General features: G+C 32.1%; 88 protein-coding genes, 3 tRNA genes, 3 rRNA genes and 1 riboswitch (2 of these 95 only partly in view). Of the genes, 39 read left to right on the top strand and 55 right to left on the bottom strand.

What is annotated here, in order from left to right; translation table 11 throughout:
- The 3 genes in view from glmS to GYM73_RS02630 are tightly spaced (at most 39 nt apart) and all read right to left on the bottom strand, a layout consistent with a single transcriptional unit that may run on beyond the window.
- On the bottom strand, positions 1-1587 hold the 5' portion of the coding sequence (glmS, locus tag GYM73_RS02640; RefSeq protein WP_220234065.1) for a glutamine--fructose-6-phosphate transaminase (isomerizing). It extends 258 nt beyond the left edge of the window; the window shows 1587 of its 1845 coding nt (coding positions 1-1587); its start codon is at positions 1585-1587; its stop codon lies off the left edge, out of view.
- A 39-nt stretch (positions 1588-1626) separates the two neighbouring features.
- A complete protein-coding gene (locus tag GYM73_RS02635) occupies positions 1627-3141 on the bottom strand; it encodes a DUF4270 family protein (RefSeq protein WP_220234064.1) in 1515 nt (504 codons plus the stop codon).
- 7 nt (positions 3142-3148) lie between these two features.
- The gene (locus tag GYM73_RS02630) at positions 3149-3958 is read right to left on the bottom strand and encodes a glycogen/starch synthase (RefSeq protein ID WP_160543046.1); all 810 of its coding nucleotides are present in this window, start codon (positions 3956-3958) and stop codon (positions 3149-3151) included.
- Positions 3959-4062: 104 nt separating this feature from the next.
- On the opposite strand from GYM73_RS02630, the gene panC reads away from it, so the two are divergent.
- Entirely contained in the window at positions 4063-4905 is an 843-nt protein-coding gene (gene panC / locus GYM73_RS02625) for a pantoate--beta-alanine ligase (RefSeq protein WP_220234063.1), read from the top strand.
- Positions 4906-5176: 271 nt separating this feature from the next.
- On the top strand, positions 5177-6205 hold the full coding sequence (locus GYM73_RS02620; protein WP_220234062.1) for a lysylphosphatidylglycerol synthase transmembrane domain-containing protein: 1029 nt from the start codon (positions 5177-5179) through the stop codon (positions 6203-6205).
- Positions 6206-6350: 145 nt separating this feature from the next.
- On the opposite strand, the gene GYM73_RS02615 is transcribed toward GYM73_RS02620, so the two are convergent.
- The 4 genes from GYM73_RS02615 to GYM73_RS02600 all read right to left on the bottom strand — a co-directional run bounded on the left by GYM73_RS02615 (position 6351) and on the right by GYM73_RS02600 (position 10627).
- Positions 6351-6932 (bottom strand): 50S ribosomal protein L25/general stress protein Ctc, encoded by a 582-nt coding sequence (locus GYM73_RS02615; RefSeq protein ID WP_220234061.1) that lies wholly within the window; start codon positions 6930-6932, stop codon positions 6351-6353.
- A gap of 7 nt (positions 6933-6939) precedes the next feature.
- Positions 6940-7875, bottom strand: coding sequence for a ribose-phosphate pyrophosphokinase (locus tag GYM73_RS02610; protein WP_105296944.1), 936 nt, complete (start codon positions 7873-7875; stop codon positions 6940-6942).
- A 117-nt stretch (positions 7876-7992) separates the two neighbouring features.
- Positions 7993-9408 (bottom strand): SGNH/GDSL hydrolase family protein, encoded by a 1416-nt coding sequence (locus GYM73_RS02605; RefSeq protein WP_220234060.1) that lies wholly within the window; start codon positions 9406-9408, stop codon positions 7993-7995.
- 10 nt (positions 9409-9418) lie between these two features.
- Entirely contained in the window at positions 9419-10627 is a 1209-nt protein-coding gene (locus GYM73_RS02600; protein WP_255571006.1) for an OmpP1/FadL family transporter, read from the bottom strand.
- Between the two features lie 259 nt (positions 10628-10886).
- On the opposite strand from GYM73_RS02600, the gene GYM73_RS02595 reads away from it, so the two are divergent.
- Together GYM73_RS02595 and feoB are read left to right on the top strand one after the other, a co-directional pair.
- Positions 10887-11126 (top strand): FeoA family protein, encoded by a 240-nt coding sequence (locus GYM73_RS02595; protein WP_105296941.1) that lies wholly within the window; start codon positions 10887-10889, stop codon positions 11124-11126.
- Between the two features lie 7 nt (positions 11127-11133).
- Positions 11134-13164, top strand: a complete 2031-nt coding sequence (gene feoB, locus GYM73_RS02590; RefSeq protein WP_220234058.1) for a ferrous iron transport protein B — start codon at positions 11134-11136, stop codon at positions 13162-13164.
- Positions 13165-13216: 52 nt separating this feature from the next.
- Here the strand turns inward: feoB and GYM73_RS02585 are convergent, their stop codons facing one another.
- Together GYM73_RS02585 and GYM73_RS02580 are read right to left on the bottom strand one after the other, a co-directional pair.
- Positions 13217-13732 (bottom strand): HPP family protein, encoded by a 516-nt coding sequence (locus GYM73_RS02585; RefSeq protein WP_166005643.1) that lies wholly within the window; start codon positions 13730-13732, stop codon positions 13217-13219.
- Positions 13729-14268 carry a TetR/AcrR family transcriptional regulator gene (locus tag GYM73_RS02580; protein WP_220234057.1) on the bottom strand — a complete coding sequence of 180 codons (540 nt, stop codon included), beginning with the start codon at positions 14266-14268 and terminating at the stop codon, positions 13729-13731. Before GYM73_RS02580 ends, GYM73_RS02585 begins: the two co-directional genes overlap by 4 nt.
- A 353-nt stretch (positions 14269-14621) precedes the next feature.
- On the opposite strand from GYM73_RS02580, the gene GYM73_RS02575 reads away from it, so the two are divergent.
- The 8 genes from GYM73_RS02575 to GYM73_RS02540 all read left to right on the top strand — a co-directional run bounded on the left by GYM73_RS02575 (position 14622) and on the right by GYM73_RS02540 (position 27068).
- A complete protein-coding gene (locus tag GYM73_RS02575) occupies positions 14622-16277 on the top strand; it encodes a fatty acid--CoA ligase (protein WP_220234056.1) in 1656 nt (551 codons plus the stop codon).
- A 224-nt stretch (positions 16278-16501) separates the two neighbouring features.
- Complete coding sequence (locus GYM73_RS02570; protein ID WP_160543037.1) at positions 16502-17728, top strand: isocitrate dehydrogenase (NADP(+)); 1227 nt, start codon at positions 16502-16504, stop codon at positions 17726-17728.
- A 169-nt stretch (positions 17729-17897) separates the two neighbouring features.
- Positions 17898-18149, top strand: coding sequence for a type B 50S ribosomal protein L31 (locus GYM73_RS02565; protein WP_220234055.1), 252 nt, complete (start codon positions 17898-17900; stop codon positions 18147-18149).
- Positions 18150-18282: 133 nt separating this feature from the next.
- A complete protein-coding gene (locus GYM73_RS02560) occupies positions 18283-18597 on the top strand; it encodes a hypothetical protein (RefSeq protein WP_160566904.1) in 315 nt (104 codons plus the stop codon).
- A 73-nt stretch (positions 18598-18670) separates the two neighbouring features.
- Entirely contained in the window at positions 18671-19387 is a 717-nt protein-coding gene (bshB1, locus tag GYM73_RS02555) for a bacillithiol biosynthesis deacetylase BshB1 (RefSeq protein ID WP_220234054.1), read from the top strand.
- A gap of 39 nt (positions 19388-19426) precedes the next feature.
- Positions 19427-19500 (top strand) — tRNA-His (locus GYM73_RS02550).
- Between the two features lie 1293 nt (positions 19501-20793).
- Positions 20794-24375 (top strand): C10 family peptidase, encoded by a 3582-nt coding sequence (locus GYM73_RS02545; RefSeq protein WP_220234053.1) that lies wholly within the window; start codon positions 20794-20796, stop codon positions 24373-24375.
- A gap of 371 nt (positions 24376-24746) precedes the next feature.
- Entirely contained in the window at positions 24747-27068 is a 2322-nt protein-coding gene (locus GYM73_RS02540; protein ID WP_220234052.1) for a C10 family peptidase, read from the top strand.
- A gap of 71 nt (positions 27069-27139) precedes the next feature.
- Here the strand turns inward: GYM73_RS02540 and GYM73_RS02535 are convergent, their stop codons facing one another.
- The 9 genes from GYM73_RS02535 to GYM73_RS02495 form a co-directional block, all read right to left on the bottom strand.
- Positions 27140-28405, bottom strand: a complete 1266-nt coding sequence (locus tag GYM73_RS02535) for an APC family permease (RefSeq protein WP_166005636.1) — start codon at positions 28403-28405, stop codon at positions 27140-27142.
- Positions 28406-28432: 27 nt separating this feature from the next.
- Positions 28433-30877 carry a TonB-dependent siderophore receptor gene (locus tag GYM73_RS02530; RefSeq protein WP_220234051.1) on the bottom strand — a complete coding sequence of 815 codons (2445 nt, stop codon included), beginning with the start codon at positions 30875-30877 and terminating at the stop codon, positions 28433-28435.
- Between the two features lie 107 nt (positions 30878-30984).
- A riboswitch (SAM riboswitch) is annotated at positions 30985-31083 on the bottom strand.
- A 76-nt stretch (positions 31084-31159) separates the two neighbouring features.
- A complete protein-coding gene (locus GYM73_RS02525) occupies positions 31160-32308 on the bottom strand; it encodes an MFS transporter (protein ID WP_220234050.1) in 1149 nt (382 codons plus the stop codon).
- Between the two features lie 113 nt (positions 32309-32421).
- Positions 32422-34953, bottom strand: coding sequence for an ATP-dependent Clp protease ATP-binding subunit (locus GYM73_RS02520; protein ID WP_220234049.1), 2532 nt, complete (start codon positions 34951-34953; stop codon positions 32422-32424).
- Positions 34954-35113: 160 nt separating this feature from the next.
- A complete protein-coding gene (locus GYM73_RS02515; RefSeq protein WP_105296926.1) occupies positions 35114-35449 on the bottom strand; it encodes a DUF2149 domain-containing protein in 336 nt (111 codons plus the stop codon).
- A gap of 2 nt (positions 35450-35451) precedes the next feature.
- Positions 35452-36048, bottom strand: a complete 597-nt coding sequence (locus GYM73_RS02510) for a MotA/TolQ/ExbB proton channel family protein (RefSeq protein ID WP_166006804.1) — start codon at positions 36046-36048, stop codon at positions 35452-35454.
- A 34-nt stretch (positions 36049-36082) separates the two neighbouring features.
- A complete protein-coding gene (locus GYM73_RS02505) occupies positions 36083-36775 on the bottom strand; it encodes a hypothetical protein (protein WP_220234048.1) in 693 nt (230 codons plus the stop codon).
- Between the two features lie 19 nt (positions 36776-36794).
- Complete coding sequence (locus tag GYM73_RS02500; protein WP_220234047.1) at positions 36795-41009, bottom strand: cobaltochelatase subunit CobN; 4215 nt, start codon at positions 41007-41009, stop codon at positions 36795-36797.
- A 43-nt stretch (positions 41010-41052) separates the two neighbouring features.
- Entirely contained in the window at positions 41053-42288 is a 1236-nt protein-coding gene (locus GYM73_RS02495; RefSeq protein WP_220234046.1) for a T9SS type A sorting domain-containing protein, read from the bottom strand.
- Positions 42289-42408: 120 nt separating this feature from the next.
- On the opposite strand from GYM73_RS02495, the gene GYM73_RS02490 reads away from it, so the two are divergent.
- A complete protein-coding gene (locus GYM73_RS02490) occupies positions 42409-44580 on the top strand; it encodes a TonB-dependent siderophore receptor (protein ID WP_220234045.1) in 2172 nt (723 codons plus the stop codon).
- Positions 44581-44583: 3 nt separating this feature from the next.
- On the top strand, positions 44584-45636 hold the full coding sequence (locus GYM73_RS02485) for an HmuY family protein (RefSeq protein WP_220234044.1): 1053 nt from the start codon (positions 44584-44586) through the stop codon (positions 45634-45636).
- 45 nt (positions 45637-45681) lie between these two features.
- Here the strand turns inward: GYM73_RS02485 and GYM73_RS02480 are convergent, their stop codons facing one another.
- The 6 genes from GYM73_RS02480 to rsfS form a co-directional block, all read right to left on the bottom strand.
- Positions 45682-46575: a bifunctional 5,10-methylenetetrahydrofolate dehydrogenase/5,10-methenyltetrahydrofolate cyclohydrolase gene (locus GYM73_RS02480; RefSeq protein ID WP_220234043.1), complete on the bottom strand. Its 894-nt coding sequence runs from the start codon at positions 46573-46575 to the stop codon at positions 45682-45684.
- Positions 46576-46823: 248 nt separating this feature from the next.
- On the bottom strand, positions 46824-47480 hold the full coding sequence (locus GYM73_RS02475) for a phosphatidylserine decarboxylase family protein (RefSeq protein ID WP_220234042.1): 657 nt from the start codon (positions 47478-47480) through the stop codon (positions 46824-46826).
- Positions 47477-48340, bottom strand: coding sequence for a phosphatidate cytidylyltransferase (locus tag GYM73_RS02470; protein ID WP_220234041.1), 864 nt, complete (start codon positions 48338-48340; stop codon positions 47477-47479). The genes GYM73_RS02475 and GYM73_RS02470 overlap by 4 nt, the downstream gene beginning before the upstream one ends.
- Positions 48341-48352: 12 nt before the next feature.
- Positions 48353-48922, bottom strand: coding sequence for a hypothetical protein (locus tag GYM73_RS02465; protein ID WP_160568292.1), 570 nt, complete (start codon positions 48920-48922; stop codon positions 48353-48355).
- Between the two features lie 99 nt (positions 48923-49021).
- Positions 49022-51019, bottom strand: coding sequence for an ATP-dependent zinc metalloprotease FtsH (gene ftsH, locus GYM73_RS02460; protein ID WP_185149857.1), 1998 nt, complete (start codon positions 51017-51019; stop codon positions 49022-49024).
- Between the two features lie 50 nt (positions 51020-51069).
- Complete coding sequence (rsfS, locus tag GYM73_RS02455; protein ID WP_105296916.1) at positions 51070-51444, bottom strand: ribosome silencing factor; 375 nt, start codon at positions 51442-51444, stop codon at positions 51070-51072.
- 126 nt (positions 51445-51570) lie between these two features.
- Here rsfS and GYM73_RS02450 point away from each other — a divergent pair, with 126 nt between their 5' ends.
- The 4 genes from GYM73_RS02450 (at position 51571) to GYM73_RS02435 (ending at position 54834) form a co-directional block, all read left to right on the top strand.
- On the top strand, positions 51571-52266 hold the full coding sequence (locus GYM73_RS02450; RefSeq protein ID WP_220234040.1) for a biotin--[acetyl-CoA-carboxylase] ligase: 696 nt from the start codon (positions 51571-51573) through the stop codon (positions 52264-52266).
- 108 nt (positions 52267-52374) lie between these two features.
- Positions 52375-53751 carry a tetratricopeptide repeat protein gene (locus GYM73_RS02445; protein ID WP_220234039.1) on the top strand — a complete coding sequence of 459 codons (1377 nt, stop codon included), beginning with the start codon at positions 52375-52377 and terminating at the stop codon, positions 53749-53751.
- A 46-nt stretch (positions 53752-53797) separates the two neighbouring features.
- Complete coding sequence (locus tag GYM73_RS02440) at positions 53798-54439, top strand: ACP phosphodiesterase (RefSeq protein ID WP_220234038.1); 642 nt, start codon at positions 53798-53800, stop codon at positions 54437-54439.
- Complete coding sequence (locus GYM73_RS02435) at positions 54436-54834, top strand: thiol-disulfide oxidoreductase DCC family protein (protein WP_160568295.1); 399 nt, start codon at positions 54436-54438, stop codon at positions 54832-54834. The genes GYM73_RS02440 and GYM73_RS02435 overlap by 4 nt, the downstream gene beginning before the upstream one ends.
- 54 nt (positions 54835-54888) lie before the next feature.
- Here GYM73_RS02435 and GYM73_RS02430 read toward each other — a convergent pair whose 3' ends face one another.
- The 5 genes from GYM73_RS02430 to GYM73_RS02410 form a co-directional block, all read right to left on the bottom strand.
- Positions 54889-57036 (bottom strand): DNA mismatch repair protein MutS, encoded by a 2148-nt coding sequence (locus GYM73_RS02430; RefSeq protein WP_220234037.1) that lies wholly within the window; start codon positions 57034-57036, stop codon positions 54889-54891.
- Between the two features lie 117 nt (positions 57037-57153).
- Positions 57154-58527 (bottom strand): dGTP triphosphohydrolase, encoded by a 1374-nt coding sequence (gene dgt, locus GYM73_RS02425; protein WP_220234345.1) that lies wholly within the window; start codon positions 58525-58527, stop codon positions 57154-57156.
- A gap of 123 nt (positions 58528-58650) precedes the next feature.
- Positions 58651-60318, bottom strand: a complete 1668-nt coding sequence (locus GYM73_RS02420; protein WP_220234344.1) for a formate--tetrahydrofolate ligase — start codon at positions 60316-60318, stop codon at positions 58651-58653.
- 169 nt (positions 60319-60487) lie between these two features.
- The gene (locus GYM73_RS02415) at positions 60488-62914 is read right to left on the bottom strand and encodes a TonB-dependent receptor (RefSeq protein WP_255571004.1); all 2427 of its coding nucleotides are present in this window, start codon (positions 62912-62914) and stop codon (positions 60488-60490) included.
- On the bottom strand, positions 62901-64574 hold the full coding sequence (locus GYM73_RS02410) for a M23 family metallopeptidase (RefSeq protein ID WP_220234036.1): 1674 nt from the start codon (positions 64572-64574) through the stop codon (positions 62901-62903). The genes GYM73_RS02415 and GYM73_RS02410 overlap by 14 nt, the downstream gene beginning before the upstream one ends.
- A 459-nt stretch (positions 64575-65033) precedes the next feature.
- Here GYM73_RS02410 and GYM73_RS02405 point away from each other — a divergent pair, with 459 nt between their 5' ends.
- Both GYM73_RS02405 and GYM73_RS02400 read left to right on the top strand, forming a co-directional pair.
- On the top strand, positions 65034-65495 hold the full coding sequence (locus GYM73_RS02405; RefSeq protein ID WP_220234035.1) for an energy transducer TonB: 462 nt from the start codon (positions 65034-65036) through the stop codon (positions 65493-65495).
- Complete coding sequence (locus GYM73_RS02400) at positions 65482-66801, top strand: M28 family metallopeptidase (protein ID WP_220234034.1); 1320 nt, start codon at positions 65482-65484, stop codon at positions 66799-66801. Before GYM73_RS02405 ends, GYM73_RS02400 begins: the two co-directional genes overlap by 14 nt.
- Before the next feature lie 60 nt (positions 66802-66861).
- Here the strand turns inward: GYM73_RS02400 and deoD are convergent, their stop codons facing one another.
- Both deoD and GYM73_RS02390 read right to left on the bottom strand, forming a co-directional pair.
- Entirely contained in the window at positions 66862-67578 is a 717-nt protein-coding gene (deoD, locus tag GYM73_RS02395; RefSeq protein WP_160543010.1) for a purine-nucleoside phosphorylase, read from the bottom strand.
- A gap of 113 nt (positions 67579-67691) precedes the next feature.
- Positions 67692-68888, bottom strand: a complete 1197-nt coding sequence (locus GYM73_RS02390) for an aspartate aminotransferase family protein (RefSeq protein ID WP_220234033.1) — start codon at positions 68886-68888, stop codon at positions 67692-67694.
- A gap of 373 nt (positions 68889-69261) precedes the next feature.
- Between GYM73_RS02390 and GYM73_RS02385 the strand changes: the two genes are divergently transcribed.
- Positions 69262-70632 (top strand): hydroxymethylglutaryl-CoA synthase family protein, encoded by a 1371-nt coding sequence (locus GYM73_RS02385; protein ID WP_220234032.1) that lies wholly within the window; start codon positions 69262-69264, stop codon positions 70630-70632.
- A 73-nt stretch (positions 70633-70705) separates the two neighbouring features.
- Here GYM73_RS02385 and GYM73_RS02380 read toward each other — a convergent pair whose 3' ends face one another.
- From GYM73_RS02380 to GYM73_RS02305, 16 genes are all read right to left on the bottom strand, one after another.
- A complete protein-coding gene (locus GYM73_RS02380; protein WP_220234031.1) occupies positions 70706-71836 on the bottom strand; it encodes a DegT/DnrJ/EryC1/StrS aminotransferase family protein in 1131 nt (376 codons plus the stop codon).
- Between the two features lie 118 nt (positions 71837-71954).
- Positions 71955-72725 (bottom strand): FKBP-type peptidyl-prolyl cis-trans isomerase, encoded by a 771-nt coding sequence (locus GYM73_RS02375; protein WP_166005614.1) that lies wholly within the window; start codon positions 72723-72725, stop codon positions 71955-71957.
- Positions 72726-72753: 28 nt separating this feature from the next.
- On the bottom strand, positions 72754-73491 hold the full coding sequence (locus GYM73_RS02370) for an FKBP-type peptidyl-prolyl cis-trans isomerase (RefSeq protein ID WP_160543005.1): 738 nt from the start codon (positions 73489-73491) through the stop codon (positions 72754-72756).
- 224 nt (positions 73492-73715) lie between these two features.
- Entirely contained in the window at positions 73716-74234 is a 519-nt protein-coding gene (locus tag GYM73_RS02365; protein ID WP_220234030.1) for a hypothetical protein, read from the bottom strand.
- A 104-nt stretch (positions 74235-74338) separates the two neighbouring features.
- On the bottom strand, positions 74339-75430 hold the full coding sequence (gene dnaX, locus GYM73_RS02360) for a DNA polymerase III subunit gamma/tau (protein WP_105296898.1): 1092 nt from the start codon (positions 75428-75430) through the stop codon (positions 74339-74341).
- Between the two features lie 15 nt (positions 75431-75445).
- A complete protein-coding gene (locus tag GYM73_RS02355; RefSeq protein ID WP_220234029.1) occupies positions 75446-75895 on the bottom strand; it encodes a Fur family transcriptional regulator in 450 nt (149 codons plus the stop codon).
- A 1-nt stretch (position 75896) separates the two neighbouring features.
- A complete protein-coding gene (argS, locus tag GYM73_RS02350) occupies positions 75897-77660 on the bottom strand; it encodes an arginine--tRNA ligase (protein ID WP_220234028.1) in 1764 nt (587 codons plus the stop codon).
- A 315-nt stretch (positions 77661-77975) separates the two neighbouring features.
- Entirely contained in the window at positions 77976-78965 is a 990-nt protein-coding gene (locus GYM73_RS02345; protein WP_220234027.1) for a zinc-binding dehydrogenase, read from the bottom strand.
- Between the two features lie 97 nt (positions 78966-79062).
- Positions 79063-80259, bottom strand: a complete 1197-nt coding sequence (locus tag GYM73_RS02340) for a glycoside hydrolase family 10 protein (RefSeq protein WP_220234026.1) — start codon at positions 80257-80259, stop codon at positions 79063-79065.
- Between the two features lie 72 nt (positions 80260-80331).
- Positions 80332-81663, bottom strand: a complete 1332-nt coding sequence (locus GYM73_RS02335; protein ID WP_220234025.1) for a DNA recombination protein RmuC — start codon at positions 81661-81663, stop codon at positions 80332-80334.
- Between the two features lie 59 nt (positions 81664-81722).
- Positions 81723-83120 (bottom strand): dipeptidase, encoded by a 1398-nt coding sequence (locus GYM73_RS02330; protein WP_220234024.1) that lies wholly within the window; start codon positions 83118-83120, stop codon positions 81723-81725.
- Positions 83121-83298: 178 nt separating this feature from the next.
- Positions 83299-83406 (bottom strand): 5S ribosomal RNA (rrf, locus tag GYM73_RS02325).
- 73 nt (positions 83407-83479) lie between these two features.
- Positions 83480-86302, bottom strand: a 23S ribosomal RNA gene (locus GYM73_RS02320).
- A gap of 121 nt (positions 86303-86423) precedes the next feature.
- Positions 86424-86497 (bottom strand) — tRNA-Ala (locus GYM73_RS02315).
- Between the two features lie 13 nt (positions 86498-86510).
- Positions 86511-86584, bottom strand: a tRNA-Ile gene (locus GYM73_RS02310).
- A gap of 239 nt (positions 86585-86823) precedes the next feature.
- Positions 86824-88344: ribosomal RNA gene (locus tag GYM73_RS02305) — 16S ribosomal RNA — on the bottom strand.
- The 16S, 23S and 5S rRNA genes sit together here with 2 tRNA genes alongside, the layout of an rRNA operon.
- Positions 88345-88775: 431 nt before the next feature.
- Between GYM73_RS02305 and radA the strand changes: the two genes are divergently transcribed.
- From radA to GYM73_RS02290, 3 genes are all read left to right on the top strand, one after another.
- Positions 88776-90131 carry a DNA repair protein RadA gene (radA, locus tag GYM73_RS02300; RefSeq protein WP_220234023.1) on the top strand — a complete coding sequence of 452 codons (1356 nt, stop codon included), beginning with the start codon at positions 88776-88778 and terminating at the stop codon, positions 90129-90131.
- Positions 90132-90396: 265 nt separating this feature from the next.
- A complete protein-coding gene (locus GYM73_RS09990; protein ID WP_160542592.1) occupies positions 90397-91263 on the top strand; it encodes a M23 family metallopeptidase in 867 nt (288 codons plus the stop codon).
- Positions 91264-91303: 40 nt separating this feature from the next.
- On the top strand, positions 91304-91711 hold the full coding sequence (locus GYM73_RS02290) for a polymer-forming cytoskeletal protein (protein WP_160557314.1): 408 nt from the start codon (positions 91304-91306) through the stop codon (positions 91709-91711).
- A gap of 36 nt (positions 91712-91747) precedes the next feature.
- Here the strand turns inward: GYM73_RS02290 and GYM73_RS02285 are convergent, their stop codons facing one another.
- Positions 91748-93016: an NAD(P)/FAD-dependent oxidoreductase gene (locus tag GYM73_RS02285; protein WP_220234022.1), complete on the bottom strand. Its 1269-nt coding sequence runs from the start codon at positions 93014-93016 to the stop codon at positions 91748-91750.
- Between the two features lie 165 nt (positions 93017-93181).
- Between GYM73_RS02285 and GYM73_RS02280 the strand changes: the two genes are divergently transcribed.
- Complete coding sequence (locus GYM73_RS02280) at positions 93182-93757, top strand: DUF3109 family protein (protein ID WP_220234021.1); 576 nt, start codon at positions 93182-93184, stop codon at positions 93755-93757.
- A 7-nt stretch (positions 93758-93764) separates the two neighbouring features.
- Here GYM73_RS02280 and GYM73_RS02275 read toward each other — a convergent pair whose 3' ends face one another.
- The 4 genes from GYM73_RS02275 to GYM73_RS02260 are packed head-to-tail and all read right to left on the bottom strand — an operon-like array spanning position 93765 to position 99139.
- A complete protein-coding gene (locus GYM73_RS02275; protein WP_220234020.1) occupies positions 93765-94286 on the bottom strand; it encodes a thioredoxin family protein in 522 nt (173 codons plus the stop codon).
- Positions 94287-94288: 2 nt separating this feature from the next.
- Positions 94289-95017, bottom strand: coding sequence for an LPS export ABC transporter ATP-binding protein (gene lptB, locus GYM73_RS02270; protein ID WP_105297198.1), 729 nt, complete (start codon positions 95015-95017; stop codon positions 94289-94291).
- Positions 95018-95077: 60 nt separating this feature from the next.
- Positions 95078-96226, bottom strand: a complete 1149-nt coding sequence (locus tag GYM73_RS02265) for a PAS domain-containing sensor histidine kinase (RefSeq protein ID WP_160566436.1) — start codon at positions 96224-96226, stop codon at positions 95078-95080.
- A 57-nt stretch (positions 96227-96283) separates the two neighbouring features.
- Positions 96284-99139, bottom strand: coding sequence for a BamA/TamA family outer membrane protein (locus GYM73_RS02260; protein ID WP_220234019.1), 2856 nt, complete (start codon positions 99137-99139; stop codon positions 96284-96286).
- A 3-nt stretch (positions 99140-99142) separates the two neighbouring features.
- Here GYM73_RS02260 and GYM73_RS02255 point away from each other — a divergent pair, with 3 nt between their 5' ends.
- The 4 genes from GYM73_RS02255 to GYM73_RS02240 all read left to right on the top strand — a co-directional run bounded on the left by GYM73_RS02255 (position 99143) and on the right by GYM73_RS02240 (position 101933).
- A complete protein-coding gene (locus GYM73_RS02255; RefSeq protein ID WP_220234018.1) occupies positions 99143-99892 on the top strand; it encodes an RNA methyltransferase in 750 nt (249 codons plus the stop codon).
- The gene (locus tag GYM73_RS02250; RefSeq protein ID WP_220234017.1) at positions 99889-100659 is read left to right on the top strand and encodes a Kdo domain containing protein; all 771 of its coding nucleotides are present in this window, start codon (positions 99889-99891) and stop codon (positions 100657-100659) included. The genes GYM73_RS02255 and GYM73_RS02250 overlap by 4 nt, the downstream gene beginning before the upstream one ends.
- Before the next feature lie 103 nt (positions 100660-100762).
- On the top strand, positions 100763-101329 hold the full coding sequence (locus tag GYM73_RS02245) for a cob(I)yrinic acid a,c-diamide adenosyltransferase (protein WP_160542601.1): 567 nt from the start codon (positions 100763-100765) through the stop codon (positions 101327-101329).
- Entirely contained in the window at positions 101322-101933 is a 612-nt protein-coding gene (locus GYM73_RS02240) for a thiamine diphosphokinase (protein ID WP_220234016.1), read from the top strand. The genes GYM73_RS02245 and GYM73_RS02240 overlap by 8 nt, the downstream gene beginning before the upstream one ends.
- Before the next feature lie 167 nt (positions 101934-102100).
- Here GYM73_RS02240 and ffh read toward each other — a convergent pair whose 3' ends face one another.
- Entirely contained in the window at positions 102101-103447 is a 1347-nt protein-coding gene (gene ffh, locus GYM73_RS02235; protein ID WP_220234015.1) for a signal recognition particle protein, read from the bottom strand.
- Positions 103448-103646: 199 nt separating this feature from the next.
- Here ffh and GYM73_RS02230 point away from each other — a divergent pair, with 199 nt between their 5' ends.
- Positions 103647-104573: a manganese-dependent inorganic pyrophosphatase gene (locus GYM73_RS02230; protein ID WP_220234014.1), complete on the top strand. Its 927-nt coding sequence runs from the start codon at positions 103647-103649 to the stop codon at positions 104571-104573.
- Between the two features lie 113 nt (positions 104574-104686).
- Here GYM73_RS02230 and GYM73_RS02225 read toward each other — a convergent pair whose 3' ends face one another.
- Together GYM73_RS02225 and GYM73_RS02220 are read right to left on the bottom strand one after the other, a co-directional pair.
- Positions 104687-105142 (bottom strand): DinB family protein, encoded by a 456-nt coding sequence (locus GYM73_RS02225; RefSeq protein ID WP_220234013.1) that lies wholly within the window; start codon positions 105140-105142, stop codon positions 104687-104689.
- A gap of 31 nt (positions 105143-105173) precedes the next feature.
- On the bottom strand, positions 105174-105839 hold the full coding sequence (locus tag GYM73_RS02220; RefSeq protein ID WP_160542606.1) for an HAD family phosphatase: 666 nt from the start codon (positions 105837-105839) through the stop codon (positions 105174-105176).
- Positions 105840-106138: 299 nt separating this feature from the next.
- Between GYM73_RS02220 and GYM73_RS02215 the strand changes: the two genes are divergently transcribed.
- The 9 genes from GYM73_RS02215 to menD form a co-directional block, all read left to right on the top strand.
- The gene (locus GYM73_RS02215) at positions 106139-107389 is read left to right on the top strand and encodes a CinA family nicotinamide mononucleotide deamidase-related protein (RefSeq protein ID WP_220234012.1); all 1251 of its coding nucleotides are present in this window, start codon (positions 106139-106141) and stop codon (positions 107387-107389) included.
- A gap of 62 nt (positions 107390-107451) precedes the next feature.
- Positions 107452-108405, top strand: a complete 954-nt coding sequence (locus tag GYM73_RS02210) for an aldo/keto reductase (protein ID WP_160542608.1) — start codon at positions 107452-107454, stop codon at positions 108403-108405.
- Positions 108406-108606: 201 nt separating this feature from the next.
- Positions 108607-109869, top strand: a complete 1263-nt coding sequence (locus GYM73_RS02205) for a sodium:proton antiporter (RefSeq protein WP_105297211.1) — start codon at positions 108607-108609, stop codon at positions 109867-109869.
- A gap of 329 nt (positions 109870-110198) precedes the next feature.
- Positions 110199-110459 carry a GlsB/YeaQ/YmgE family stress response membrane protein gene (locus GYM73_RS02200; protein ID WP_220234011.1) on the top strand — a complete coding sequence of 87 codons (261 nt, stop codon included), beginning with the start codon at positions 110199-110201 and terminating at the stop codon, positions 110457-110459.
- A gap of 13 nt (positions 110460-110472) precedes the next feature.
- On the top strand, positions 110473-110706 hold the full coding sequence (locus GYM73_RS02195; protein ID WP_105297212.1) for a hypothetical protein: 234 nt from the start codon (positions 110473-110475) through the stop codon (positions 110704-110706).
- Between the two features lie 195 nt (positions 110707-110901).
- Positions 110902-112260, top strand: coding sequence for an MATE family efflux transporter (locus tag GYM73_RS02190; protein WP_160542610.1), 1359 nt, complete (start codon positions 110902-110904; stop codon positions 112258-112260).
- Between the two features lie 12 nt (positions 112261-112272).
- On the top strand, positions 112273-112875 hold the full coding sequence (locus GYM73_RS02185; protein WP_160542611.1) for an AAA family ATPase: 603 nt from the start codon (positions 112273-112275) through the stop codon (positions 112873-112875).
- Between the two features lie 236 nt (positions 112876-113111).
- The gene (gene fabG, locus GYM73_RS02180) at positions 113112-113858 is read left to right on the top strand and encodes a 3-oxoacyl-[acyl-carrier-protein] reductase (protein ID WP_160557330.1); all 747 of its coding nucleotides are present in this window, start codon (positions 113112-113114) and stop codon (positions 113856-113858) included.
- Positions 113859-113931: 73 nt separating this feature from the next.
- On the top strand, positions 113932-115343 hold the 5' portion of the coding sequence (menD, locus tag GYM73_RS02175) for a 2-succinyl-5-enolpyruvyl-6-hydroxy-3-cyclohexene-1-carboxylic-acid synthase (protein ID WP_160557331.1). The gene runs 256 nt beyond the window's last position; only the first 1412 of its 1668 coding nucleotides appear in the window; it begins with the start codon at positions 113932-113934; its stop codon lies beyond the right edge, outside the window.

The following is a 115343-nucleotide window of genomic DNA, read 5'->3' as shown; positions in this document are numbered from 1 at the left end:
TTTTTTAGGTGCAATGACAACAACCGGCATATTTTCATCAATTAAAGCTATAGGCCCGTGTTTCATTTCTGCTGCCGGATATCCTTCTGCATGGATATAGGATATTTCTTTTAATTTTAAAGCACCTTCTAAGGCGATAGGATAATTATAACCTCTACCTAAATATAAGAAGTTTCCTGCTCCAACGTATTGCTCTGCAATCTTTTTAATTTGATTTTCTGTATTTTTGATAACTTCTGCTACCCTTTCCGGTATAGTTTCCAACTCTATGATTAGACTGTTGAATCGCTCTTTACTTATGGTACCTTTGTGTTTAGCTAATTTAAGTGCTATCATTGCCAATAGGGCAAGTTGAGCAGTAAATGCTTTGGTGGAAGCAACACCAATTTCCGGACCTGCATGAGTATAAGAACCGGCATCAGTTAAACGTGCTATTGAAGAGTCGATAACATTACAAATACCGTAGATGAATGCCCCTTTTTCTTTTGCTAATTTTAATGCAGCAATTGAATCTGCTGTTTCTCCTGATTGAGATATTGCAATAACGATATCTTTATCTGTTATTATCGGATTTCTGTATCTAAACTCAGAGGCATATTCTACTTCAACCGGTATTCTGGCTAAATCTTCAATAAGATATTCTCCAACCAAACCGGCATGCCAAGAAGTTCCACATGAAATAATTATTATTCTTTCAGCATTTAAAAATTTTTCTTGATAATCCCATATTCCCGCCATTTGAATTATGTCTTCATCTACTAATAGCCTTCCACGCATGGTATCCATAATAGATCGGGGTTGTTCGTGGATTTCTTTTAGCATGAAATGTTCATAACCTCCTTTTTCAATCTTCTCTAAACTTGTTTTTAGTTCATGAATTTGGGGATTTACTTTAGAATTATCTTTTATTTTATATACATCTACTCCTTTTAGAGTTATGGTCGCCATTTCTCCGTCTTCAAGATAAACAACCTCATTGGTAAACTCAATGAAAGGAGAGGCATCTGAAGCTATGAAATATTCATTTTCACCTATTCCTATTGCTAAAGGACTACTTAATCTTGCTACTACGATTTCTTGTGGTTTATCTACTTCCATAACTGCTATGGAATAAGCACCTACAACTTCATTTAAAGCATATCTGACAGCTGTTGATAAATCTACGTTTTGTGTCTCTTGCATATACTGTATCAAGTTCACTAATACTTCTGTATCGGTTTCACTTTTAAATGTATATCCTTTAGAGGTAAGCATTATTTTTAAAGTTCCATAATTCTCAATAATACCGTTGTGAATAATTGCTAATTTACCGTTATTTGATATATGAGGGTGTGCATTTATATCACTGGGAACTCCATGGGTAGCCCATCTTGTATGGCCTATTCCTACGGTTGCTTCTGAGTTTAAATCTTTACATTTAGCTATTAAATCGGATACTGAACCTTTTGTTTTTCTTAATTCAAAGGCTCCGTTTTCATTTAAAACTATGCCCGCACTATCATAACCTCTATATTCTAACCTTTTTAAACCGTTTAATATGATGGGTAAGGCTTTTTTATTTCCAATATATCCAGTTATTCCACACATAATTTAATGTTTTTATATTTTTCTATATTAAATATATATTTAATTTTTAGTATAAAGTATTTCTAATCTTAACTTTTTATCTTCTGAATTTTTATTACCATAAAAAGTTAATCGGAAAGGTTCATAAGCTCTTGTCGTCTTTGAATATCCTAAATATTCATTACTGTTGGTAGAACGGGTTATAAAATTACCCATTTCTACAAGTATTTCATCATTAGGTTTATTTTTTTCTACAATATCTTTGATTTGTTTGGTAACGTTCAGTGTATAATATTGGGGATTAGTTTCAAAATCGTACTTTGGATTAAAGAAATAACCCGCTAAACCGGAATAAAAAGTTAAATCAGGCAAAAACTTCTTTTGTGTATAATTATATCCGTATATATAATCAGGTTTTGACTGTACGTTTTCTGTAAGATAAAATTTCAATTTTGCTCCCGTAATAGCCCAATTGTGATTTTGTACCGAATCTTTTATTGCTTCTAATTGTGAATCATCTAATTTAAGATGAATGGAAGGCCCTCCCATACCTTGTAAAAATAAAATGGATTCACCTGACAGCTTATCCGGATTCTGCATTTGCTGCTTAAATTGGGAACTGGCAGTATTACGATTATAAAAGTTATATTCTCCTACCATTGAATTATAGGCCGAATTCATGGTAAATGAATAAGTTGCAGGTGTATAATTATCTGATGATTGATCTTTATATCTATAATAAGCAATTAAGGTCATTTTGCTTATCGGGAAATTGAACATGAATTTAGAATTTTCATCGACCGGTTGTATTTTAATTCCTTTAAAATACTGAATAAATCGTGAATTATCACTAATATCTGCGCTTCCTTTTTTACTGAAAAAATATTGGTAGAAATAATCGGGATCTAATTTTATTCTATATCCGGCAGCAGTAGGTTCTGAAATAACTTTTCCATCACTTGTTTTTACCGATATACTGGTCAGTGAATCCCCTAATAGTGCAGTTCCTAATTTATCGCCAACATCAACTGTTTTATTGGAATAAAACTTAGAAGAGGTTGATTCCAAAAATGTATTAATCCTATTTACATTAACTTCCATGGAATTACCTGCTTTACCTAAATAGGAAGCTAATGTATATTTTTTAACGTATTTTATAGTATCGACACCACTGGTACTTCCGGGATTTAAAATGATTTTCTTTTCTTTGTAAGAAGAGGAATTGAACGCCGGATTGAGGCTTAACACAACAGAATCGACTTGCTGGATAGTCCCTTTGATTTCATCGGCTGTACTTAGTCTTACTTGAATATTAAAAGAGGCTTTTGATTTCCCAAAAGTATTATCTTCATAAATACCGATCAATCCACTTCCTAGAGTGTTATAATCTGCTCGAATAGTATCGTTGTTAGAAATATTATACGCAACCAGATCAACAAATGTTTTATTTCCTTCTAATTTATCAGGTATTAGATTAGCTCCAATATCTGTTGTATCGTTTTCACAACTTAATAAAAAAAAGGTTGGAAGTAAAGTTAGAGCTAATAACTTTACTTGAGACTTAAATATTTTCATAGTTGTTTTACTCTTGGATCTTTATTTCGCTGGTGACGTGATAAATTTCTTTGACATCCTCATTTTGAATAAAATCAAATTTAGGATTGCTTGATTGTTTAAACATGTCTTCCAATTCGTCAATTAAAACTTCTTCGCCTTTTACAATAGTGTCGGATCCTTTCATGGCTTCTTTGATAATACTTACGTATTTGTTATCAGTTAAGTAATTTAATTTACTTGTATCTATATTATCAAATTCCAAAATATCTTTAAGATTATTGCTGAAAATCCCGTTACTTCCTTGGTTATAAACCGATGTGATCACTTTTATATCACTGAAGAATGCATCATTAGCATAATTAGTTTTCAAATAAATTGGTAAAAAGCTGGCCATCCATCCATGTAAATGAATGATATCGGGTATCCAATTTAATTTTTTTATTGTTTCTAAAACACCTTTGGTAAAGAAAACAGCCCTTTCATCATTATCTTCAAACCATTCATTTGCTTCATCTTTATAGGGAGATTTTCTTTTGAAATATTCATGATTTTCAATGAAATAAACTTGCATCCTTTCTCCCGGAAGAGAAGCAACTTTAATAACCAATGGCTGATCTAGGTCATTTATAATCAAATTCATACCTGATAGCCTGATTACCTCGTGAAGCTGAAATCTTCTTTCATTTATTTGCCCGAATCTAGGCATAAAGATTCTAACATCATTTCCTTGTGCAAACATTTGTTTGGCTAAATTGTAAACTCCTGATGAAATCGGATTTTCGTCAAAGTATGGTACTAATTCTGAAGTAACGTGAAGTATTCTTTTTGAACTCATTATAAATTGAAGGCTGATTATAATTTAACAAAGTTACAAAAAATTAATCAAACTGTAGTAAGTTTGCATTTTAAACCATGACATTCGTCATTTAAATCTAAAGTATGTTATTATTAAAAACCAGAAATGAATTATTTGATTTCATTCAATATATCCACGCTAAAAAATTGACTTTAGGATTTGTTCCTACTATGGGTGCACTTCACGAAGGCCACCTTTCTCTTTTTAAAAAAGCTATTGAAGATAATCAATATACTATAGGCAGCATTTTTGTAAATCCTACGCAATTTAATAATCAAGCGGACTTGATTAAATACCCTCGCACGGAAGAAGCAGACATTGCAAAATTGGAAAGTGTCGGTTGCGACGCATTATATTTACCAAGCGTTGAAGATTTATACCCAAATGGGTTGGAATGTGAATCAATAGATATGAACGGATTGGATGTTGTTATGGAAGGAGCTTTTCGCCCGGGTCATTTCCAAGGTATGGCAACGGTTGTAAAGCGTTTGTTATTACAAGTTCAGCCTACCAAAGCCTATTTTGGTGAAAAGGATTTTCAACAGTTACAAATTATCCGCCAAATGGTCAAAACTTTACAATTGCCTGTCGAGATTTTAGGAATGCCAATCATTCGTGAATCCAACGGTTTAGCTATGAGTTCGCGTAATATGAGGCTTACTGAGGAATTTAAGAAAAAATCATTATTTATATATCAATCATTACTTAAAGCTAAAGAATTATCATCCCATTATGCTCCTGAAAATGTGATTTGCAAAATTGAAAAATTGTATCTCAATTCAGATTTAAAATTGGAATATTTTACTATAACTGAAGAAGAATCACTACAAACGGCTCAGTCTTTTGACCCCTCTAAACACTATAGGGCTTTTATAGCAGTCCATGCCGGAGACATCCGTTTGATTGATAACATTCAAATAAGATAAAGAGTAAAATAAATTATATCATTACAAACCATTAAAAAACTACTACATTATTTATTTATAAATTATAAATACTTTATCTTTATTTAAATAATATTGTATCTTATAATCTTAACTAATTATTTAAATTATAATATATTAATTATAAATTCATTAAATTTATGTTTAATTATTACAATTTTTTAACTATTTATATTTTATATATTTTTAAATTTTTTGATTTTGGAGATTATACGATTAATTATAATTTTGGTCTGAATAATACATTGAATTCATGAATAAAAAATTAAAAAATACCCTTACGGTTTGTATATCTGTTATAATTGCCGGTGGACTAATGTATTTAGTTTCTAAAAGCTTAGGTGGTGATTTTATAGAAAAAACCATATCAACCGCAAAAAAAGCAAACTATTTTTGGATAAGCATGGCTGCTATCTTCGGTTTAGGGGCTTATTGGATCAGAGCTGTCCGATGGAATTTACTTTTAGAACCCATGGGCTATAAAATTAAAAATTCAAATGCTTTATGGGCTCTTTCATTTGGGTATTTTTTAAACTTAGGAATTCCAAGAATGGGAGAAATAGGAAGAGCAACTGCTTTACAAACCGTAGAAAAAGTACCTTTTACCAATTCATTTGGGACTATCGTTACTGAAAGAATTATCGACTTATTTTTTATGTTATTTTTTATTCTTTTAGCTTTAGTTTTTAATTATTCAACATTACTGTCTTTTTTTGAATTACTAAGTAAGAATAAAACGAATAATCCTGATGAAAAAAATTACACACTTTATATTTCTATACTTGTCGTAATTTTATTATGCTGTATTCTAATGTATTTATTCAGAAAAAAATTGCTTCAATTATCAATTATTAAAAAAATAGTATTTTTCATAAAAGGAATTATTGACGGTTTAGTTTCAGTTTTTAAATTAAAACAAAGAGTGAAGTTTATTTTATTGTCCTTCGGAATATGGATATGTTATTTTTTTGCTTCTTATCTTGTAGTTTTTGCCTTGCCAGAAACTTCTTCTCTTCCTATCCAAACAGGCTTTTATATTTTAGCCGTAGGAACTTTAGGCATGTTAGTACCTGCCTCGGGAGGCATAGGTGCTTTTCACCTTGCAATGATGATCGGGTTTTCAGCTTTATATTTACAATCCGGAAAATCTCTAGATGAAGGTAAAGATATTGGCTATTCTTATGCAATACTTGCTCACAGTTTACAAATGTTGTTAATGATTATAATGGGAATCATTTCAATAATTATGCTCACAAGGAATAAAGAAAAAACAATAATTTAAAATTAAAAAAGTGATAAACTTTTTAATTATAACAAATTAGTTATATTTTATAAAAAATAAAAAAGCTGTTCGTTTTGAACAGCTTTTATTTTGATTTATATAGAATACTATAGATTCTAAATTAATTTCGAAAACTTTATGAGTATTAGTTTTCTGATTCGTCATCTGCAGAAGCAGCCTTAACATTTCTAGATGTTTTCACAGCTGCAATTACAGTATTAGCCGGATGCAATATTTGGTAATCTTTTAAATCAACTTTAGATACTTCAAATTTATTACCAACATCTAGAGAAGTTACATCTATAACAATCTCATCCGGTAAATTTGCTGGAAGGGCTTTAACTCTAAGTTTTCTTAAGTTAACACGTAATACACCTCCTCTAACAACTCCTTTTGCTCTACCGGTTATTACCACAGGTACTTCCATAGTAACATATTTTTCCGGATTTATTTGATAAAAATCAGCATGGATTATCTTATCTGTTACCGGATGAAATTGTAGATCTTGCAAAATAGCATCTATTTTTTCTCCATCTATTTCCAAAGTAACTGTGTGTGCTTCAGGAGTATAAACTAAATCAGTAAAGCTTCTTTCTTTAGTAGAAAAATGGATTACATTTTTTTCTCCATAAACAACACAAGGAACTTTTTCAGCATTACGTAAGGCTTTTGAAGAATTTTTACCTACGCTTTCTCTTTTTTCTCCTTGAATTGTAATTGATTTCATATAATATTTACATTATAAATTTTTTACTTATTGATTCTCTGTTATGTACCAAGTTCATCACTTCTCCAAACAAAGGGGCGCAAGATAACACTTTTATTTTACTTACCAAAGTATTTTTTAAAGGAATTGAATCAGTTACAATCACTTCCTCCAATTTAGAATCGTTGATTCTATCATAAGCAGCACCTGAAAAAATAGCATGTGTTGCCATGGCTCGTACACTGGTTGCTCCTGCATCCATTAATATATCAGCCGCTTTAGTTAAAGTCCCTGCAGTATCAATCATATCATCTACTAAAATCACATTCCTTCCTCTAACATCACCGATTAAAGTCATAAAATCGACATTATTGGCTTTTTTTCTTTCCTTATAACAAATAACCACATCAGCATCTAAATATCCCGCATAGGTTCTTGCTCTTTTTGCTCCTCCCATATCCGGAGATGCAATGGTTAAGTTGTCTAGATTTAGTGATTTTACATAATTAATAAATATTGCAGACGCAAATAGATGATCAACCGGAATTTCGAAAAATCCTTGAATTTGATCAGCATGTAAATCCATAGTCATAACACGCGTTGCACCGGCAGCAGTCAATAAATTGGCTACTAATTTTGCTCCTATCGGAACACGAGGTTTATCTTTTCTATCTTGACGCGCTAAACCAAAATAGGGAATTACAGCTGTTATCTTATCTGCAGATGCTCTTTTGGCTGCATCTATCATTAACAACATTTCCATCAAATTATCTGCCGGTGGAAATGTTGACCCTATAATAAAGACTCTGGAACCTCTTACCGATTCTTCTAAACAGGGTTGGTATTCACCATCACTAAAATCAAAGAAACTCATTTTCCCTAGGGGCATTCCATAACTTTGTGATATTTTTTCTGCTAAAGAAACACTTTCTCTAGTCGAGAAAATATGGACTGGTTGAATCATTTATATGTGTTAAAAATATTTTCTGAAAACGAGTACTGCAAATTTATGATTTTTTTAATCATACCATAATAAAACTGAACAAAATTTGTTCAGTTTTATTAAATATTTACTTTATCTTTAAGGAAACTTAACTGCTTGATATAGATTAGGATTAACGGAAGGAAGATTCGATTTAAATTTAAAGTTTATACTTTTAATAAATTCATTAGCTATAATTGCATACCCTCTTCCGGTTGGATGTATACCATCTAATGAAAAAAATCCTCCTGTTATAAATTCATTGGTATAACTTACTCCGTTGTAAAGAATACCATCTTTTGTTTTTAAATTTTTAATTAGTGAATTTGTATCTGTGATTGCCAGATTATACTGTTTTGCTACAGTTTCAATGCTCTCATTAAATGCTTGAGTTGCATCTTTGATGGTTAGAATCTCCTTATCGGTCAAAACATATTGATCCTCTATAGGTTTTGAAGTTCCTCCTCCCGTTTTTAAAATGGAAGATACCGACAATAGAAATAAATCTTTTGATGTAGACATCCTTATAGAAGGAAGTCCCATCGCATCTAAATTTGTTAAATTCTTATCTATTATTACTCCTCCATTAGCTTTATCTTCAATAAAAACAATTTTTCTATTTGCGGCTTCTTCCTCTGAAATTAAATTTTTTGCTTTTGCTTGATCCAAACCGGAATTATACTTTTGATAGGAAGCATTTAAATTTTTTATTTGCTGCGGTGTAAATTGATTGGCTTTAAAAGGTAAGGACGAAACTTTATTGAAAAAAGGAAAATCGGTAACTTCCGGAATTGTAGCTACCACTCCTTTTACCGAATTTGAGGTAAGTGTTTGTACCAATGTACTATAAGCATTCTGAAAAGTTGAAATATCTGTAATCACAGCCGATCCATCTCCTCCGGAAGTGGCATAGCTTAAAATATCATTAATTCCAATCCATAAAGAAAAAAAGGTAGGATTTTGTTCCATTACATCTTCTACCACCGTTGCATTGGGCTTAGAAGCAAATCGTACAAAATAAGGATTGGATTTTTTGGAAGCTAAATGAGTCGGATTTCCATATCCCGCTGTAAGCAAATCAAATGATTTAGCTCCCGGTATACCCATATTTTGATATCCATCTTTTGAATATATATTTGCCAGTGTAGTTGTTCCTACACCCTTACTGGTAACCGGAGCAAGAGAACCTTCGGCTACAACCAATATTTTTTTATTATCCACTTTCGCACTCGGAATTCCTCCTAATTCATCTGCCATAAAAGGAATATTAAATTTTTGGCAGCCTGAACGCTTCATTTGCTCGGCAATCATTAACGGAAAGGATTCCTTTTGTCCTGATATATACAGTGCATTATCTCTAAAACCTGCAGTAAACGAATCTCCTAAGGCTATATATTTAGAAAAATTTGCATCTCCCGAACTAAATACCGTATGTATATCTTCATTAAAGTCATTATTGCATGAAAGGAAAAAAATAAACATTCCTAACCAAAGCATTAGTATATTCTTACTCATTTCTAATATTTTAAAAAGGATTCCAAGCTAATCCCAGCCCGAACATAAAGCTATGCATCTTGACATCTCCTTTGAAATTATAAAATTTATTTACTACTTTTCTTGAATTACCAACATAATACATCCCTGTCATATCAAGCATTAATTTATCTTTTAAGAATTTATAACCAATACCTCCGGTTATGGCATTATTATCTGTACTTGGCATTTCCGGACTCCAATAGTCTTTACTGATAGGTGAAGGATCGTAGTAGTATCCTAAACGAACATCCAACTTATCAGATACGGAATATTCTGAACCCACTCTAAATGTATGAGTGTTATGTAAATTTTTAGGCGATGTGGATATCGTTGGATCGTTGGGATCATTGCCTACCTTATTTTGATTGAAATCAATTGTCAAAGCTTTATATTTATTCCATCCTGAAATATTCAAATCGGTGGAAATCGTCCATTGAGGCAAAAGCCTATAAGTTAATCCCAGCGTGATTTCAGAGGTAAGGGGTAACTTTGCATTAAATCGGTCATTTTCCGTAGGAAATGATTCACTTCCAACTAATGATTTTGGAAGGTAAAACCGGGCTTTTCCATTGACCGCATGAATATCGATATTAGAACGATAGGCTATACTGAGATCCAAATCTTTAATCGGTCTGATATACATACCTACATTATACCCATTACCGGTTGCATTTTTATCAACAAGTTTCATTCTTCCGTCTATTGATGATATAGCTTTTTGCAGATTAACGCTTCCTAATGCATATATATATCCTGCACCCACGCTAAACCAATCATTTAGACGATAGGCTACAGTTGGTTGAAAGAAATACGACCGAATAGTAATTTTAGTAATTAAATCTTTACCTTCCCAATTTTGTCCCCAATCGACGCTGCTGCCGAAAGGAGTAGTAAAGCTAAATGCAACGGATAGTTTATCAGTGGCTTTATAGGCTATATTAAACAGAGAAGGCGTACTTACCGGATTATCTGTTTTTGTTTTATATAAAGTAGGCTTATTTTGAAAATCAGCATTTCCCATTATTATGAAAGTTCCCGCTGCAATGCTTAATTTTGAGGGTATAAATGATATACCTGCCGGATTGAAGAAAGCAACGCTTGCATCTCTGGCATGAGCACTGGTATGTGCCATAGCTGCTTGTCTAGCTCCTTGAAGTGATACCCTAAACCCTCCTCCTTGCATTATAATAGATGTCATAATAAAGAACATAAATACTGCTTTTCTCATCATTATAAATGTCATAGTGTAGCAAAACTATAGGATTTTTAAGAAATTAATAAATTTCTATTTCTTTAATTTTTAATTTGATAATATACCTTAAGTTTTAGTGGTAGTTTTATATTAAGAATCTTTTGGTATCTAGTCTATTAAATAATTTTTGATTTTATTTAGATTAAATACAAATAATTCATATATTTGCTAGAGAATATTAAAAAAGGTGTTTAGTTATAAAATCATGCTTACCCATAAATCCCTTTCATTTTTAAAACCAGCACAACAAGCAAAAGTTATAGGATTTTCTGAAGAAGATATACCCACTAAGATTTTAGAAATGGGAATAGTTCCCGGTGTTTTTGTTAAATTAAAACGTCAGGCTCCTTGGAACGGTCCTCTTTTTATTGAATACGGTAAGGAGAAAAGCACGGTTATGCTGCGTAAGGAAGAAGCAGATTGTATATTGATAGAAATGCAATAGAAAAACAATGAGTATTAAAACTATTGCTCTCATAGGAAATCCAAATGCCGGAAAAACAACACTTTTTAATCAACTAAGCGGATTACATCAAAAAACCGGAAATTATCCGGGTATTACCGTTGAAAAAAAAGAAGGTAAGCTTACTTATAAAGATACTGACTATAGGCTAATTGACCTTCCCGGGGTATACAGTCTTTGTCCTTCTTCTGCTGATGAAGAGGTGGTATTAACAATTCTTGCCAATCCTGATAATCCTTACTATCCTGATATTATTATAGTAGTGGCCGATGTTCATAATATGAAAAGAAGTTTATTTCTGTATGAACAAATCAAAGATTTAAAAATTCCTACTATTTTAGTTATTAATCAAATTGACAATATTGAAAAAGAAGGAATTCTAATTCGAGACAAAAATTTAGCCGATTATTTCTCTACTCCTGTTGTGCTTGTTAGTTCCAGGAAAGGTAAAGGTATTGATGAATTAAAAGAAATTATATATAATGGTTTTGTCAATGAATCGTTCGAAACTTTTCAATATCCTAAAGAATTTGAAAAACCGGTAAGAGAATTATCCAATAAATTTGAAATTGATGACTACCTCGCTTGGCTTTTCTTGGCTCAAACAAAAACGAACAACATCCCGAGTGCGTATCGTGAAAATGTATCGGAAATTATAAATAAGTATAAGTTGATTCCTAAAAGGCTTCAACTTAAAGAAACTATTTTAAGGCATCGCCAAATTGACGATCTTGTAGAAAAAGTGGTCTATAAAGATCCAAACTATCAGACTTTCACGAACAAATTCGATAAAATTGCAACGCATCATTTTTGGGGATATTTTTTATTTTTTTCAATCTTATTTTTAATTTTTCAAGCCTTATTTTTTTTGTCAGGCTATCCTCAAGATTGGATTGAAACTCTATTTGCTAATACTAGTGAACTTCTCGAAGCCTATTTACCGAACGGACCACTATCGGAGCTCATTACGCAAGGTATAATTCCCGGTATCAGTGGAGTTGCTGTATTTGTCCCTCAAATTGCAATTTTATTTTTCTTTCTGTTGATTATGGAAGAAAGCGGTTATATGGCTAGAGTTGTATTTTTGATGGATCGTTGGTTCCGACCTGTTGGACTGAACGGAAAAAGTGTTGTTCCTTTATTATCCGGTGCCGCTTGTGCTATTCCTGCAATAATGTCGGCACGAAATATTGAAAATACAAAGGAACGATTAATTACAATTTTGGTTACACCATTTATAACCTGCTCGGCTCGCCTACCTGTATACTCAATTATCATCGCTTTAGTTATCCCTAAAGGAAATGGAATCATTAATTTACAGGGTATTGTTATGATGATTATGTACTTATTGGGAGTCATAATGGTTTTTATAAGTGCATCCATTGCCAACAAATTAATAAAATCTAACTATAAAAGCTATCTTATTTTGGATATGCCGAATTATAAAGTTCCTTTTTGGAGAAATGTATTTTACGGTTTATTTGAAAAATCATTGAGCTTTATAGCTAATGCCGGTAAAATCATCGTTGCTGTAAGTGTCATACTTTGGGCATTAGGAAAATTTGGAAAGATAGACGAAAATGGTAAAACAAATTATCTGGCAGATGTTCCTTTAGAAAATTCTTATTTAGGAAATTTCGGAAAAATAATTGAACCGGTTTTTAAACCTTTAGGGTATGACTGGAAAATTGATATTGGTATTCTTTCTTCATTTGCAGCCAGAGAAGTTTTTGTCGGAACGATTGCTTCCATATACAGTTTGGAAGATGATGGCAGTGAAAATCTTAAATTAAAAGAACTAATGAGAAAGGATATTAACCACAATACGATGAAGCCAACATTTAATTTAGCGACAGGCATTTCCATTTTATTGTTCTATGCTTTTGCCATGCAATGCGTCAGTACCTTGGCTGTTGTTAGAAAAGAAACAAATTCGTGGAGATGGCCGACCATTCAATTATTTTTTATGACGGGCATAGCCTATTTAATAGCTTTACTTGCTTATCAGCTCTTAAAATAAATTTTAAATATTTTTTACGAACTTTCTTCAACTTAATCACTACATAAATTAATTAAATCCAAAATTTAGGATATTTTCTTTTTTTGCTCAGATTGTTGAATAGTAATGCAATAATCACCAACACGATTGCTCCTGATAAAACCGGATTAATTAAAAAGTTCCACTTTACTCCTCCGGTAATAATAATAAGCGGATCTGCTCCTGCCGGCGGATGAGTAGTCTTCGTTATTTGCATAACAAATATAGCTAATCCAACTCCCAGTGATAGGGAATACCATTCATTTTTTAATACCATCGATACAATTAAACCCATAATTGAAGATAAAATATGTCCACCAATAATATTTCTAGGTTGAGACAGTGGACTTTCAGGTACACCAAATGCCAATACACAGGTTGCGCCGAAAGGTGCCATAATAAAAGGAATTGAGGTTGATTTTGTTAATAAGGCTATACACATAATTGCTAAACACCCTCCAATTCCCGATAAAATTGAAAAATTAAAATCAACTTTAAGAGGACTTCGTTCTCTACTTATAAATTTTGATAGATATTTTTTACTATTCATTTCATTAAATTTTTGACGTTATTTTTTGTTTTCTCTATAAGTTTCTGTGTTCTATAAACTTGACTATCGATCATACATGCTTCAAAAAACATATAAATAATGAAGGCGTCATTTTCCTCACCTATTATATCAATAAAAAAATTCTGCAGTTCTGTTTTATGTTTTTGTATCACACTTAAAATGCGAACATTATCCGGTTGTATTTCTGATAGCATGTTCAGAAAGCAACAACCACGAAAATTTTCTTTTTCATTCATTTGTTCTAAATAATCAAAAGCTGATAGTACTTTTTCTTTCGGGGTTGTTTTTTCTTCAGTAAAACGTTTTAATCCTTCAAACCAGGTTTTATGACGCACTTCTAAATATTCAAGAGCTAAATTTTCTTTTGATTTAAAATGTTGATAAAAACTGGCTTTTGCAACCTTGGCTTTTTCAATGATTTCATTGATTCCTGTAGCATTGTATCCTTGCTGATGAAATAATTTTGATGCTACGTATACTATTCTTTCTCTGGGGGGCTTATTTTTTAATTCCATTTAACAAAGATAAAATAAATTTTCAGATATAGACATACTTGTCTGTATATTTTTATTAAATACATTAATACCAACAAAGTTTACTCACGTTTATAAAATATATAAACCAGCATAATGATAACGCATGTAGTTACTCCGCTTTATTACTCTTATACAAAACAGATATGTAATTCAATAAATTAATTATAATTATTAATTCATCAAGCAATATCTATATACAAGCTCAAATATTTATATTAATTAGAAATTGTGCTATAATTCTACTATTAAAACAGCATTAATATGATTTATAATAAAAACCATTAGCATAAAATATTATATTTTGTAAATTAGCGCATATTTAATAATTTAAGATGATATTTAAAAAAATTAACTCTGTAAAAAATGCTCACAAGTCTCCTCTGCTCATTAAAGGATTATATGATTATTGTACTACTTTAAATCCTGATAATGAAATTATTTACAAAGATATTTCCAGATATAATTATCGAGAATTCAAAAAACGAGTTCAACGATATGCCAATATGTTAAGAAATCTTGGGATAGACGGAGGCGAAACCATTGCCGTAATGGATTATGACAGTCATCGATATCTCGAATCTTATTTTGCTATTCCTATGACCGGAAATGTTCTTCATATGATTAATTGGAGATTGTCTCCTGAGCAAATTCATTATACTATTAATCATGCTGAAGATTTAGTTATCATTGCTCACGCAGATTTTCTTCCTATTTTGGAAAAATTTGCAGGAGATATGCCCTCTTTAAAATATTTAATCATTTGTAAAGATGATGATACTATAATAACTTCTGAAAATTTAAGTATTACCGGAGAATACGAACAATTGATGGCTGAAGCTTCTGATTCATATGAATTCGAAGAGTTTGATGAAGATGCAGTTGCCACAACATTTTATACTACAGGTACAACGGGCAATCCTAAAGGCGTATATTTTACCCATAGACAATTGGTGCTTCATACCTACAATACGGCAGCCAGTTTTGGATTTTCCGGTTCAATTGCATGTCGTTTAAATTCCAATGATGTGTATTTACCGTTAACACCGATGTTTCATGTTCATGCATGGGGATTTCCTTATCTTGCAACCACCTTTTCATTAAAGCAAATATATCCCGGAAAATTTAATTTAACCGGATTTATTGATATTTTCACAAAAGAAAAACCAACATTCTCTCATTGTGTACCTACTATTTTGCAAATGATTTTAGAGAGCAATGAAACTAAAGATATTGATTTTAACGGATGGAAAGTTATTATTGGTGGAGCTTCTTTAACCAAAAAGTTAGCAAAAAATGCTCTTGAAAAAAATATTGATATTATGTCAGGATACGGGATGTCCGAAACTTGTCCAATTATAACGTTAACTCACATAGATCCTAAATATAAAAATTTAGATATAGATGAACAATCTGAAATGAGAATCAGAACCGGAACTCCTGTTCTTTTTACAACCGTAAAAATTATCAATGAACAAGGAAACCATATCCAAAATAATGATGTAGAACAAGGGGAAATCATTATTCGAGCGCCCTGGCTAACTCAAGGTTATTTTAAAGACGAAGAAAGAGGAAACGAATTATGGAGTGAACAATATTTACATACAGGAGACGTAGCTACCATAAATTCAAATAATTCTATAAATATTACAGATAGAATAAAAGATATTATCAAAAGTGGAGGTGAGTGGATTTCTTCTGTTCAATTAGAAAATATTATTACCGGACATGAATCTGTGGCTGAAACCGCCGTAATTGGAATCCCGGACGAAAAATGGAGTGAAAAGCCTTGTGCATTTATTGTTTTAAAACCGAATATGACGTTAACTCATGATGAATTAAAAGATTATTTAAAACAATATACGGAATCCGGAATATTGAGTAAATGGGCTATACCTCAAAATATAAAATTTGTTTCAGAAATCCCCAAAACCAGTGTGGGAAAATTAAATAAAAAACTAATCAGAAAACAATTTGTAGAAAATTTATAAGAGTTTAAAAATCTATTTTTTTAGTAAAATAAAAAGGTTAATAAATGGTAATTATTAACCTTTTTCATTTTTAGACTTTACTGTTTAAAGATCCTTACCAAACTCTTCGATTAAACATAAGTGTGCCATAAAGATCTTTATTCATTATATTAAACTAAAATTAGGTTAAATATTTGTTTTACTGAGGTAAGTATTGTTATATTTGATACAAATCAATAGTTATCATGCAAAAAATAAAAGTACTTAATCCGGTTGTTGAAATGGACGGAGATGAAATGACAAGAATTATATGGAAGTTCATTAAGGACAAACTCATTCTCCCCTATTTAGATATAGATCTGAAATACTTTGATTTAGGTATTGAAAACAGAGATAAAACTAACGATCAAGTTACTATAGACTCTGCAGAAGCAACTAAAAAATATAATGTTGCCGTAAAATGTGCTACTATTACTCCTGATGAAGCTCGTGTTAAAGAATTTAACTTAAAAAAAATGTGGAAATCGCCTAATGGCACCATTCGTAATATTGTTGGAGGAACAGTTTTTAGAGAACCTATTATTATGAATAACGTTCCGAGATATGTGCAAGGATGGACGCAACCCATTGTAATTGGCCGCCATGCTTTTGGAGACCAATATAAAGCAACGGATGTGGTAACTAAAGGTCCCGGTAAATTAACCATGACCTTCACACCTGAAAACGGTGAACCTCAAACTTGGGAAGTCTTTGATTTTAAAGATGACGGAGTTGCAATGTCCATGTATAACACCGATGAATCTATTGAAGGGTTTGCGCATTCTTCATTTCAAATGGCATTAACTAAAAAATGGCCTTTATATCTGTCCACTAAAAATACCATTTTAAAAGCTTATGACGGAAGATTTAAAGATATCTTTCAGAAAATATATGAAGATCATTATCAATCTAAATTTGAAGAACTGGGAATTACTTATGAACATCGTCTAATTGATGACATGGTAGCTTGTGCCATGAAATGGAACGGAGGCTTTGTATGGGCTTGTAAAAATTATGATGGTGACGTGCAGTCAGACACTGTTGCTCAAGGTTTTGGTTCTTTAGGCTTGATGACTTCTGTTTTGGTTACACCGGATGGCAAAACCGTTGAAGCAGAGGCGGCTCATGGTACTGTTACCCGACATTATAGATTATATCAAGAAGGTAAAGAAACTTCTACCAATCCCATAGCTTCTATCTTTGCATGGACCAGAGGCTTAATGCATCGCGGTAAATTAGATCATACTCCGGATGTTGTCAATTTTGCAGAAACGCTGGAAAAGGTTTGTATTGAAACTGTTGAAGGAGGTAAAATGACCAAAGACCTTGCTTTACTAGTAAAAGGTAAACAAATGACCAGAGAAGATTATCTTAATACTGAAGATTTTCTAGATGCTATTGACAAAGGATTAAAAAATAAATTAGTTAAATAATCAAGTATTTTTAATCTGTCACACAAATATATTTATCTTATTAATCAACTACTTGTGTGACTAAATATTAACACATTTTTCTAATATGAAGAATCTCATATTTTTTTCCTAAGTATTCTTGATTATTTAGAAATAAAATTGTAATTTTGCAACTCAAATTTTTAGAGAAATGAAAAAAGACATTCATCCGGATAACTATAGATTAGTTGTTTTTAAAGATATGAGCAACGACGAGGTATTTTTATGTAAATCTACTGCAGAAACAAAAGATACAATTGAATATGAAGGAGTAGAATATCCTTTAGTTAAGATGGAGATTTCAAGTTCTTCTCACCCTTTTTATACAGGAAAAATTAAATTGGTTGATACTGCAGGTAGAGTTGATAAATTCTTTAACAAATACAAAAATTATAAAAAGTAATATAGTAATACTATTATAAAAATTAAATATACCCATAGTAGTAATACCATGGGTATATTTTTTTATCTTTTTGGCATAAATATTGATGGAAAGAATAGTAATTTAGGTTTCTGCCTTATTAAAACAACATATTATGAATGCTAAAATTTTAATTTTATTAGTAACAATGACCTTTTCTTCTATATTTGGTTATTCTCAAGAAAAATATAAATATAGAGAAGAAATACAATCTACCAATGAAAAAGTACAGAAAGTGGAAGCTTTGATTCAACAAGAATTTGGCTCTGCTTCTTCACCCGGAATTTGGACTTCAAATAATCCTGATTATGGTCTTATGATCAGAACAAAAGGGAATACATTTACCATAAGTGCCTGGCAAATTTCTGATAATACAGATATAAAGGCAAGAATTGAAAAACTTATGTCCAAAGTAAAATCTGAACTGTAAAAAAATTTTATATACCAAACTTTAAAACTTCAGTAATGACTTACTGGAGTTTTTTTAACTTAAAATTTGACCAATGAAATTAGATATATTAGCCATAGGCGCCCATCCTGATGATGTTGAACTAGGGTGTGGAGGAACTCTGGCCAAAATGATTTCTGAAAATAAAAAAGTGGGAATATTAGATCTGTCGGAAGGTGAATTAGGGACAAGGGGAACAGCGATTACCAGAAAAGCCGAAGCCGAAGAAGCCGGTAAAATACTTTCGATTGCTTATCGTGAAAACTTAAAATTCAGAGATGGTTTTTTTAAAAATGATGATACTCATCAAATCGAATTAATTAAAATTATAAGAAAATATAAACCGGATATTGTTTTAGCTAATGCGGTAAATGATAGACATCCAGATCATGGGAAAGCTGCTAAGCTTGTTTATGATGCCTGTTTTCTATCCGGATTATTAAAAATACAAACAAGTTATAATGGGGTTACACAAGATACTTGGAGACCTAAACATATATTCAATTATATTCAATGGAATGAAGAAAAACCGGATTTTATAATTGATATATCTCATTTTTTAGATAAAAAAATAGAAGCTTGTTTGGCCTATAAAACACAGTTTTATGATCCGAATTCATTAGAACCTAATACACCTATTACCTCCATTAATTTTAAAAAAAGTATTATATACAGAGCAGAAAATTTGGGTAGGTTAATAGGCTGTGATGCTGGCGAAGGCTTTACTTCTCAAAAATGGATTGGTCTGAAAGATTTTGAAAATTTTGTTTGATAATATGAAATCTATTCATATATTTGCATTCCCAAAACGGTGGCCATAGCTCAGTTGGTTAGAGCGTCGGATTGTGGTTCCGAAGGTCGTGGGTTCGAGACCCATTGGCCACCCTAAAACCTAAAATTTGCTTATATGAATTTTAGGTTTTTTTTATATTTCTGATTTACATATTATTACAATTTCTATTTTGTTTTTAAATTTAATAAAGAATAAAGTTTTCATAAATTACTTCTTTTTTATTGTTCCAAAAAAATCTGAATTCATAAAATTTCAATATCTAATAAAATTATAAATAAATCAATATTCATAATGTTTATCTATCTTATAAATTCCATTGCCCCCTTTAGTTGAATAATTGTTTCAAAAAATACTTTATTGATTAATAAAAAATATAAATATTATTTTTTATCTTTTATTTTAGTTACTTTTAAATTCTTCTATTAATTTTAATATTTTTATATTATAATTATGAATTAGTTCTGATATAACAGGGCTTTTTTTATTTATTAGAATATTTTTACTCACAAGATCATTTAATAAAAATTTAATTAAATCACAGTGTTCTTTTATTCTCAAAATTTAAACGCCATTTTTTTATCTTTAAAAAATTAAATATTCATATGCTTCAATCTTTTTGGTTTATAATCGAACTTTTTAATTTTAGAAAAACCTTATTAATCAATTGTAAACTAATGTTGTCATAATTATAATTGAATTTAATTTATTTGGTCAATAGGTTTACAATTAAAAATAATCTTACACTATATATATTAAATTTTAATCCTCTTATCTTTCTCAAAAATTAATTATTATATATATTTTTTTTAAACTATAAAGTAATCAATATGATTAAATACTTTTACTATTTATATCATAAAATCAAATTAAACTTTAAATATCAGATTTTTTTACCTAATAATACATAAATTAAATCATAAATTATATTATATCAATAATCACTTTTCTTTAATCTTTTCATTATTCCTTATAAACATAAAATATATTTTTTTGAAATTCATTATATCTAATAGTATGTTAGAAATATTATTAATATATAAAGTAAAAACATTAATTACGTATCAAATCTTAATAATATAATTACTATTGATAAAAAGTTAATTTATTTTTATCAACATAAATATATTATATGTTTATAGTATTTTGTTATAATATAAATAATTTTTATATATTTGAATTATGTTAACCAAAATATATATAAATGAAATGAAATAATTAAGATTTAATAAATTATATTTTAAGCATTTATACCTTTTTATTAAATAATAAGGTATTTTGATCCCTAATATTTTCATTATTTTATCTTGAATAAAATAGTAAGAATACTTGTTATACAATATAAACTCAACATTATTTTATTTACTAATTTAACCTAAACTCTGATTATGATAAATTTTAAACCGTTGCTCTTTATTACAGCTTTCATTATATTTAGTGTTTCTCAAGCACAAGATATTTCAGAAAGAACTGCTCAAAGAGTAGCTAACAATTTTTTAAAATTGAAAGCTAAAGATCCTTTAAAAAGATTATCGAAACAATTCAAATTAACAAACATTACATCAACTTTTGATAAAAAATATGATGGTTTTTATGTATTCAAAGTGGAGAATGGAAACGGATTCTGTATTGTATCCGCTGAAAGCGCAAATCATCCGATTTTAGCTTATTCTTTAAACTCATCCATACCAACAAATAAAAAGACTTCTCCAGAATTCTTAAATATTTTAAATAACTATCAGTATACCAATTCAAATCTTAGAAAAAACTCTTTAAAAAAATCTAATAGTAAAGATCAGGAACAAATAAAAAAAGAATGGGATGCTTTACTTTCCGATAATGAATTTCCAAATTATACACAATTATTAAAAAAGCCATCGGTTAATGCTATAATTCCGGATTCGATTGCTCCATTGATAAAAACCAATTGGGATCAAGCTCCTTTATATAACAAAAAAACTCCGATAACCTATGAAGGGCAACCCACATTTACGGGTTCTGCTGCAACAGCTTTAGGACAAATAATGAAATATTGGGATTATCCTGCTACAGGAAATGATTCTGTAACTTATCGAATTCCTTCCTCTTATTTTTATTATTTCTATAATTGGAAATGGAAAAAGTTAAGTGCTAATTTTCAAAAAACAAACTATCAATGGAGTAAGATGCCTAACTCGCTTTCAGGAAGTTCTACTGAAGAGGAGATCGATGCGGTGGCTACACTCTTGTCTCATACCGGAATTTCCGTTAATATGATGTATGGACCAATTGGATCAGGTGCTCATAGTGAAAAAGTTCCCAATGCTTTAAAAAAATATTTTAAATACAGCTCAAATATTGAATTAAAAAACAGATCCGATTTTAATTCAGATGAGGAATGGTTAAATATTATTAAAGATCAAATTTCACAAGGATTCCCTGTTTATTTTTCATCTATAGGCCCGGGTGCTGAACATGCATATATAGCTGACGGATATGATTCAAATAATTATGTACATCTTAATTTAGGATGGGCAGGAGAGGCTAACGGATATTATTATATTAATGATCTTCACGGTTATTCATCCAGCCAAATGATAGTAATAAATATCTATCCTTCAGATACTTATTGCGTTCCACCTTCAAGTCTTTCAACATCAAACATATCATCCAACAGTGCCACTCTTAATTGGAATAATGATATTAGATTTAAAAGTTATAAGATTGAATATAAATCGAGTGGTGATTCTAATTGGACTGTTGCTAATGATAAAGCTACAGGATCTTCTCTTGAATTAGTAAATTTAAAGGCAAATACAACATATACTGCAAGAGTAGCAGCCAATTGCGCTGCTAATTATTCTAATACAAATAACTTTGCAGAAACAACTTTTCAAACTAGTATCTCTGAACACCCTACTTCATCTGCTTGCGTTAATAATTACGAACCTAATAATTCTTTTGCTGATGCTTATTTAATAAATTCTGATTCTACTTACTATGCAGGTATAGGATATCCTGGTGATGTTGATTACTACAAAATTGTTTTTACTACTAATTCAAATTTAATAGTAATAATGAATAAATTCAATAAGGATTATGATATAACATTATATAATCGTTATTTTAAAGTAATTGGGAAGAGTATTGCTGGTAACGAGTCAAGAGAAAGAATTAAAATTGAAAATCTTTTACCCGGTACCTATTATTTAAAAGTATCTGGTTATAATGATGTATATGATGAGTCAGAATGTTATGAATTAACGTTCAATTCCGGACCTGCTGCTCCTACATGCAGTACTAATTATGAACCCAATGAATCTTTTGAAGAAGCTTATCCAATTGATGTTCTTACCACTTACTATGCGGCTATTGGATCTTCTAGAGACTTGGACTATTATAAATTTACATTAAAAGAAACTTCTAATGTTAATATAAGTCTTCAAAATATTTATTTTGGTTATGAATTCAATTTATATGATTCATCTAAAAAATTTGTAGCTAAAGGAGTATTTGATGAACCCAATAACAAAGTAATTCATATTGAAGATCTTCCTTCAGGTACCTATTACATTGAAATAACAGGTAAATTAAATCCAATAGAATGTTACAGACTTTTAATTGATACTGATACATCCAGACATTCTTGTATTAATAATTATGAACCCAATGATTCATTTGAACATGCCATTCATATTAAAACTGATAATACATATTCAGCAGGAATAAGTATTCCTAATGATCTTGATTATTATAAATTTATTTTAGATAATAAATCTAACATCTCGGTTACTCTTCAAAATATAGCTAATAAATATGAATTGAAAGTTTATGATTCGTCTAAAAGAGAAATAGGAAGAAGTTATAATGAAGATCTAAGCGATGAAACTATTAATCTAGACAATTTAGATCCCGGAACTTATTATATATTGGTTGAAGGAATTGATAACGCATTTAATGCTACTCAATGTTATGACTTATTAGTAGAAACGATCGCAACAGATTCTCCATGTGTTAATAATTTTGAATCTAATGATTCGTTAGAAAAAGCAACTCCAATAAATCTGAATACCGTATACGAAGCCGGTATTGGTTCTCCAACAGATAAAGATTACTATAAATTTACAATCAGTGAAACATCAGACATAACGGTTTTACTTCAAAATTTACCTAAAAACTATGATTTAAAACTTCTTGATGAAGTAGGTGATGAAATTGACAGCAGTTCAAATAAGGGTACAATAAATGAAAAAATTGTAGCTGAAAATTTACCTGCCGGTAATTATTATGTATACGTATATGGATATGAAGGTGCCTATGATACTACTTTTTGTTATAATTTAGAAGTTCAAACAGAAAGCAGTAATTCATTATGTAAGGGTAATTATGAGCCTAATAACACCTTTGATTCTGCTTATACAATAAGAAATATCTTGACCTATTCTTCTGATATAAGTTCTTCAACTGATGATGATTATTATAAAATATATATCGGTGAAAAATCTGATCTTTTGGTTGTTTTAGAAAATTTACCTAATGATTATGACCTTAAACTTTATGATAATTTAAAAAGAGAAATAGGAAGTAGTACTAACAGCGGAACTACCAAAGAAATTATTGATATTAAAAATTTAAATAAAGGCATTTATTATGTATATGTTTATGGTAAAAATGGCGCATATGAGCCGGGCAAATGTTATAATCTAAGTGTTAATTATGTCCCTGCCAAGAATTCAGTTGAATTTGACAATCCTGAGAATTCCGTTATCGTATATCCTAATCCTGTTCATGATGCTATAAATATAAAAGGTTTAAATATACTGGAAAAAGGAAAACTTATTACATTAACAATAGTTGACAGAAATGCGCGTGTTGTGAAAATTTTGCAATCTAAAGTTGACGATAATATACTTGTAAATGTTTCAGACCTCCCTCCGAATATTTATTTCTTACAAATTCAGGGGCAAAATTACAAATTCATTAAAAAATGAGTTTTTAATTTTAATTAAAAAAGAACCGAAAGATCAATCTTTCGGTTTTTTTATGCAAATCATATTCATAAATTAGATATGCAAAAAGAATAATGAATAGTAAACTTTATATTATCATTTTTACACATTATTTATTATAATTTAGTAAATTTGATATATAGTAACCTAAAAAACTTAAAAAGCTTATGTTTTATCTTAATAAATTTATTTTTTCCTAGTATGTAATTATTTTAATTTAAAAAAATTACATCAAAATCTTTTCACTCCATTCAACCATATATTCTATACCAAACAGTATACGGTTATTAGAATAATAAATTTATAGTAATTACAATTTTACTTCATTATTTAAACACTAAAAAACAATTCCGATGAGATTAAAATATTCTATTTTAATTATAGCTATATTTATATCTTACACATTTTATAGTCAAGATATTTCTGAAAAAACTGCCCGTATTGTAGCCAATAATTTTTTAAATCAAAGGATTCAGTTAAAAAATTCAAACCACAATAAATTAATTAATATTACCAATCGTTTTGATAAAAAATACGATGGTTTCTACATTTTTAAAAGCTTAAATGGTTTTATAATAATTTCTTCACAAAGTGAAAACCACCCAATTCTAGCTTATTCATTTGATACAACTCTTAACCCGGAAGGAAATCAATCGCCCGAATTTTTATACTTTCTTAGAGAATACCAATCAGCAAACGAATATTTAAGAAAAAGTAAAATAAAAAAAATCGGCGAGGATAAAGAAAGATCTTTAATAAAAGAAGAATGGGACGCTTTACTTTATAGAAAAGAAATGCCTTTATCTAAAATGAATCATAAATACAATGAAATTCCTTTAACAAAAGATCCTTTGATTACAACAAAGTGGAGTCAAAATACATTTTATAATAAGTTGGTACCCAAAACTTATGAAAACCAATCTTGTCTAACGGGTTGTGTGGCTACCACTATGGCCCAAATTATGAAATATTGGAATTACCCTGTCAAAGGTAAAAGCTCTAATACCTATAAGATTCAAAATACTTATTATGATTGGAAAGGTAAAACATTAACAGCTGATTTTGCTAACACTACCTATTTATGGAATAATATGCCTACTTCCCTTTCCCTTACATCCACCACGCAACAAATCGATGCAGTTGCCACATTAATGCTTCACACCGGTATATCGGTTAATATGATTTACGGACCTAACAGTTCGGGGGCATTTAATAACTCAGTTTTAAAAGCATTGAAAAATTACTTTCAATACAGTTCGGATGTAAAAATGGTTAATAAAGGAAATTATAGTAATTTCGAGTGGATAAAACTAATTAAGGATCAGCTAATAAAAAATTATCCTGTGTTTTATAAAGGAAGCAACAGGCAAGGAGCACATACCTTTATTGCTGATGGAATTGATAGTAACAACCTCATTCATTTTAATTTTGGTTGGGGCGGTTATGCAGATGGATACTTTCAATTATCTGAACCGGCAGGATATAAATCCAATCAAAGTGCAATAATAAATATACACCCTATTAATTATACTTGTTCTATACCTTCGGGTCTCACTACTTCGAATATATCTTCAACTGGTGTCGTATTAAAATGGAATAATATACCGGGAATTCTAAGTTATACTATTGAATATAAAACAAATAAAGAAGAAAATTGGAATACTAAAACCCTTGAATCAAACGACACCTTATACACCCTTACAGGATTAAAACCAAATACCTCATATAGTTGGAGAGTAAAAGCAAATTGCTATACTTCAAACAGTTCCAATTATGCTCAGTCTACATTCAATACCTTAATTTATCCAACTCCTACCCATCTGAGTGCTTACGATATTACTAGCAACAGCGCTATTTTAAAATGGGATGAAATGCCCGGGGTTTCAAATTATACCGTTGAATATAAATCATCTTTAGAGTCAACCTGGACAACAGCTGCCATTGCAACGACAAATACATTTTTTCTTCTCTCAAAATTAAATGCAAATACCACTTATAATTGGAGAGTAAAAGCCAATTATTCTGCCTCTATCAGTTCCAATTTTGAAGAAAACTCATTCCGTACTTCTACTAATTGTGCAGCTAATTACGAACCTAATGATTCGTTTGAAACTGCATATCCTATAAACATCAATACTTTATATTCAGCTGCACTTGGCTCCAGTTATGATTTAGATTATTATAAATTTTCAATTTATAAAAAATCTACTATCGAAATTATTCTTAAAAACTTTTCTGAAAATTATACTTTAGCTTTATATGATTCTTCAAAGAATTATATTACCCGTAGCACGAATACGGAGAATAATAAAGATCAATTTCAAATAAATTTAATTCCCGGAACATATTACATAATGGTTAAAGGATATAAAGATGCTTTTCTTGAAAATAAATGCTATGATTTAATCGTAAATCAAATGTTCAATGATAAAATTACTGATAACAATAACATAATCATATATCCTAATCCCGCTCATGAAACACTTAATATAAAAGGTGTTCCTTCAAATATTCAAAAATTTATAACATTAACTATATTTGATAATAGTGGAAAACTAGTTAAAAATGTACGACTTTTAATTGAAGACAAAATTTCTATAAATGTCTCTGATCTACAGCCCAATCTTTATATTATAAAAATTTTAGGAAAGAATTACAAATTCATAAAAAAATAAACTTAAGAATTACGTTAAAAAACCGAAAGACAAATCTTTCGGTTTTTTATATATTCATTAAATTGATATTTTCAATCAACTCTTTTTTTATCAAAAAAATAAAGGGTCATACCGGCTCCTATGATTCCTAATCCAATAATACTCTCCCGAGGATGGTTGACAAAAGTAAAATACAAAATATAAAAGCTGAAAAGTAAAAAGATAACGGGCATTAGTAAAAAAATATTTCCTTTGAAAAGTACCCGATCTTTTTTCTTAATAAATAAAGAAGTACTCACGGCAGCCGTTGAAAGAAGCTGAAGTACAAATGCTGTATAAATAAAAATTTCTTCAAATTTACCACTCAATATTATTAGTATACTGATAAGAGTATGAGCAACTACAGCCCAAATAGGTATTCGGTTTTTATTTTCTTTACCTAAATAACTCCAAAGATGATTTTCTTTTGCTGTTGCCTGGGTTACTCTCGATCCAACCCACAAATAGCCACTAATTGTTGAAACTAATTGCAATGCAATCAAATAACTTATCCATTTTACTCCCCGAACGCCTAAAATATTGGTAAATGCGATATTGGCAATGTCTTCTTTTCCTTCCATTTGTTCGATTGAAGCATGTTTTAAAAAAACAAAATTTACCAACACATAACTTACTGTTACAAAAACAGTTCCTATTATCAACGCTTTGGGAAGATTAACTTTTGGCTTTTCAATTTCTTCAACAATATATGAGGCAGAATTCCAACCGGTATAGGCGTAGGTTACAAATACCAAAGAACTGGCAAAAGCCGGAACGATGATTTCATGAGTCCAAGAATTATCCCATAATAATGCATTAGTAGGAGACGGACTTATTGAAATTCCAATTAAAATCAGTACTACAATGAATGCTACCTTAAGAACGGCAAATATATTTTGAAAACGACTGCTTACCTTTAAGCTGAAACATTGAAATACAGCAATAATAATGATAATGAGAATAGCTGTACTTCTTTCATTTTCAAAACCCAAATATTTAGCCATAGCCAATGCTGCTAAAGCAATTGGCCCGGAGAAGCCAACTATAAGCGATACCCAACTGGTGATGTAACCCATGATAGGATGATAAGTTCGAGAAAGATAAATATAATCTCCTCCCGATTGCTTAAAATGAGCTCCCAATTCCGCGTAGATAAAAGCACCTATTAAAGCCAGTATTCCTCCGATTGTCCATAAAAGAATAATGGTAAACGTATTGTGTAATTCCGGAACTTGATATCCTAAACTTGTAAACACTCCCGTTCCTACCATATTGGATATGACTATGGCAGTTGCTGTCTTCCAGCCTATTTTTTTCATATTTATATTAAATATATAAGTCTAATTTTAGAAATTCATAGAAAGCTTAGTAAACCAATTAGCTCCGGTTGTACCCATCTGTACCGGTGCATACTTGAAAACATTATAATAAGAATTTTCATAGATTTGCTTATCCGGAAAGACATCAAAAATATTATTTCCGCCCATCGTTAGTATTAAATCTTTTCTTATGGAATAACTGATACTAAAATCGGTTACTAATTTTGGATCGTGATGTTGTACCGAACCGTATGGGTAACCATCTCTCGTAACTTTACCGAAATAGGTATTTCTTACTAATAAATTCCATTTCGAAACTGAATAATTGAAGCCTAAAGTTGCCTTTGCTTTTGGACTTAAAGATTCAATTATATTTGTTTGATCGGGACCGAAATATTCATTTCTGTCTCCTTCAAAAACTTTGGGAAAATGATAATCAACAATTTCTGTTTCTGTATAGTTTCCTGATAAACTTATATCCAGATTTCCCCTTCCTAAACCAACTTTATATGTGGCCACTATATCAATACCTTTCGTTTCCGTATCCACAGCATTAGTAAAAAATCGTGCTCCTTCCACTCCATAAGATTCTACTTTTGCATTAACAAATTCACTCGTGAGTACAATACGATCTTTAACTTTGATATAGTAAGCATCAACCGTTACATATATTTTTTTAGAAGGTTTAAATGTTAAACCGGCACTCGCATTTATAGATTTTTCTTCTTTAAGTTTATCAATACCTAAAGCTTTTGCCAAAGGACTGTCATTTCTAAATATACCTTTAGAAACAACTCCTGATCCCGACGATGAGATACTGGAAAAAGAATTATTAAAATACTGCTGTTGCAGAGAAGGGGCTCTGAATCCATTACTGAAAGCTCCCCTTACAGCAAATCCGTTTACATATTCATAACGCACCGCCAACTTTCCTATCCAAGAATTACCAAAATCGGAATAATGCTCATATCTTCCTGCCAAATCACCGGAAAATTTTCCTTTTTTAAATGCAACATCCGCATAACTGGATGCATTATTTCTGTCCTCTTTTAACGCATTTTCAGGAGAAAATCCTATAAAACCTTGAGCACCCCCCTCTCCCAGTATATCGGTAGGAAGGGTAGATGCTGTTGCCGGATTACCAAATTTATCGTAACGCATCCATGATCCTTCTTCTCCGGCCTTTATTCTATATTGTTCGTATTTAAATTCTCCTCCGAAGGCAATGGAAAGAAGTGTATTTATTTTTTTAGAAATATCCAGATTGATAATATTTTGCATAAACTCATGTCCCCCGGCTTTAAATTCCGTTGGAGAATGTATGCCCAACGAGGCGTTGTTTGTATGCGTAGCCTTATAATTAAAGAGGTTTTCTCCAAAGGTATTACTTATATCTACCATCCAATTATTATGCATATATCTTATTCCCGTAGAGTTAGAAATATCATAAATAGTGGATTTTAATAAAGGTTGAAATCCTATCGGATAAAGCTCTTTAACTACATTAGTTTTTTCACTGGGAAGTCTTCGGAATTCAGCTCCTTCTCCTTGTCTTAAACTTGCTCCGCCGAATGAGTAGAACTCATACTTTTCGGATAATGGATAAATGGAATTTATAAAAAACTGTTGATTTTTAATTTGAGCATCTCCTGCCCTGAAACGGAAATCTTTTTGGGTTAAACCCATTTCTGCCATAATTTTTTCATCGTTTATTCTGGCCTGATCGGGATCCGGTGCAAAATCATATGCAAAGTTATCGCCAAACTTGTCCAGATTATTATCATAAGAACGATTGGTTTTATTTCTTTGGCTGACTACAAAAGAAAGATTGATACTTCCTCCTTTATCTCCTAATTTAGCCCCGTAATTTCCGCTAAAATTGTAAGTTTCCCCGTCATTTCTATTGGTTAATCCATAGGTGATGGATGCCGAGCCGCCCTCATTCTTTTTTAAAATAATATTAATTACACCGGCAATGGCATCCGAACCGTATTGAGCTGCCGCTCCATCTCTCAAAACCTCTATTTTTTCTATTGCTGAAACGGGTATGGCACTTAAATCTGTACCCACAGATCCGTTACCTACTGTATTTTGATAGTTGACTAATGAGGTAGTATGCCGTCTTTTTCCATTCACTAATACCAGAACCTGATCGGGACCCATACCTCTCAAGGTAGCCGGATCAATATGTTCCGTTCCATCGGAAGAAGATTGGCGAACAGAATTGAATGAAGGTACTAAATAATTTAATAAGTCGTTAACGGTTAATTGAGGAGATGCCTTTTCTATTTTCCTGACATCTATTACATCTATGGCAACGGGAGAATTTACTTTGGTTCGTTCTGAACTTCTGCCACCGACTACAACAATCTCTTCAAGATCAAGGGAATCTACGGCTCGTTTTTCTTGAGCATCCACATAATTGGTAAATTCTAAAATTAAACTTACCATTAACAAAGAAACTTTTTTCATTATCTTTCTTACAGTTAGTAAATTATATTTAATTAAAACTGTATCAAGAAAAACCAGAAAGGAAAAAAGAAATTATTCACAACTCAACACACTCACAACTCGCGAATCACTCATCTTTCCCCTCAGGGCTGGAATTAGCACCAAGCCTAAGCAGGCCGGTTGCCAAGGTTTCACAGGGCCAGTCCCTCCACCTTTCTTGATAAGTGATGTAAATATACCATAATTTTCATAATAAAATAATTTTATATTATATTATTTTACCTCTAAGATAAAGAAATATATTTACTTTATCTTAAAAAATCTTACCAAGAAAATTATTCCTATTCCAAACAAGGAAATGAAAGTAAAGGATATTTGTAATGAAAATTTTTCAGCTAAAAAACCAATGCAAGGAGGGCCTAGAAAAAAACCGATAAAACCAATGCTGGTAATAACTGTAAGCGCTTGTTCGGGCGAAGCAGTTTTTGAATTTCCCGCTAAGGTATAGACTAAGGGCACGACTGCAGATATTCCCAGTCCAACAATAACGAACGAAAGAAGTGTAGTTAGTAATGTTGGAAATAGAACAGCACAGACCATACCTATAAAAATTAAAGACCCGCTGATGATCAACGTAATTTTTGAACCGAATTTTCGAACTATAAAATCAGAAATGAATCGTCCGCAAGCCATGGCTGCCATATAGGCAGTCAATCCATATCCGATATATTTTTTATCGGCATTCACTATATTCCTCATATATTCATTGGACCAATCGGTCATCGTTCCTTCAGAAACCATAGCAAAAAAAGCTAGAAATCCTAAGACAATAAGATTTTTATCAACTCTGATAAATTTTGATTTTTTCGGTAATTCCATTGGTTCTTCTTTGGCTTCATCCGGCAACAAGTATCTGAATAACCAAAGGGAAACCAGAATTCCTATGGAAGAATATAAAATAAAATGCTCAGAAGGTGGTATGTTTTTAGCAATCATTACTGCTCCTAACCAAGAAGCAAAAAAACCTCCAATGCTCCAAGTACCGTGCATGGAGCCTATTATTTGGCCTTTATAGGATTTTGACACATTAACAGCTTGTGTATTTATAGCTATATTGGTTAAATTACCTATGGCCCCGTAGGCTATTAAATTGAGTTTCAATTGCCACAATTTTCCACAAAATCCAATTCCGATTAAAAATATAAAGTAAAGAATGATAAATGTAAGGGTTGATTTTTTGCTTCCCAGCTTTTTTATTAAATTACCCGCAAAAGGTAACGTAATAAGTGTTCCGATGGATAAAAATAGTAAAACCAATCCCCAATTGGAATCGGAAACATTCATCGATAATTTAATCGTTGGAATTCGTGAAGCCCAAGTCGCGGAACTGCCTCCAAAGAAAAAAAATAAAAGGGTTACGGCCATTCTGGGCAAATGTTTTTTGTTTATCATTAGTAATTCTCTCGGATTTTTATTGGATTATTCATTTATCATTAACTCCGCGTATTTATAACATAAAAAAGCCTGCTTGATTCAATCAAACAGGCTCTTCATTAATTATCTTTTTAATCTTTTGTCGGAGATTCTTTTTCAACCTCCCGTATTTTAATTTCCGTACTGTCTTTTTCTTTATTTAATCCAATATAGAGATGGTCTCCGTCATGTATCGATGAATTGATAATTTCTTCAGCGATCACATCTTTCACATATTTCTGGATCGCTCGTTTAAGCTGACGTGCACCGAAATTTTTGTCCCATCCTTTTTCAATGATGAATTCTTTAGCTTCCGGAGATAATTCTACTTCATATCCAATTTTAGCAATTCTATCGTACACATTTTTCAATTCTAAATCTATAATTTTAGATATATCTTCCTTTTCCAAATTATTAAAGATGATAACATCATCGATCCTATTTAGAAATTCAGGAGCAAATGTTCTCTTTAAAGCGTTTTCAAGAGTAGATTTTGCTCTTATATCGGAAGATGATTTTTTGGCAGAAGTTCCAAATCCAACACCGTCACCGAATTCTTTGAGTTCACGAGTTCCGATATTGGAAGTTAAAATGATTATTGTATTTCTAAAATCTATTTTTCTTCCCAAACTATCCGTAACATGTCCGTCATCTAAAATTTGCAAAAGGATATTAAATACATCCGGATGTGCTTTTTCAATTTCATCTAAGAGGATTACAGCATATGGTTTTCTTCTTACGGATTCTGTCAATTGACCTCCTTCTTCATATCCTACATATCCCGGAGGAGCTCCTACTAATCTAGATACGGCAAATTTTTCCATATATTCACTCATATCTATTCTAATGAGAGCATCATCTGAATCAAATAATTCTCTGGCAATAACTTTTGCTAATTGAGTTTTTCCAACTCCGGTTGCTCCTAAGAATATAAATGTACCTATAGGCCTGTTAGGATCTTTTAATCCGGCACGATTTCTCTGAATGGCTTTTACAACTTTGTTGACCGCTTCGTCCTGACCGATAATTTTACCTTTCATCAAATCTTTCATTTGAGCAAGTTTTTTAAGCTCTCCTTCTGCAACTCTTTGTACAGGTACACCGCTCATCATTGAAACTACCTCTGCAACATTATCTTCGGTAACAATCTCCCGATGTTCTCTTGAAGATTTTTCCCATTCTCTTTGTGCATTCGCTAATTTAGTTTCAATCTCTTTTTCGGTATCTCTTAATTTTGCAGCTTCTTCATACTTTTGGCTTTTAATTACCTTAGTCTTTTCAGCTCTGATTTTTTCTAATTCTTTCTCATAGTTAACTATTTCCTTTGGAACTTTGATATTTTTGATATGGACTCTTGATCCCGCTTCATCGAGCGCATCAATCGCTTTATCCGGCAAATATCGGTCGGTAATATATCTTGTAGTAAGATTTACACAAGCTTTAATTGCCTCCTCGGTATAAGTTACATTATGATGTTCTTCGTATTTATCTTTAATTTGATTTAATATGATAATGGTTTCTTCTGGAGAAGTTTGTTCTACCATTACTTTTTGAAATCGTCTTTCTAGGGCGCCGTCTTTTTCAATATATTGCCTATATTCATCCAAAGTAGTCGCTCCGATGCATTGTATCTCTCCTCTTGCTAATGCCGGTTTGAACATATTGGAAGCATCTAAAGAGCCTGTGGCTCCTCCGGCTCCTACTATGGTATGGATTTCATCAATAAAGAGAATAATATCCGAATTTTTTTCAAGCTCATTCATGATGGCTTTCATTCTTTCTTCAAATTGTCCTCTATATTTAGTACCTGCAACCAGTCCGGCTACATCTAAGGTAACTACTCGTTTGTTGTATAAAACACGAGAGACCTTTTTTTGAACAATTCGTAAAGCGAGGCCTTCTGCAATGGCTGATTTACCGACTCCGGGCTCTCCTATTAACAAAGGATTATTCTTTTTTCTTCTGCTCAATATCTGAGATACTCTTTCAATTTCTTTTTCCCTTCCTACTACCGGATCTAAACGACCTTCGAGTGCAGCGGTGGTTAAATCTCTACCGAAATTATCTAATACCGGTGTTCTGCTTTTCGATGGGTTGGATCTGCTTCCTTTAGGTGCTTCGTATTGATTTCCTTCACTAATTCCTTCTTCTTCAGAAAATTCATTGGTGGGTTGTTCTGTAAAATCTTCTTGAAACTGAAATCTATATTCTTCTTTAAGGATGTTAGCATCGATATTATACTTTTTGAAAAGTTGGGTTACCGGATCGCTTTCTATCCTCAAGATACATATCAATAAATGTATGGTTTCTATTTCCGGGCTTCTAAAAAGCTTAGCTTCTAAAAAACTTGTTTTTAAAGCTCTTTCGGCAGCTTTAGTAAACGGGATGCGATTCCTGTCTACTTTTATACTTATTTCAGGTTTATTAAGATTTTCAATTTTTCTCCTTAAGTCACCTAAATCAACATTTAAACTTTGAAGTATGGTAATAGCTTTGCTGTTACCTTCACGTAAGATACCCAGTACAAGATGTTCCGTCCCTATATGGTCATTACCTAATCGTAATACTTCTTCATTGCTGAAGCTTATTACATCTTTTACTTGTTGTGAAAAATTTTCGTCCATGTATGACTTACTGTTCTATATATTAATATTTTACGATTTGAATCTTGCATTTATCATGCCACTTTACTTATCGGTTATTTTGTCATATTCCTTGATAAAGTAAAATATTTTTTTCTGATAAATGTACTCTATTATTTTAAAATATCATATAATGTCGGAACTATTTCTCGGGTACGTATATTATTTCTCCATTTTCCAGTTCATAAGCTATCCCCACTTTTTTCCCTTTTTTACCTGTGGATTTCTCTTGGGACGGGGTATACTTGTTTATTTTATTTCCTTCTTTGGTTATTATTTCCATATCTTCTTTTCCCGGATTTTTAACAACGGTAAAATCTTCATTGGAAAATACTTCACCCATATTTAAATTCATAACCATGGCAACCATAAGAGCAACGGCAAAAACCATAGCTACATCAAATAGGTTTACGATGACACTAAGCGGATCGGTATCTTCTTCTTTTAGAAATCTGTTAATTCTTCTTCGCCTTTTCATTCTTAATTTACATTACCCGTTACTACTCTTGCTACATAATCTAAATTGTTAACTTCTTTTGCATACCATCGTTGTTTAACTTGTAAAGTTACTAATCCGATTGCGCTTACTACCAATCCCACCACAGTTGTTGCAAAAACTACTTGCATGTTATACGCCATACCGGAAATATCCCCCGAAGACAGTCCAACCAGTGCCGGACTCATGGCTATCAGAGTACCGATTAAACCTAAGACAGGTCCGAGTTTTGCAAGCATTTTTGATAAGGAAAGGTCTTTATCTACTTCATTTTCAAAATTGGAAATGGTATAATCGGCATAGGCTTCATGGGTGGTATTTTCCAATAATGTCCTTAAATATTTTATATATAAGGAATTGTTTTTTGAAGGCAAGGTTGCTCGTAAATCTTTTAATTTTTCTTGAGTAAGGTTTTCAATAACCGGATTTATCTTTTTATCGTTATTCCTTTTAACGATAAATTGATTGTAAAAGCTTCCTAAAAGAAGCAATGAACGAGCGAACAATATTAGTAAGATGATGATATCGGGAATTAATAAACTATTCGCCACCCAAAATAATACTTTTGATATAATTTCCATATTTATTAGTTAATTTAATTTTTTCTTTTAGTGTTTAACAATTTTTCCATTTAGTTAACCTCCATTTAATTTTATTTCCTAAAAATCCTATTAGAAAAAAGAAAATGAATAGTCCCATCGATAAAAGTATATAGTTAACATTTATGGTTTCCTCTGAGGATTTATATACTATTTTTCCATCAACGGTGGTTATGAGTCCTAGTATACAAATGATTAAACTCATCATAAAATGTATTTCAAGTCTTAAATCAAATTCCGGAATCAGTTTTTTAAGAGCTATTACAGCTAAAACCATACATAAAATAACGATTGATGCATAAAGGATTGCCATGGTTAAAAAGTGGAAACCGGTAAAGGTAAATGCGGCTTGAGTCAATCCATAAAATAAAACTAAAAAAGGTAATATTCCCGGATAATATTTTAATATTAATCGAACTATCTTATGTTTTTTACTTCCAAACCGTCCCATTAGTGCTGCAAAACAGAAAGCAAAACATACCGCCGATTCTACCGTAACTACTACGGACATGTTTTGCATCATCACATGATCAGCTAAAAAATCTTCTATCTGTGTTTTAGATTGCTTAATGGCTAAGGGATAAATTAAAAGTATATAGACTGTGTATACTAGCATCATTAAGGCTATTTGCTCTCTTTTCCAAAAACTTAGCTTTATAATACTATTTATTAGGATAAGAGCCATTAATAAATGTATGATGAGTTCCATAAAGTACTATTCTTTTATCTTAGCTGTTTTTTCTTCTTTTCCTTATATACAGTAGTAGTGAAAGGGCAACAATGCTGATAACCGTAACTATAATTACTCCGTTAACTGCTGTTTTTTCTGATTTATTAACTCCTTTGGAAACTTCTTCTTTTTTCAAAACCATCCCCTCTTTAGCTTCTGATGAGGATTCTCCTATTTTCATTTTAGTTACTTGTTGTTTATATTCAGTAGATTGCTGAGGTGTAACTTGGTTTGAAATATAATCCTGGAGTTTTTTATTATTTCCGGAAAATCCTGCTCCTGAATGACCAAATTCTTTCACAACTTGTGTATGTACGAGAGCCGTTCGTTTTATTTGTTCTTCAGTAGCTTTCCACATCCCTTTTCTTGAGGTTTCAAGCATGATTGCTGTAATTTCTTCCAATGCTGCCGGACTCACTTTTTTGAAAAATTCTTTGGTTCCTAAATTAGTTTTATCAGTTACATAGGTATCATAAATCTGATCCCACATTTCATTATCGATCACATCGGGCTTCATTACATTCCAACCGTAGGTATTGGTTATAACCTCTGTAATATCAGCGGCGCTGGATGCTCCCCCTTTCATCTTCTCTTTAATATAAGCAGGATTGAAAATGGTGGTACGAGCTTCTACTCCTATAGCTTCTTTCAATTCTTGTATTTTGAAATTAGTATGATTTCTGTAGTCTGCAAAATAGGCATCGGGATCTTTACCTGTAACATTGCGAATAGCTAAGTTCATTCCTCCCATAAACTCGTATACATGATCTAAACTTAAAGCTCCCCAAGTATTGCTTTGTCTTGGATGGACAACCATATCTGTATTTTTTAGTACAGCTTTTAGCAATCCCTTGTGAAAATCACCCCAATTTTTATCACTGCCATATATTGCCCCCATATTATTTATATAGGTTTCTGCTATTTCTTTTTCATCTTCCCATTTATCTCCGCTGGTTACCATTTCTTGAATTCCTGTTCCATACATTCCGTTAACTCCTCCGAATATTCGTTGCGTTGAAATCTGACGAGCTTCTTGAGGAGGTACTCCTTCATCGACTAAACTTTTTTCTATATCCAGAGTGCTTTGAGCTACTAGATTTTCATAGTTGGAATCTTTTGCAGATGCTGCCATTTCCACAGCTCGGGATAGTAATGCCAAACGGGAGGCTGCCAGATCTCTAAATTGTCCTGAAGTTTGCACCACTACATCAATTCTCGGTCTTCCTAAATCTTTGGATTCAATTAGTTGTAAATCGGATACTCTTCCGAAGGCATCGCGAACCGGTTCAACTCCCAGCATATATAAAACTTGCGCTATGGTTGTTCCTTCGCTTTCAATAAATTCACTGCTCCAAAAGGTATAATTAACTTTTTTAGGATACGCTCCATGCTTTGCTTTATATTGTGCCAAAGTTGCATTAACAAGTTCCTTTCCTCTGTCCCATGCTATTTCGGTAGGGGTGGATTCTGCATTAATGGAATACAAATTTCTACCTGTAGGAACTCCGTTCGGATTCGCCACAGCATCTCCTCCTGAAGAAGGCTCAATATAGCCTCCGGATAGTGCATTGACTAATGCTTTAAATTCCAACTCCGGACTTTCTTCTAAACTTTTTTCGTATTTCTTTATGTTGGTTATAGTTCTTTCTATTTCAACAATGGCTCTCGCTCTAGATTTTTGCTCTTTGGTATAAGTTATCTTTTTACCTGCCATTCCATACATAGGCTTTTTCTCTGATTCCTTTGGAGCTGTATGTGCAACTTGTTGCGAAGAGGTATTTTTGGAATGACCTGGAGAATTTTCCATTTTAGAAGGTTTGCCTGCAGTACTTTTAGTACTTTTTTTAAACGTTCTTTTTGGAGGGGAAATAATCATTTTAGATTGTTCCAATTCTTTTTCATCAATTCCGGCAATGCTGCAAATAAATGCAGGACTCGCTTCTTTTCCTGATAAGATTTGATTAACTATATTTTTGGCTACGTCTAAATATCTTTGTTTAAAGTATACTTTATTTTTGAGTTGTTTTTCAGTTACCTTCCCTCTTTGTTTGTCCAAGGCGGCCAAACTATAAGCAATCGGATCTGTACTCATTGCCTGAACGGTTGATATGATTTTATCTTTAGTATAAGGTATACCGGAAGTATAAAGATGTCCGGACATTTTCTCATTGGAAATTTCTTCGGCAAAATTTTCTATTCTTTCTATCTCCTCTAAATTATAGGGTTTGGTTGCTATACTATCTAAACGTAAATCTCTGTGCAATCCCATTTTTACCGCTATTTTCTTTACTTCTAGGGATGCTAACGGCTGATTGGATTCTTCAGATTTATAGTAATATTGTATCTTATCTTGCAATTCTTTAAATTGAGAACGGGTTTGGCTCTCCATAAATGCAGGAGTTAAATAAGATAGTAAGGTGGCGTAGGAACGTCTTTTAGCCATCATACTTTCTCCGATATTTCCAATGGTATAATAATAAAAATGTGGCAAGGTTCCGACTAGTCTGTCCGGCCAATCTTCATTGCTCAGAGCAATTTGTTTTTGAGGAGTAAACTCCAGACTTCCATGAGTTCCAAAATGAATCAACGCATCGGCTTGGAATTCGTGCTGTACCCAAAGATACGACCCAATATAAGTATGAGGTGGAGCTGTTTTTGCTCCATGGATTATTGCAAAGGTATCTTCTCCCAATCCTGCCATAGGTTGAGGTAACAGTACAATATTTCCGAATTGAACTCGTGAAACCGCTAAATACGATTTTTCACCTATATTTTTACTCATGTAATTACCCGGAGCTTCTCCGTAAACCGCTGTAACTTCGGCATATTTTTCGGGGGTAAGTGTTTTTTTTGCCCAGTTTTCATACGTTGTTTTATCAATCAATTCCGGATTGCCATTTCTCAAGTATTCATCAAAAGCTCCTTGGGCGTAGGTACTCATTACTGAACCTTGGGTCATCAAGATTTTTTCAAAATCTTGTACATTTTCGGGTAAATTATCTACTTTATATCCTTCTTTTTTTAATCGTTTTAAAAAATTATAAAGTGAAGGAACGGTTTCCAGTCCTTGTGCGGTTAAGGATTCTTTACCGGGTCCTTTATAATAGTAGACGGCTATTTTTTTATCTTCATTTTTTTTATGTTTTAACTCTACAAAATTGTGAATGATTTGTACAAAATTTTGGAGTCTTTCGGGCACTGTTTTAAATAAATAAAGATTGTTATCTGTTAATTCTTGGGTATTTAAAACGTATGGATATATAGATCCATCCAATTCAGGCATAACTACACTTTGTGAGAGGAAACCTCCCATCATTCCCATGGGATCTTTAAGCCATTCTTCTTTAGTTTTTAATATGGTAAGTGGCGTAAAGACAGGAATATTTCTTTGTTTTAACCAGTTTACTGCTTCTTCAGCTTTTCCCAACGCTAGTCTTCCGTGTGCGAAATGTATAACTGCATCCGGTTGAATTTCCTTTAAAAATTCCAATCTCTCAAATGTGGAGGATATGGGATATACGTTAAATCCTTTCTTTTGTAAAGAAACGAGTAAACTGTCCAGGTTATCTCTATTTCCACTATACGGATCATTTAATCCACCCAAAATGACAACTTTGGGCGCGCCCTCTATATAAAAATTATTTTTCTTTAAGTAATTTTCGTATTCATTTACATTTTTAAAAGCCAAGTCTTCATCTAAATGATACAAAACATCTTCTGCAGTCTCAACTATAGGGCTTGGTTCCGTAACAAAAAATATCTTTTTATCTATATTTTTACGTATATATCTGGCAAGGCTTTGATAATTTTTTTTGTTTCCACTATCCATAAATGCTTCTACCGCTTTCATCCGGGTGCTGTCTAAATTACACAGATTATTTTCAGGATTAGTTGCGCGGTATATATAAAAGGGTTTACCGTCTTGCATAATTTTTTTTAGCTGCTCCCTTTCTTCCGCGGATGCTTTCATGCCCATACCGAATCCTAAAATAAAGTCGTACTTTTTTAATTTAGATAAATCTTCTAAAGAGACTTCTTCGTATTGAATGAAGGGGTCTTTATTGGATTGAATAAGACTGGTGGTTTGAAATTTTTGAAAGTTTACTAAAGCTACTTTTGTTGGTGAGGCAGTTTTATTCCAAATGATCCAACTTGCCATTAGTAATACTAATAGACACACTACTATACTCAATAAGAGCTTCTTTTTTTTCATTTTCATAATATTTATGTAAGCCTGATTTTTCTTTGATAAACGTTTATTTGACAATGATTTTTTTAGTCGCTTTATGATCACCTACTTTGAATACGAGAATGTAAATTCCGGGAGTTAAGGCAGATAAATTCAATTCTTTTGAATAAAAACCGGCTTGCCCCAAGATTTTATCTTCGTACATTTTCTTACCACTTAAGCTATATATGGATAATTCTGCTTTATTTGCATTGGAATTTTTAATATCATATAGTAAAGTAGCCGTTTTATTTACTATTGGATTAGGATAAACCGTAAAGGAAGAATGATCTGTCAATTCTTCTATTCCTAAGTTATTTATTTTTTTATAAGTGAAATTGATAGTTCCTGTAGCTGCTCCTCCAAAATCAGTAAACCATAATTCATATAAGCTCGTTGTTTGATTTTTTTCTGTTTTAACGTAATATTTATTTTTTGGAATCACGTATGAATAACCGGATAATTCCTTCCATCGGTCTCCTATGGTATTTATATCTTTTTTAAAATTTTCATTTTGGAGTTCAGTTTGGTCGCCTTCTAGTTTTTTAGCAACGGCTACGTGAGTATTTTGTAATGCTCCTGTTACAGAAACATAATCTATGTTTTTATAGAACGAAGTATATTTTGTAAAAAGCAAATCCCAATCTGCATCTAAAGGAATTGTATCTACCATTTTATTATTTTTCAATGAATAATAGTTAAACATTTTTCCTTCACCTGTGGAATTTAAGATTGTAAAGGATCGATCTGAACTCCATGATGTTCCCTCCCAAATGGCATATTTACATGTATATCCTTTAAAATAATCTTCAATCATAAATTTCATAAGAGTTCCATCGTCATATTCTAATACAAATATGATAGAACCCACTACATGATGGGTGGGCATAAAATATTCTCCCCATCCGTAGGTTGCCGAACCGTTATCGAACGCTCCTTTTTCCCATTTAACCTCGCTATTATATAATTTTTTCCATTGTTGTTTCTTAGATACATCAATGCTATTCCAATCTGAAACTGCATTTGCTGCTTCATAAACTTTAATGCGTGCATCATTCACGCGAGTAGCAAAACTTCTAGCATCTTTTCTTAGAAAAGCTAAGTCCCAATCGGTTGTGGGCAAGGTGATTTGATTATTAGAACCCAATTGAAAATATACTTGTTGGGTATAAGAAGAGCCTAAGGAAAGAGCGATATTTTTTTCTTGAGCATGTACGGTAACTTGTACCATAAACCATACTATAAGCAGTATAGTCCTTTTCATAATCAATAGATTTAAGTTTTTATTCTATTTTTATTTAGGGCAAATATAATTATTATTTAGATTTATTCTCAATAATATTTAGATTTATTCTAAATTATTTTTACTTTTGCTAAAAAAACTATGAAAAAGAATAGCTCCAATAAGTTCTTTTTATTATATATATCTCTGATTTTAAGCAATTTATCTTATTCTCAAGAGAATAATGACAAAAAAAATAAAGTAAAGGATATTGATGAAATTGTGGTAACAGGTCAATATCATCAACAAAGTGTTGATAAATCCATATATCAAGTTGAGGTCATATCCCAAGAAGATATTAAAAACAGGGCAGCATCCAATATATCGGACATTTTAAGTTATTATCTTAACTTTAATACTCTACCCAACAGTAAAAACGGGGATTCTGAAGCTTCTCTTTTCGGTTTGGATGGTCAATACTTCAAAGTATTGATAGATAACATTCCTATGGTGAGTGATTATGGAATGGGCTCCAATGTTGATTTAACCAAAATTAATTTAGATAATGTGGAACGGATCGAGATTGTGAGAGGGAGTATGGGTACGGATTACGGTTCTAATTCTCTGACGGGAATTGTCAATATCATAACCCGTAAAAAAATCAATTCCCAATGGAAAGTTTCCGGTTATGTTCAAGAGGAAACGGTAGGTAAAGAGTATGATTGGAAAGAACAGGGCAGACATATTCAATCGTTAGATATTTCTCATTCTTTATCAGATAAATGGTTCTTATCTTTAGGAGCAAATCGTAATGATTTTAAAGGTTTTTTCGGAAACAAAAAGGGTAAAAGATATTATGAGAATGATGGTAATAGAGGATATGAATGGCTTCCAAAGAAACAATGGAATTCCAATGCTCTTATCAATTATAAAACTACTGATTTTAATGCTTTTTATAATTTACAATTCTTAAATGAGTTGACTAATTATTATAATCCTATCGTTGATTACAGGGCATTGTCTGAAGGTGGTCTTTTTACTTATGCTTCTAAGGATCGGAATTTTAAAACAGATCGTTGGCTTCATCATCTTTTTTTAAGTGCCAAACTTTTCAATTATCTAACTTATAACGGAGATTTTTCTTATCAAAAACAAAGTAGAAAAAGCAGAGATTATACGTACGATATTGGTATGAGAGAGGTTTTTGGAAAGAAAGATGCCTATAAAAAATATGCCGGAACTGATGCCTGGTACACTCGGGGAACTTTTAGTTCTCCTTCCCTTAGTAAAATATTATCTTATCAAATTGGCTATGAATTTAATTTTATTGAAGGATTAAGGTCTGCGAATTCCAGTTCGATTGGAGGAATGAACACTTCCGGCTTTCAAGAAGATTTGAAAAAACATTTAGACAATTATGATGTATTTGGATCTGCTGAAATCAAAGCGAACCCGGACCTATATTTAAAACCCGGATTCCGAGCCAGTTTTAATACAAAATTTGATAATCAGTATTCTTATTCACTGGCTATGAAATATCAACTATCTCCTAATTCTAACTTTCGTACGGAAATTACTTCTACCAATCGAACTCCAAATTTTGACGAATTGTATACGTATTTTGTAGATACTAATCATAATGTACAGGGAAATGAAAATTTAGTTCCCGAAAAAGGGTATTCCAGTTCCATTTATTGGAATCAGAAATTTAAATCTAAAGATAATTTTAAAGGTGATATCACGCTAAGTACGTTATATATTAATTTAAAAGACAAAATTGAACTTGCAACGGTTAATATGCAACCGTTAGAATATAAATATTTGAATGTGGATAAGTTCAAAACATGGGGAGTACAATTCAATTCAAATATGAGAATTCAAAATTTTCATTTTAACCTGAATGCTTCTTATTTTGGAGTTTCTCGAACGTTAGAAGACAATATCAACGGCATTCCTATTACAACTCCTGATAATGATTATTTGTATACCTTCCAACTAAACTCCAATGTTAACTATACAATTAAGAAATGGGATACTACTTTTTCTCTTTTTTATAAATATAACGGAAAAGAATCTTCTTATGTATTAGATTCTAAAACTGATTCTTATTACTTGGGAAAACAAGAGGATTTTAATTTGTTGGATTTTTCGGTTAGGAAATCATTGTTTAACAAATTTATAGAACTTACGGCAGGGGTAAGAAATATTTTTGATGTTAAGAAAGTAAATACTACTGCTGCACAAGCAGGAGCTCACGACGGGCCTATAAAAAGTATCAATTTATTTTATGGAAGATCATACTTCGCTAAACTTGGTTTTAATTTTAATATATAAATGATGAAAAAATATTTTTTACCTATACTCATTTCTTTTGTTGTTCTTTTAAATTGTAAAGAAGATGACAGTCCTATCGTGGTTCCTCAACCGGAAGCTACTTTAGATGTTCCCGTTGGAGGACCTACCGAACCTAATCAAGTTTGGGTTGATCTGGATCAAAATCGGATGAATGTAAATCAAAGGGATTCTTGGGATTTTGGATTTTATGGTGGGGATAAGTTCCGTGTTATTTTAAATAATTCCACATTAATGGCTGCAGGTAAATTGAATTCTACTTCGATAGATGAAGTGAGAGAATCCGATATCGCTTCTATGAAATCGGTAGTAACGGTAGGTAATTTTCAAGCGGATAATGTACAGTATGTTGATGATATTATGGGAAATTATTTGGAGCGCACCGCCATTGAAGAAATAAGCGAAAAAAATGAAGAAAACCATGTGTATCTTGTTAATATGGGATATTCTGTATTTAGCGGTAATACGAATGATTTAACGGTTGTAGGAAATCACAGAGGATGGAAAAAAATTAGAGTTCTTCGTAATGATTCTAATAGTTATAAAATTCAATTTGCAGATATAAATGATACAACGCATCATGAAATGATAGTTAAAAAAGATAAAGAGTATCATTTTTCTTATTTAAGCTTATCTGTTGGCATCGTCAAAGTTCAGCCTGCCAAAAACTTGTGGGATCTATGCTTTACAGTTTTCATCAATGAAAATAAAGGACATGGTACGTATACTTTTTCTGATTTTGTGACCATAAATACGATGAATAACACCGGAGTCTATCAAGCAAATATATCTGATGTGGGAAGTTACGAAGATTTTACTAAGGAAAAAGTAGATTATACAAAATTCGTTTATAATGATCACAGAGTTATTGGCTCCAGTTGGAGAACAACGTATGGAGGGGCTAAGGTATTTACGGATCGGTTTTATGTTCTTAAAGATTCTAAAGGCAATTTATTTAAACTCAAATTTTTAAATATGACGGATAAGGATGGACGAAGAGGATATCCGAAATTCGAATACAAATTACTCACTAATTAATTGCTCTTTATTTACAGGTTGTTGATTTTTCAACAACCTGTTTTTTTATTTATTTTTATTATTTATTTCTTTACTGTAAGCATATAGGGTATTTTTCAAGAGCATGGCTCTGGTCATAGGACCTACACCTCCGGGAACCGGAGTTATCCAAGATGCTTTTTTTGATACTTCTTCAAAATCGACATCTCCGGCTAAATAGTACCCTTTTTCGTGTGTGGTATCCTCAACTTTAGTAATTCCAACATCAACAATTACCGCTCCTTGTTTAATCATGTCTGCTTTTAAAAAGTGGGGAACTCCTAAAGCGGTTATAATAATATCTGCATTTCTTGTATGCTTAGGTATATCAATGGTTTTAGAATGTACTAAAGTAACCGTCGCATCCCCGGGATTTCCTTTTCGGCTTAAAAGAATACTCATCGGACGCCCTACAATTCTGCTTCGGCCAATGACAACCACTTCTTTGCCCTCGGTTGGAATGTTATATCTGGACAGCATTTCCATAATTCCGTAAGGAGTTGCGGGTAAAAAACTTTCAATTTCTAAGGCCATTTTTCCAAAATTTACGGGATGAAAACCATCAACGTCTTTATCGGGATTTATAGCCGTTATAATTTTTTCTTGATTTATATGTTTGGGAAGAGGTAACTGAACTATAAATCCGTCCAATCCTTCCGTTTCATTAAGTTTTTTTACTTCCTCAAGTAATTCATCTTCTGTTACAGTACTCTTAAGTTTTAATAAGGAAGATTTAAATCCTACTGCTTGACAATCTTTAATTTTATTGTTTACATAGGTTACACTTGCAGCATTTTCGCCCACAAGAACAGCTAATAAGTGAGGTTGACGATGCCCTTGGTTTACATATTGGATTACTTCTTCTTTAATTTCTTGTTTTATTTGCTTAGATAATTTAATTCCGTCCAATATTTTAGCCATATTTTTAATTTTAAAAGTGATACAAATGTAAAAATTAACTTCTAAATGATCGGTATTATATCAATTGTTTTATCTGATTTCTTAATCAAATATTTTTTTATTTATATACTAGTAATAGTAATTTGGATAAAATTAATTTAATTATTATTGTATAATTAAATTACTAAACCATATGAATTATATAGTTTTTTAAAAATATTGTAAAAAAATTCGCTTATGAAATTAAGTAAGAAGATTAGTATGTAGTACTACCCTTTTAACCTGGCAATTACCCGTTCTCCTCCATCAGGTATAATATCTCCTACTTTAACTAAAATTTCAGTTCCTAAAGGAAGAAACACATCCATTCTAGAGCCGAATTTTATAAAGCCGAAATCTTTACCTGCTTGAGCTGTATCTCCTATTTGAGAATAAATTACTATCCTTCGAGCCATTGCTCCTGCAATTTGTCTAAAAAGAATTTTTTGTTTTTGTTCCGTTTCAACAGCAACTGTAGTTCGTTCGTTTAATTCTGAAGATTTTTCATGCCAAGCAACTAAAAATTTACCCGGATGGTATTTCTTAAATATAACTTTTCCGCTTACCGGATATCTGCAAACGTGTACATTTAAAGGAGACATAAAAATAGATACTTGGATGCAATTGGTTTTAAGAAATTCTTTTTCATAAACTTCTTTCACAATTACCACCTTTCCATCTACAGGCGCAATAATTTCATTTGCCTTTGCTTCATAGCTTCTTATCGGATTTCTGAAAAACCAAATAATAAAAAATGATAATACCAGAACCGGTACCGCTATTATAAGTCCCCAATAGTTAAGAAAATAAATGGAAAGTATACTTATTAGTATGCTTACTATTAAACTAATACCTATAATGGTTTTACCTTCTTTGTGTAACCTCATACAATAGTATTTATTAAATAATAGGCAAATAAAGCAGGGATGCAAAAGATAAAACTATCTAATCGATCCAATACTCCGCCATGTCCGGGAATTAAATTTCCGGAATCTTTAACTTTAAATTTTCTTTTCAGCTTAGATTCGGCCAGATCACCTATTGGTGCAAATATAGCTATAATTATACTTATTACAATCCAATTACCACGTAAACCCGGCTCCAGATATTCGATAACTAATCCTGCTATTATAGTAGACACTATTCCTCCGATTAATCCTTCAACAGATTTGTTGGGTGAAATCTTGGGAGCTAGTTTCCGTTTACCGAATTTACTGCCTATTAGATAAGCAAAGCTGTCACTTATCCAAAGTAATAAAAAAACATAAAATATTTCGGGAGTTAAAGGATTGGTACTCCGAGGTATAGCCAGACTCAACCCAAAAGGTATACTTAAATATGCTGTGGTGAATATGAGTTTTGCACTGTCCGTATAGAGCTCATCAGAAAAATAAAATAGAGTTATGATGGATAGGCAAAATAAAATTAAAATAAGAATATATCTCCAATAGAGTAACCGTAAACTAAAACTGCTGTTAAAAAAATTTTGAGTGAAAGTATAATATACAACACCTATTAAGACAAAGGTTAAAAGTTTATATATGAAATTTGAATATTTTAAAAGCTTTACTGTTTCAAAACTGCACCCTAATAAAAATAAGGTAAGCAAAGCATATAATAAATAGGAGGAATTTATTTTTAAGTCAAAGTAAATATAAAGTATGTCGGATAGAAAATGAGTGGTGCATAAAAAAATAAGCAGCACGTAGACAAGACCTGATAAGGCACGGACAAATATTGTTTTCACCAGTTTTAAAAATTATTCTTCAACTAAAAGTAAATATAGTTTTTTAGCTGTAGATATACTACTAAATCCTTGTACTTGATTGCCATGTATTGAAGTAATATTGGAAGGAATATTATTCTTTTTAGCATATCTTATCTTAGCTAATCCTACACTTGAGGAAGAGATGATTTGACCTGGAGTAGCCCAAACAATAATTTTTTTGGGTAAATCCGTTTTTTTTAAGTGATAGGTTTGATCAGAAGAAATCATTATGGAACCATCCAAAGCTACTAAGTACTCACAATTAATAAGGGCAATATCTTGATCGCCTGTACTTTGTGTTGAATAATTGCAATCTAATTGATTTATCATAGATATTAGTTTAGGTTCTACACATAGAACTTCACTAATATCTTCATTCTTAAGTATTTCTTGTAAATAATGTAAAGATTCTTCCTGATTTTCACAGTAAAAGAACATCCCTCCTCCTGCTTTAAATTTCCTAGCAAATGCTACATCCTCTTCTTCTCCTTCATTGTAAAAATCCAGATTAGTAGTTTCTTCTTTGTTTTTTTTTCCAAATATTTTGTTAAGAAATCCCATTCACTTTTTAGCACTTAAAAATCAAAATTATTATCAAATCAAATATATAAAAATCTTTTTATTTTATATGTTGTTTAGAATTTATCAAAATACTTGCCATTATTCGGATTTTGATTCACTATTTTGATCATTTTCTTTAAGGCTTTCCTCATTTATTTCTTCTGAAAAAGTTTCTTCATCAAATTTTCTTTTACCGAAAATTTCTTCTAAATCTTCTTTAAATATTACTTCTTTTTCTAATAATTTATTAGCTAATCTAGTTAATTTATCTTTGTTATCTGATAAGATCTGAACAGCTCTTTTATATTGCGATTCAATGATCTTTGATATTTCTTTGTCAATAGTTTCAGCAGTAACTTCTGAGTAAGGCTTTGTAAAACCATATTCGTTGCCTGAGCTATCATAATAAGAAATATTCCCTATTTGATCGCTCAATCCGTAAATGGTTACCATCGCATTGGCTTGTTTTGTTACGCGCTCTAAATCGGACAAAGCTCCGGTTGATATATTATTAAATATCACCTCTTCTGCAGCTCTTCCCCCTAAAGTAGCACATATTTCATCTAACATTTGTTCTGTGGTTGTTAACTGTCTTTCTTCAGGAAGATACCAAGCTGCTCCTAATGAGCGTCCTCTTGGAACAATAGTTACTTTTAATAAAGGAGCTGCATGTTCAACCATCCAGCTGATGGTAGCATGTCCTGCTTCGTGAAAAGCAACTCTCTTTTTCTCATGAGGCTTAATTACTTTATTCTTTTTCTCCAAACCTCCGATAATTCTATCCACAGAATCTAAGAAATCTTGCTTTCCTACACTTTCTTTTCCTTTACGTGCTGCTATTAACGCCGCTTCATTACAAACATTGGCAATATCTGCTCCACTAAATCCGGGAGTTTGTTTAGCCAAGAAATCGACATCTAGATCTTCATCTAATTTTAAAGGTTTCAAATGAACTTGAAAAATCTCTTTTCTTTCATTTAAATCCGGTAAATCAACATAAATGGATCTGTCAAAACGGCCCGGACGCATTAATGCCTTGTCTAATATATCTGCTCGGTTAGTTGCTGCCAAAACGATAACGCTGGTATTTGTTCCAAAACCATCCATTTCTGTTAGCAACTGATTTAACGTGTTTTCTCTTTCATCGTTAGATCCGGTAATATTGTTTTTACCTCTGGCTCTACCGATAGCATCAATTTCATCTATAAATATAATTGATGGTGATTTTTCCTTAGCTTGTCTGAACAAATCTCTTACCCTGGAAGCCCCTACCCCCACAAACATTTCTACAAAGTCTGAACCTGATAAAGAGAAAAAGGGAACTTTAGCTTCTCCGGCTACCGCTTTGGCTAATAAAGTTTTACCGGTTCCCGGAGGGCCTACTAATAAAGCACCTTTAGGTATTTTACCTCCTAATTTAGTATATTTTTGAGGATTTTTTAAAAAATCCACTATTTCTTCTACTTCTTCTTTTGCTCCTTCCAATCCTGCTACATCTTTAAATGTAACTCGAACATTATCGTTTTCATCAAAAAGTTTAGCTTTAGAGCGACCGATATTAAAGATTTGTCCTCCTCCTCCGGCACTTCCTCCTGCCATCTTACGAAATAAGAAAAACCATATTAGTGCAAAGAAAAGAATTGGTAATAATAATTGAATAAATACATCTCCCCATTGACTAGGGTTTTCAAATTCTAAGTTGGTATTTAAATTATAATTTGCTTTGTCTTCGTTGAATCTTTTTTCAAAAAGTTGTTTATCTCCTGCTATGAATGAGAATTGTGGAGAATCAGAAAGTTGTTTAAATGGACTGAATCCTTGATTGTCCATGTTATAAACTTCAGGATTCTTCATTGCTTCCTGGGTTAAATATACTTTTACCTCAGAAGAGCCGTTAACAAATACTACATTTTTAACGTAACCTTTTTCTAAGTAGCTGAAAAATTTAGCAGAATCTATTTTTACGTCTTTTCCGGAATTTAAAAATTCTTGAGATACCAGTAGTATAGCAAATATGATAAGTATACCGTAAAACCAATTAAACGAAAATGGTTTGTTATCTTTTTTCTTTTTATTATTTTTATTATTTGTTTCCAAAATTAAGTCTGATTTTTTATAATTATCGGATTATGTATATTTATAAGATCTTATTTGTCCGGATTAGGAATTCTGGTTATTTCCACATCACCCCATAAATTTTCTAAATCATAATATTCTCTGTATTCGGGTTGAAAAATATGAACAACTATAGATACGTAATCCATTAAAACCCATTGTTGATTATCAACTCCTTCAATATGCCAAGGTTTGTCTTTAGTATTTTTTCTTACGAATCTTTCCACAGAATTGGAAATTGCGGAAACTTGAGTATTAGTTCCCCCCGTGCATATGACAAAATAATCAGTAATTGTATTTTCTAATTTGGTAAAGTTCAAAATAGTTATATCGTATCCTTTAACTTCTTCTATCCCTTTTATAATATTTTCTAATAATTCTTTTTTTTCGATCTGTGTATCAGTCATCTAATCTATTTCTAGTATAATGTGTCTTTTATAAAATGTAATGAATTTATGCAAAAATAATCAATTTATCACTTATATTAATTATAATTTAATAATTTTATCATTTAATTGTATTTGTCAAATCTTATGCCATTAGAATATTTTGATAAAATTGGTTCTACTAACGATTTTGTCAGAGAAAATATAAAGCAATATTCAACTAATTTCCACGGTGTATTTTCTTTTAATCAAACGAAAGGAAGAGGCGTTAATGGCCATCAATGGATGTTCGAACCCGGTAAAAATATTGCTCTGACATTTTGTCTTACCACCCCTTCCATTCCTAATAATTTTCTTAGTTTTTGGGTAGCTATTCGGGTATGTTTATTCATAAAAAAAATCACAAAAACTGATGCCTTAATTAAATGGCCTAATGATATTTTAATTAATAAAAAAAAAGTCTGTGGTATTTTAATTGAAAAATCAGGAAACACGTTTATTGTAGGAATTGGCATCAATGTTCTTCAAAAAGAATTCACGGGAATTCCTCATGCTTCATCCTTACTTTCTTTTTCTTATCAAAATTATAATTTAACGGATCTAGTACATGGTTTAATGAAAGATTTTGAAAATAATTTCCATTTACTTGATGATCCCTTGTATCTTCTTTCCAATTATAATGAATATCTGTTTGGTAAAGGAAAAGTACTGGCTTTTAAAATAGGCGGATCCATTAAAAACGGAATTATTCAAAAAGTTGAAGAAGACGGACTTTTAGAGGTTAGAATTGAAAATAAGGGGATTATGAAATTTAGAATCAAAGAAATCGAATTTTTATATTAAATTATTTAAATTTTGTTTAATACTTGTGAATAATAAATTATTTCAAATAGTTATAATACTTTTTTTTTAATTATATTTACATAAATTTAAAAATAAAGTAAAAACTAAGTGGAAGATTTTTTTGACAATGAGCTGGTAAATATGTTCGAAGAAATGTTGGAAGAAAATAAATCCGTTTATTTTGAAGCGGATGAGTTTTGCGAAATTATTTCTTTCTACTTGGAGATTTATGATTTTGAATATGCTATTAAAGCTCTTGATATTGCATTTTCTCTATACCCAAACAATATTGATATTAAAATTAAACAGCTCGAATATTTTGTTAAAATCGAAGATTTACATAATGCTTTCGATTTAATCGAAGAATTAAAGGAATTATGTTTTGCTGATACTGATTACTTAATTGCTACTGCAAAATATTGGTCTTTGCGTAATTTTCCTTATAAATCTATTGATTTCTATAAGGCGGCATTAAAAAATGAAGAAGATGAAGATTATATTTATAATTGTTTAGGCCATGAATATCTTGAAATTAAGGAGCCCACGTTTGCTTTAAATTCATTTAAAAAAGCATTAGAATATAACAAAAACGATGAGTATTCCTTATTTTCTTGCATACATTGTTACGATATTTTGCATCAGCATAGAGAATGTATAACTTTTTTAAATCAATACATTGATGTAAATCCTTATTCCGATGAAGCTTGGTTTCAATTGGGATTACAATATTTAAATCAGAATTGGTATGATAAAGCTTTATTTGCTTTTGATTATACAGTTATAATTAACCCTAAGAGCATTGCCGGATATACTCAAAAAGCCTTTTGTTATGAAAAATTAAACCAATGGGAAAAAGCGATAAGTGTTTATAACGAGTCTTTAGATTTTGACGATACGGCTGCTTTTACACTTTTTAAGATTGGACAGGCTTATAATAAGCTTCGTAAACCTATACAAGCGCTTACCTCTTTTCAAAAAGCAGTAAAAGAAGATCCTCAATTTGATAAAGCTTGGTATGAAATCTCTGACATCTATGATTCTTTAGGTAATAATGAAGAAGCTCTTCACTACATAAAAAAAGCTCTGGATATAGAATCTAAAGAGGTTAATTATTGGAAAAAATATGCTTACCTCAACATTCAGCTTGGAAAATATGAAGAAGCTTCTGATTCGTTTGAAATAATTATTGAGCTTGAACCCAATCATTTTTATAATTGGTTGGCTTTTTCCGAATTACTCATCAGTTTGGGGGATTATAGTAAGGCCTCATTACTATTGCATAAAAGTTTTAAGAATTTTCATAGAGCAGAACTCTACTATCAACTAAGCAATTGCTATTTCTTATTGAAGAATTATGAAAAGAGTGAAAAATTTTTAAAAATGGCACTAAAATTGAATCCTTCCATTAAACAAGAAATGCAGGAAAAATACTCAATTTTACTTAGGGATAACACAATTAAATATAAAAATCCCGGCATTATTTAAAACCTATTTATTAATAAAAACCATAAAGAATAATTGATAATATTCAATGAACATTGTAGCCCATCAATTGCTATCGTATCAAATTCCTGATATACAATTAGGTAATGTGTTGGGTGAAGTTGTTCGGGGTAAAGATTATCAAAATTATCCTCAGTCTATAGCTACCGGCATTCTTTTACATCGGCATATCGATTCATTTACGGATTCTCATCCTATTGTTAAAGAAACAACTAGTATTTTCCATAAATCGTATGGAAAATTTGCCCCTATAATCACCGATGTTATCTATGATTATTTCTTAATAAAAAATTGGCATCTTTTTTATGAAGAGGATTTTGAGCATTTCAAAAATTCATGTTATGATTTGGTTCAAAGTACGGAACTTTTGTTTCCGAAAAAATTAGATACCATTTTAAAATCTTTAATTGAAGATGATTGGTTTGAAAAATACAGTACTTATGAAGGTATTGAATGGACGCTGCATCATCTAACCAAAAAATCCAAATTTAATCAAAGCATTGCTGATATGGGTAATTCAATTAAGGAGATATATTTACAAGAAAAAAAAATTGAAAGGCATTTTCTTGATTTTTTCCCTCAACTTCAAACTTATTGTAAAAAATTTATTATAAAGTTAATGCCGGAATACGAAGTTTTAATTTTACAAAACCATACTCATCGTTTATGAAAACATACATTGTTTTATTTGACGGCGTTTGTAATCTTTGCAATTCTACGGTTCAATTTATTATTAAGAGAGATACTCATAATCAATTTAAATTTTCCTCTTTACAATCCGAATATGGACAAAATTTTTTAAAGGAAAGAAATCTTGATTCTTCCGATTTTAAATCAATAATTTTATATGAACCCGAGGTAGCGTACTATACTAAAAGTACAGCTGCTTTAAAAATAGCACAGAATCTTGGTTTTCCCTATAATCTCTTATCTGTTTTTCTATTGATTCCTTCTTTTATAAGAGATTGGATTTATTCTTTAGTATCCAAATATCGATATCATTTATTCGGAAAAAAAGATAGCTGCATGGTTCCTACTCCTGAAAATAAAAGAAAATTTATTTAAAATTTCGGATAGATATTTCTAGGTTACTTACATTAATTTTTATAAAAATTAATATTAAACTTTTTCAATTTCATAAACTGAAATTTTAGTTGTAAACAGTCCATAATTTAGAAATGCGGTTTCTCCTTCAATTTTATCTATGGTAGCAACACTGGAGCTGCCTTTGATTCGAACTCTTTTCCCTTCTTTCATCCATTTTTTTGCTCTATCTGCAGTTGTTCGTACTTCTTCAGCCTTTGTTTCTTCTAATTGCTTTTTTATTTCTTCTTTTTTTAACTCGGTCTTAACTTTGTTTCGTTGCTTCTTAGTTTGAATTTTTTCAACTTCAGTAACTTGTGTTTTTTTATATTTTTCTTGTTCCAGTATTTTAGTAAAGTCTTTTATAATATCTCTTTTTTTCTTACCACTTGAATATGCGTCTATATATTTTTCAAATTTTTGACCCAGTTGATTTAACTTAGTTTCTTCATCATATAACTTCTGAAAATTAATCAGTTTTTGTTTATAATTATTGATCGTATCTGTCAATTGTCTTTTCTTCTCTTCTGAATAATCAATTTGCTTATTTAAATCGCCTTTTAATTTTTCAACTTGATATTTTTCTTGTTGTAAACGTACTATAGTTTTATCTAAATTAACCTTATCTTTTTCAATTTTTTGCTTGGCAACTTGAATAATTTCTTTAGGTATTTTATTTTTTTCTGCCACTTCAAACGTAAATGAACTTCCCACCTGTCCTACTTCCAACTTATATATAGGTTGCAAAGTTTTCTCGTTGAATAACATAGACGCATTTTTGGTATGACTTAATTCTTCTATCTTCAATTTGATATTGGTATAATGAGTCGTAATAATACCGAATGATTTTTTATGATAAAAATATTCCAAAAACGCTTCTGCCAATGCCCCCCCTAATTCAGGATCAGATCCGGTTCCAAATTCATCAATCAATAATAAGGTATGTGCATCGGCTTGTTTAATGATTTGTTGCATTTTCCTTAATCGAGAACTATAAGTACTTAACTGATTTTCAATCGATTGATTATCTCCTATATCGGTAAGTATTTTATTAAAAAATCCTACTTTAGATTTAGGATGCACCGGAATTAAAATACCACTTTGTATCATGAGCTGCAACAATCCAACTGTTTTCAGTGTAATACTTTTACCTCCGGCATTTGGACCTGAAATACATATAATCCGAATGTTTTTGTCCAGGGTAAGTGTCTGTGGAATCGTTGTTTTTTTCTCTTTTTTATTTGTAAGAAAAAGGATTGGATGATAAGCATTGATCAGATGAACTTCCGCTTGATCAGTAATTTCAGGCAATACTGCATCTAATGCTTCCGCATATCGTGCTTTTGCCTGTATTACATCCAATTTATATATATAGTGTTGATATTTTTCTAATAACGGATAAAATTCAACCATTTGTTGAGTCAGGTTAAAAAGAATTTTTTCTATTTCCTTTTTTTCCTGATTGATTAATTCCATTAATCGTACATTGGGTTGAATCACAGATTCCGGTAGGATAAAACAGATCGAACCGGTTTTAGAAAAACCTAATACTCTGCCTTTGACTGATTTTTTAAAAGACGATTTTACAGCCAACACTCGTTGGTCATCAATAACACTTTCCCTGATTTCATCTAAAACTCCTGTTTGAGAAAAATGAGTGACTGTCTTATCAAAATTTTCCTGTATGGTTTTCCTGATTATCTGGATATGCTCTCTTATATTTTGCAGAGTAACGGTTGCATCATTTTTAACATCTCCAAAACGATTGAATATTTTATTTACCATTAAAATAATTTCTTTGGTATATTCAATATGTGAGAGATTTTTATGTAGAGTAGGAAAATAATCTTTAAATTTTTCAAAATGAACAATTAGTGAATTCACTAATTGAGATAAATTTCTAATTTTATGAAAGGATCTTGCTTCTAACGTAAAATTTTCTATAAGAAGCATTTTTAATTCAGTTTCAATATCATCATATTCCCTGAACGGAATATAATTTTCATTAGAAAAGCTTCCTAAATATTCATTGACACAGTGAAGACTTTCTTTAATTTTTTCTTTTTTAAGAGGTTTGAGCTGAGCAACTAAAACCTTAGACTTTTCTGAATAACAAAAGGGTATTATTTCGTCAATAATCTTCTGAAATTCTAATTCTTTTAACGTATCTTCTGATATCTGCATAGTATCCTTTGTACTGTATATAATGCGTATACAAAAATAAGGCTTTTTTCTTCTTCTATATTTACTCTTCGATAAACTTCACTTTGAATTAAACCTAAATTTTGCTTAAATATCCAGTTACAAAGTCATGCCTATATCAATTCCCTTAATTTTTCTGTATAAATCTGTTGCGTAATTATCGGTCATTCCCGATACAAAATCAATAATACCCAAAACTTTTTCATAGTCTCCTTTGTCTTCATATAGAAACTGTTTAGGGATGAGTTGAACCGCTCTTTTTTCATATCCTAAACGTTCTTTTTCTGATTTTAAAATTGACGGTATAAAATGATCCAGTAATTCATACATCACATTATATCCTGCATTTTCAATTTCAACTACCGATCGATGATTATATATATGGGTTTTGGAAAATTCTTTGATTGTTTGAATTGCTTTGCATTCCTGCTGAATTAAGTCATATATGGAAGTTTGCAAAGTACCTTTTATAATTTCTTCAAAGTATTTTTTATACAATTCCACTGATCTGGAAATTAATGCACCGATTGATACAGCACGCAGAAAAGAAATACGATCGTTTTTATCTTCAATACTATCCAATTTTTTCTTCACTCTGCTCCATTTATTATTACCGTGTATTTCTTCAATAATTTGCTGCAAAAGTTCTTCACATATTTGAGCATTTATAAATCCTAATCGTTGGGCATCTTCCAAATCAATAATGTTATAGCAAATATCATCGGCAGCCTCTACAATCCAAACAAAGGGATGTCTATGATAACACAAGGGATTTTCTTGTACCAAAATCATAGACGTTTCGTGGGCTATGTCTTTAAACGTATTTTTTTCGGATTGAAAAAAACCAAATTTTTTTCTTTCTATTATATTTTTATTTTTTGCTATGGACTCACAGGGATATTTCGCAATTGACGCCAAAGTTGAATACGTAAGCATAGCTCCTCCTTCGGACTTACCGTTTTGTTTTTGTGTCAAGATGCGTATGGCATTAGCATTTCCCTCAAAATTTAAAAAATCGCTCCATTCTAATGCTGAAAATTTATCTTTTAATTGAGAAGCATTTCGTTGGAAATAACTGGCAATTGCATCTTCTCCGGAATGTCCAAATGCAGGATTACCAATATCATGACATAAACAAGCTGTTGAAATTACATTGTAAAGACTATGTCTATATAATTCTTTATTTTGTTCTGTTAACTCCGAAGCATAGGCTGTTGCTATAAAGTTTCCAATATCGCTTCCTAGAGATCTGCCCACTGAAGCCACTTCTAATGAATGCGTCAACCGATTATGTACAAAGACACTTCCAGGCAATGGAAAAACTTGTGTTTTATTTTGCAATCTTCTGAAAGAGGTTGAAAATATAACCCGATCAAAATCTCTTTGATACTCACTTCTTGCGTCTGTATGTTTATCCGTAGATTTATATTGTATACCTGTTCTTTTTTCTGAGAACAGTTGGTTTATATTCATCATTCTTTTAATGATAATTAAAAATAAAAATTATTTTATATGTCGAAATATTGGTAGTACGCACTTTACGACACACCTCTTTGTTCCGATTAATTTTTTTTAATTTTTTGGATGATTGTATTTTTAACTTAAACCTTCTACTAAGCCATTAACCAAATTTATATGCATGGCTGCAGGATTTTTTGGCAAACCGGGCATACGCATGATATCTCCTGCAATTACTACTATAAATTCCGCTCCTCGGTTTATTACCAAATCCCTAATTTCTAAATCAAAGTCTTTAGTTACTCCGTAAGCCGTAGGATTTGCAGAAAATGAAAATTGAGTTTTTGCGATGCAAACGGGAAATTTACTCATATTACTATCTTCCAATTTTTTTATTTTTTGAGATGCTTGTTTACTAAAACTTACCGATGAAGCTCCGTATATTTTTTTTGCTACTTTTTCAATTTTTACTTTAATTGAATCCTCATCTTTATATATAAATTTCAATTTTTCGGAAGGACTTTTTTCTATCGTTTCTACTACTAATTTTGCCAGGTCTACTGCTCCTATTCCTCCCTCTGTAAATGCATTATTTATTGCAAAACCAACCCCTCTTTTTTGACAAAATTCTTTTACTAAAGATATTTCTTTCTCTGTATCATTTGAATATTTATTAAAAGCAACTAATACGGTTTGCCCGTATGATTTAATATTATCGATATGCTTTTCCAAATTTTGAAGCCCTTGAGCGATTCCGTCAACATTTTCTTCCTTTATATGAGATATAGGAACTCCTCCGTGCATTTTCAATCCTTGAGCCGTTGCCACAAGAACTGTGAGTTTAGGTTCTAACCCTGATTTTCTGCACTTTATATCATAAAATTTTTCAGCACCCAAATCAGCACCAAAACCCGCTTCTGTAATTACGTATTCTCCATGACTCATAGCCAGTTTTGTTGCCAGTACGGAATTGCACCCATGAGCTATATTGGCAAAAGGGCCTCCATGTACAAATGCGGCTGTATTTTCAGTGGTTTGTACTAAGTTAGGAAGTAGAGCATCCTTTAATAAAACCGTGATAGCTCCTGCAACACCCAAATCTTTTACTGTAAAAATGCTACCATCTGTTTTGTAGCCCAGTAAAATATTTTCAATCCTTCTTCGTAAATCTTCTATATCCGTTGCCAAGCATAGTATAGCCATAATTTCCGAAGCAGGGGTTATATCAAATCCCGATTCTTGAATCACGCCGTTAGCATTTCCTCCCAATCCGGAAACTATATTGCGTAGATTTCGATCATTAACATCTAATACTCTCTTCCAAACCACTTCTTTTAATACCTCCGTAGTGCCTCTGTTTTGATAATTATAATTATCCAATAATGCCGTGATCATATTATGAGCTGAGGTAATAGCATGAAAATCTCCTGTAAAATGAAGATTGATATTTTCCATGGGCAGCACTTGTGCATATCCTCCTCCTGCAGCTCCTCCTTTCATGCCAAAACAAGGTCCTAAAGAAGGTTCTCTTAAAGCAACTATTGCTTTTTTACCAATTTTATTGAGCCCTAAAGCCAAACCTATGGATACTGTTGTTTTTCCTATTCCTGCTTTAGTAGGCGTTATGGAAGTTACTAAAATTAAATTGGATTTGTTTATTTTCTCTTTGGATTCCAGCTCAAGGGGAACTTTTGCTATATATTTACCAAAGGGAATTATTTCCTTTTCAGGAATGTTTATGTTTTCCGCTATTTCGGATATAGGTTTCAGTTTTATGGAACGAGCTATTTCTATATCTGAATTTATTTTTTTATATGTATGTCTACTTTCCATCTGATTAAAATTTAAATACTTAATTCCAAATATATATATTTTATATCAATAATCGTATAATAATAATTTAACATTATAACTTGTTTAACTTAGTACCTAAAATAGCAACAGATCATACGTTTCCTGATTAGGAGATTCTAGGCTATAATTTTACATTTAATTTTACATTAAAAAACCTTCCCGTTAGTTTATTAGGCACTGCATAATAAGAAGTTGAATTGACATCTCTGATCCAATCATTACTGACCGTATTTCTAACATCAAAAACATTAAATATTTCTAACCCCAACGATAACTCCTTAAACTTATCCCAAGCGGTACCGATACGAGCTTTATTCTTTTTTTGATCCACAAAAACATAAGTCAAGCCAACATCGGCTCGTTTATAATCCGATAAGGTGGTTTGATAGTTATACGGATCTGAATATAAAGGGGCTCCGTTGGGAAGACCGGATGCATAGACTAAATTTACATTGGCTTTAAATCGAGGATATTTCTTCATATAATCCTGAAAAAATAATCCAATTTTAAATCTCGGATCTGTCGGACGCGGTATATAACCTCTTCCGTCAATATTCTCTTCGGTTTTACCGTAAGAAACCGATAACCACGATTCGGCACCCTCTACAAATTCACCATTCAATCGGGCATCTATTCCATAGGCATACCCTTTGGAATTATTTTCTCCGGTATAAATTATCCTTACATTATCTACAAAATAGGGTATTAAATCATTTAATTTCTTGTAATAAATTTCTGTTGTTAATTTAAATGGATGTTTGTTGAGCATTTTAAACTCAAAGTCATTACCTAAAATAAAATGTATGGAACGTTGCGATTTAATTTTATCATTAAGCGTACCGTCTAACCGTAAAGCTTCTTTATAAAAAGGGGGTTGATAGTAGAAACCCGTAGCAAGACGAAAAAGCATATCTATCTTCCAATCCGGCTTTAAAGCAATTTGTGCTCGAGGACTCACATTGGTTTCTCCATTAAAATCCCAATGGGTTGCTCGAACTCCTCCATTAATTAATACACGAGTGGTATTCCACATGAATTTAGTTGAATATTGCAAGTATCCATTAACTCGATTGGATTTTAACTTATTATTAGCTGAGACATGATTTGTTAAAATCAAATCGGATTCATCTAAATTTCCCGGCGGTACTAAAGGTCTTGGTATGGCATATCCTGCCGAATCAATGAGCTGCCATTCGTTTTTAAGGTTTCTTATATCTTCATGTTGGTATTGTAAACCCGCTTCAAATGCTGAATTTACGTGTAAATTATATTTTGCCTTCAATTGTGTACCTAATACCAACATATCCAAATTGTTTCTCCCGTGATTTATTTGTCCTCCTGAATTGAAGGAAGGCAAGAAATCGCCTGTATCCTGATCTGCTTCTTGTAACCTATATCCGGCTGAAATATCAAAATATTCCTGTTCTTTAGAATGAAAAGCATATCCATCTAAATTAAAAGCTAGTTTATTTGAAGGTTTAAATTCTAAAGAGACCGTCCCGTTAGCTGTTCTATATTTATCTTTTTCATTCCCATTATAGGCAACATTTAGCTTGATTGGCTGTTGTAAAGTTCCAAATTCTACTTCTCTATTTTTGGGTTCCATTGTATAATCATTGGAAGCATAATTACCTAAAAATGACAATTTCCATTGAGGAGTCCAGGTATACTGAAGATAACTTTGTACATCAAAATATTGCGGGTTGAAATCCGTATCTCCATCAAAAGTATTTAAAATAAGATCCGTATTTCTATATCTTGCACCTACAATTCCCGAAAATTTATTTTTTTTGTCTGCATACCCAACAGTTGCTCCGCCCCCTAATAAACTTGCTTCCAGACTAGATTCAAATTTTCGAGGTTTCCTGTATTGAATATCCAACACGCTCGACATTTTATCTCCGTATCGAGATTCAAATCCTCCGGCAGAAAAATTAATGGAAGAAACCATATCCGGATTAATGATGCTCATTCCTTCTTGTTGTCCGCTTCGCACGGTTAAGGGCTTATATATTTCTACTCCATTTATATAGACTAAATTTTCATCGTAATTTCCACCTCTAACTCTATAAAGTGAACTTAACTCACTGGCCGTACTTACAAAAACCGTATTTAAAATTTCTTCTACTCCTCCGGAAAGAGTAGGTGTATTATCAAGATTGTGTACATCAATCTGCTGCATAGTTATATCAGCCGTTTTTTTTCGAGTTCCTTTAAACACAACTTCAGGAATTTCTTTTTCTTTATCGGGTATAAGATTAAAATCAATCTTGATATCTTGATCAGACGTTATAAAAGTTTTTGTATCTGATAAATACCCCTTATGTTCAACGGTTAAAGTTATAGTAGTATGGGAAGGTACTTGTAATCCATAATTTCCATTTCTATCAGATATGGAAAATGGTTCCGGATTTGCATAAATCTTAGCTTCGGATATTGGCTTACCGTGATTATCTTGTATTTTACCCGAAATAGTTATGGTCTGCCCCCATACACTATAGGAGATCGTCCATAAGACTAGAAATGTTAGAATTTTATAATTTTTCAAAGTCGCTCGTATATATCTTTTTATTATTTACTTTATCGGTAACTATTACCTCAACTTGATGCTTACCTGATCGAATTCCTTCTTTTTCTAAGTTAGAAATAAAAAGGCTGTTTTGCTTATATTCATATTCAGCAAGTACCCATTTTCCATCGATAAAAACATCAAAGGTTTTAATTCCCGATCCTGTGTCTTTAATTTTAAATGATAATTTATTTCCTATTTTTTTTGATTTTGTGAGCATCGGACAGCTAATAGTAGGTATTGATTCATCTAGTGCCAGATAGAATTTTCCAAAATCTTTAGGAGTTGCTTTATATTTTCCGTTTTCATAAGAGGTATCTAAATATTCTTTTTTTAATGGACCGAAATTAGATTCTCTGATAATAACATATTTATCTGCTTTAGATTTATCCAAATTGCTCCAATCGGGTGTTATAGTGATTTCATATTTTTTGTGAATAGGAACTGATGATTGATGCACTTGGTATTGATTACTTCCGATTTTTTTATAATTAAAAGTGAAATCTTCATAAAAAGATCCTTTTTCAAAGTTTACAAACAATCCATCCTGTTTAAATGAATATGGATTTTTAAAATTTACATTTAAATGTTCATTTCCTGATTTTATTTTTTCCCCATCATTTGTATTTTTATAAGCAATACCATTCATGGTGAAACTTCGTGCGGTAACATTACCGGCATAGTCTCCCACTTCTATTTTAACTTGATACGTTTTACCTGCTTCTACTTTTAAAATTCCTCGATTAACCTTTTGTTCATACATCTGCAAAGAATTACCCGGTAATAAATAAGTGCGATATATCCAACTGTTGTTAGCCAATAATTCGGGATAATCCACGGAAGCATTAATAGAACGGGTTTCACTAAAAGAATGCTTATCCGCTTGAAATATGGATAGAATTTGACCGTTAACCCAAGTTTTAATAAAATAAACTCCGTTTAAATTTTGAGATCCGCTCTGTTGATCGTATGCTTTTACACCGAAACCAATTTCTCCTGATACGGTATAACTTCCACCTTCAGATGTTATAATTTTAGAACTACTGCCGTTTACCTGTCCTTTTACAGGATAAATCCATGTGCCTCTTAATAAAGGTTTTATTTGATCTTTAACATCGTATCCGAATAAAAACGGATTTAATATTTCTTCTGTTTTGGTATCTCTAACTTCAAAATGTAAATGAGGTCCCCCGGATCCACCGGTGTTTCCTGAAAGTGCGATAATTTCTCCTTTTTTTATTGGAAGTTCTCCCGGTTTCAAATAAAAATCAACAGTAAAACTTTTATTTTTATATTGTTCTTTACGTGCTCTTTCTTCAATGGCTCCTTTCAATTCGCTTAAATGACCATATACCGTTGTGTATCCATTGGGATGATCTATATAAATTGCTTTACCGTATCCATAGGGTGAAATATTAATTCTAGAAATATAACCATCTTGAGAAGCCAACACAGATAATCCTGTTCTCTGTTGGGTTTTCATATCCAAACCGGAATGAAAATGGTTTTTTCGTAGTTCTCCATAATTAGCAGATAAATAAATAGGTATAGTTAAAGGGGATGCAAAATTTTTAGGATAATTTTGTGAATGGGATAAGAGCGTGAATAGTAGGGCTGCTGTTACTGCTATTTTTTTCATGGGAAATTTTAAATAATCATCTTTATGTATTATGATATAGTAATCTTTCTCAAAAATAAGAATTTCATTTTTATTTAGATTCTTTTAACACTTAATTAAGTTAAATTTTATTTATGGTGTTTTAATTGGTAATGAATTTAAAGATTAGATTGCTAACTAGTTTATTCTGTCCTTAAGTGACAAAGTCATTGGTCAGATATTGAATTACATTCAAAGAATAATGAATTCTATAGTAAAATATTATTTACATTCATTATAAATTAAGGATAAAAAAAGTCAGGCTTATCCATCCAAATGAACCTATGATCCAGAAGTTAACAAAAAATCTCTCCCCCGATTGAATTTAAATTTTGAAATTATTTAAACCTAAAAAAAATTATCCCGTATATTTGAAAAATTATTGCCAATTTACCTCGTATAAATATTTAATACGTTTAAATTTTAACAAAACCACTTTTTATGTTAAAAAAAAACATACACACGTTTCTATCATTTATTGTCATTATTTTATTTTATAATACTGTTTCTGCTCAAGAAAAACCATCGTTACCTAAAAGTAACATTTATGAACCGTATCAGGTCCAAATAAAAGGAGAATATGAAGGAGGACGAAAGCAATTACTCAAAATTTTATCTTCCAATCTTGAATATCCTGTTAAAGCCATTAACAACCATATTCAAGGAAAAGTGATTGTGAAATTTGTTATTGAAAAAAACGGCACAATTACTAATTTTGAAATTTTAAAAGATATAGGATACGGATGTGCCGATGAAATTATTCGTGTTTTAAAGAAAACACAAGCCAGATGGAATTCGGCCATATTAAATAAAAAGCATGTTCGGTCTTATTATACTTTACGAGTTAATTTTGAAATACCATCCAATCAATCAAAACCTTATATTCAAGATGCCCATAACTAACAAGCTGATTTCAAAAAGTTGTATTGTTTTAATTATTTTTTTCTTTAATTTATCCATAGCGCAAACGCCTAAAGTATATGCGGAACAAGTGATAAAAAAACTAACTTCTTCCGAATTTTCCGGTCGAGGCTATGTTGAAGACGGAATGAAAAAAACATCGGAAGAAATTGCTGCACAATTTGAAAAAATTGGTTTATCTAAAATTCATAATTCATATTTCCAATCCTTTTCTTATCCAATTAATATCATAGAAAAAAGTTTTGTTTCTGTAAATGGCAAAGAATTGAAATTAGGTTCAGATTATTTGGTTGGTGCCGGTTCGCCATCTTTAAAGGGAACATTTTCTCCTGTTGTATTTAATACGGGGGTAATTGACAGCTTATTTGAGTGGAATGACCGTTCTTATATTGATAAAGAATTGGAAAAAATAAATACCCGTTCAGTGGTTTTTCCGAATAAAACTTTCCCGGATAACCTGATTTTACAGGAGGAATCGGCTAATCAATTATATCGTGAGATTCCGCAACTTATTTGCAATGAAGTTTGGGATATTTCAGTTCCACTGGTAATACAGCAAACTTCATCAAAATTTATACATTCTTTAAGTCCCAAACAGACTAAAACCGTTAATTTATTTATTAATAATCAATCCGTACCTGATACTATCTCATCCATTACTTTAGATATAAAAACCCATTTTGAACCTAATTTTGAAGCTAATAATGTAGTAGGTTATATAAAAGGCAAACGTTCAGACAGCCTTATTGTATTAACTGCTCATTATGATCATCTGGGTAAAATTAATGACGTTATATTTCCCGGTGCAAATGATAATGCCAGTGGTGTTGCTCTGCTACTTTCAATGGCTAAAGTTTTTGAAAAAAATAAACCCAATTTTGATATAGTATTTATCGCTTTTGCCGGAGAAGAGGCAGGATTAAAAGGTTCTCAATATTTTGTAGATTATCCTTTGTTCGATCTAAAGAAAATTAAATTTTTAATAAATTTTGATATGGTAGGTACGGGAGAAGATGGAATTCAAATTGTAAACGGTAAAGAGTATTTTAAGCAATTTACTAAGCTTGACAATATAAGTTACATGTATAATTATTTAAAACAGGTTAAAATTAGAGGAAGTGCCTGTAATAGCGATCATTGCCCTTTTTATGAAAAAGGAGTTCCTTCTTTTTATATTTATACTTTAGGGGGAAAAAGCGGATATCATGATATATACGATTCAGAAGTTTCTCTGTATGCCTTCGATAAGTTGGTGGCCCTACTAACTAAATTTATAAATGTATTATAATCTATTCATAAAAAAGGCAAGTAAAAATTACTTGCCTTTAACTTTATTTATCATGAATTTTTATTGAAAACCGATAGCTGATTCCAAAGCTAGAACCATCATGGTATCAAAGGAGGATTGTCTCTCCTGTGCTGATATATTTTCTTTTGTAATGAATGAATCAGAGATGGTCAATAAACAAGCTGCATTCTTACCTAAAACTTGGGCATTATGGAATAGAGCAAAACTCTCCATTTCTACGCAACCGCAACCATGATCTTGAATTAATTTTTTATAATCAGTTCCTCCTTCTACATAAAAAACATCACTGGAATGTATACAAGCTTCATGAATTGAGATGTTCAATTCAATTGCTTTTTTTGCAATAAATACATTTAATTCTTCTGACGGATAGGTTTTATCTTTGTCGTATCCTGACTGAACTTTTGCATAAGAGGATTCACTATAAGCGCTATTTCCTAATACTACGTCATATATTTTAATGTCTTCAACATACGAACCTGCTGAACCAATTCGTATAATAGTGTCAACTCCGTACTGAGAGAATAGCTCATAAGAATAGATACCTATACTTGGCATTCCCATACCGGATCCCATAATAGATATTTTTTTTCCTTTATAAAGACCGGTATATCCAAGCATGTTCCTGACAGAATTAAATTGTATTGGATTTTCTAAATATTTATCCACTATATATTTAGCCCTTAAGGGATCTCCGGGCATCAATACTGTTTTTGCAATTTCTCCGAATTCTGCCTGAATGTGTGCAGTTGCCATATTATTTAATTTTAGTTTTTTTCGTGAAGTAAAGATAAGAATACTATCTTTACTTGATTAGTTATTTGTTTAATTAAAACTTGAATTATTATTCGTTTTAAACTTAGTACAATTTAAAATTCTTTAGCTACTTCATCGATGGATTCTAAAATAATATCACATCCTTTAATAATCTCTTCCGGAGTAATGGTTAATGGAGGCGAAATTCGTAAGAATTCATTTCTGTATAATTGCCAAAAAACGATTAATCCTTTATGCATACATCTTTCAGCTACTTTTAAACTAAATTCAGGTGATCCCAGTTGCACAGCCAACATTAGACCTCTTCCGTTAATGGAGAGAATTTCCTTATGTTTTAATTTTTCTCTGTATAATTTTTCTTTGCTGTGAACTTGATCCATCAAATCGGTTGTCAATAATTCTTCCATAACCGCACAAGCTGCTGCAGCCGGAATAGGATTACCGCCGAAAGTGGTTACATGGCCTAGTTTAGGATGATCTGCTAAAGTATCCATCATTTCAGCAGAAGCCATAAAGGCTCCTATCGGAATTCCTCCGGCCATACCTTTTCCCATTGCCAAGATGTCGGGAACCAGGTCGTACCACTGAAAAGCAAATAACTTACCTGTTCTGCCAAAGCCGGGCTGTATCTCGTCTAATATTAATAATGCTCCGACATCTTCACATCTGTTTTTTAATTTTTTCAAATAATTATTTTCAGGGGTTATAAATCCTGCCGCCCCTTGAATAGTTTCAACTACTACTCCCGCTGTTTTTTCGGTTATTTTAGCTAAATCTTCTTCTTTATTAAAGCGTATAAAATTAATTTGAGGCAATAAAGGCTCAAAAGGCTTTTTATTAGTATCCCTACCTGCTAAACTCAAGGAACCTTGCGAGTTTCCGTGATAAGCATCAATAAACGAAATGATTTCTTGCCTTCCTGTATATCGTTTAGCTAACTTCATGGATGCTTCTATGGCTTCCGTTCCGGAATTGACCAAATAGGTTGTGTGGAGCGGATCCGGTAAATTTTCCGATAACATTTTACATATCTGCACCGGCTTTTCCATGGCATATTCTCCATATACCATTACGTGTAAGTATTTATCCGCCTGATCTTTAATCGCTTGAATAACTTTCGGGTGGGAATGACCTAAAGTATTTGCCGAAACTCCCGCTACAAAGTCCAGATATGCCTTGCCATCTTTTCCGTATATATAATTTCCTACTGCTTTGTCTACTTCAAAACCTGAGGCATAAAAAGTTGTTTTTGCTTGATATTTAAAAAAATCCTCTTGTAATTTACCCATTTCTCAATGATTTTTACACGCAAAAATACGGAATATATTGCAGCTTGTAAATGGTAAATTTTTAATAATTATTACTTAAAAAATTCTTTTTATTATTCTGATTTTTGGTTATTATTATATGATAAATATCACCAAGACGATTCAACTTTATTTTTTTTGTATATCTTTTCTTATACAATATTTTTAAGCTATTTAATTATAGCTTTAAATAAATTATTCTGTATAGGTACTTTATGAAAATATTTAAGATTTATAAATTTAAATTTTTCAACTTAAACAGTATAAACACTCATTACTTTTCCTTTTGATAAAACTTTATACCAACCTAAAATACATTTGTTTTTACTACTTTTGTGAAGAATTTATTGATATTATGAATTATGATGTAAAAGTGGGTATTGACGCGTTTTCTTTTGATATCCCGAAAATATATTTACCTATAAAAGAATTAGCAATTGCTAGGGACATTGAACCTGCAAAGCTTGAAAAGGGTTTAGGTTTACTTAAAATGTCGCTTCCTGATGTTCATCAAGACGTAATAGTTTTTGCCGCTAACGCTCTAAAAAAGTTATTGGAGCAAGAAGGATTGCGCCCGGAAGAAATTAGCCGAATTTATATAGGTACTGAAAGCGGTATTGATTCTTCCAAACCTATCGGATCTTTTCTGGTATCCCTAATGGAAGATCTTTATGGAGAAGGTTCTTTTGAGCATTGCGATGTGGTAGACCTTACTTTTGCCTGTATTGGAGGGGTAGATGCCCTACATAATTCATTAGATTATATTCGAGTGAATCCTGATAAAAAAGCGATAGTCATAGGTACGGATTATGCAAAATATGACCTGAATTCTACCGGAGAATATACACAAGGAGCAGGTGCTGTAGCTTTATTATTGTCTGCAAATCCGAGAATCATTTCTATCAAAAATAAAATTGGAATTAGCACAAAAGGGGTTTTTGACTTTTTTAAGCCTAAAAGAAGCTTATCAAAAAAAGAAGTCACTGAAAAAGATAATAATCCGGTTTGGTTCGGAATAGAAGAAGACGAAATCAATCTTTTTAAGGAACAACCTATTTTTGATGGTCAATATTCGAATACTTGTTATCAAAATAGACTGAAGGGTGCCTATTTTCATCTTAAAAAATTATTAAGCATTGAAACCACTCTTTATCAACAGTGGAAAAATATAATTGTGCATTCTCCTTATTCTTTTCAAGGGAGAAGAATGTTTTCTGAAATATATGCCTTAGATTCCGATTTAAAAGAATCTTTACCTACTCAAGAAAAGGAATACACCGATAAACTCAAGGAAATAAGTAAAACTCCGGAATATAAATCTTTTGTACAAGAAAAGTTTGCACCTGCCGAAGTTGCATCTTCCAATATTGGAAATATGTATACCGGATCAATTTTTATGGGATTATTATCTACCTTGTATTATCATGTAAAAAACAATTCCGAAATTATCGGAGAAAAATTTGGCTTTTTAGCTTATGGTAGCGGTTCAAAATCGAAGGCGTTTGAAGGTGTGATTGAAAAGGAATGGAAAACTCAATCTGAAAAGCTTCACTTGTTTGAAACACTTGAACAAACTCAGGCTATTGATATGGATACTTATCATGCTTTATATAAAAAAGAATTAAAAACATCTGTACTTGCTCCTAAAAATGAATATATGTTGGAAAGTATTGAACATGAAAATCCTGTATTACTGGGTGCCAGATATTATAAGTTTAAACAATAAAAAATTATTTAATATAATATAAAAGCCTGAGAATATTCTCAGGCTTTTTCTATTGTTAGGATCTTTACCGTATTTATTTAAAAAAACTTAAGACCGTTTCTGTAATATATTTTAGCTGATCATCTTGCAATTCCGTATGCATAGGTAAAGAAATTACTTCATTGATTAGCTTGTTGGTTGCCGGAAAATCTTCATCTTTATAATTTCCGTTATCGTAAGCTTTTTGTTTTCTTAAAGGTACAGGATAGTATATCATTGCAGGAACTTCTCTTTCTGAAAGATATTTTTGTAAAGCATCTCTATCTGAATTAATCACTTTTAACGTGTATTGATGAAATACATGGGTGGAATAATTTTCCATTCTTACAGGAATAACTAAATTAGGATGATTGGAAAAAGCTTGATCGTAATAGTCAGCAGCCTTTCTTCTCTTTTCATTATAGGAATCCAATAAAGGTAATTTTGCATTCAAGACTACAGCCTGTAAACTATCCAATCGTGAATTTACCCCAATTTCATCATGGTAATATCTTTTGTACATTCCATGATTAACAATTCCGCGTATTTTATGTGCTAATTCATCATTATCTGTAAAAAGGGCACCACCGTCGCCGTAACAACCTAAATTTTTAGATGGAAAAAAGGAAGTGGTTCCTATAATCCCCATTGTTCCTGATTTTTTACGAGTTCCGTTTCTAAAAGTATATTCTGAACCTATAGCTTGGGCATTATCTTCAATAACATATAAATTGTGTTCATTTGCAATCTGTATGATTTCTTCCATATTTGCACATTGCCCGAATAAATGCACAGGAATAATAGCTTTTGTTTTAGGTGTAATGGCTTTTCTTATGGCATCCGGACTTATAGTAAAAGTATCATAATCTACATCTACTAAAACAGAATTTAGCTTTAACAAGCTAATTACTTCCACGGTTGCTGCAAAAGTAAAATCAGCGGTTATGACTTCATCACCCGGTTGTAGATTCAGAGCCATTAGAGCTATTTGTAATGCTTCTGTACCATTACCGCATGGGATAACATGTTTTACATCTAAATATTTTTCTAAATTTTGAGCAAATGAATTGACTTGCGGTCCATTGATAAAAGAAGCGGTGTTTAATACTTCTTCAAATCCTTTATCTATAGTAGGTTTTATATGCTGGTATTGGTTGATTAAATCCACCATTTGAATTTTCTTCATATGTAAAATTTTGAACACAAATTTACTAAATGAATTTGTAATGCCGCTTCAATAAAAAGAAAAACTCTTATTAAAAATAAGAGTTTTTCTGCCTCATCTACTATTTTATAAGAGTAATTTATTTTTGTTTTTGTTGGTATTGTTCTTGTACTTCATCTAATTGTTGAGGTGTAATCTCCATAGGTGTTTGTTTTTTTACATCTTTAGGCATTGGTTTAAAATCTACCAATTCCACTTCAAATATTAGAGCTTGATTAGGACCTGCAGGGCCATTTTCCCCATAGGCTAAGTCTGAAGGTACATATAATATGTATTTGGCTCCTTTAGACATCAATTTAACCCCTTCTTTCCATCCGGGTACCACTCTTGCTAAAGGAATATCAGCCGGTTTACCTTCGGTTTGTTTTTTAGAATCTTCAATCACGGAACCATCGGTTGTTTTCAATACATAATTTACGGATACCATATCTTCATCGGTTGGCTTTGCTCCGTTTCCTTCTTTTTCAACTTTATATTGTAGTCCTGAAGCTGTTGTTTTAACGCCTTCTTTCTTTTTATTTTCTTCTAGGAATTTTTTACTTTCTTCTGCATTTCTTTTTGCTATTTTTTCTAAATGTTTAGGAACATAAACAGTCATAAAAGATTGTATGGAATCTTCTGAGAATAATAATTGTTTACCCTCAAATTTGTCTTCCATAGCTTGTTTAATAATATTTACATTTAAATCTTTATCAAACCCTTGAATTTTAAAATTACGAGCAAGATCTAAGCCAATTGCATAGGCTGCTTTTTCATCATCGGTATTTAATTTTGTAACTCTTTGTCCTTCCTTATTACATGCAACAAGGCTGATACCTGCTAATGCCAGTAAAATTGTTTTCTTTATCATTGTGTTAAATAGTTAAATATAATTTTTTTTAATTGGCTGAGTTTTCTGTATTATCTTCCGGATTTTTAAAATCCACTAATTCAATATCAAAAATCAATACAGAATTAGGTCCTATATCCATTCCCGCTCCATTTTCTCCATAAGCAAGTTCAGAAGGAATGAAAAATCTATATTTTGACCCTTTGGTCATTAAGGCTACCCCTTCAGTCCAACCTTTAATTACTCTGTTTAATTGAAATTCAATTGGGTTACCTGCATTATTTTTATCTGTCGAATCAAATATTTTTCCATCGAGAAGTTTACCGGTATACTTAACTTTTACCATATCATCTTCGTTTGGCTTTTCATTAGATTTGCTTTTTTCTAAAACCTCATATTGTAAACCAGATGCAGTTGTAATTACTCCTTTTTTCTTTTTATTTTTTTCTAAAAAAGCTAATCCTTGAGTTTTATTTAGCTCTCCTTGTTCTTTTCTTTTCTTTTCAAATTCCAGTCTTTTTTTTGAAAAATATTTCTGCATAAATGAATTAACAGAATCCATAGGGTAAATCGATGGTTTACCGGCTAATTCATCCCTAAATGTCTGATTAAATATATTAATATCTATATCTTCTAACATATCTTGTTGCTTTAAACTTTGAACAATGTTATATGCTAAAGAATACGACAATTTTTGTTTATCTGTTTTTAATTCAATTTTATCTTGTGCAGAAAGTGATAATGAGCAAATTATACCTAATAATGTAACGATTTTATTTTTTTTCATTCGTTTAAAATTTATTATTTTTTATTCTTGACCTTCTAATTTTTATACTAAAAAAATAAAATTTAAATTATTTTTTCAATAGTATAAGTACCCTGCAAATATCCGATAATTTATTGAAACACGAATATAAATTTTAGTTAATATTCTATAAAAAAGAATTTATTCTTTTTTAATCGGTAAAAATCTTATAAATAAATATTGGTCATTATATTTTTTTAGTAATTTTAAAAATCTAATCGAAAATCATTTCTTAACTTCTCTAATAATGGATTTTCCTTTACCATTTTTTCGTATTTATCTTTATCTGTTAGAAGGATCGTTCTTTGAGTTTCCTTAATTTGATATTTAAAATTAATGGAATAATTATTTACCTCTTTTTTCAGTTTTTGAAAAATATCTTCACGTAAGTGTTCAAATTCATCATAAGCTGAATTGGAAGGAAATTCAAAAAAAATAGTATGATTCGGCTTAACACTGCATTGGGTCGTGTTTAAAACACTATATAAAACCGGTTGGTTTTTTAAAGTTTCCAAATAGGTATTCCAAAAACTCTTAACTTGATCTTCAGTAAAATCGTCTTTATCTCTTTCGGAAAAATCTAAATTAGCTACCTTTTCTTCTTTTTGAGAAGCCGTGTGAAGTGATCCCTTAATTGAAAGAAATGATCCTTTCTTAGTTTGATTTCCCAGAGGTATTCCACTTTTTACAATTGGTTTTGAAGTTAAATTATTTTCAACTTTCACCTGAGAATTACCAACTTTTTCTATCTGTTTTCCTTCCTCGGATTTTATGGTTTGGGGTGTTAATTTATTTTCCTGCTTTGCAGGAAGATGATTAGGTGGTGGTATTATCCTAAACTTTTTTTTTTAGTTGTGGGAGATTCACCAGCTGTTAAAGATGCCAATTGCATTAAGGCTATTTCAATGGATAGTTTAGGACTTTTACTATTCCTAAAGTTTATATCAGCCTGATGACAAATTTCAATAGCGTCTATCAAAAATCTGGATGAGCAATTTTGAGCTTGTTGCAAATATTTTTGCTTGGTATTGTCTCCTACTTCCAACAGGGAAATTGTTTGAGGATTCTGTGCTACCATTAAATCTCTAAAATGACTTCCTAATCCTGAAATAAATAATTGTGGATCAAATCCTTTTTTTATAATATCATTAAAAGCTAAAAGTAATCCGGGAATATCATTTTTTAAAGCTAAATCCGTTATTTTAAAATAATATTCATAATCAAGAATGCTTAGGTTTTCTGTAACGGATGCAACTGTTAAATTTTTTTGAGTAAAAGTAACGAGTCGGTCAAACATAGAAAGAGCATCGCGTAATCCCCCGTCTGCTTTTTGGGCGATAATATACAAAGCATCTTCTTCATATTGAATGCCTTCTTCTTGAGCTATTTTTTTTAAATGATTGTTTATATCGTTTACTTCAATTCTCTTGAAGTCGTAAATCTGACATCTTGAAAGAATGGTAGGAATAATCTTTTGCTTTTCTGTTGTTGCCAAAATAAAAATAGCATGTGCAGGTGGCTCTTCCAATGTTTTCAAAAAAGCATTAAAAGCAGCATTAGACAGCATGTGCACCTCATCAATGATATATACTTTATATTTTCCTACCTGAGGAGCGTAACGCACTTGTTCAATCAGATTCCGTATATCGTCTACAGAATTATTGGAAGCTGCATCTAATTCAAATATATTGAATGCAAAATCATTCTCATCAGTCTCTCCGTATTTTTCATTAATTTTTCTAGCTAAAATACGGGCACATGTAGTTTTACCTACTCCTCTAGGTCCACAGAAAAGCAATGCCTGAGCTAATTGATTATTATCAATGGCATGTTCCAAAGTATTGGTTATGTGACTTTGCCCTACAACAGCATCAAATTCTAAAGGTCTATATTTTCGGGCTGAAACTACAAAGTTTTCCATGAGTTTGTAAAGTTACTAATTTTCTGCTTTTTCTGTTAATTTTTTGATAGGTTTCTCTGCACAATCGTTACATAATCCATGAATAACAATATCTAATTTTTCAGCGATAAATCCTTCTGGAATGTTTATATTCGGCGTTCTTACAGTCCGCATACAGTATATTTTTTTACAATTTTTGCAACAAAAATGCATATGGCTGTCAGCATGTTGCTCCTCAGAACAATTATCCATACATAAGGCATAAACAGTTATATGTCCATCATTTATAGTATGCAATAATCCTTTTTTTTCAAAAGTCTTTAAAGTCCTGAATAGAGTAGTTCGGTCAGAATAATCAAAACCAGACTCCAAATCCGATAAGGATAAAGCGGTATTTTGTTTTAGAAAATAATCTAAAACCAATAAACGCATGGCTGTGGGATTTATATCTTTTTGTTTTAATATATTTTCTAAATCATACGACATATTACATTCTTTCCGGTGCCCCTATACCCAATAGACTTAACCCGTGTCTAATCACATTTCCGGTCCATTGAGTTATTGCCAAACGCAGTTGTTGCTCTGATTCATTTTCGGCATCCAAGATACGATTACTTTGATAGAAAGAGTTATATTCTTTAGAGACTTCGTATATATAATTGGCTATTAATGCGGGATTTAAATCTGCAGCAGATTTTTCAATTAGTTCCTCATAAGAGGATAAAAGTATGATTAATTTTTGTTCTGCCTTATTTAATTCTTTATCTTTAATTTCTAAGGTTTGCTTTGCGGCTTTTCTAAGCACGGAACAAGTCCGGGCATATGTATATTGGATAAACGGACCGGTATTTCCATTGAATTCGATACTTTCATTAGGGTCGAATAAAATTCGTTTCTTAGGATCAACTTTCAAAATAAAATACTTTAATGCGCCTAAGCCTATAAGTTCATTCACTTGTTCTTTTTCATTTTCGGTGTAGCCTTCTAATTTTCCTAATTCGGAAGTTTTTTTAACTGCTTCTTGATGCATTTCTTCCATTAATTCATCTGCATCAACCACCGTACCTTCTCTTGATTTCATCTTTCCACTTGGTAAATCTACCATTCCGTAGGAAAGATGATATAATTTATCTGCCCATTGATACCCTAATTTTTTTAAAATTAGAAACAATACCTGAAAATGATAATCTTGTTCATTTCCTACTGTATAGATTAATTCATTAAGATGATAACGGGTAAATCTTTCAACGGCTGTTCCTAAGTCTTGTGTGATATAGACAGAGGTTCCGTCTCCTCTCAACAATAATTTTTGATCTAATCCCTCTTCTGTTAAGTCTGCCCAAACAGATCCATCTTCTTTTTTAAATAAAATTCCTTTTTTAAGTCCTTCTTCAATAACATCTTTTCCCAGCAAATAGGTGTCACTTTCATATTGGACTAAATCAAAAGACACTCCTAGTCTTTGATATGTTTTCTCGAAACCTGAATACACCCAACTGTTCATCTCTTTCCACAAAGCTTTTATTTCCGCATCGCCGTCTTCCCACTTTTTCAACATTTCTTGAGCTTCTAAAAGAATGGGTGCTTTTTTCTTAGCTTCATCTGCATCCATTCCCGATGAAATTAAAGATTGTATTTCATCTTTGTATTTTTGATCGAAAATAACATAATATTTTCCTACCAAATGATCTCCTTTAATTCCTGTTGTTAGTGGAGTTTCTCCATTTCCATATTTTTTCCATGCCAACATGGACTTGCAAATATGAATACCTCGATCATTAATTATTTGTCCTCTCAACACCTCATTTCCTGCTGCTTTTAAGATGTTACTAATTGAAAATCCTAATAAATTATTTCTTATATGTCCTAAATGAATTGGTTTATTGGTATTCGGAGAGGAATACTCAACCATTATTTTTTCAGTATGCTTTTTCGTAAGCTTAAAATCTTTAACTGAATATTTTTCTTTTAATAGTTTAGTAAAGACGGTCGGATTTAAAGAGAGGTTAAGAAAGCCTTTAACTACATTAAAAGCAATAAATTCTTCCTTAGCTGTAAGATATGATCCTATTTTATTGGCTATTTCCTCCGGCTTCTGTTTCACTAGCTTAACAAAGGGAAAAACCACTAAAGTATAATCTCCTTCAAATTCATCTTTAGTTATTTGTATTTCAACATCTTCAACTTTCTGTTGAAATAAATTTTCAATTGCTTGTATACTTTGTTCTTTTATATAAGACTTTAGGTTCATTGTTTTTAATTACTAGTGAATGTACAAATTTAGGCATTTCCCTTAAATGTGTAACTTTTTATCCTACTTCAATTAACACAAATATGATGACGTATTCTTTTTACGATGTATTATTTATAGTTTATAGACAAATTATAGCAATAATTCATAGTAGACTTATTTAAATTTACATGCTTATAATTTATAAAAACATGAAATTATATAAAATAAATATTTCTTGAGGATATAATTTATTAATAATCACCAATAGTTTGTCATATATTCTTATCAATAGGTTTGCTTCCTTTATTACACCATTTTATTATAAAAAATTATCTATACTTCAATAAGATATTTATAACAGGAATTAGTATGTTTCATTTCGGCCAAATGAGTAGGTAAACGGTCAAAACTGCTGATTTTTTGATCTCTCAACTTTAATTTACCTGTACTGATTTGTTGTAAAAGTTTCTCCCCATCAGTCATTAATTGAACCGTTTGTTTTTCCGATGCAAATCGGTGAAATGCTCCCAAAGCGATTTCATGTAAGGAAACACAAGTTGTAAATGGAGGTAAAGGATTAGTATCTAATCTCCCTTGTATGGCAACTATATGTCCATAATAGGCTGCTAGATCTAAAAGTTGAGAAGCATGATTTCCACTAACCGTGTCAAAAATAACATCAAAGTTACTTCCGGGTAGAGCCTCTTTTATTTCATTTTTCCAATCATCATTTTTATAGTCGACTGCTTTACTAACTCCCATCTTATAAAATTCGTTATGATGTTGGAGATCGGCAGTTATATAAACCTTAGCTCCTGCATTCAGAATTAATTGGGTAAGAAAATATCCTACCGATCCTCCTGCTCCACTTATTAGTACATTTTTATTACGTATATCCGGAATTTTCTGCATAGCCTGCCAGGCGGTTAAAGAGGGACAAGGAAATGCTGCAGCTGCATAATCACTAAGTTTTTCAGGAATATGCATAATGCGGTTCCCTTTAAGAATTGTATGAGTGGAAAAACTGCCTGCTTGGGTAAGATCAGAATGATAACATAGTCTTGCTCCGATTTGTATACGCTTCATTTTCTTTCCTGTTTTAATAACAATACCGGCACCATCTACTCCGGGAATCTGATCTTTTACCCATGAAGGATTGCCGGATGATATCAGTTTCCAATCAACCGGATTAAGTCCTATGACAGTATTTTTAATGAGTACTTCATCATCTTCAACTTCTCTGATTTTATATTCTTTACAAATTAAATCTTCCGGTTCTCCTCTATGCTGCCAACACCAAGCTTTTGAATATATTTCGTTCATAATTATCGTCAAATTATATAGATTTATAAATGATATGTAAACTGCTCAACTCAAATTAAGATTTTATCGAAACCTACACTTTAATACTTTAAAGAATTTATTCTGCAAAAGGTCCGGATATTAGATTGGTAAGAACCCCTTTAGGATCATTTACTAGTGATTTATAACTGAAAAATATACTTCCTTTAACTTCTGGAAACTCACGATTATAATATACTTGCTCAACAAGTTCATTCGGATTTTTCCATTGATTGACTCTATAGGCCGCCATTCCTATATACAGTTTGGTGTCTGTTTCTTTAGCCATGCTGCTCCACCATTCCACTAAAGTGGCATAATCGGCAAGATTATGTCCTCGATGCCAATATAACTGAGGAGCTACATAGTTTAACCACCCTTTTCTCATCCAAAGTAAAACATCAGCGTACAAATCGTCATAATTTTGTAATGCTTTGGTTTTCGATCCTAAAGGATCATTATTTTGATTTCTCCAAACACCAAATGGGCTAATGCCAAATTCTATATCTTTATTTTTGGATTTAATGCTCTTATATAATTTTTGTACAAAAGTATTAATGTTGTCTCTTCTCCAATCTGCTTTACTGGCAAAAGTTACCCCATATTTAGTGTAAGCCGTAAAATCAGGATAATCGAGTTTACCTACTTTATAGGGATAAAAATAGTCATCCAAATGAATACCATCTACTTCATAGTTATTAACTACTTCCATAATGGACTGTATTACATAATCACGTACTTCCGGAAGACCCGGATTTAGATATAATTGATTGGCATATCTAACCACCCAATTGGGATGCTTGAATGCAATATTATCAGTAGCCAATGAGCTCCAATTGGCATTGGCTGCAGAAAGTCTAAAAGGATTAAACCAAGCGTGTATTTCTATATCTCTTTTATGTGCTTCTTTAACCATAAATTCAAGGGGATCGTATCCTGGATCAACTCCCTGTGTTCCTGACAAATATCCCGACCAGGGACTTAATTTAGATGGATATAATGCATCGGATGCGGGTTTTACCTGAACTATAATGGCATTCATTTTCCATTTTTTGACATTTTCCAATAAGGTTATAAATTCTTCTTTTTGTTGTTCAGCGGGTAAACCGAGTTTTGAAGGCCAATCTATATTTAAAAATGTAGCCACCCATACGGCCCTGAATTCTTTCGTATTTTTTTCGTCATTCTCTTCTTCTACAGGCTCATTGGTACCGGCAAAAATTAATGTTAATGATAAAAAATGTGCTACAATCAAAAATAATTTTTTGCTTTTCATTTATTTTATTATTTATTACTTAGAGAATTCATTCAATTTATTTATAAATTTTTTTTAGAGTGTTTTTGAAAATTAAGATTCACTTTCAAAAATTTCAGCTCTTGATATAAGATCTTCAGGCAAGGTTTTCTTAGCTTTTGCACCCATTTTTTTTAAATTATGTATTTGAGACACAAGATTACCTCGCCCTTCTACCAGCTTGTTCATAGCGTTTCCATATTCATTTTTGGCCTCATCCAATTTTTTTCCTATACGCAACAAATCTTGTAGAAATCCTTCAAATTTATCGTATAAATTACCGGCAGTTTTAGCTATTTCATATGCATTCCTTTGTTGCTTTTGATTATTCCACATACTATCAATAGTTTTCAAGGTTGCTAAAAGAGTAGACGGAGTAACTATAACAATATTTTCTTCGAAGGCTTTAGTATATAAAGAAGATTCATAATTTAAAGCTAAAGAAAATGCCGTTTCAATGGGGATGAAAAGTAATATAAAATCTAATGAATTTTCTGCATATAACCCCTGGTAATTTTTCGATGAAAGTTGATTAACATGTTTTTTAATAGAATTTATATGATCTTTTAAATGAAGTTTTTTTTCTTCTTCATTATCATTGTTTATGTAACGTTCATAGGCTATTAAAGAAACTTTGGAATCTATAATCATCTTTTTATTATCAGGAAGATATATGATTACATCGGGAATATACCGTTTTCCATCTTCAGAACATAAGCGTTCTTGTATAAAATATTCTCTTCCTTTTTCTAATCCCGATTTTTCTAAAACTCTTTCTAAAACTAATTCTCCCCAATTTCCTTGAATTTTTGTATCTCCTTTAAGAGCTTTAGTGAGATTTTCAGCCTCCTTAGAGATTCTTAAATTTTGGTTTTGTAAATAATGTAATTGTTCTTTTAAAGATGCATAGATCCCTATATTTTCTTTTTGGCTTTCTTCCACTCTCTTTTCAAAAACGGAAATTTTCTCTTGTAAGGGATCTAAAAGTGTTTTTATATTATACCTGTTTTGTTCTGTAAATTTTACAGTTTTTTGTTCCAGTATTTTACTTGCTATTATCTCAAATTCTTTCCTAAAATTATCTTGAATTTCTTCAATCTCCAATTTTTGCTCTTTATTTTTATGCATTAGGTTTTCAAAATCGGCATCTTTACGAGCTAATTCAAGCAATAATTGTTCTCTTTCCTTTTTTATTTTTTCCTTTTCAAACAACTCTTTTTCTTTTAGTTCTTCACTTTTACTTAAACCGGCATGTAAAACTTTTATCTTTTCATTTAAAAGAATTTTTTCGGAATTAATGGATGAATCTTTAATTTTTTTTCCGATATATATTCCTATTAATAAAAAAATGATACTAAATAGTAAAACCAAAAATATTTCAATCATAAATATAAGAGTACAAAATAGGATGTTTGAAAAATCAAGTTCTACTTACGTTTTAAATATTATTTTTTACTTCGTAAGTTTTCTGTATAAAATTTGAGAAAATAGGGAATGGTTTCAATTCCTTTATAAAAGTTAAATAAACCATAGTGTTCATTAGGAGAATGAATAGCATCACTATCCAATCCAAATCCCATTAAAACGGATTTTGCTCCCAATAATTCTTCAAATAGAGAAACAATGGGAATACTCCCCCCGGTTCTGTAGGGTAAAACTTCTTTATTAAAGGTTTTTTCCATAGCCAGTTTAGCTGCTTTATATCCGGGATCTGAGGATGGTAAAACGTATGCATTACCTCCGTGATGAGGGGTGACTTTTACTTTAACACTTTCCGGAGCAATGGATAAAAAATGTTTTGTAAACAATTCAGTTATTTCCTCAGGATTTTGGTCAGGAACTAACCTCATGGATATTTTAGCATAAGCTTTTGATGGAATAACAGTTTTAGCTCCTTCTCCTGTATAACCTCCCCAAATACCATTTACATCTAAGGTAGGTCGTATAGATGTTCTCTCTAACGAGTTATATCCTTTTTCCCCTTGCGTCCCTTTTAAACCGATTGATTTTTTAAACTCTTCTTCATCAAAAGGAATTTTATTTAATTCTGCCCGATCTTCAGGAGATATTTCTATTACCTTATCATAGAATCCTTTAACAGTAATTTTGCCGTCTTTATCAATTAACGAAGCGATCATATCAGAAAGCACGTTAATAGGATTAGGAACTGCACCACCATATAAACCGGAGTGTAAATCTCGATTAGGCCCTTCTACTTCAACTTCTACATAACTTAGACCTCTTAATCCGGTTGTAACGGTCGGAACTTGATTTGAAAAAATATGTGTGTCTGATATCAATATAACATCACATGAAAGTTTGCTCAATTTTTCTTTTAAAAAATTCCCTAAATTGACTGAACCTATTTCTTCTTCTCCTTCAATAATTAATTTTACATTACATGGTAAAGTATTTGTTTTAATAAGAGACTCAATAGCCTTTACATGCATAAAGAATTGACCTTTATCATCAGCAGATCCTCGAGCATAAATTGCACCTTCCGGATGTATGTTTGATTTTCTTATTACAGGATCGAAAGGATCAGTTTCCCAAAGATTCAAGGGATCTGCAGGTTGTACATCGTAATGACCATAAATTAAAACTGTTGGTAAATCGGAGCTAATAATTTTATCGGCATAAACTACCGGATTCCCTTGTGTTTTACATATTTCAACATTCTCAAATCCGGATTCTTTTAAATTATTAGAAATACTATTGGCACATTTTATTATGTCATTAGCATATGCAGAATCCGCGCTAATAGATGGGATTCGTAATAAATCAAATAATTCGTCTAAATATCTTTGTTTATTTTCTATTTGGTATTGAAAAGCTTTATCCATTTATTTATTATTATAGTAACAAATATATAAATAAAAAAACCGCTTCCAGGATAGTTTTTGAAATTAATAAATAAGAAGATGGTAATAAACAGGTAAAAAGAAGGTTATCAAAAAAAACAACCCAAAACAAAACAAAAAAAGCCTTGTATAATCCTATACAAAGCTTTCTTTTTTAAAAAACCGGCGGCTACCTACTCTCCCGCGTTTGCAGTACCATCAGCGCAAGTAGGCTTAACTTCTGTGTTCGAAATGGGAACAGGTGAGCCCTACCGCTATAACCACCCTAAATATCTTAATGGGATTTTATATAAATTTTTAAACTCTTACGGCCAATTGTATTAACTTTTATTTTTTTATTTTGGACGAAATCTCCGGGTAATTAGTACTACTCGGCTATGACATCACTGCCTTTACACCTGTAGCCTATCAACGTGGTATTCTCCCACGACCCTATATCGAATTCTTATCTTGTGGCGAGTTTCGCACTTATATGCTTTCAGTGCTTATCTCTTCCAAACTTAGCTACTCAGCGGTGAACCTGGCGGCACAACTGATACACCAGAGGTTTGTTCAACTCGGTCCTCTCGTACTAGAGTCAACTCCACGCAAAATTCTACGCCCGCAATAGATAGAGACCGAACTGTCTCACGACGTTCTGAACCCAGCTCGCGTGCCACTTTAATGGGCGAACAGCCCAACCCTTGGGACCTTCTCCAGCCCCAGGATGTGACGAGCCGACATCGAGGTGCCGAACCTCCCCGTCGATGTGAGCTCTTGGGGGAGACTAGCCTGTTATCCCCGGAGTACCTTTTATCCTATGAGCGATGGCCCTTCCATACGGAACCACCGGATCACTATGTCCTGCTTTCGCACCTGCTCGACTTGTCGGTCTTGCAGTCAAGCACCCTTATGCCATTACACTCTGCGCACGGTTGCCAAGCGTGCTGAGGGTACCTTTGAAAGCCTCCGTTACTCTTTTGGAGGCGACCACCCCAGTCAAACTACCCACCACGCAATGTCCTTCAATTCAGAAGTTAGGCTCCAGATAAATAAAGGGTGGTATTTCAACGTCAACTCCTCGACTCCTGGCGAAGCCGATTCTCAGTTTCCCACCTATCCTACACATCATTTACCCGAAGTCAATACGAAGCTATAGTAAAGGTTCACAGGGTCTTTTCGTCCCATTGCGGGTAATCGGCATCTTCACCGATACTACAATTTCACCGAGCTCATGGTTGAGACAGTGCCCAGATCGTTACACCATTCGTGCAGGTCGGAACTTACCCGACAAGGAATTTCGCTACCTTAGGACCGTTATAGTTACGGCCGCCGTTTACTGGGGCTTCAGTCAAAGGCTTCGCTTACGCTAACCTCCTTCCTTAACCTTCCAGCACCGGGCAGGTGTCAGACCCTATACGTCATCTTGCGATTTTGCAGAGTCCTGTGTTTTTGATAAACAGTCGCCTGGGCCTTTTCACTGCGGCTCCCTTTTTACGGGGAGCGACCTTTCTCCCGAAGTTACAGGTCTATTTTGCCTAGTTCCTTAACCATGATTCACTCGAGCGCCTTAGGATACTCTCCTCATCCACCTGTGTCGGTTTTGGTACGGGCGCTGTAAACTTGCCTTAGAAGTTTTTCTTGAGAGCTCTTACCTACACTATCCATTCCACCGTAGCTTCCTGGTACTTTCACTTTCGGCATCAGCAACGCATTTTACTATTGCTGATTTACCTACATGCTTTAACGTACTATTCCGTCAGTACGCGGTAGTGTCATTACTCTGTCACTCCATCGAATTTACAGCCGGTATCGGAATATTAACCGATTTCCCATCGATTACTCCTCTCGGATTCACCTTAGGTCCCGACTTACCCTCAGCTGATTAGCATAGCTGAGGAAACCTTGGATTTACGGCGTGAAGGTTTCTCACCTTCATTATCGTTACTTATGCCTACATTTTCTTTTCTATACGCTCCACAATAAGTCACCTTACTGATTCTGCGCATATAGAATGCTCCCCTACCGAAATTTTCATTTCGCATAGCTTCGGTAGTATACTTATGCCCGAGTATTATCCATGCCAAACCGCTCGACTAGTGAGCTGTTACGCACTCTTTAAATGAATGGCTGCTTCCAAGCCAACATCCTAGCTGTCTGGGCAGTCTGACCTCGTTTGTTCAACTTAGTATACATTTCGGGACCTTAGCTGTTGCTCTGGGTTCTTTCCCTCTCGGACATGGACCTTAGCACCCATGCCCTCACTGCTAAGAAACATATAATAGCATTCGGAGTTTGTCAGGATTTGGTAGGCGGTGAAACCCCCGCATCCAATCAGTAGCTCTACCTCTAGTATACTCTTTCTTAACGCTGCACCTAAATGCATTTCGGGGAGTACGAGCTATCTCCCAGTTTGATTAGCCTTTCACCCCTATCCACAGGTCATCCGAAGACTTTTCAACGTCAACCGGTTCGGTCCTCCACTTTGTGTTACCAAAGCTTCAACCTGCCCATGGATAGATCACAAGGTTTCGCGTCTAATCCCACTAACTAAACGCCCTATTCAGACTCGCTTTCGCTGCGGCTCCGTAGCTGAACTACTTAACCTCGCTAGTGAAATTAACTCGTAGGCTCATTATGCAAAAGGCACGCCGTCACATCTTACGATGCTCCGACCGCTTGTAGGCGTATGGTTTCAGGGTCTCTTTCATCTTTCTTTTCGAAATACTTTTCACCTTTCCCTCACGGTACTTGTTCGCTATCGGTCTTCAAGGAGTATTTAGCCTTGGAGGATGGTCCCCCCATGTTCAGACAGGATTTCACGTGTCCCGCCCTACTCTTTTTCATACATAATCAGATTTTACTTACAGGACTTTCACCTTCTTCGGTTGTTCTTTCCAAAACATTCTGCTATCTAATTACATACTTTTGGGCTCTTCCGATTTCGCTCGCCACTACTCTCGGAATCTCGGTTGATTTCTTTTCCTCTTCCTACTTAGATGTTTCAGTTCGGAAGGTTTGCCTTCCCTTGCGGGAATACTATACTCTTGTATAGTGGGTTGCCCCATTCAGACATCTGCGGATCACTTCGTGTGTGCCAATCCCCGCAGCTTTTCGCAGCTTACCACGTCTTTCTTCGCCTCTTGAAGCCTAGGCATCCGCCATACGCCCTTAACGATTTCTTTTCCTTAGCCAATTATATTGGCCGCTCGGTTTATTTTTTTATATAAAATCCCAATAATGTCAATGATCCGTATATAACACTGGTTCTTTTTACTACTTCTTTCTTTCGTTTTTAGAACCTTGTGGAGAATAAGGGAGTCGAACCCTTGACCTCCTGCGTGCAAGGCAGGCGCTCTAGCCAGCTGAGCTAATTCCCCTTGTTTCCCTTTGTAGTCTCAGGCAGACTCGAACTGCCGACCTCTACATTATCAGTGTAGCGCTCTAACCGGCTGAGCTATGAGACTGATTGATTTTTATTTTCCTCGTTGCTCCTTTTACTCTTCTTCTTATGTCTTACCTTTTCCTTACAGGGGCTTTTCAGGGGTGTTATATATCTTGTGTTTTTTCAACTTTTTACTTACTTGTATTTTTTTCTTACCTTTCTTCATTATTTTTCCCTCTTTTCTTTTTTTAAGTAGGAAACACCTGGAAGTTGTCAGCTTCTTTTGGGGTTTTTATTCCTTGTTTTGACTTTTTGCTCTAAAAAAGAGATGTTCCAGCCGCACCTTCCGGTACGGCTACCTTGTTACGACTTAGCCCCAGTCACTAGTTTTACCCTAGGCAGCTCCTTTTACGGTCACCGACTTCAGGTACCCCCAGCTTCCATGGCTTGACGGGCGGTGTGTACAAGGCCCGGGAACGTATTCACCGCAGCATGGCTGATCTGCGATTACTAGCGATTCCAGCTTCATAGAGTCGAGTTGCAGACTCCAATCCGAACTGAGACCGGCTTTTGAGATTCGCATCTGGTTGCCCAGTAGCTGCCCTCTGTACCGGCCATTGTAGCACGTGTGTGGCCCAGGGCGTAAGGGCCGTGATGATTTGACGTCATCCCCACCTTCCTCGCGGTTTGCACCGGCAGTCTCATTAGAGTTCCCGACTTTAATCGCTGGCAACTAATGATAAGGGTTGCGCTCGTTATAGGACTTAACCTGACACCTCACGGCACGAGCTGACGACAACCATGCAGCACCTTGAAAATTGTCCGTAGAAATACTTATTTCTAAGTACGTCAATTCCCATTTAAGCCCTGGTAAGGTTCCTCGCGTATCATCGAATTAAACCACATGCTCCACCGCTTGTGCGGGCCCCCGTCAATTCCTTTGAGTTTCAACCTTGCGGTCGTACTCCCCAGGTGGGATACTTATTACTTTCGCTTAGTCACTGAGGTTTAACCCCCAACAACGAGTATCCATCGTTTACGGCGTGGACTACCAGGGTATCTAATCCTGTTCGCTCCCCACGCTTTCGTCCATCAGCGTCAATCGGTATTTAGTAACCTGCCTTCGCAATCGGGGTTCTGTGTAATATCTATGCATTTCACCGCTACACTACACATTCCAGCTACTTCAATACTATTCAAGATTAACAGTATCAACGGCAGTTCTACAGTTAAGCTGCAGGTTTTCACCGCTGACTTATCAACCCGCCTACGGACCCTTTAAACCCAATAAATCCGGATAACGCTCGCATCCTCCGTATTACCGCGGCTGCTGGCACGGAGTTAGCCGATGCTTATTCGTATGGTACCTTCAGAACATTACACGTAATGTGGTTTATTCCCATACAAAAGAAGTTTAAAACCCATAGGGCTGTCGTCCTTCACGCGGGATGGCTGGATCAGGCTCTCACCCATTGTCCAATATTCCTCACTGCTGCCTCCCGTAGGAGTCTGGTCCGTGTCTCAGTTCCAGTGTGGGGGTTCACCCTCTCAGGCCCCCTAAGGATCATCGTCTTGGTAAGCCGTTACCTTACCAACTAACTAATCCTACGCATGCCTATCTGTATCCGATTAATCTTTTAATATCTGCCAATGCTGACTGATATGTTATCCGGTATTAATCCGGGTTTCCCCGGGCTATCCCAGTGATACAGGTAAGTTGCATACGCGTTACGCACCCGTACGCCGGTCTCTCTTGAAGCAAGCTCCAAAATACCCCTCGGCTTGCATGTGTTAGGCCTCCCGCTAGCGTTCATCCTGAGCCAGGATCAAACTCTCCATTGTAATTTCTTTGTTATTATCAATTTCAAGGCTTTTTCCCTAACTCAAAAGAATCTCTTTTCTTCCAGGTTGTGTTTTGCTACTTTTTATCTTTCGTAAGCTTTGTTTAAAAAACTTTTTATTTCAACGATCTTTTGCGCTACTCAGGTCCCTCATCTTCTGTTTTTCTCTTTCGTTGTTCCTGACTTGCGGGTGCAAAGATAGCTACTTTTTCTTTCCCCGCAAGTTTTTTTTTAATCTTTTTTTAATCTTTTTTACCTACCAAACCATAATATGCTGCATATCACCTATTTAACCTCAAAAAAAATTTTTAATTTTTTTTAATTCTTTTTTTAACGCTCCAGATACTTGTTATTATATAGTCATTAACAAAGATTATTATAGACTATCTTTGTACTAACTAATAAATGTAAATAACTATATATATATTAAATATGGCTAAGGCTAAAACTACTTTTTTTTGTCAAAATTGCGGAACTCAATATTCTCAATGGCTGGGTCAATGCAAAGTATGCGGAGAATGGAACACTATTGTAGAAGAAGTTATTGAAAAAAGTTCTGCAAATTCTATTTCTTCCCTTAGTTCCTCTTCTTCTAAAAATAAAATATATAAGATTCACGAAATTGAAACTACGGATGAATATCGTATTCTTTCTAATGACTCTGAACTGGATCATTTATTAGGTGGCGGTATTGTTCCCGGTAGTGTTATTTTGATTGGAGGCGAACCCGGCATCGGTAAATCTACTTTGTTGTTGCAAATTTCTTTACAAATACCCAGAAAAGTATTATATGTTTCAGGAGAGGAAAGCAGTAATCAAATTAAAATGAGATCTGACCGTCTGGATATTTCTAATTCTGAATGCTATATTTTAACGGAAACTTCAACTCAAAAGATTTTGAAGAAAGCTCATGAGCTTCAACCGGAGTTGTTAGTGATTGATTCCATTCAAACTCTACATTCCTCTTATATAGAATCTTCTCCGGGAAGTATATCTCAAATTAGAGAATGCGCTTCCGAATTAATTAAATATGCTAAGGAAACTTCTACTCCTGTATTTTTAATTGGACATATTACTAAGGAGGGTTCTATAGCCGGTCCTAAAATTTTGGAGCATATGGTAGATGTCGTTCTTCAGTTTGAAGGGGACAAAAATTATGTTTACCGACTTTTACGTGCAAATAAAAATAGATATGGTTCTACTTCTGAACTTGGAATTTATGAAATGTTCTCTTCCGGATTGAAACAGGTAAAAAATCCGTCTGAAATTTTAGTATCTAAAAAAGATGAAAGTTTATCGGGAAATGCTATTGCGGTTACTTTGGAAGGATTACGCCCTATGTTGGTTGAAATTCAAGCATTGGTATCAACGGCTGTTTATGGAACACCTCAACGGGTGACAACGGGTTTTGACGTCAAACGATTAAATATGTTATTAGCTGTTTTGGAAAAGCGTGCGGGTTTTCATTTGGGAACTAAGGATGTGTTTTTAAATGTTACCGGAGGTATTCGTGTTGATGATCCTGCTATTGACTTAGCTGTTATTTGTGCTATTTTGTCTTCTAATGAGGATATTTCTTTACCGGATAATTGTTTATTCGCCGGTGAAATTGGTTTAAGTGGTGAAATCAGACCTGTAAATCGTATTGAACAGCGAATCATTGAGGCTGAAAAATTGGGTTATGATGTCATTTTCATTTCTAAGTATAATAAAATTGATCGCAAGAAATATAATATTAGGGTTGAAATGGTTTCTAAGGTTGAGGATGTTTATAAGTTATTATTCTAATTAATTGTATGTAAATTTATCTTTCTTCGTATGGTGTAAACTTTTGCAGTCAATATATTTTTATTATACTAATAAGTGATATTTGGCATTTGTTATCTATTACACATTATACTTTTATTTTTCAAATTAACGAAAATTAAGGTCGGTTTTGTGCTTACAAATAATGTTTAAATTTTTGCTAATTTATTGTTAAACGTAATGTTTAAATTATACTTTTAGTTTTAATTTTTTTATATTTGTTCCACTACCTTCAGAATATTATACTATGAAAAATAACAAATCTAAATATTCCACTATAATTATTACTGATAAAAATTCACTGGAAACAAAAATTTTTTCTGTTAAGAATAAGCATATAAGAAATATTTTTCTGTACAAAAAGATTTTACTTTTATCAATTTTTACTATTTTTTGTTTAGTTGCGGGATTGGTTAGTTACATAAGTTATGTGTATTACCAAAAACAAGATTTACATGTTAAAATTGCTGACCTTGAAAGTAAGTTGGATACTAAAAAATTAAATGATATGATTATCAATCTTAACGAAGCTGAAAAATCTTTATTAAAGATTGAGAGATACCTTAAAGATCGTCAAGTTAAAACGCTCCCTACTTCCGCCTCTAATTATAATGTTGATAATGTGGGGGGAGAGTATTATCCTGTTAATGATTCTAACTTAAATTTAATTGAAAATAAAAAAAAGAGAATTTCCGATATATATAAAAAGATTCAATTCATTCCTATCGGCTTACCTCACGTTGGAAGGATTACTTCTAATTTTGGTGTGAGAGGAAATCCAATGAAAAAAGGTAAAGGATCCGAGTTTCATCCGGGTTTGGATATAGCGGGAACTATTGGTGATCCTATTCATGCTACTGCGAATGGTGTTGTTACCTTTGCCAGTGTTAGAGGAGGATATGGCAATTGTGTAATGATAAAGCACCATTTCGGTTATGAAACATTATACGGTCACATGTCTAAAATATTGGTTAAAGAAGGACAGGTTGTCAATGCCGGAGATGTTATTGGTGAATTAGGAAGTACCGGCCGTTCTACCGGACCTCATGTTCATTATGAAATTATTTTAAATAAAGAAAAAGAAAATCCAAATAATTATTTGCATGTAAACTAAATATGAAATAAATTTAACTACTATATAAAATAAACTAACTATGTTCAATAAAAAAAAAGGAGCTGCTCTTAATTTATCTACAGAAAACATTACTACTATTATTGCGGAGGATTGTAAAATCGAAGGAAATATAGAATGTAAGGAATTTATTAGAATTGATGGTCAAACGTTAGGAAATGTCAATAGCACTTGTGGACTTGTTGTTGGTCAGAAAGGAAGCGTTAAAGGAGATATCAGGACTAAAGAACTTATTGTATATGGCCAAATTGACGGCGATATTTTTGTTGATAATCTTAGTTTGAAAAACTCGGGATCTATTATAGGAAATATGCAGGTAAAAAGTTTTCAAGTTGAAAATGGTGCCTTATATAAAGGCACCGTTAGTATGGATCAAAATAATTCTACTCCTGTTAATAAAAAAGAAAATAATTCTCAAATTGTAGTATAAATTCTATTACTGAAATATATACAATATTTTAGGTATTCAGGGTCTTGGATCTCCAATTTTATAAGCACTTCCTAAGGAAGAATTTTTAGATATGTATATGGTTAACCAACGATATAAAGTATTTAATCTATTACCTATGGAAACTAAAGAAATTAAGTGGATGGATGACCAAATAATCCATGCCGGTAATCCTTTTAAAAATAAGGTAGGATGAATCAGATCGGCTACGGCTTTATTTCTTCCGATAACTGCCATAGACCCTCTATCTTTATAACTGAATGGTAAAGGTTGATAGTTGTCTTGGGTAAGTTGTTTTTTTAAATTATTTGCCAAATTTTTTCCTTGTTGTATTGCTACTTGGGCTAATTGCGGATGTCCTGCAGGAAAATTAGGATCGGTAGTCATTATACAGGTATCTCCTATTGCATATATATTTGAAAATCCTTGAATTTTATTATACGCGTCAACTTGCATACGTCTACCTCTTCCATACACTTCTTTGGGTATACCTTCAAAAATTCTTGAAGTTACTCCCGCTGTCCAGATTATGGTTTTTGTTTCAATTTTATCTCCGTTAGAAAAATATATGGTGTTTTCATCACAATCTTTTACTTGTGTATTTACCAGTATTTTAACTCCTAATTTATCTAAGGCGTGATAAGCTTCTTTGTGAGATTTTTCGCTCATAGGTCCCAATAATACAGGGCTTCCTTCTACCAAATAAACTTGAATTTGGTCTTTTAAATCTTTATAATCAACATTTTCAATATAATTGATAATTTCGCGAATAACTCCGGCTATTTCAACTCCGGCAGGTCCTCCTCCGGTGATGACGATGGATAATAATCTTTTCTTTTCTACTAAATCAGTTTCTCTACTTGCGGCTTCTAACCTTTCTAAAAGTATATTTCTAAGTAACAAAGCATCATTTAAGGTTTTCATTGGAAAGGCATATTTCTCTAAATTTTCCATTCCGAAATAGTTACTTTGCGTTCCCGTTGCTAAAATCAAAATATCATAATCTAATTCTCCATTAGATAAGACAACTTTGTTTTCATCGGATTTGATTTCAATTAATTCTCCTAATCTGAATTTAACATTTTTTTTATGTCTTATAAATCTACGGAAAGGATAGCTGATAGCTGCAGGATCTAAAATACTTGAACTTACTTGATATATTAATGGTGGAAAAAAATTATAGTTGTTTTTGTCGACTAAGGTAATTTCAAAATTAGGATCATTGGACAATCTGGTGATTATATTAATCCCAGCAAAACCTCCACCTATTAATACGATTTTTTTCATAATTTGCACTAAAAAATTAATTTAACATATTGATGCAAACACATTTATTTCTTAAGAACACAAAAATGTATAGCATACATTTTATCAAAGTTACTGTTTTTTTGTAAAGTTATATAAACTTTTAATAAAAATTTAATGTTATCTTTGAATTTATTTTCAAAAATCATGATTCAAATAGAAGATACGATAATTTCTTTAGATGTATTACAGAAACAATTTGTTTGTAATCTTAGTAAATGCAAAGGGATATGTTGTGTGGAAGGAGATTCAGGTGCTCCACTCGATGAAGAAGAATTACCGATTCTTGAAGACATATATGAGCAAGTATCGCCTTATCTTAGAGAGGAAGGAAGAAAGGCTATTGAATTGGAAGGTAAATATACAACCGACCTTGATGATGATTATGTTACTCCGTTAATAGAGGGTAGAGAATGTGCTTATGTAATCTATGATGAAAATCAAGCTGCGAAATGCGCCATTGAAAAGGCTTACGAAGACGGTAAAATTGATTTTAAAAAACCTATTTCCTGTCATCTGTATCCGGTTCGTCTTCAAAAATTACGAAAATATGTTGCGGTAAATTATGATGAATGGTATATATGCAAGGATGCGTGTACTTTAGGAAAAGAACTTAATGTTAAAGTTTTCGAATTTTTAAAAGAACCTTTAATTAGAAAATTCGGTGAAAATTGGTACCATCAGTTGATAGAAGCTGAGAAACTTTTAGAAATAAGTAAATAATTTAGTTTTATTTTTCCTGCAACATATCTATGGTTTTTTGTATTTGTGTGTCATTTGCCGTAATTGCATAATAGTAAGCAATTTTTCCTTGTTGATCTATTACCATATAGCGTGGAATCCAATTTAATTCTATATATTCTGTAAAAGGATTTTTCCAACCAGTTGAAAACCAATAATTATCACCCGTATTTAATTCATACTTAGTGATACCGTTTTTCCAAGAATCGTAATTTTTGTCTAATGACAGATAAATAAAATCTACATTATTATTTTTTTGCTTAAGAGCCCGTGAATCGGACATTCCCACTATGCAATCTTTACACCAAGATGCCCAAAATTTCAGGATGGTAACTTTACCTTTGTGTTTATTTAGTACGGATTGCATCGTTGTTTCTTTATTATCCGTATCAACTACAAGTTGCTTTAAGGCTTCTTCAGAAAATTCAGTTTTGGAAATTAATGGAACTTGTTGACTATAACTTAATGTTGCCATTAAAGTGATAAATAGTCCTGTTAAAATTTTTTTCATTATTATATTTTTTCAAATCTGAAATTTTCTCCTAAATATACTTGACGAACTATCGGATCATTTGCTAATTCTTCGGGATATCCTTCCTTTAATATATTTCCTTCGAACATAACATAAGTTCTATGAGTGATAGCCAGAGTTTGCTGAACGTTATGGTCTGTTATTAAAATTCCTATGTTTTTATTTACCAAAGAACGCACGACTTTTTGAATATCTTCAACGGCAATAGGGTCAACTCCTGCAAAAGGTTCGTCCAGTAAAATAAATTTAGGATCTGTAGCCAGACATCGGGCAATTTCACAACGACGTCTTTCTCCTCCCGACAATAAATCTCCTCGGTTCTTACGAACGTGTTCTAAACCAAATTCTTCTATTAAAGAATCGGCTTTTATTTTTCTTTCTTTCTTCGAAAGCTTAGTCATCTCCAACACTCCCACAATATTATCTTCTACGGATAATTTCCTGAATATGGAAGCTTCTTGAGCCAAATACCCGATTCCTTTTTGTGCTCTTTTATACATAGCATCTTTGGTTATGTTAATCTTATCCAAAAATACATTTCCTTGAGTAGGCTTGATTAAGCCTACAATCATATAAAAAGAAGTGGTTTTTCCGGCTCCATTAGGCCCTAACAATCCTACTATTTCTCCTTGTTTTACATTTAATGAAACATCTTTAACTACTCGTTTGTTTCCGTATGTTTTTATTAAATGTTCTCCTCGTAATATCATAATATCAAAAGTAATTAAATTACTACGTTTTTTTCTATTACTCAATAAAATTTTTACAAATTATTTTTTTAAAGTTATTCTAAAAGTAGTCCCTTTATTAATTTCGGTATTTTGAACGAAAATTTTACCGTAGTGATAATCTTCAATAATTCGCCTGGCCAGAGACAAGCCTAGTCCCCACCCTCTTTTTTTGGTTGTAAATCCGGGTTTGAATATTTTTTTCACATTTTTTGATTCAATGCCAGATCCTTCATCGGAAATATCTATAAAAATATTTTTTTTGTTATCGTGGATTTGCAATTTAATTTTTCCTTCTCCTTTCATGGCATCTGCTGAATTTTTAATGAGATTTTCGATAACCCAACTATATAAGATGTTATTTAAAGAAACATATACAGGATACTCAGGTGCTTGAAATTCAAACCCGATTTGTTTGGACATTCTTCTTTTCAAATACATAAATGCTTGTTCCGATATTTCCACGATATCTTCTTTTTTTAGTGAAGGAGTTGATCCTATTTTAGAAAATCTGTCGGTAATATTTTGCAGTCTGTGTACATCTTTTTCAATATTTATTATCGGTTTTTGATCAATTTCTTCTGTTTTTAATATTTCCAGCCATCCCATGATGGATGAAAGCGGCGTACCGATTTGATGTGCGGTTTCCTTAGCCATTCCAGCCCATAGTAAACTTTGCTCTGTTTTTTTTACGGTTTTAAAATACCAATAGGTAAACCATACAAACAATGTGACTAATATAATTAGTACAAAGGGATAATAACCTAGCTGTGTCAACAGAACCGAGTTTTTATAATATACGTATTGATTTCCAAAAGGAAGTTTGATTAAAATGGGATAGTAGGATTCTGCCATTTCGTGCAATTCTTCCTTTAATTTTAAAGAATCTGAAATAATTTTTTTACTTACATTTTTAGAATCAATGTAATTTCCTTTTTCATCTACTAAAATTACGGGTATGGTAGTGTTTTGCTCGATAAGCTGCACTAAAAAAAATTGAGTTTTAGGAGGAATGTCTGTTTCCGTGTTTAATAATTCCAACGTTTTGGCATAATTTGAAATTTTTACGGATTCTTCTTCTTTTAATTCTTCAACTTTGCTGTTAGAAAAGATTATAATAAACAGAGCTACTATAAGCGCCAATATATACCCAAACCAATTCCGTAATCTAACATTTTTAAAAAAGCTCATTTTCCGAATTTTATGAATTCATATATCAACGTATTTATGCAAACAAAAATTATTTGATTAAAACGGATAGTCGATAGCAAAATTAACTTGAGGTTTCAACAGATTGATATATTTAAAATACCATCGGTCATTTTCATCTCTTCTTGGATCATGAAATCGATAAGCAAAATCAAAGCGAATGATAAAGTTACTTATATCCCAACGGATCCCCCATCCTCCTCCAATTCCCAGTTCTTTATAGAAGGAATTAAATTCAAATTTATTCAGGGAATTATTATTAATTCCCCAAACATTTCCTGCATCTACAAATAAAGCTCCTTCGAACCCTTTACTTGGTAAAGGAAACCTGTATTCTACCTGAGTCAACAATTTAAAATTATCGATCGCTATTAGTTCATAGCCGTCTTTTCCTCCTAATTTTGATGATCCCGGACCAAAACCAAAGGATTTCCAGGCTCGAACATCACTCGGTCCACCCACAGAGTAGCTTCGGTCAAAAGGCATACTAAAGGAATTTCCATAAGGTATTCCTATTCCGGTAAAAAGTCTCGCATTAAACGATTTTTTTCCGGAAAAAATCCAAAATTTCCTTAGATCTAAATCGAATTTCACATATTGTGAATAGGGAACTCCAAATATTTGTTTTATAGTTTTATTATTGGAAGTTGTGAAATCTTTGAGTGTTTTGTTAAATAAAGATTCCAGATTACCGGCTAATTCCACTTGTGCTTTTAAATAAAATGGATGTTTACCCGGAAAATATCCTAATCGTTGATCGTAGGTAAAATCATATTTAAAAGAGGAGATTAATACATTCTGTGTGAAACGATAACGACGAAATTCCATTAAGTCGTAATCGTTAGCTAAACTTAAATGCGTAGATCTTAAATAATCTTGAAAGTCTATATTATTCTGGATTTGAAACAGCAAATCATTGTCATTATGGTTTTTATCATATTCCTCTTTGGCGGAAGGATACTGTTGAAAATATAAATTGTAAACATTATTTCTTACTTTACTGTCTTGTGTATATATGTTGAAATAATTATTAGGATTTAAAAACTGTGTATATTGTAGATTCCATAATGTAATTTGGTGAACGGTAGTTCGGGTGGGATTGAAATTATAAAGTAATCCGGCATTATAACTTCTTTTATCCAAACCTATGTTATATTGTGCATTATATCCTAAAGAAATTGCCGATGAAGGCCCCCAGGCTTTAGGAATTAATCTTTTAGCGTTGAAAGGCAAAATAAGCTTAGGAAAGGATAAACTGGCCTGCGCTGATAGTTCCGATGCATTAAAAATCTTACTGTTATTTTTTTTCGTTTTAATATTTCCTAAAGATCCTCCAAAACTGACACTTAAATTTTCTGCTCCCCCAAAAAGATTTTTTACCGTAAAGGTAAGATTGGGAGTTATACCGAAATTAACAACACCTGAATTAAACGCTTCAAATCCTAATTCATAAGAATATTTATCCATGGGAGAAAGGATGATATTGGATATTAAGGTGGAATCAGAGTCTTTTTCAGGAACTGTATTAAACCCGAGGATGTTAAAATTATTTACTTTATATATATTTCGTCGAGTACGAGTCTCAGAGCTTAAATTATATGAATGCCCTTTTTCAATGGCTAACATATCTGCCAATACTCTGTTTTTATATTTATTTCCTAAATGGTTAACAATAAAAGCAATGGTATCGTTAACCATCATTTTTGTTTTCTTTCCGTCAACCCGTCTTACTATTTTTTTGGTAGTTACATAGAAACTTGAGTCTATAGTGTTTTTACTAGTATCTCTATTTTCGTTATCTAAAAGTGAAATGTTTATTTTATTGTATTTAAATCTTTTGAATTTATGTACTAAAGTATCTTTCTTAAGAGTATCCGATCTAGTAGAATCGGTAACAGCTGCGGTAGTGGTAGAACTTCCTATTTGGCTTTTCTTGATTGATAATCTGACCGAAACATCATATACATTATTAGCCGTATCTACATAGTAAATAACTTCATCTTTAAGATCATTAAAACGATAATATCCCATATTTTTAAAACGGTTTTCCAAACGGGATATCTCATTCTCAATTACATAAGCATCTAATCGATCTCCTTTTTTAACATAGGAACCTCTACTGAATAGGTTGTATATAAATTCGTCTTTTGAAAGTTCATAAGTTTGAGACTTTTTTTTCTTCGCCTGTCTTGTTCGTTTTAAATAATGAGCATATAAATCATCTTTTATTTCATCGGCAATATCATAGGTGATCGTATCCATAATCATAGGACGCCCTAATTTTATAGAATACTGCACATGAGCTTTTTTACCGGAAGTAATTACACTGTCTCTTACAATGGACTTACGCCACCCTCTGTTTTTAAAATATTGTTGTATGTTTTTTGAAGAAGTTTTAGATATTAAGGTATCAACTAATACAGGGGCTTCTCCATTATTATAAAAAAAGCGATCGAACCATCTGGATTTGCCAACATAATTTTTTAAGTTATATTTTACATATAGAGAATCCAGTAATTTTTGATTTCTTTGTTTTTGACTAACGGAATAGTATTCTGCGTAGACGGAATCGAATGTAGGATTTGAGAAATCATACAGCCACAACCCTAATGGAATTATGAATAGTATTTTTTTATTAGATTTTTGCTTTACATAACTGTCCAGTTCATCCTCAAATGGTTTCTTGTATTCGTTGATAATTTCTTTGCCTTTTTTATTCAAAAAGGGATTACCGTATGCATCCAAATAGGGTTTTCCTTTTTTATCTACATATTTATATTTATTATCAATAAATAAATGTCCATTTTTAGGTACTTTATTTGTTCTACATGAAAAAATGAGAAACAGTTGAACAAAAATCAATATTTTTACTATAATATTGTATCCTAATTTCATTTTATGTTGTCTGCAAGTAAAATTAAACTTATTCAGTCGCTTTCAAAAAAAAAGTATAGACAAAAATATAACTTATTTGTTGTTGAGGGTATAAAAAGCATTAAAGAATTCTGCTTTTCGCAGTTTTCTGTAAAAAACATTTTCAGTACGGTTCCCATTTCTTTTTTAGATGAAAATCAATATCAGATGATCAGTTTCGAAGAATTAAAAAAGATTAGTTTTCTAACTACCCCTCACGATGCATTAGCAGTATTAGAAATACCTCAAAACTCAAATAATTCATATAGTGGAATACAATTAGTATTGGATGAAATACAAGATCCGGGAAATCTGGGAACGATTATACGTCTTGCAGACTGGTATGGGATTAAACAGATTTTGTGCAGTAAAGGAACTACTGATGCCTATAATCCCAAAGCAGTTCAATCTGCAATGGGATCGTTAAGCAGAGTAAACGTTGTATATACAGACATCGCTGAAATATTGACTAATTCCAACATACCGGTTATGGGTACAGATATGAAAGGTGAAAATTTATATACTACGGATTTACCCGAAAATTTTTATGTGGTTATGGGTAATGAAGGAAATGGCGTTTCAGATGAAATAAAATCTCTGTGTACACATACTCTAACAATCCCCAGATTCGGCTTAGAACAAAAAACAGAAAGTTTAAATGTCGCCATGTCTACCGGAATAATTTTAAGTGAATTCTACTCGAGAGCTGCAAAATTAAATGGGAATATAAAATGAAATGGAATTCGTATATATCTAAAAAATATCGTAACAATACGGACATATTAAATGAAATAATCGAAAATTTTGATTCTTTAGGTGAGATTATATTTCAAGAACGGAACACTTTACGTAAAATACCTCATCCTGTACTGGGAAACTTAGCGGTAAAATCTTTTAAAAAGCCTCATCTTCTCAATCAACTTGTTTATGCTAATTTTAGAAAATCTAAAGCCCATCGTTCTTATTTTCATGCTGAAATTTTAACTTCTAAGGGTATAAATACACCGGAACCGATTGGTTTTTTTGAAGAGATTCATAATTTTAAAATCAAAAGATCTTTTTATTTTTCAAAGTATTCTGAGTACGATTTTACTTTTAGGGAACTCATTGAAAAAAGAAATAGTTTTGATGATTGGGAATTAATACTGAAAGAATTTGTTTCATTTGTTTTTTCTATTCATGAAAATCATATCTTATTTAAAGACCTTTCACCGGGAAATGTACTCATAAAAAATGATCAAGAAAAAAACGTATATTTATTTTCTTTAATCGATTTAAATCGGATGAGTTTTCAATCTTTATCTTTAGATCAAAGGCTTCAAAATTTTATTAGATTATCCTTAACGGATGAAATGATCCCTATCATTGCAAAAGAATATGCCAAATACAGCCATGAAAATGTTAAATTTATCAGGGAACAATTGCTTAAAAAAAATAATAAATTCATTGAAAAGAAGGAAAGAAAGAAAAAGATAAAGAAACTGTTGGGCAAAAATGTTTAGCATCTTTTAGTCCCGTTTTTATTTAAATTAACTTTACTATTAAAAATTTCAAAGATTTAATTTTAAAACTTTTTCATATTTACAAGTAAAAAAAGATATATTAATGAAAATATATACGAAAAGAGGTGATGACGGAACTACGGGTTTGTATGGAGGAAAACGTGTATCTAAGAATTCCATTCGCGTTCAATCCTATGGCGAAATAGATGAATTAAATTCTTATATCGGTTTGCTAAGAAGTTATGGTTCTCTTAAAAATATTGATGAACAATTAAAAATTATACAAAATTTACTATTTACTATAGGTGCTGAATTAGCTACTCCTTCAGATAAAATGTATTCTCCAAATGGAAAACCTAAAATATCTTGCTTACTTTCTGAAGAAAAAATAATTTTATTGGAGCAATGGATTGATGAAATAAGCGAAACCCTCCCTCCTTTAAAGCAATTTATTCTTCCGGCAGGAAATGTATCTTCTTCTACTGCACATGTTGCAAGAACCGTATGCAGAAGATCAGAAAGAACTATAGTCACCTTAGGTGAAATTGAAGATATAAGACCCATTATTCAAAAATTTATAAATCGTTTATCTGATTATTTGTTTGTTCTTGCACGATATTTTGCACATTTAGCAAATGAAATTGAAGAACCTTGGAATCCCAATGAATAAAGCATTACTTTTTTTAAACGGAAAAAAACCTACAATTTTACCTGAAAATTTAGATTCATATTCCATTATTACGTGTACAGACGGGGCGTACAGCAGATATGCAAAAAATTTACCTTTTACAATTAATTATATTTCAGGAGATCTGGATAGTGTACAAGTATCGACTATCCCGACGTCTATTCCAATTATTGAAACACCGGATCAAAACAAAACTGATTTTCATAAGGCTTTAGAATTATTGCTAGATAAAGGTATACATGATGTGGATGTTTACGGTGGCAGCGGAAGAGAAAGCGATCATTTCATTGGAAATTTATCTACAGCACTTTTTTTTAAAAATAAACTCCGCATTACATTTTACGATGATTATTCAAAATTCTTTTTCTCGGGTAAATCAACTAAAATTAACGGTGCAAAAGGTAAAACCATTTCCTTAATCCCTTTTTTTGAGGCTAAAAATATTTGTACGAAAGGTTTACAATATCCCTTATCTAACGAAACTCTTATATTTCCGCAACGATTAGGTACGCGCAATGTGGCTGTAGAAAATGAAGTTGTTATAACCTACGGTGAGGGCGAACTGTTGATCTACATCAGCCGCTAAACTTTTTTGCTAAAAAAATTAGTTAAGTCATTAGGTTTTAACGATATAGATGCTTGAAATAACATCTAATGGTTAAATAATTAACGATTAATTAGTTAACCGTTATAATCATTATTAATGATTCTTTAAAAAGTTTATCTTTAATTTAAATAATAGAGATATCTTATTTAAAAAGGTTTTCCTCCCGACATTTGTTTTGCCATTGCTTGCATCATCATCCTTCCTTGCGGTGTTTGCATCATCTTCATCATTTTGCTCATCTGTTCAAATTGTTTTAACAGCTGATTGATATCCTGTATGGATCTACCGCTTCCTTTAGCTATTCTATTCTTTCGAGATGTAGTTATAATAGCCGGATTTCTTCTTTCTTCAGGAGTCATGGAATAAATTAAAGCTTCAATATGCTTGAAAGCATCGTCATCAATATTAATATCTTTTAATGCTTTACCTGCACCCGGTATCATTCCAAGCAAATCTTTCATATTTCCCATTTTCTTAATCTGCTTAATTTGATTAAGGAAATCGTCAAATCCGAATTGATTTTTCGCTATCTTTTTCTGTAATTTACGAGCTTCTTCTTCGTCAAATTGTTCTTGTGCTCTTTCTACTAATGATACCACATCTCCCATCCCTAAGATACGATCAGCCATACGCGAAGGATAGAAAATATCCAGCGCTTCCATTTTTTCTCCGGTGGAAATAAATTTAATTGGTTTTTCAACCACAGTACGTATAGTTAAAGCAGCACCTCCTCGGGTATCACCGTCTAATTTAGTTAATACTACCCCATCATAATTCAATACATCATTAAAAGCTTTGGCAGTATTTACCGCATCTTGTCCGGTCATGGAATCCACTACAAACAAAGTTTCATTTGGACTGACTTTTTGATGAACGTTTCTGATTTCATTCATCATACTTTCATCAATCGCCAAACGTCCTGCAGTATCAATTATAACAACATTAAATTTATTTTGTTTAGCATATTCTATGGCATGACCGGAAATATCAACCGGATTTTTACTTTCCGGTTCTGTGTATACTTCAACTCCAATTTGATCTCCTAAAACTTTTAATTGATCAATTGCAGCCGGACGATATACGTCACAGGCAACTAACAGAACTTTTTTTTGTTTTTTAGTTTTAAGATAATTAGCTAATTTTCCCGAAAAGGTGGTTTTACCGGAACCTTGTAAACCTGCAATTAAGATAACGGTAGGATTCCCCGATAAATTTACTCCAACATTCTCTCCTCCCATTAGATCGGCCAACTCATCATGTACAATCTTCACCATTAACTGACCCGGCGTAACGGAAGTAAGCACATTTTGACCTAAGGCTTTCTCCTGAATCCTTTTAGTCAAATCTTTGGCCACTTTATAACTAACGTCTGCATCCACTAAAGCTCTTCTAATTTCTTTAACGGTTTCAGCAACATTAATCTCCGTGATCTTTCCTCTCCCGCTGATGTTATGTAATGCCTTATCTAATTTATCTTGTAAATTCTGAAACATATTCGGTACTTATATACTATTATACTAACTGCAAAAATAGTAAAGTTTTACTTAATTTAAAAATATGTATTTCAGTAATTAGAAAGCCCCTTTCTTTGCTAAAAAAGTTTAAAAATGTATATTTGCTTTTATATAAAATTAAATAAAAAAGACATCGTGTTTATATACATGATTAAAAAATTTTCAAATTTTAGCTAACATGAATAAAATTTTAATTACAGGGCATCAAAATCCTGATACGGATACCATTACCTCTGCTATTTCATTTTCTTACTTACAAAATGCCTTAGGTAAAAATACTGAGGCAGTCGCTTTAGGTACTCCTAATGAAGAAACCCAATTTGCCCTGGATTATTTTAAAATACAAGCGCCTAGAGTTATTTCTAGAGCTTCCGATGAAACGAAAGAGATTATTTTGGTAGATCACAATGAATTCCAACAATCGGTTGCAGATATTGAAGAATTGAATATTTTAGCTGTAATAGATCACCATCGTATCGCTAATTTTCATACTTCTGTTCCTCTCTATTATCGCGCTGAACCTGTGGGATGTACTCAAACTATTATTTCAAAAATTTATAAAGAAAATTCCATTGAAATCCCCGCTGATATCGCAGGTCTTATGGTATCAGGGATTATTTCCGATACGTTATTATTTAAATCTCCTACTTGCACACAAGAAGATATAGATGCGGCTCATGAATTAGCAAAAATTGCCGGTATTGAGGTTGAAAAATACGGATTTGATCTTCTTAAAGCAGGAACCAATCTTTCCAACAAATCTGCCGAAGAATTACTATCTCTGGATGCTAAATCTTTCGAAGTAAACGGAAAAAAGGTACGGGTTGCTCAAGTTAACACAATTGATTATGATGATGTATTTTCTAATAAATCCAATATAGAGGCTGCTATAACCAACCAAATTAATAAAGAAGGTTATGATCTTTTTTTACTTGTAGTGACTAATGTGTTGGATAGTGATTCAAAAATTTTAGCTATAGGTAATGCTGCTCAAGCTTCAGAAAAGGCTTTTGGAATACGACTTGAAAACGGCGAAGCTTTCCTTAAAGGGGTGGTTTCCCGTAAAAAACAAATTATTCCCCAAATAACTGAAGCATTATCCTAGATTCATCCATATTCTTAATTTTTTTAGAAGCCAAGCACTTTATTTAAAAGTGCTTGGTTTTTTCATTTTACAGTTAACACTAAAGGTTGCTAACTTATTTCAAAAAAAATATTTTACACTAATTTTTTCATACTTGACACTATTCCGTAGTGTAATGCTTCATGGGTATTGTTAAAATTTATCGCATCTTCAACGGAAGAAATCACAATGCCCATTTTTGTTTCAAATTCAGTATAAGATTCAAATTTTTTTTCATTAAAATCTTCTTCCAGTTGTTCAGCGGTGATAATTAGCTTACTTTTTAAGTAGTCAATTTCATCTTCTGTAATTACAAATCTGGGAAAAGTACCATTTTGATAGTTTTCAATCCAGTCATTGGTTATCAGCGGATTTAAACCTGACATTTTATAATGAAGAATTTGTTGAGAAACCAACGTATGGGCAACATTCCAAAAAATATTATTTTTAAATCCTTCAGGAATTTTCTGTAATTGCTCTATACTTAAATCGTCAATCTCTTGTACTAAGGATTTACGGTGTATTTTAAAAATTTCAAATTGTTTTTTCACCTCAAAAAGAATTTTAACAAAAGTATTAAAGTTATTTAACTAAACCAATGGCCCTAATCGTATCGGAATCTAAATTAGAAAAATCATTTATTATTTGATCCGCTGTAGACAAATCTTGATCACCGGAGGCTTCACTTTTATAACCTATACAAAATATACCGGCCCTATTGGCGGCAATAACGCCATTAGTCGAATCTTCAATGACAATACAGTTTTCTTTTGGTTGTCCTGATAATTTTACAGCTTCTAAAAATATAGCAGGATCGGGTTTTGATTTTGGAAAATCTTCTCCACTCACAATATGTTTAAAATAAGGAAACAATCCAAAACGATCAAAAATTTTAGTTAAGGTTACACGAGCCGAAGAAGTAGCCAAAAGTAATTGAAAATTATCTTTATATAAACTTTCGATAAGATTTCTTACACCCGGCAATAAATCTAGATCTTCATCTTCTTGAAAAATTTTATTAAAAATATTTCTTTTTTGTTGAACCAATTCCTCAACCTCTTGTTTCAAACCATATTTTTGTTTCAAATTTTGATATAAATTACGGGTAGATAATCCTCTGAACGTATCATATTCTTCCTGAGATATATCCAATCCTATAGAATGAAAATGTTTTTTAAATGACAATTCATGAATAGGCTCAGTATCTACTATTACCCCATCCATATCAAAAATAACTGTGTTTATCATAAGTTTATTTTATCTACGATTGCAGTGTAGGTTTTAATTCTGATATTTTTTAATTATTCTCAATAAAATTTGATTTATTTAAAAAATTGTGAATTTAAAGGCTCAAATTTAAGAAATATTGTTTCTACTATGTAGCCTTTACTAATATTCTAAATTTGGAATGAACCTCTACTTTATATAAATTAGTTGTAAAATTTTACACTATTTCTGAAATTTCATTTTTTTTGAAATTTTAAACTCATAAAATTAATACAAATATCCTGTATAATTATCTAAATTTGATATTTAAATTTATATATATGAAAGCGTGTATTATCGTTATTGGAGATGAAATTCTTTCCGGAAGAACTCTGGATACCAATTCTAATTTCATTGCTAAAAAACTAGATCTTACAGGGGTTTCGGTCACAGAAATTTCGACAATCTCCGACAACCCCGATTCTATAGTGACTAAATTAAAAGAAGCCTTCGCATCTGACACTAATTTTATAATAACAACCGGGGGACTGGGACCTACTAAAGATGATAAAACCAAACAAACTTTAGCAGAGTTCTTATCTGATCAATTAGTTATTAATCAACCTGCTTTGGATTACATCACTCAGATGTACTGTACAAATGGTCGAACGATGAATGATTTGACCCGTAAACAAGCTCTTGTACCTTCACATTCGGAAGTTATAATTAATAGATATGGTACAGCTCCTATCTTGTGGACAAAAAAATCAAATAAGATTTTAATCAACCTTCCGGGTGTTCCCTATGAAACCCAAGCTATGTTTGAAGAATTTATTATTCCGAAAATAAAAAAAGAATTTAACCTTCCCTTTATTGTAAGGCGTTCTGTTATTGTTGTAGATTATCTTGAAAGCGAGTTAGCCATAACGTTAACGGATTGGGAAAACAGTTTGCCTGATTTTGTGTCTTTGTCTTACTTGCCTTCGGGGGCTAGGATTGAACTTAGATTGAGTGCAAAGGGAACTGATAAAAAACTACTTGAAGAAACAATTACTAAAGAAATAAAAAAACTATCTCAAATTTTACATGAGAAATTACTCTCAACTACTACTACCAATATAATTGAAATTATTGCCGATTTTTTCTCAAAAAATAATCTTACTTTATCCATCGCTGAAAGTATTACCGGTGGAAACATATCTCATAAAATCACTTCCTTAGCGGGAAGTTCTGTTTATTATAAAGGAGGAATTACGGCTTATAGCTCTTTAATTAAGGAGAGCGTTTTAAAAATACCCGAACCCTTTATTCATACTCATAAAGTGGTTAGTGAAGAAGTAGCTAAAGAAATGGCTATTCAGTGTGCAGAGTTATTTAATTCAGATGTTGCAATATCTACTACAGGCGTTGCCGGTCCAAGTTCTGATGAATTTAACGATCCGGTAGGTTTAGCTTATATAGGTTTATATATTCATGGTAAGACCTATGTAAAAAAATATTATTATCCTCATGTTACCAGAGATGAAATGATTACTCGAATAACTAACAAAGCATTGGAATTTATTTATTTTGAAATGATTGAAAACAAATAAAAGTTGACCTACGCATTTGGTATAATTTTAGATTTTACGTAGAGATAACAAATCATCAGATTATGAAAAAAAGAAAATTAGGTCCGACTGATCTTGAGGTTTATCCATTTGCTTTTGGGGGCAATGTATTTGGTTGGACTGCCAATGAAAACACTTCTTTTGAATTATTAGATCAATATACCGAATTAGGATTTAACTTTATTGATACCGCAGATGTATATTCTGCATGGGTTCCCGGCAATAAAGGCGGAGAATCAGAAACCATCATTGGAAAATGGATGCATCAAAAAGGATCTAGAGATAAACTTGTTATTGCAACTAAAGTAGGGGCAGAAATTGACAGTACACATAAAGGGTTGAAAAAATCATATATTCTTTCAGAAGTTGAGGAATCACTAAAACGTCTTCAAACCGATTATATAGATTTATATTTTACTCATTTTGATGATCCCGACACTCCCATAGAAGAAGTATTGGATGCTTATCAGCAATTAATAAAAGAGGGTAAAATACGTTACATAGGGGTTTCCAATATGTCTCCTGAGAGAATAGTAAAATCATTGGAAATAAGTAAATCTAATAATCTACCTTCTTATTCCGTTTTACAGCCTGAATATAATCTGTATGATCGACAACCGTATGAAAAGGATTATGAACCAATTGCCGAAAAATACCAATTAGGTGTCATGACTTACTATTCTTTGGCAAGTGGTTTTCTAACCGGTAAATATCATTCGGAAGCGGATTTAAATAAAAGTAAAAGAGGTGACAGCTTAAAGAAATATTTAAACGACAGAGGCTTACGAATTATAAAAACTTTAGAGGATGTTGCCGCACGAAATACAGCTACCCCGGCTCAGGTTGCTATCGCATGGATCATCCAAAGACCGAGTATTACTACTCCTATAGCTAGTGCTTCTAAATTGGGACAATTGGATATATTAAAAGCGGTAGACCTAAATTTATCTCAAGATGATATTAATGATTTAGACATTGCCAGTAAGGTAACTTCATAAAGACAAGCGCTCAAATAATATAAAAAAAAGTATTCATCCTCTTGAATACTTTTTTTCCTTTTATAAGATAATTTAATTAATATAATCTGTTTTTATAATATAAATATAAAATTTTTCTGTCTTTTAAGCAGGTGATGAAATTTGATTTTATTTTTTCTCTGATATTATTTATTATCTTTGCAAAAAATTTTATTCAATTTCATGGAATTATACTACTCATTTTCAATCCTTATTATTTTAGCTGCTATTTTTTCATACATTAATGTAAGGTTTTTAAAATTCCCTTCTACCATCGGAATAATGATCATTGCGTTAATTATGTCAATTATTTTAGTTCTTTTAGGTAGTTTAACCTCTAAACCTTTAAATGATATTGCCTCATTAATAAAAGAATTTGATTTTACCGAAATTTTGATGGGGTGTATGTTAAATTTCCTGCTATTTGCCGGAGCTATACATATCAATATGTCGGATCTAAAGGAACAAAGGCTTCCTGTTATAATATTTTCTACTTTAGGAGTTATAATATCTGCCATCGTTGTGGGCGTAGGCCTTTATTATACATCCAATTATCTTCTTCCTCTTATAAATGTACATACAGAAATTCCTTTAATATATTGTTTACTTTTTGGTGCTTTAATTTCTCCGACAGATCCGATTGCGGTATTGAGTATATTAAAACAAGCCAATGTTTCTAAGTCTTTAGAAACAAAAATTGCAGGTGAATCTCTTCTTAATGACGGGGTAGCTGTGGTATTGTTTGCCGTATTAGCTAATCTTGCTTATAATCCCGTAGTAGTTGCCACCGGACGAATGGATTTATCATTTGCCCATATTTTTGATTTATTTCTTAGAGAAGCGGTAGGCGGATTGTTATTAGGGGCGGCTCTTGGATATCTTGCCGCTTATGCGATACGAACTTCACATGATTATAAAGTTTCGGTTTTAATTACCCTAGCGGTAGTTATGGGAGGATATCTTATTGCAAGTTCTTTGCATACGTCTGCTCCTCTTGCTATGGTGGGTGCGGGATTGATAATAGGAGAATCCAGACGAAGATTGGGTACTAGTAAAAAAAGCAGTGTGGGTACTTTCTGGGAATTAATCGATGAGGTTATGAATGCAATTTTATTCCTTTTTATGGGATTCCAACTTTTACTTATCGATGATCTAATTCATTACTGGCTACTAGGTATTATATGCATTATCATTGTTTTATTCGCCAGATTTATTTCTATTAAAATTCCAACAATGATTATTCCTTTTAAGGAAAAATTCAGCAAAGGAACTATTGCCGTTTTAGTATGGGGAGGCTTACGCGGCGGGGTTTCCATCGCATTGGCTCTTTCAGTTCCTGAGAGTGACTATAAAGAAACTATTATAGCCGTTACTTATGTGGTAGTGGTTTTCTCTATTTTAGTTCAAGGATTGACTGTTGGAAAAGTAGCAAAAGACATTCAGTAAATTACTGCATCGTAACTATTTTCAAATAGTATTAAAAATAATGATAGTATCTGCAATAATCAATACATGCAGATACTATTTTCGTTTTAACACCGATTTAATTTCCATTGGTACTTCAATTTTGTTCAATTTATAAATTGCTGCAACTTTACTTTTTATACTTATTTTTAACATACGCCAATTTAAATGGAGTATATTAAAATACAACTATGGTTTACTTATTAAATGATAAGGTAATGGCATATTTATTGTTTAAATCATAAAGAACTACAAGATTATTACACTTCCTTCAAAATTGAAATAATAGTAAACTCTAAAAAATTTTATAAATGGAAGGAATGGGTATTTTATGGTCTATAATTATTGGAATTATAGCCGGTTTTATTGCAGGTAGAATTATGCGAGGCAGTGGATTTGGAATGTTAGTTAATTTGCTTGTTGGATTAGTAGGAAGTATATTGGGAGGATGGATCTATAGTTTGTTGGGCTTTTCCAGTGGAGGTAAATTAGGAATGTTACTAATGTCTGTAATTGGTTCTGTGGTCCTTCTATGGATTATATCATTATTTAGAACAAAAAAACCTTATTAAATTATAATATGTTATGAAAAAAGTATTATTGGGTACAATCTTGGGTGCTGCTCTAGGTTATGTTGCCAGAAAAATGCAAGAAGATGGATTTCTAGATCAAGTTTCTGATGAGATAAGTAAATTTACATCCAAAACCAAAAAAAATTTTAGCAATATAGTGGATGTTGGTAAAAATGAGGCAGAGTATTTAAAAGATCGAGCGAAAAAATATGGAGAAAAAGGAGAAAGCTTTATACACGAAGAGTAATAAGAGTTAGCATAATAAGTAAGTAATAAATTGAATACATGTAAATAGCAGCTAATTAGCTGCTATTTTGTTTACCTGTCGAAATATTCTATATTTACATTTTAAATAGTATACTAGTAATTTTACTACCTTTATATTGTATGCTTTTTTACTTCATTTTAGATTTAAAATATTCATAATTAAGATAAATAAAATATGAAAGTAACAGGTACACCTATTGAATTAGGTACTGAAAATATTGGAAAACTTTTAAAACAATATGCTATTCCTGCTATTATAGCCATGATTGCTTCCTCTCTCTATAATATTACGGACAGCATTTTTATAGGACATGGTGTAGGACCTTTAGCTATTTCCGGATTAGCCATAACTTTTCCGCTTATGAATCTTGCTGCAGCTTTTGGCTCGTTAGTTGGTGCAGGTGCTGCTACCTTACTTTCCGTTCGTTTGGGACAAAAAGATTATACCACAGCCAACAGCATTTTAGGTAATGTGTTCATCATGAACTTATTTATTGGTATTTCGTTTACCATTATTTCCTTATTGTTTTTAGATCCGATATTATATTTTTTCGGTGCGAGTGAAAAGACCCTTCCCTATGCTCATGATTTTATGGTTATTATACTTTCAGGAAATGTGATCACTCATATGTATCTTGGATTAAACTCTATGTTACGTTCTTCCGGAAAACCCAGACAGTCCATGTATGCGACCATATTTACCGTACTTATAAATTTAGTTTTAAATCCTTTATTCATTTTCGTTTTTAATTGGGGTATTCGTGGGAGCGCCATTGCTACGGTAATTTCTCAAACTTCAGTATTAATTTGGCAGATTTATCTGTTTTGCGACAAAAATAATTTTATCCATATACAGAAAGGAATTTTTAAATTAAACAAATATATCGTTAAAGATTCTCTATCTATTGGTATGTCGCCGTTTTTAATGAACGCAGCTGCATCGGTGATTGTTATAATTATTAACCAGGGCCTTTTAAAATATGGTGGAGATCTTGCCGTTGGTGCTTACGGAATTGTAAATAGGATTGCTTTTTTATTTGTAACCATAGTATTGGGATTAAATCAAGGTATGCAACCTATAGCCGGTTATAATTTCGGAGCAAAACTTTATCCCAGAGTAACCCAGGTTTTGAAAAAAACAATTTTAGGAGCGACTTTGGTCATGTGTACCGGCTTCCTTGTGGTTGAATCTGTGCCTCATGCGGTTGCTTCTATTTTTACAACCGATAAAGAGTTAATTGATATTGCATCCTTAGGATTACGCATGGTATTTATTTGTTATCCGATTGTAGGTTTTCAAATTGTTACTTCTACCTTTTTCCAAAGTATCGGAATGGCTCAAAAAGCTATAATTTTATCTCTCACTCGTCAAATACTATTTTTAATTCCTTTTTTACTAATTCTACCTAAATTTTTCGGCATTGCAGGAATATGGTTAAGTATGCCTTTAGCTGATTTTTTTGCTACTATTTTGGCTGCCATTATGCTTTATAAGCAATACAAAGAATTTAATAGATATAATCCTGAAAACTAATATAAGTACGTTATGAAAGATAAATATTTTATTACCATTGGTCGACAGTTAGGAAGCGGTGGCAGACAAATCGGGAGAAAATTGGCTGATTTATTGGACATTTCATATTATGACAAAGAGATTATTAATCTGGCTTCTATTGAGAGCGGTTTAAATGCTGATATTTTTGAGCAAGCGGATGAAAAAAATTGTTATAGTTTTTTTGATAATTTTTTTGGTATGCAATTATCTAAAAACTATTTAGGAAACGAAAATTTATTTGAAATACAAAGTAAAATAATTAAAGAAGAAGCCCTTAAAGGTTCTGCTCTTTTTGTGGGTCGTTGCTCCGATTATATTTTGCGTGAATATGAGAGAAGGATAGACATATTTATTACAGCTAATAAAGAAGATCGAATTCGGAGAACATCTCAAAGAAAAAATATTTCTTTAAAAGAAGCAGAAGAATTAAACGTAAAAATAGATAAAAAGAGAAAAGAATATTATAACTTTTTTAATAAGAAAAGTTGGGGGCATGCCAGTTCTTATCATCTTTGCATCAATTCATCCGTTTTAGGGATTGATAAAAGTGTACTTCTTATTAAAAGTTTTGTAGAGCAAAAATTTGCACTTTAGTTGTTATTTATAAAGAATATACAAGCTAAAAATCTTACTTATTTTTTAAAATAATAAGGAACAATTATTGTTATAGTTCTTGTGAATATTCTTTACTTGTTAAACTTTACTGCCCGAGAATTTACGAAAAAAATATCGTGGTTGTATTCTGTATTATCAAACGATATAATTGAACAATTTAAAATTATCTTGATAATGACAAAAGTATTATATTTGAAAAAAAATAATATTACAATATGAAATTGCTTGAAGGAAAAACCGCGATTATTACCGGAGCAACCCGAGGTATTGGAAAAGGAATTGCTGAAGTATTTGCTCAAAACGGAGCAAATATAGCTTTTACTTATGCATCTTCAGTAGCTAAAGCAGAAGAGCTGGAAAAAGAATTAGGTTCTTTAACTAAAATAAAAGGATTTCAATCAGACGCTTCAGATTTTGATTCTGCTCAGAAACTTGCCGATGATGTTATAAAAGAATTCGGGCAAATTGACATTGTGGTTAATAATGCAGGTATCACTAAAGATAACCTTATATTAAGAATGAGTAAAGAGGATTGGGATGAAGTAATTCGCATCAATTTGGATTCGGTATTCAATCTTACCAAAGCAATCATAAAACCGATGATGAAGCAAAAAAAGGGTTCGATTATCAATATGAGTTCTGTAGTTGGAGTAAAAGGTAATGCAGGTCAAGCAAATTATGCTGCTTCTAAAGCAGGAATTATTGGATTTTCTAAATCCATAGCATTGGAATTAGGATCAAGAAATATTCGATGCAATGTAGTTGCTCCCGGATTTATTGAAACTGAAATGACTGAAGCTTTGGATGAAAAAACCATTCAAGAATGGAGAAATAATATTCCTTTGAAAAGAGGAGGAACTCCTGAAGATATTGCTAATGCATGTTTATATCTTGCCAGTGATTTATCAAGCTATGTAACCGGACATGTACTCAATGTCAACGGTGGAATGCTTACTTATTAAAAAATATGGATTAAAGCACGATAAACAAGAGATTAAATTTTTTTAATCTCTTTCTTTTTTAACTTAAAAAACTATGTATAGTAATAAATTATCAGTTCAACTAATTGGAGAAGTTTTATATCGATACGGAATTACGGATATCATATTATCTCCTGGATCTAGAAATGCTCCTTTAACCATACATTTTACTAATCATCAAGAATATACTTGTTACAGCATAGTGGATGAGCGATCAGCAGCATTTTTTGCGTTAGGAATGGCTCAATCAAAGAAAAAACCTGTGGCCATCTGTTGCACCAGCGGCACAGCATCCGCTAATTATTATCCGGCAATTATAGAAGCTTTTTACCAAAATATACCTATAGTCGTGCTTACTGCTGATCGACCGGAAAATTATGTAGATATTTTTGACGGTCAGACTATAAGACAAAAAAATATGTATAGCAATCATATTTATGGATCTTATCAATTGTCTGAATCAGAAAGTGAAGAATCAATTACACAAAATTTTCTAGATTTAAAAAAAGCATTGAATACTTGTGTTTTAAAATCAGGACCGATTCATATCAATATTCCATTTTCAGAACCTTTATATGAGCAAACAGATCAAATTGAAATTTCATTTGAAAAACTAACTCTTCCTGAAAAAAATTATAATTCAGATAAATACAAACACTTGTTTTCTACTTGGAACAACTTTTCTAAAAAAATGATTCTTATTGGGATGCAACAACCCAATTCGGAATTAAATCAATTACTCGAAAAATTAGCTGAGAGGGAAGATACGATTATTCTTACTGAAGTTACTTCAAATCTAAATTCTTCAAAATTTTATCCTAATATTGACCGCTATATATTTCCTTTTGGTGAAGAAGCGATGGATGATTATAAACCGGAATTACTTCTTACCATTGGTCAAAATATTGTTTCAAAAAAAATTAAAGATTTTTTACGAAAATCTAAGTTGAAGGCCCATTGGCATTTAGATGAATATTGGCATCCTGATACTTATTTTTCTTTAACTGAAAAAATTGAAGAAAATCCGGTCATTTTTTTAAAAGAATTAGTGAAAGTTCCTCCCGTTGCTTCTTCGTATTCTTTACTATGGAAACAACTTAAAGATGAGCGACAACTTAGGCATAATGATTTTATTAAAAACTTACCATTTTCCGATTTACGAGTTATAAATACTTTGGATGAAAAAATACCTGATTCATATAATCTGCAAATTTCTAACAGTTCTATGATCAGATATGCTCAGTTATTCAATTTTAACTCTAAAAATAAGATATTTTGCAATCGAGGTGCCAGCGGCATTGACGGGGCAACTTCAACGGCCGTTGGTTTCGCCGTTGCAGATACTCACCCTACTCTTTTGATTACCGGTGATATTGGTTTTTTTTATGATTCTAATGCTTTATGGAATAAATATATCCCTAATACATTTAGGATTATACTTGTAAATAATGGTGGTGGCGATATTTT

This window comes from Apibacter sp. ESL0432, assembly GCF_019469225.1.
Lineage (GTDB): Bacteria > Bacteroidota > Bacteroidia > Flavobacteriales > Weeksellaceae > Apibacter.
The sequence above is the reverse complement of the archived record's forward strand: the minus strand, read 5'-3'. Positions and strand labels throughout refer to the sequence as shown.

Coding starts and splice junctions, on each gene's coding strand:
- GYM73_RS02255 (WP_220234018.1), top strand. CDS start 99,143: ATGTTGTCTGCAAGTAAAATTAAACTTATTCAGTCGCTTTCAAAAAAA.
- GYM73_RS02245 (WP_160542601.1), top strand. CDS start 100,763: ATGAAAATATATACGAAAAGAGGTGATGACGGAACTACGGGTTTGTAT.
- GYM73_RS02540 (WP_220234052.1), top strand. CDS start 24,747: ATGAGATTAAAATATTCTATTTTAATTATAGCTATATTTATATCTTAC.
- radA (WP_220234023.1), top strand. CDS start 88,776: ATGGCTAAGGCTAAAACTACTTTTTTTTGTCAAAATTGCGGAACTCAA.
- GYM73_RS02570 (WP_160543037.1), top strand. CDS start 16,502: ATGCAAAAAATAAAAGTACTTAATCCGGTTGTTGAAATGGACGGAGAT.
- GYM73_RS02240 (WP_220234016.1), top strand. CDS start 101,322: ATGAATAAAGCATTACTTTTTTTAAACGGAAAAAAACCTACAATTTTA.
- GYM73_RS02560 (WP_160566904.1), top strand. CDS start 18,283: ATGAATGCTAAAATTTTAATTTTATTAGTAACAATGACCTTTTCTTCT.
- GYM73_RS02545 (WP_220234053.1), top strand. CDS start 20,794: ATGATAAATTTTAAACCGTTGCTCTTTATTACAGCTTTCATTATATTT.
- GYM73_RS02195 (WP_105297212.1), top strand. CDS start 110,473: ATGAAAAAAGTATTATTGGGTACAATCTTGGGTGCTGCTCTAGGTTAT.
- GYM73_RS02285 (WP_220234022.1), bottom strand. CDS start 93,016: ATGAAAAAAATCGTATTAATAGGTGGAGGTTTTGCTGGGATTAATATA.
- GYM73_RS02260 (WP_220234019.1), bottom strand. CDS start 99,139: ATGAAATTAGGATACAATATTATAGTAAAAATATTGATTTTTGTTCAA.
- GYM73_RS02375 (WP_166005614.1), bottom strand. CDS start 72,725: ATGATAAAGAAAACAATTTTACTGGCATTAGCAGGTATCAGCCTTGTT.
- GYM73_RS02580 (WP_220234057.1), bottom strand. CDS start 14,268: ATGGAATTAAAAAATAAGCCCCCCAGAGAAAGAATAGTATACGTAGCA.
- GYM73_RS02565 (WP_220234055.1), top strand. CDS start 17,898: ATGAAAAAAGACATTCATCCGGATAACTATAGATTAGTTGTTTTTAAA.
- fabG (WP_160557330.1), top strand. CDS start 113,112: ATGAAATTGCTTGAAGGAAAAACCGCGATTATTACCGGAGCAACCCGA.
- GYM73_RS02595 (WP_105296941.1), top strand. CDS start 10,887: ATGCTTACCCATAAATCCCTTTCATTTTTAAAACCAGCACAACAAGCA.
- GYM73_RS02210 (WP_160542608.1), top strand. CDS start 107,452: ATGAAAAAAAGAAAATTAGGTCCGACTGATCTTGAGGTTTATCCATTT.
- GYM73_RS02370 (WP_160543005.1), bottom strand. CDS start 73,491: ATGAAAAAAAATAAAATCGTTACATTATTAGGTATAATTTGCTCATTA.
- GYM73_RS02220 (WP_160542606.1), bottom strand. CDS start 105,839: ATGATAAACACAGTTATTTTTGATATGGATGGGGTAATAGTAGATACT.
- GYM73_RS02280 (WP_220234021.1), top strand. CDS start 93,182: ATGATTCAAATAGAAGATACGATAATTTCTTTAGATGTATTACAGAAA.
- GYM73_RS02525 (WP_220234050.1), bottom strand. CDS start 32,308: ATGATAAACAAAAAACATTTGCCCAGAATGGCCGTAACCCTTTTATTT.
- deoD (WP_160543010.1), bottom strand. CDS start 67,578: ATGGCAACTGCACACATTCAGGCAGAATTCGGAGAAATTGCAAAAACA.
- GYM73_RS02575 (WP_220234056.1), top strand. CDS start 14,622: ATGATATTTAAAAAAATTAACTCTGTAAAAAATGCTCACAAGTCTCCT.
- GYM73_RS02605 (WP_220234060.1), bottom strand. CDS start 9,408: ATGAGTAAGAATATACTAATGCTTTGGTTAGGAATGTTTATTTTTTTC.
- GYM73_RS02345 (WP_220234027.1), bottom strand. CDS start 78,965: ATGAACGAAATATATTCAAAAGCTTGGTGTTGGCAGCATAGAGGAGAA.
- GYM73_RS02410 (WP_220234036.1), bottom strand. CDS start 64,574: ATGAAAAAAATAGCAGTAACAGCAGCCCTACTATTCACGCTCTTATCC.
- dgt (WP_220234345.1), bottom strand. CDS start 58,527: ATGAATATAAACCAACTGTTCTCAGAAAAAAGAACAGGTATACAATAT.
- GYM73_RS09990 (WP_160542592.1), top strand. CDS start 90,397: ATGAAAAATAACAAATCTAAATATTCCACTATAATTATTACTGATAAA.
- GYM73_RS02600 (WP_255571006.1), bottom strand. CDS start 10,627: ATGACATCTATTATAATGCAAGGAGGAGGGTTTAGGGTATCACTTCAA.
- GYM73_RS02500 (WP_220234047.1), bottom strand. CDS start 41,009: ATGAAAAAAAAGAAGCTCTTATTGAGTATAGTAGTGTGTCTATTAGTA.
- GYM73_RS02380 (WP_220234031.1), bottom strand. CDS start 71,836: ATGAAGAAAATTCAAATGGTGGATTTAATCAACCAATACCAGCATATA.
- GYM73_RS02340 (WP_220234026.1), bottom strand. CDS start 80,259: ATGAAAAGCAAAAAATTATTTTTGATTGTAGCACATTTTTTATCATTA.
- GYM73_RS02385 (WP_220234032.1), top strand. CDS start 69,262: ATGAATTATGATGTAAAAGTGGGTATTGACGCGTTTTCTTTTGATATC.
- GYM73_RS02275 (WP_220234020.1), bottom strand. CDS start 94,286: ATGAAAAAAATTTTAACAGGACTATTTATCACTTTAATGGCAACATTA.
- GYM73_RS02480 (WP_220234043.1), bottom strand. CDS start 46,575: ATGGCTAAAATATTGGACGGAATTAAATTATCTAAGCAAATAAAACAA.
- GYM73_RS02495 (WP_220234046.1), bottom strand. CDS start 42,288: ATGAAAAGGACTATACTGCTTATAGTATGGTTTATGGTACAAGTTACC.
- GYM73_RS02630 (WP_160543046.1), bottom strand. CDS start 3,958: ATGAGTTCAAAAAGAATACTTCACGTTACTTCAGAATTAGTACCATAC.
- ffh (WP_220234015.1), bottom strand. CDS start 103,447: ATGTTTCAGAATTTACAAGATAAATTAGATAAGGCATTACATAACATC.
- panC (WP_220234063.1), top strand. CDS start 4,063: ATGTTATTATTAAAAACCAGAAATGAATTATTTGATTTCATTCAATAT.
- GYM73_RS02330 (WP_220234024.1), bottom strand. CDS start 83,120: ATGGATAAAGCTTTTCAATACCAAATAGAAAATAAACAAAGATATTTA.
- GYM73_RS02405 (WP_220234035.1), top strand. CDS start 65,034: ATGTTAAAAAAAAACATACACACGTTTCTATCATTTATTGTCATTATT.
- GYM73_RS02450 (WP_220234040.1), top strand. CDS start 51,571: ATGCCATTAGAATATTTTGATAAAATTGGTTCTACTAACGATTTTGTC.
- GYM73_RS02250 (WP_220234017.1), top strand. CDS start 99,889: ATGAAATGGAATTCGTATATATCTAAAAAATATCGTAACAATACGGAC.
- GYM73_RS02490 (WP_220234045.1), top strand. CDS start 42,409: ATGAAAAAGAATAGCTCCAATAAGTTCTTTTTATTATATATATCTCTG.
- feoB (WP_220234058.1), top strand. CDS start 11,134: ATGAGTATTAAAACTATTGCTCTCATAGGAAATCCAAATGCCGGAAAA.
- GYM73_RS02535 (WP_166005636.1), bottom strand. CDS start 28,405: ATGAAAAAAATAGGCTGGAAGACAGCAACTGCCATAGTCATATCCAAT.
- GYM73_RS02190 (WP_160542610.1), top strand. CDS start 110,902: ATGAAAGTAACAGGTACACCTATTGAATTAGGTACTGAAAATATTGGA.
- lptB (WP_105297198.1), bottom strand. CDS start 95,017: ATGATATTACGAGGAGAACATTTAATAAAAACATACGGAAACAAACGA.
- GYM73_RS02200 (WP_220234011.1), top strand. CDS start 110,199: ATGGAAGGAATGGGTATTTTATGGTCTATAATTATTGGAATTATAGCC.
- GYM73_RS02400 (WP_220234034.1), top strand. CDS start 65,482: ATGCCCATAACTAACAAGCTGATTTCAAAAAGTTGTATTGTTTTAATT.
- GYM73_RS02465 (WP_160568292.1), bottom strand. CDS start 48,922: ATGGGATTTCTTAACAAAATATTTGGAAAAAAAAACAAAGAAGAAACT.
- GYM73_RS02290 (WP_160557314.1), top strand. CDS start 91,304: ATGTTCAATAAAAAAAAAGGAGCTGCTCTTAATTTATCTACAGAAAAC.
- GYM73_RS02515 (WP_105296926.1), bottom strand. CDS start 35,449: ATGAAAAGGCGAAGAAGAATTAACAGATTTCTAAAAGAAGAAGATACC.
- GYM73_RS02585 (WP_166005643.1), bottom strand. CDS start 13,732: ATGAATAGTAAAAAATATCTATCAAAATTTATAAGTAGAGAACGAAGT.
- GYM73_RS02510 (WP_166006804.1), bottom strand. CDS start 36,048: ATGGAAATTATATCAAAAGTATTATTTTGGGTGGCGAATAGTTTATTA.
- GYM73_RS02185 (WP_160542611.1), top strand. CDS start 112,273: ATGAAAGATAAATATTTTATTACCATTGGTCGACAGTTAGGAAGCGGT.
- GYM73_RS02440 (WP_220234038.1), top strand. CDS start 53,798: ATGAACATTGTAGCCCATCAATTGCTATCGTATCAAATTCCTGATATA.
- GYM73_RS02265 (WP_160566436.1), bottom strand. CDS start 96,226: ATGAGCTTTTTTAAAAATGTTAGATTACGGAATTGGTTTGGGTATATA.
- bshB1 (WP_220234054.1), top strand. CDS start 18,671: ATGAAATTAGATATATTAGCCATAGGCGCCCATCCTGATGATGTTGAA.
- GYM73_RS02620 (WP_220234062.1), top strand. CDS start 5,177: ATGAATAAAAAATTAAAAAATACCCTTACGGTTTGTATATCTGTTATA.
- GYM73_RS02530 (WP_220234051.1), bottom strand. CDS start 30,877: ATGAAAAAAGTTTCTTTGTTAATGGTAAGTTTAATTTTAGAATTTACC.
- GYM73_RS02430 (WP_220234037.1), bottom strand. CDS start 57,036: ATGCAGATATCAGAAGATACGTTAAAAGAATTAGAATTTCAGAAGATT.
- GYM73_RS02355 (WP_220234029.1), bottom strand. CDS start 75,895: ATGTCGTATGATTTAGAAAATATATTAAAACAAAAAGATATAAATCCC.
- argS (WP_220234028.1), bottom strand. CDS start 77,660: ATGAACCTAAAGTCTTATATAAAAGAACAAAGTATACAAGCAATTGAA.
- GYM73_RS02485 (WP_220234044.1), top strand. CDS start 44,584: ATGAAAAAATATTTTTTACCTATACTCATTTCTTTTGTTGTTCTTTTA.
- GYM73_RS02635 (WP_220234064.1), bottom strand. CDS start 3,141: ATGAAAATATTTAAGTCTCAAGTAAAGTTATTAGCTCTAACTTTACTT.
- GYM73_RS02205 (WP_105297211.1), top strand. CDS start 108,607: ATGGAATTATACTACTCATTTTCAATCCTTATTATTTTAGCTGCTATT.
- GYM73_RS02390 (WP_220234033.1), bottom strand. CDS start 68,888: ATGGGTAAATTACAAGAGGATTTTTTTAAATATCAAGCAAAAACAACT.
- GYM73_RS02335 (WP_220234025.1), bottom strand. CDS start 81,663: ATGATTGAAATATTTTTGGTTTTACTATTTAGTATCATTTTTTTATTA.
- GYM73_RS02610 (WP_105296944.1), bottom strand. CDS start 7,875: ATGATTCAACCAGTCCATATTTTCTCGACTAGAGAAAGTGTTTCTTTA.
- GYM73_RS02215 (WP_220234012.1), top strand. CDS start 106,139: ATGAAAGCGTGTATTATCGTTATTGGAGATGAAATTCTTTCCGGAAGA.
- GYM73_RS02615 (WP_220234061.1), bottom strand. CDS start 6,932: ATGAAATCAATTACAATTCAAGGAGAAAAAAGAGAAAGCGTAGGTAAA.
- dnaX (WP_105296898.1), bottom strand. CDS start 75,430: ATGGAAAACTTTGTAGTTTCAGCCCGAAAATATAGACCTTTAGAATTT.
- rsfS (WP_105296916.1), bottom strand. CDS start 51,444: ATGACTGATACACAGATCGAAAAAAAAGAATTATTAGAAAATATTATA.
- GYM73_RS02435 (WP_160568295.1), top strand. CDS start 54,436: ATGAAAACATACATTGTTTTATTTGACGGCGTTTGTAATCTTTGCAAT.
- GYM73_RS02230 (WP_220234014.1), top strand. CDS start 103,647: ATGAATAAAATTTTAATTACAGGGCATCAAAATCCTGATACGGATACC.
- GYM73_RS02475 (WP_220234042.1), bottom strand. CDS start 47,480: ATGAGGTTACACAAAGAAGGTAAAACCATTATAGGTATTAGTTTAATA.
- GYM73_RS02505 (WP_220234048.1), bottom strand. CDS start 36,775: ATGGAACTCATCATACATTTATTAATGGCTCTTATCCTAATAAATAGT.
- GYM73_RS02520 (WP_220234049.1), bottom strand. CDS start 34,953: ATGGACGAAAATTTTTCACAACAAGTAAAAGATGTAATAAGCTTCAGC.